Origin of the sequence: Xanthobacter aminoxidans (genome assembly GCF_023571765.1) — a bacterium.
Lineage (GTDB): Bacteria > Pseudomonadota > Alphaproteobacteria > Rhizobiales > Xanthobacteraceae > Xanthobacter > Xanthobacter aminoxidans.
Window position 1 is genome coordinate 280,217 of the sequence record NZ_JAMJXC010000004.1, and the last position, 115,343, is coordinate 395,559.

88 protein-coding genes (2 of these 88 running past the window's edge) are annotated in these 115,343 nt (G+C 67.1%); 48 read left to right on the forward strand and 40 right to left on the reverse strand.

Annotated elements, in window-relative coordinates:
• The 4 genes in view from EJ105_RS09135 to EJ105_RS09150 are tightly spaced (at most 15 nt apart) and all read left to right on the forward strand, a layout consistent with a single transcriptional unit that may run on beyond the window.
• Positions 1-489: the 3' portion of an ABC transporter ATP-binding protein gene (locus EJ105_RS09135; RefSeq protein WP_250166065.1), read on the forward strand. It extends 303 nt beyond the left edge of the window; only the last 489 of its 792 coding nucleotides appear in the window; the start codon falls outside the window, past its left edge; the stop codon is at positions 487-489.
• Positions 482-1,195, forward strand: a complete 714-nt coding sequence (locus tag EJ105_RS09140; RefSeq protein ID WP_250166066.1) for an ABC transporter ATP-binding protein — start codon at positions 482-484, stop codon at positions 1,193-1,195. The genes EJ105_RS09135 and EJ105_RS09140 overlap by 8 nt, the downstream gene beginning before the upstream one ends.
• Positions 1,196-1,210: 15 nt before the next feature.
• Positions 1,211-2,056, forward strand: a complete 846-nt coding sequence (locus EJ105_RS09145; RefSeq protein WP_250166067.1) for an alpha/beta hydrolase — start codon at positions 1,211-1,213, stop codon at positions 2,054-2,056.
• On the forward strand, positions 2,057-2,449 hold the full coding sequence (locus EJ105_RS09150; protein WP_250166068.1) for a RidA family protein: 393 nt from the start codon (positions 2,057-2,059) through the stop codon (positions 2,447-2,449).
• A 3-nt stretch (positions 2,450-2,452) separates the two neighbouring features.
• Here the strand turns inward: EJ105_RS09150 and EJ105_RS09155 are convergent, their stop codons facing one another.
• Complete coding sequence (locus EJ105_RS09155) at positions 2,453-3,085, reverse strand: response regulator (RefSeq protein WP_250166069.1); 633 nt, start codon at positions 3,083-3,085, stop codon at positions 2,453-2,455.
• Entirely contained in the window at positions 3,082-4,461 is a 1,380-nt protein-coding gene (locus EJ105_RS09160) for a sensor histidine kinase (protein WP_250166070.1), read from the reverse strand. Before EJ105_RS09160 ends, EJ105_RS09155 begins: the two co-directional genes overlap by 4 nt.
• A 183-nt stretch (positions 4,462-4,644) precedes the next feature.
• Between EJ105_RS09160 and EJ105_RS09165 the strand changes: the two genes are divergently transcribed.
• The gene (locus EJ105_RS09165; RefSeq protein WP_250166071.1) at positions 4,645-5,148 is read left to right on the forward strand and encodes a DUF2380 domain-containing protein; all 504 of its coding nucleotides are present in this window, start codon (positions 4,645-4,647) and stop codon (positions 5,146-5,148) included.
• Positions 5,149-5,272: 124 nt separating this feature from the next.
• Positions 5,273-6,928 (forward strand): DUF1254 domain-containing protein, encoded by a 1,656-nt coding sequence (locus EJ105_RS09170; protein ID WP_250166072.1) that lies wholly within the window; start codon positions 5,273-5,275, stop codon positions 6,926-6,928.
• Positions 6,929-6,988: 60 nt separating this feature from the next.
• Here the strand turns inward: EJ105_RS09170 and EJ105_RS09175 are convergent, their stop codons facing one another.
• Positions 6,989-7,315 carry a hypothetical protein gene (locus EJ105_RS09175; protein ID WP_250166073.1) on the reverse strand — a complete coding sequence of 109 codons (327 nt, stop codon included), beginning with the start codon at positions 7,313-7,315 and terminating at the stop codon, positions 6,989-6,991.
• Between the two features lie 226 nt (positions 7,316-7,541).
• Here EJ105_RS09175 and EJ105_RS09180 point away from each other — a divergent pair, with 226 nt between their 5' ends.
• Positions 7,542-8,636, forward strand: coding sequence for an HWE histidine kinase domain-containing protein (locus EJ105_RS09180; RefSeq protein ID WP_250166074.1), 1,095 nt, complete (start codon positions 7,542-7,544; stop codon positions 8,634-8,636).
• Between the two features lie 48 nt (positions 8,637-8,684).
• Here the strand turns inward: EJ105_RS09180 and EJ105_RS09185 are convergent, their stop codons facing one another.
• Complete coding sequence (locus EJ105_RS09185; RefSeq protein ID WP_029558239.1) at positions 8,685-9,356, reverse strand: VIT1/CCC1 transporter family protein; 672 nt, start codon at positions 9,354-9,356, stop codon at positions 8,685-8,687.
• Between the two features lie 227 nt (positions 9,357-9,583).
• On the opposite strand from EJ105_RS09185, the gene EJ105_RS09190 reads away from it, so the two are divergent.
• The 3 genes from EJ105_RS09190 (at position 9,584) to EJ105_RS09200 (ending at position 12,520) form a co-directional block, all read left to right on the forward strand.
• Positions 9,584-10,630 (forward strand): ABC transporter substrate-binding protein, encoded by a 1,047-nt coding sequence (locus EJ105_RS09190; RefSeq protein WP_250166075.1) that lies wholly within the window; start codon positions 9,584-9,586, stop codon positions 10,628-10,630.
• A gap of 170 nt (positions 10,631-10,800) precedes the next feature.
• On the forward strand, positions 10,801-11,619 hold the full coding sequence (locus tag EJ105_RS09195; RefSeq protein WP_250166157.1) for an ABC transporter ATP-binding protein: 819 nt from the start codon (positions 10,801-10,803) through the stop codon (positions 11,617-11,619).
• Between the two features lie 16 nt (positions 11,620-11,635).
• A complete protein-coding gene (locus EJ105_RS09200; protein WP_394041801.1) occupies positions 11,636-12,520 on the forward strand; it encodes an ABC transporter permease in 885 nt (294 codons plus the stop codon).
• 236 nt (positions 12,521-12,756) lie between these two features.
• On the opposite strand, the gene EJ105_RS09205 is transcribed toward EJ105_RS09200, so the two are convergent.
• Together EJ105_RS09205 and EJ105_RS09210 are read right to left on the reverse strand one after the other, a co-directional pair.
• Positions 12,757-14,127, reverse strand: a complete 1,371-nt coding sequence (locus EJ105_RS09205; protein WP_250166076.1) for a sensor histidine kinase — start codon at positions 14,125-14,127, stop codon at positions 12,757-12,759.
• Positions 14,114-14,785 carry a response regulator gene (locus EJ105_RS09210; protein ID WP_168456713.1) on the reverse strand — a complete coding sequence of 224 codons (672 nt, stop codon included), beginning with the start codon at positions 14,783-14,785 and terminating at the stop codon, positions 14,114-14,116. The genes EJ105_RS09205 and EJ105_RS09210 overlap by 14 nt, the downstream gene beginning before the upstream one ends.
• Positions 14,786-15,037: 252 nt before the next feature.
• Here EJ105_RS09210 and EJ105_RS09215 point away from each other — a divergent pair, with 252 nt between their 5' ends.
• Positions 15,038-20,167 (forward strand): autotransporter outer membrane beta-barrel domain-containing protein, encoded by a 5,130-nt coding sequence (locus tag EJ105_RS09215; RefSeq protein ID WP_250166077.1) that lies wholly within the window; start codon positions 15,038-15,040, stop codon positions 20,165-20,167.
• Between the two features lie 3 nt (positions 20,168-20,170).
• Entirely contained in the window at positions 20,171-22,264 is a 2,094-nt protein-coding gene (locus EJ105_RS09220) for a tetratricopeptide repeat-containing sulfotransferase family protein (protein WP_250166078.1), read from the forward strand.
• 4 nt (positions 22,265-22,268) lie between these two features.
• On the opposite strand, the gene EJ105_RS09225 is transcribed toward EJ105_RS09220, so the two are convergent.
• Positions 22,269-23,099, reverse strand: a complete 831-nt coding sequence (locus EJ105_RS09225; RefSeq protein ID WP_250166079.1) for an SDR family NAD(P)-dependent oxidoreductase — start codon at positions 23,097-23,099, stop codon at positions 22,269-22,271.
• A gap of 323 nt (positions 23,100-23,422) precedes the next feature.
• On the opposite strand from EJ105_RS09225, the gene EJ105_RS09230 reads away from it, so the two are divergent.
• Positions 23,423-24,475 (forward strand): polysaccharide biosynthesis/export family protein, encoded by a 1,053-nt coding sequence (locus EJ105_RS09230; RefSeq protein ID WP_250166080.1) that lies wholly within the window; start codon positions 23,423-23,425, stop codon positions 24,473-24,475.
• A gap of 7 nt (positions 24,476-24,482) precedes the next feature.
• Complete coding sequence (locus tag EJ105_RS09235; protein WP_250166081.1) at positions 24,483-25,832, forward strand: KpsE/RkpR family capsule polysaccharide export protein; 1,350 nt, start codon at positions 24,483-24,485, stop codon at positions 25,830-25,832.
• A 39-nt stretch (positions 25,833-25,871) separates the two neighbouring features.
• On the opposite strand, the gene EJ105_RS09240 is transcribed toward EJ105_RS09235, so the two are convergent.
• The 6 genes from EJ105_RS09240 to EJ105_RS09265 all read right to left on the reverse strand — a co-directional run bounded on the left by EJ105_RS09240 (position 25,872) and on the right by EJ105_RS09265 (position 33,182).
• Positions 25,872-26,942 (reverse strand): hypothetical protein, encoded by a 1,071-nt coding sequence (locus tag EJ105_RS09240; RefSeq protein WP_250166082.1) that lies wholly within the window; start codon positions 26,940-26,942, stop codon positions 25,872-25,874.
• A 45-nt stretch (positions 26,943-26,987) separates the two neighbouring features.
• Positions 26,988-28,274: a KpsE/RkpR family capsule polysaccharide export protein gene (locus EJ105_RS09245; RefSeq protein ID WP_250166083.1), complete on the reverse strand. Its 1,287-nt coding sequence runs from the start codon at positions 28,272-28,274 to the stop codon at positions 26,988-26,990.
• 2 nt (positions 28,275-28,276) lie between these two features.
• Positions 28,277-29,122 carry a class I SAM-dependent methyltransferase gene (locus EJ105_RS09250; protein ID WP_250166084.1) on the reverse strand — a complete coding sequence of 282 codons (846 nt, stop codon included), beginning with the start codon at positions 29,120-29,122 and terminating at the stop codon, positions 28,277-28,279.
• An 8-nt stretch (positions 29,123-29,130) separates the two neighbouring features.
• On the reverse strand, positions 29,131-30,447 hold the full coding sequence (locus EJ105_RS09255; protein WP_250166085.1) for a glycosyltransferase family 4 protein: 1,317 nt from the start codon (positions 30,445-30,447) through the stop codon (positions 29,131-29,133).
• Complete coding sequence (locus EJ105_RS09260; protein WP_250166086.1) at positions 30,372-31,367, reverse strand: NAD-dependent epimerase/dehydratase family protein; 996 nt, start codon at positions 31,365-31,367, stop codon at positions 30,372-30,374. The genes EJ105_RS09255 and EJ105_RS09260 overlap by 76 nt, the downstream gene beginning before the upstream one ends.
• A 273-nt stretch (positions 31,368-31,640) precedes the next feature.
• Entirely contained in the window at positions 31,641-33,182 is a 1,542-nt protein-coding gene (locus EJ105_RS09265; RefSeq protein WP_250166087.1) for a glycosyltransferase family 4 protein, read from the reverse strand.
• A gap of 147 nt (positions 33,183-33,329) precedes the next feature.
• Between EJ105_RS09265 and EJ105_RS09270 the strand changes: the two genes are divergently transcribed.
• The 5 genes from EJ105_RS09270 (at position 33,330) to EJ105_RS09290 (ending at position 37,933) form a co-directional block, all read left to right on the forward strand.
• Positions 33,330-34,610 (forward strand): KpsE/RkpR family capsule polysaccharide export protein, encoded by a 1,281-nt coding sequence (locus EJ105_RS09270; RefSeq protein ID WP_250166088.1) that lies wholly within the window; start codon positions 33,330-33,332, stop codon positions 34,608-34,610.
• A 9-nt stretch (positions 34,611-34,619) separates the two neighbouring features.
• Positions 34,620-35,276: an ABC transporter ATP-binding protein gene (locus EJ105_RS09275; protein ID WP_250166089.1), complete on the forward strand. Its 657-nt coding sequence runs from the start codon at positions 34,620-34,622 to the stop codon at positions 35,274-35,276.
• A gap of 2 nt (positions 35,277-35,278) precedes the next feature.
• Positions 35,279-36,088 (forward strand): ABC transporter permease, encoded by an 810-nt coding sequence (locus tag EJ105_RS09280; RefSeq protein ID WP_250166090.1) that lies wholly within the window; start codon positions 35,279-35,281, stop codon positions 36,086-36,088.
• A gap of 204 nt (positions 36,089-36,292) precedes the next feature.
• Positions 36,293-37,243: an O-fucosyltransferase family protein gene (locus EJ105_RS09285; protein WP_250166091.1), complete on the forward strand. Its 951-nt coding sequence runs from the start codon at positions 36,293-36,295 to the stop codon at positions 37,241-37,243.
• Between the two features lie 72 nt (positions 37,244-37,315).
• A complete protein-coding gene (locus EJ105_RS09290; RefSeq protein ID WP_250166092.1) occupies positions 37,316-37,933 on the forward strand; it encodes an FkbM family methyltransferase in 618 nt (205 codons plus the stop codon).
• A gap of 152 nt (positions 37,934-38,085) precedes the next feature.
• On the opposite strand, the gene EJ105_RS09295 is transcribed toward EJ105_RS09290, so the two are convergent.
• From EJ105_RS09295 to galE, 6 genes are all read right to left on the reverse strand, one after another.
• On the reverse strand, positions 38,086-38,751 hold the full coding sequence (locus EJ105_RS09295; RefSeq protein WP_250166093.1) for a hypothetical protein: 666 nt from the start codon (positions 38,749-38,751) through the stop codon (positions 38,086-38,088).
• Between the two features lie 32 nt (positions 38,752-38,783).
• Complete coding sequence (locus tag EJ105_RS09300; protein WP_250166094.1) at positions 38,784-41,306, reverse strand: glycosyltransferase; 2,523 nt, start codon at positions 41,304-41,306, stop codon at positions 38,784-38,786.
• Between the two features lie 8 nt (positions 41,307-41,314).
• Positions 41,315-42,328 carry a glycosyltransferase gene (locus tag EJ105_RS09305; protein WP_250166095.1) on the reverse strand — a complete coding sequence of 338 codons (1,014 nt, stop codon included), beginning with the start codon at positions 42,326-42,328 and terminating at the stop codon, positions 41,315-41,317.
• 132 nt (positions 42,329-42,460) lie between these two features.
• A complete protein-coding gene (locus EJ105_RS09310) occupies positions 42,461-43,483 on the reverse strand; it encodes a hypothetical protein (protein ID WP_250166096.1) in 1,023 nt (340 codons plus the stop codon).
• Between the two features lie 286 nt (positions 43,484-43,769).
• Positions 43,770-45,230: a methyltransferase domain-containing protein gene (locus EJ105_RS09315; RefSeq protein ID WP_250166097.1), complete on the reverse strand. Its 1,461-nt coding sequence runs from the start codon at positions 45,228-45,230 to the stop codon at positions 43,770-43,772.
• Between the two features lie 335 nt (positions 45,231-45,565).
• Positions 45,566-46,675: a UDP-glucose 4-epimerase GalE gene (gene galE / locus EJ105_RS09320; RefSeq protein ID WP_250166098.1), complete on the reverse strand. Its 1,110-nt coding sequence runs from the start codon at positions 46,673-46,675 to the stop codon at positions 45,566-45,568.
• A gap of 664 nt (positions 46,676-47,339) precedes the next feature.
• Here galE and EJ105_RS09325 point away from each other — a divergent pair.
• The 4 genes from EJ105_RS09325 (at position 47,340) to EJ105_RS09340 (ending at position 59,185) form a co-directional block, all read left to right on the forward strand.
• Positions 47,340-49,460 carry a glycosyltransferase gene (locus EJ105_RS09325; protein WP_250166099.1) on the forward strand — a complete coding sequence of 707 codons (2,121 nt, stop codon included), beginning with the start codon at positions 47,340-47,342 and terminating at the stop codon, positions 49,458-49,460.
• Complete coding sequence (locus tag EJ105_RS09330; RefSeq protein WP_250166100.1) at positions 49,457-50,050, forward strand: hypothetical protein; 594 nt, start codon at positions 49,457-49,459, stop codon at positions 50,048-50,050. Before EJ105_RS09325 ends, EJ105_RS09330 begins: the two co-directional genes overlap by 4 nt.
• A gap of 410 nt (positions 50,051-50,460) precedes the next feature.
• Positions 50,461-57,837, forward strand: a complete 7,377-nt coding sequence (locus EJ105_RS09335) for a type I polyketide synthase (protein ID WP_284145365.1) — start codon at positions 50,461-50,463, stop codon at positions 57,835-57,837.
• A gap of 10 nt (positions 57,838-57,847) precedes the next feature.
• Entirely contained in the window at positions 57,848-59,185 is a 1,338-nt protein-coding gene (locus EJ105_RS09340; protein WP_250166102.1) for an aminotransferase class I/II-fold pyridoxal phosphate-dependent enzyme, read from the forward strand.
• Here the strand turns inward: EJ105_RS09340 and EJ105_RS09345 are convergent.
• Together EJ105_RS09345 and EJ105_RS09350 are read right to left on the reverse strand one after the other, a co-directional pair.
• Entirely contained in the window at positions 59,166-60,353 is a 1,188-nt protein-coding gene (locus tag EJ105_RS09345) for a glycosyltransferase (RefSeq protein ID WP_250166103.1), read from the reverse strand. The two genes, EJ105_RS09340 and EJ105_RS09345, sit on opposite strands and share 20 nt — an antisense overlap.
• Positions 60,354-60,363: 10 nt before the next feature.
• On the reverse strand, positions 60,364-61,743 hold the full coding sequence (locus tag EJ105_RS09350; protein WP_250166104.1) for a glycosyltransferase: 1,380 nt from the start codon (positions 61,741-61,743) through the stop codon (positions 60,364-60,366).
• A 257-nt stretch (positions 61,744-62,000) separates the two neighbouring features.
• Between EJ105_RS09350 and EJ105_RS09355 the strand changes: the two genes are divergently transcribed.
• Positions 62,001-62,942, forward strand: coding sequence for an NAD(P)/FAD-dependent oxidoreductase (locus EJ105_RS09355; RefSeq protein ID WP_250166105.1), 942 nt, complete (start codon positions 62,001-62,003; stop codon positions 62,940-62,942).
• A gap of 6 nt (positions 62,943-62,948) precedes the next feature.
• Here the strand turns inward: EJ105_RS09355 and EJ105_RS09360 are convergent, their stop codons facing one another.
• From EJ105_RS09360 to EJ105_RS09370, 3 genes are read right to left on the reverse strand one after another with little or no spacing between them, the layout of a single operon-like run.
• Positions 62,949-63,743: an ABC transporter ATP-binding protein gene (locus tag EJ105_RS09360; protein WP_250166106.1), complete on the reverse strand. Its 795-nt coding sequence runs from the start codon at positions 63,741-63,743 to the stop codon at positions 62,949-62,951.
• A 2-nt stretch (positions 63,744-63,745) separates the two neighbouring features.
• Positions 63,746-64,543: an ABC transporter permease gene (locus EJ105_RS09365; protein WP_250166107.1), complete on the reverse strand. Its 798-nt coding sequence runs from the start codon at positions 64,541-64,543 to the stop codon at positions 63,746-63,748.
• Between the two features lie 8 nt (positions 64,544-64,551).
• Positions 64,552-65,559, reverse strand: a complete 1,008-nt coding sequence (locus tag EJ105_RS09370) for an ABC transporter substrate-binding protein (RefSeq protein ID WP_250166108.1) — start codon at positions 65,557-65,559, stop codon at positions 64,552-64,554.
• A 280-nt stretch (positions 65,560-65,839) separates the two neighbouring features.
• Between EJ105_RS09370 and EJ105_RS09375 the strand changes: the two genes are divergently transcribed.
• The 4 genes from EJ105_RS09375 (at position 65,840) to EJ105_RS09390 (ending at position 70,587) form a co-directional block, all read left to right on the forward strand.
• Entirely contained in the window at positions 65,840-66,739 is a 900-nt protein-coding gene (locus EJ105_RS09375) for an amino acid ABC transporter substrate-binding protein (RefSeq protein ID WP_250166109.1), read from the forward strand.
• A 91-nt stretch (positions 66,740-66,830) separates the two neighbouring features.
• Positions 66,831-68,219, forward strand: a complete 1,389-nt coding sequence (locus EJ105_RS09380; protein ID WP_250166110.1) for an ethanolamine ammonia-lyase subunit EutB — start codon at positions 66,831-66,833, stop codon at positions 68,217-68,219.
• The gene (eutC, locus tag EJ105_RS09385) at positions 68,216-68,992 is read left to right on the forward strand and encodes an ethanolamine ammonia-lyase subunit EutC (RefSeq protein WP_250166111.1); all 777 of its coding nucleotides are present in this window, start codon (positions 68,216-68,218) and stop codon (positions 68,990-68,992) included. The genes EJ105_RS09380 and eutC overlap by 4 nt, the downstream gene beginning before the upstream one ends.
• Positions 68,993-69,084: 92 nt before the next feature.
• Entirely contained in the window at positions 69,085-70,587 is a 1,503-nt protein-coding gene (locus tag EJ105_RS09390; protein ID WP_250166112.1) for an amino acid permease, read from the forward strand.
• A gap of 43 nt (positions 70,588-70,630) precedes the next feature.
• Here EJ105_RS09390 and EJ105_RS09395 read toward each other — a convergent pair whose 3' ends face one another.
• Positions 70,631-71,005: a hypothetical protein gene (locus EJ105_RS09395; RefSeq protein ID WP_024279394.1), complete on the reverse strand. Its 375-nt coding sequence runs from the start codon at positions 71,003-71,005 to the stop codon at positions 70,631-70,633.
• 299 nt (positions 71,006-71,304) lie between these two features.
• Between EJ105_RS09395 and EJ105_RS09400 the strand changes: the two genes are divergently transcribed.
• The 4 genes from EJ105_RS09400 to EJ105_RS09415 all read left to right on the forward strand — a co-directional run bounded on the left by EJ105_RS09400 (position 71,305) and on the right by EJ105_RS09415 (position 74,594).
• Positions 71,305-71,664, forward strand: coding sequence for a hypothetical protein (locus tag EJ105_RS09400; RefSeq protein ID WP_155982315.1), 360 nt, complete (start codon positions 71,305-71,307; stop codon positions 71,662-71,664).
• A gap of 173 nt (positions 71,665-71,837) precedes the next feature.
• The gene (gene pabB / locus EJ105_RS09405; RefSeq protein WP_250166113.1) at positions 71,838-73,241 is read left to right on the forward strand and encodes an aminodeoxychorismate synthase component I; all 1,404 of its coding nucleotides are present in this window, start codon (positions 71,838-71,840) and stop codon (positions 73,239-73,241) included.
• Positions 73,238-74,029, forward strand: a complete 792-nt coding sequence (locus EJ105_RS09410) for an aminotransferase class IV (RefSeq protein WP_250166114.1) — start codon at positions 73,238-73,240, stop codon at positions 74,027-74,029. Before pabB ends, EJ105_RS09410 begins: the two co-directional genes overlap by 4 nt.
• 10 nt (positions 74,030-74,039) lie before the next feature.
• Positions 74,040-74,594, forward strand: a complete 555-nt coding sequence (locus EJ105_RS09415) for a GNAT family N-acetyltransferase (RefSeq protein ID WP_250166115.1) — start codon at positions 74,040-74,042, stop codon at positions 74,592-74,594.
• Here EJ105_RS09415 and EJ105_RS09420 read toward each other — a convergent pair.
• Genes EJ105_RS09420 through crtY form a run of 4 tightly spaced genes read right to left on the reverse strand, consistent with a single transcriptional unit; the run spans position 74,569 to position 79,443 of the window.
• Positions 74,569-75,834, reverse strand: a complete 1,266-nt coding sequence (locus EJ105_RS09420; protein WP_250166116.1) for a glycosyltransferase — start codon at positions 75,832-75,834, stop codon at positions 74,569-74,571. The two genes, EJ105_RS09415 and EJ105_RS09420, sit on opposite strands and share 26 nt — an antisense overlap.
• A complete protein-coding gene (locus tag EJ105_RS09425) occupies positions 75,831-76,772 on the reverse strand; it encodes a phytoene/squalene synthase family protein (protein ID WP_250166117.1) in 942 nt (313 codons plus the stop codon). Before EJ105_RS09425 ends, EJ105_RS09420 begins: the two co-directional genes overlap by 4 nt.
• Positions 76,769-78,286, reverse strand: a complete 1,518-nt coding sequence (locus EJ105_RS09430; protein WP_250166118.1) for a phytoene desaturase — start codon at positions 78,284-78,286, stop codon at positions 76,769-76,771. The genes EJ105_RS09425 and EJ105_RS09430 overlap by 4 nt, the downstream gene beginning before the upstream one ends.
• The gene (gene crtY, locus EJ105_RS09435; protein ID WP_029558189.1) at positions 78,286-79,443 is read right to left on the reverse strand and encodes a lycopene beta-cyclase CrtY; all 1,158 of its coding nucleotides are present in this window, start codon (positions 79,441-79,443) and stop codon (positions 78,286-78,288) included. Before crtY ends, EJ105_RS09430 begins: the two co-directional genes overlap by 1 nt.
• Before the next feature lie 242 nt (positions 79,444-79,685).
• Between crtY and EJ105_RS09440 the strand changes: the two genes are divergently transcribed.
• Positions 79,686-80,093, forward strand: coding sequence for a DUF983 domain-containing protein (locus tag EJ105_RS09440; RefSeq protein WP_169121048.1), 408 nt, complete (start codon positions 79,686-79,688; stop codon positions 80,091-80,093).
• Between the two features lie 22 nt (positions 80,094-80,115).
• Here EJ105_RS09440 and EJ105_RS09445 read toward each other — a convergent pair whose 3' ends face one another.
• The 4 genes from EJ105_RS09445 to EJ105_RS09460 all read right to left on the reverse strand — a co-directional run bounded on the left by EJ105_RS09445 (position 80,116) and on the right by EJ105_RS09460 (position 84,865).
• A complete protein-coding gene (locus tag EJ105_RS09445) occupies positions 80,116-81,522 on the reverse strand; it encodes a TRAP transporter large permease (protein ID WP_029558187.1) in 1,407 nt (468 codons plus the stop codon).
• Positions 81,523-81,525: 3 nt separating this feature from the next.
• On the reverse strand, positions 81,526-82,107 hold the full coding sequence (locus EJ105_RS09450; protein WP_029558186.1) for a TRAP transporter small permease: 582 nt from the start codon (positions 82,105-82,107) through the stop codon (positions 81,526-81,528).
• Between the two features lie 263 nt (positions 82,108-82,370).
• Positions 82,371-83,360, reverse strand: a complete 990-nt coding sequence (locus tag EJ105_RS09455) for a sialic acid TRAP transporter substrate-binding protein SiaP (protein ID WP_029877228.1) — start codon at positions 83,358-83,360, stop codon at positions 82,371-82,373.
• Positions 83,361-83,560: 200 nt separating this feature from the next.
• Positions 83,561-84,865 (reverse strand): N-acetylmuramoyl-L-alanine amidase, encoded by a 1,305-nt coding sequence (locus EJ105_RS09460; protein WP_250166119.1) that lies wholly within the window; start codon positions 84,863-84,865, stop codon positions 83,561-83,563.
• Between the two features lie 728 nt (positions 84,866-85,593).
• Between EJ105_RS09460 and EJ105_RS09465 the strand changes: the two genes are divergently transcribed.
• The 7 genes from EJ105_RS09465 to EJ105_RS09495 all read left to right on the forward strand — a co-directional run bounded on the left by EJ105_RS09465 (position 85,594) and on the right by EJ105_RS09495 (position 97,879).
• Positions 85,594-88,881, forward strand: coding sequence for an Rne/Rng family ribonuclease (locus EJ105_RS09465; protein ID WP_250166120.1), 3,288 nt, complete (start codon positions 85,594-85,596; stop codon positions 88,879-88,881).
• Positions 88,882-89,309: 428 nt separating this feature from the next.
• Positions 89,310-91,733, forward strand: a complete 2,424-nt coding sequence (locus EJ105_RS09470) for a penicillin-binding protein 1A (protein ID WP_250166121.1) — start codon at positions 89,310-89,312, stop codon at positions 91,731-91,733.
• A 359-nt stretch (positions 91,734-92,092) separates the two neighbouring features.
• Entirely contained in the window at positions 92,093-94,585 is a 2,493-nt protein-coding gene (locus EJ105_RS09475) for an EAL domain-containing protein (protein ID WP_250166122.1), read from the forward strand.
• 99 nt (positions 94,586-94,684) lie between these two features.
• Positions 94,685-95,815 (forward strand): peptide chain release factor 2, encoded by a 1,131-nt coding sequence (gene prfB / locus EJ105_RS09480; RefSeq protein WP_024279410.1) that lies wholly within the window; start codon positions 94,685-94,687, stop codon positions 95,813-95,815.
• 143 nt (positions 95,816-95,958) lie between these two features.
• Positions 95,959-96,387, forward strand: coding sequence for a Rieske (2Fe-2S) protein (locus EJ105_RS09485; protein ID WP_250166123.1), 429 nt, complete (start codon positions 95,959-95,961; stop codon positions 96,385-96,387).
• Between the two features lie 155 nt (positions 96,388-96,542).
• Positions 96,543-97,082: a hypothetical protein gene (locus tag EJ105_RS09490; RefSeq protein ID WP_029558178.1), complete on the forward strand. Its 540-nt coding sequence runs from the start codon at positions 96,543-96,545 to the stop codon at positions 97,080-97,082.
• 305 nt (positions 97,083-97,387) lie between these two features.
• Complete coding sequence (locus EJ105_RS09495; RefSeq protein WP_156026388.1) at positions 97,388-97,879, forward strand: hypothetical protein; 492 nt, start codon at positions 97,388-97,390, stop codon at positions 97,877-97,879.
• A 123-nt stretch (positions 97,880-98,002) separates the two neighbouring features.
• On the opposite strand, the gene EJ105_RS09500 is transcribed toward EJ105_RS09495, so the two are convergent.
• The gene (locus EJ105_RS09500; protein ID WP_250166124.1) at positions 98,003-101,731 is read right to left on the reverse strand and encodes a vitamin B12-dependent ribonucleotide reductase; all 3,729 of its coding nucleotides are present in this window, start codon (positions 101,729-101,731) and stop codon (positions 98,003-98,005) included.
• Positions 101,732-102,418: 687 nt separating this feature from the next.
• On the opposite strand from EJ105_RS09500, the gene EJ105_RS09505 reads away from it, so the two are divergent.
• The 6 genes from EJ105_RS09505 (at position 102,419) to EJ105_RS09530 (ending at position 109,362) form a co-directional block, all read left to right on the forward strand.
• Positions 102,419-103,765 carry an MFS transporter gene (locus EJ105_RS09505; RefSeq protein WP_029558175.1) on the forward strand — a complete coding sequence of 449 codons (1,347 nt, stop codon included), beginning with the start codon at positions 102,419-102,421 and terminating at the stop codon, positions 103,763-103,765.
• A gap of 91 nt (positions 103,766-103,856) precedes the next feature.
• Positions 103,857-105,332, forward strand: coding sequence for a cryptochrome/photolyase family protein (locus EJ105_RS09510; protein WP_250166125.1), 1,476 nt, complete (start codon positions 103,857-103,859; stop codon positions 105,330-105,332).
• 124 nt (positions 105,333-105,456) lie between these two features.
• Positions 105,457-106,485 carry a cysteine synthase A gene (locus EJ105_RS09515; protein ID WP_029558173.1) on the forward strand — a complete coding sequence of 343 codons (1,029 nt, stop codon included), beginning with the start codon at positions 105,457-105,459 and terminating at the stop codon, positions 106,483-106,485.
• A 66-nt stretch (positions 106,486-106,551) separates the two neighbouring features.
• Complete coding sequence (sseA, locus tag EJ105_RS09520; RefSeq protein ID WP_250166126.1) at positions 106,552-107,424, forward strand: 3-mercaptopyruvate sulfurtransferase; 873 nt, start codon at positions 106,552-106,554, stop codon at positions 107,422-107,424.
• Between the two features lie 324 nt (positions 107,425-107,748).
• The gene (locus EJ105_RS09525) at positions 107,749-108,312 is read left to right on the forward strand and encodes an LbetaH domain-containing protein (protein WP_038194763.1); all 564 of its coding nucleotides are present in this window, start codon (positions 107,749-107,751) and stop codon (positions 108,310-108,312) included.
• 39 nt (positions 108,313-108,351) lie between these two features.
• Entirely contained in the window at positions 108,352-109,362 is a 1,011-nt protein-coding gene (locus EJ105_RS09530; RefSeq protein WP_250166127.1) for an NAD-dependent epimerase/dehydratase family protein, read from the forward strand.
• A 146-nt stretch (positions 109,363-109,508) separates the two neighbouring features.
• Here the strand turns inward: EJ105_RS09530 and EJ105_RS09535 are convergent, their stop codons facing one another.
• From EJ105_RS09535 to EJ105_RS09545, 3 genes are all read right to left on the reverse strand, one after another.
• Positions 109,509-110,066, reverse strand: coding sequence for an HNH endonuclease (locus EJ105_RS09535; RefSeq protein WP_081837692.1), 558 nt, complete (start codon positions 110,064-110,066; stop codon positions 109,509-109,511).
• 160 nt (positions 110,067-110,226) lie between these two features.
• A complete protein-coding gene (locus EJ105_RS09540; protein WP_250166128.1) occupies positions 110,227-110,931 on the reverse strand; it encodes an alpha/beta hydrolase in 705 nt (234 codons plus the stop codon).
• A 13-nt stretch (positions 110,932-110,944) separates the two neighbouring features.
• Positions 110,945-111,595 (reverse strand): DNA-3-methyladenine glycosylase family protein, encoded by a 651-nt coding sequence (locus EJ105_RS09545; protein ID WP_250166129.1) that lies wholly within the window; start codon positions 111,593-111,595, stop codon positions 110,945-110,947.
• A 57-nt stretch (positions 111,596-111,652) separates the two neighbouring features.
• On the opposite strand from EJ105_RS09545, the gene gluQRS reads away from it, so the two are divergent.
• Entirely contained in the window at positions 111,653-112,573 is a 921-nt protein-coding gene (gene gluQRS / locus EJ105_RS09550) for a tRNA glutamyl-Q(34) synthetase GluQRS (protein ID WP_250166130.1), read from the forward strand.
• Here gluQRS and EJ105_RS09555 read toward each other — a convergent pair.
• The 3 genes from EJ105_RS09555 to rpoZ form a co-directional block, all read right to left on the reverse strand.
• Positions 112,552-113,493: an AEC family transporter gene (locus EJ105_RS09555; RefSeq protein WP_250166131.1), complete on the reverse strand. Its 942-nt coding sequence runs from the start codon at positions 113,491-113,493 to the stop codon at positions 112,552-112,554. The two genes, gluQRS and EJ105_RS09555, sit on opposite strands and share 22 nt — an antisense overlap.
• 11 nt (positions 113,494-113,504) lie before the next feature.
• A complete protein-coding gene (locus EJ105_RS09560) occupies positions 113,505-113,822 on the reverse strand; it encodes a hypothetical protein (RefSeq protein ID WP_250166132.1) in 318 nt (105 codons plus the stop codon).
• Positions 113,823-114,168: 346 nt separating this feature from the next.
• A complete protein-coding gene (rpoZ, locus tag EJ105_RS09565) occupies positions 114,169-114,558 on the reverse strand; it encodes a DNA-directed RNA polymerase subunit omega (RefSeq protein WP_024279425.1) in 390 nt (129 codons plus the stop codon).
• 215 nt (positions 114,559-114,773) lie between these two features.
• Here rpoZ and EJ105_RS09570 point away from each other — a divergent pair, with 215 nt between their 5' ends.
• Positions 114,774-115,343, forward strand: partial view of a LabA-like NYN domain-containing protein gene (locus tag EJ105_RS09570; protein WP_029558161.1) — the 5' portion only. 39 nt of this gene lie beyond the right edge of the window; the window shows 570 of its 609 coding nt (coding positions 1-570); the start codon lies at positions 114,774-114,776; the stop codon falls past the right edge of the window.

Consider the following 115,343-nt stretch of genomic DNA (forward strand, 5'->3'; position numbering starts at 1 on the left):
GTGCTGGAAAACGTGATGGTGGGCCGCCATCTGCGCGGCCGCACCACCACCCTGTCCGGCCTCCTCCACCTCCCGTCCGTGGGCGCTGAGGAGCGGGCGATGGAGGCCGCCGCCATGGCCCTGCTGGAGCGCTTCGGCCTCGCCGCCAAGGCCCATGCGCCGGCGGGGTCACTGGCCTTCGGGCAGATGAAGGTGCTGGAGCTGGCGCGCGCCCTCGCCTCCGAGCCGCGCTTGCTGCTGCTGGACGAGCCCGCCGCCGGCCTGCCCCACGCCGAGGCGGACAAGATGGCCGAGACTATCCGCGACCTGAACCGCGACGGCATGACCGTGCTGCTGGTGGAGCACAACATGCGCATGGTCATGTCGCTCTCCCACGACATTCTGGTGCTCAACAACGGCCGGCGCATCGCCGAGGGCACGGCGGAAGACGTCCGTCGCCACCCGGAGGTGCTCTCCGCCTATCTCGGTGAGGAGGCGGCCGATGCTTGAGGTGGAAGGCCTCGTCGCCGGCTATGGCGGCACCGAAATTCTGCACGCGGTTTCCCTGAAGGTGGCGCACGGCCAGTCCGTCTGCCTCATCGGCGCCAACGGCGCGGGCAAGACCACCCTGCTGCGCACCCTCGCCGGCCTCATCCGCCCCACGGCGGGGCGCATTTTCTTCGACGGGGCGGACATCACCAACCTCTCCACCTCGGCCCGGCTGTCGCGCGGGCTGGCGCTGGTGCCGGAGGGGCGCCGGGTATTCGCGCCCATGACGGTGGAGGAGAATCTGGAGATGGGCGCCTTCCGCCGGCTGTGGCCGCGCCGGGCGCAGGGCGTCGCCAGTGACCGCGACATGGTGTTCGCGCTCTTCCCGCGCCTCGCCGAGCGGCGGCGGCAGGCGGCGGGACTGCTCTCCGGCGGCGAGCAGCAGATGCTCGCCATCGGCCGCGCCCTCATGGGCCGCCCGCGCCTCCTGCTGTTGGACGAGCCCTCCATGGGCCTCGCCCCAAAAGTGGTGCAGGAGATTTTCGCCACCATCCGCCGCCTGAATGCCGAGGGCATGTCCCTCCTCATCGCCGAGCAGAATGCGAGCATGGCTCTGCGCAGCGCCGCCCACGGCTATGTCCTCGCCGAGGGGGCCGTCGTGCGCGACGGCGCAGGCGCCGACCTGCTCCATGACGACGGCGTGCGCGCCGCCTATCTCGGCCTGTGAGTTTTCGGAAATCCCATGCCGCATACCCTCATCGATCCCGCGCTCGAAGCCGAATACGCCCTGCGCCGTCGGCATCCCGAGCGCGAGAGCGTCTATGACGGCCATCGCCGCCTCGGCGCCGCGCTGCGCGCCACCGGCGGCTGGCGGCTCGACCAGCGTTACGGGCCGGGGCCGCGCTGCCTGCTGGATGTCTTCCCGGCGGGCGAAGGGGCGCCGGTGCTGTTCTTCATCCATGGCGGCTACTGGCGGGCGCTGGACAAATCCGATGTCTCCTTCATCGCCGGCCCCTGCCTGGCCTCAGGGGTGACGCTGGTGGCGCCGGGCTATGACCTCGCGCCGGGCGTGCGCGTCGCCGACATCGTGGACGAGATGCGGCTCGCGTTGCGCTGGGTGGTGGAGAACCTTGCCCCCTCCCGCATCCTGATGGCCGGCCATTCGGCGGGCGGGCAGCTCGCTGCCATGCTGGCGCTCGATCAGGCGGAACGGGGCAACGGCCTCATCTGCGCCCTCGCCGGACTGTCCGGCGTGTATGACCTGCGCCCCCTGCGGCACACCTCCATCAATGCCGACCTCCGCCTCTCGGCCCCGGAAGCGGCGGCGATGAGCCCGCTGCTGCGTCTGGGCGACCTTCCACCCGGCGCGCGACTGATGCCGCTCTTGGCCGCCGTCGGGGGCGAGGAGACGGACGGCTTCAAGCGCTGGAGCCGCGATTTCGCCGAGCTGTGGGGCGCGCGCGGTGGCGCCGTGCAGCGCATGGAGCCGGCGCGCCGCAACCATTTCACCCTACTCGATCCCCTGGCCGATGGCGACGATCCGCTCACCCGCGCGATCCTCGCCCTCGCCCGCCCTCCGGAGGCCTGAATGCCCGCTCTCTCCCCCGTGCTCGCCACCCCCGCCGACGCAGCTCTGCCCTACAGCCCCGCCGTGCTGGCAAGCGGCCCGGTGCGCACGCTCTACATTTCGGGACAGGTGGGTATCGATGCCTCCGGGCAAGTGCCGGCGGATTTCGAGGGGCAGGTGCGCGCCGCCTTCGCCAATCTGGAGGCCGTGCTTGCGGCGGCCGGCATGGGGCTCGGCGACCTCGCCAAGGTCACGGCCTATCTCACCGATCCCGCCGACTATGCCGGCTACGGGGCGCTGCGCACGGAGCTGCTCAAGGGCCACAAGCCGGCCTCGACCCTGATCATCGCCGCAGCGCTTGCCCGCCCCGAATGGCGGTTCGAGATCGAGGCCGTGGCGGTCGCTGCCGCCTGACCGTCAGGCCGAAATCCCCTGCCGAAGGGCCAGGAGCGCCAGTGCGATATCCGACTGGACGCCGAGCTTGGCGCGGATCTGGGAGCGGATGTTGGCCACCGTCTTGGGGCTGAGGTTCAAGGTCTCGGCGATGTCGTCCGTGCCCTTGTCGGCGAGGAGCAGCCGCAGCACCTCGAACTCGCGCGGGCTCAGCACCTCGGCGACAGATGGGGTCTCCTTGAGGCGGGAAAGCGCGAGCTCGTGGTCAACGTCCGGGCTCAGCGCCATGCGGCCGGCGAGCACGTCGCGCACCGCGCCGATCAGCACCTCGGGCGGGCTGCTCTTCGTCACGTAGCCCAGCGCCCCGGCGCGGATGGCCTGCACCGCGAAGGCGGCATTCTGGTGCATGGTGAAGACGAGGATGCGCGCCGTCCCCTCCCATTGCCGGATGCGCCGGATGGCCTCCACGCCGCCGAAGCCGGGCAGAGACAAGTCCATCACCACCAGATCGGGCCGCGCCTGCTTGAACAGCCGGTAGGCCTCGGCCCCCTCCCCCGCCTCCGCCACCACGGCGAGGCCGGGCTGGCGATCCAGAAGGGCGCGGTAGCCTTCACGCACCACAGCGTGGTCGTCCACCAGCATGATGCGTTGGGTCATGATGCTGCCTCCCCGGCCGGGAGCGGGAGCCGCGCGCGCAGCAGCAGGCCACCGGCGGGCGCGGTCCCGATGGAAAGTTCGCCCCCCATGGCTGCCACGCGCTCGCGCATGCCGAGCAGGCCGAACCCGTCCGCCGCCGGTGCCGGCGCGCCCCGGCCGTCGTCCTCCACGGTGAGCGTGACGACATCGCCCGCCGGACCCGTCTCACGCGCAAGGAGCAGCCGCACGTTGGAGGCACCGGCGTGCTTCGCGGCATTGGTGATGGCCTCCTGCGCGATGCGGTAGAGGCCGGCGGCGAAGGCCGGCTCCAGCGGGTCGAGGCGGCCGGAGACATCGAGGCTGAAGCGGGTCATGGCGCCGAGCCGGCCGTTCCAGCCTGAAACTAGCCCCTCAAGGCTGGCGACGAGGCCGAGTTCCTCCACCTCCGGTGGCCGCAGGCGCAGCAGCGCGCCACGCAGGGCATGCATCATGGATTGGGCGGTGCGGCCGATGCTCTGACATTCCGGAACGAGGGCTGGGCAATCGCGCGCCGCCGTCTGGCCGGCGAGGGCCGCCACCGCGCCGATGGCGGCGAGGCTCTGGCCGAATTCGTCGTGCAGCTCGCGTGCGAGCGCCCGCCGCTCCTCGTCCTGCACCGCGATCAGCCGGCGGGTGAGGTTGCGGCTCTCGTCAAGCGCCGCCTGAAGCCTCGCCGCCAGCGCATTGAACACCTGCCCCACCGCCGACAGCTCGGCGAGATCGAAGGCCGGCATACGGGCGGAGAGGTCGCCGCGCGTCAGGCGATCCAGCCCCTCGCCGATGATGCGGGTGGGCCTGAGCGCCCGCGCCAAGGCGAGATAGACCAGCGCGCACAGCACCAGCAGCATGGCCGCGACCAATACGGCGAGGCGGCTTACCTCGCGCCACGCCCGCCCCGCCTGCGTTTCCGGGGCGAGGGTGACGGTGACAACGCCTTCCGCCGCCCCGCCCACCGCCACCATGCGCTCAGCCGTGCCCCGCGCTCCGAACAAGCCGTCATAAAGGCGCTGAAACAGCTCCGGCGTGCGCCCGTCGTCCGGCTCGGCACCGCTGCACAGGCGCTGCAAGCCCTCGGCGCCGGCAGGGCGGAAGGCGATGCACAGGCCGGGCGCCATCAAGGCCGGCGCAAGGCGCTGGAGATCGGGAAACACGCCGGGCGCGCCGCGCACCCACTGCATCTGCTGGCGCTGGAACGCGAGATCGCGGGCCATCAGATCGGCGATGCGGGCCACCTGCACCTCGCCCGCACGCACGCCATCAAGGAGCAGCCAGCCCACCGCCCCGACTAGGCACAGCGCCATCAGCGCGGCGATCTGGAGGGTCAGCCGGAGCTTGAGGTCGAGCCGGGAACGGGTCATCGGTTCACTCGCAGGCGGGCACCGGGCGGCCACGATGCCGGTCAGGACCTTAGGGACGTGGGCGCGCCGGCGGAAGATCGCCGCCGCACGTCGGGAAATCTTCCCGGCCCCCGGCGTGAACCCGTCTCTGGCCGGAGGGCGGCGTCGGCGGCACGCTCAGGCCATCAGACCGGAGAAACGACCATGGCGCTGCGCCCCTTCCCGCTCCTGCCCGCCCTCGCCGTTCTCGGCACACTCGCGAGCGGCGCCGCCGCTGGCGGGGAGGCACGCGGCGTGGCGATCATCGATTTCACCTACAGCGATTCATCCGGCGAGCCGCGCGACCAGACCGCCGAGCATCAGGCGCGACTGAAGGCCTTCATGGCAGCCCTCGCCACCGACCTGGCCGCCGGCGGGCGCCTGCGCGTGGTGACGCCGGACTGCGATCCCGCCCCCTGTACGCTCACGGCCGGCGCGGTGCCGGAGCTGGCCGAGGCGGCGAAGCAGGCCGGCGCCGACCTGCTCGTGGTCGGCGGCATCCACAAGATGAGCACGCTGGTGCAGATGGCCAAGGTGGAGGTGGTCTCGGTGAAGGCGGGGCGCGTGGTGTTCCAGAAGCTCTACACCTTCCGGGGCGACAATGACGAAGCATGGCGCCGCGCGGAAACCTTCATCGCCGGCCAGATTCTTACCGTGCCGCAGGATTGATCCAGGCTCCCGGATGGCCCCGGCAGCCGTCCTTTGCGGCACGCGCCATGCTGCTCGGGCAGGAGATGTTCAAGCACTGCCTTGACCACTAATGTCCGCGGCTCTGCATTGGGAGGAGCCGATCGTGGAACTCAGACCGTTCAATTACAGCCTTCCACCTTCGCTTCGCACCTCGGCCGTGGCGGGTGCTCTGGTAGCGGGTGCGCTGCTTGTCTCGGCGGTGGCGCAGGCCGAGGTGCCGGCCAAGGTCGTCGAGCAGCTCGGCGCGCCGGCCTCGATCAGCACGGGCTTCGGGCCGCTGACCTTCAAGGACGGCGTGCCGACGGCCGAGACGGCCGAGAAGACCTACGACATCCTCGATTTCAATCAGGCGCTCGCCGCCTACAACAACAGCTTTCGCGGCGCCTCGGCGCTCGCCATCGTCAAGGGCTTCGAGACCATCGGCGCCAAGCCCGGCGATGTGGTCATCTTCTCCAAGCTGATGGATTCCCATTCGCTGTTCCTGACGGCCAACGCCGACACGGTCTACTACCTGACCGGACTTGACCTGAGCAAAGGCCCGGTCGTGGTCGAGCAGCCCTCCGACGCGGTGGGCACCATCAACGACATGTGGTTCTCGTGGATCATCGACATCGGCGGGCCGGGGCCGGATCGCGGGCTCGGCGGCAAGTACCTGATCGTCGGGCCGGACTATGATGGGCCCCTGCCGGAAGGCGGCTATTTCATCGGGCGCTCCAAGACCAACTTCGCGCTCTATGCGGCGCGGGCCTATCTGAAGGACAACGATCCCAAGCCCGCGATCGAGAACATCAGGAAGACCATGAAGGTCTATCCCTACCAGCCGGGCGCCTACGGCTCGAGCCTCGCGCAGGCGCTGGACGGGAAGGTCCGCATCGCCCCCGAGCCCAAGATCCTCGAGACCAGGTTCATCGAGGGCAGCGGCCTGTCGTTCAACACGATCCCGCCCAGCGACATCGGCTTCTTCGAGCTGATCAACGAGAACGTCCAGATGCAGCCGGCGACCAGCTACGACGTGGAGCTGGCCGGCCAGCTCGCCGCCATCGGCATCGTCCACGGCAAGCCGTTCAATCCCGATGGGCGGATGAAGAAAATCCTGTCGGACGCGGCGGCCTTCGGGCAGGCGACCGGGCGGGCACTCAACTGGCGCTATGCGATGAAGCACCCGGACTGGGCCTATTACAAGGACTCCAGATGGGGCAGCATGCTGTGGCAGGGCGGCGCCTTCTTCGAGACGCCCCCGCCCGTCTTCGAGGCGGGCGTATTCAAGCCCCTGCCGCCGACCGGCGCGCGGACGCTCGATTCCCGCACGGCCTTCTATTACGGCTACACGCTTGATTCCCCCGGCATGATCATGCGCGTACCGGGCATCGGCTCGCAGTATCTGATGAGCTTCCTCGATCCCGAGGGGAATCCCTTCGACGGCGCGAAGACCTACAAGGTGGTGCTGCCGCCGCACATCCCGGCGGCGGCCTTCTGGTCGCTCACGCTCTACGACAACCAGACCCGCTCGATGCTGCAGACGCCCCAGAACTATCCCCGCGCCGGCAGCCAGGGCTATCCCTCCCCAGCGGCCGAGGCGGCGGCGGACGGCACGACCACCATCTGGTTCGGGCCGACCCAGCCCCAGGGCGTCGCGCGCGCCAACTGGATCCAGACCATGCCCGGCAAGGGCTGGTTCACCATCCTGCGTCTCTACAGCCCGCTGCCGTCCTTCTTCGACAAGAGCTGGCGGGTGGGCGAGATCGAGACCGTGAAGTAGCGGCTTCCGGCCCGGAAGCGCGCCCTGCGCTTCCGGGCCGGTCTCCGATCCTTGTCGGCTTCAGCGCCCGCGCTGGTCCCAGCGGCCGCCCATGGTGTTGACGAGGTGGACGTAGTCGAACAGGTCGCTCAGCATGAAATGGCGGTTCTCGATGGTGGTCATATGCGCCACCGTGTGCGGATCGCCCTCCAGATAGCGGAAGGCCGTGGCGCGGAACTGCTCCGGTAGGGCCAGATTGAACGGCGAGGGCTGGGTCAGCATGCGGCAGATCTGGTCGAACAGCAGGCGGAAGCGCTCGTCCTCCGGGTCCATGTAGACATCCCCGAAGTCCGCCTTGTAGCGCCCGAAGAGCGCGAGATAATCGTCGGCGTCCGGCTTTTGCTGCATCGGGCTTCCTCCCTTGGCTCCGCCAGGGCGCAAACAAGTTCGATGCCAGACGCCGCCGCTTCACACGCGAGGGACACCAGGTCGCGGCCTCTCGCGTACCTGTCGCGTGCCTGTCGCTGGCCCCTGCCCCGTCCCGCGCATTCGGGGACTTGGGTGAAAAGCGCTATGCTCCCCTGCGAGAAAATGCCATTGAGGATCAACCTGTCGGCAAGCTCGGGATACGCCTTTGAATACCGCGTTGAGGGAGAGTGAGCGGCTCAAGGCGCTAGCCAGCTTCAACATGCTGGACAGCCCGAGGGAGCGGGATTTCGACGAAATCGCCGAATTGACCTCGCGCATCTGCGAAACGCCGATCGCCGTCGTGAACTTCATCTCCGACCATCGTCAGTTCTTCAAGGCCGAGGTCGGCCTGGGGGTCCGCGAGACGCCCCTGGACAGCTCGTTCTGCGCCAAGGCGATCCTGGAACAAGAGTTTCTTCTCGTTCCTGACGCGACCCTGGACCCGCGCTTTGCCTGCAATCCCCTGGTCACGGGGGAGCCGAACCTGCGCTTCTATGCAGGCGCGTTGCTGAAGACCACCGAAGGCCATGCCATCGGCACCCTGTGCGTCTTGGATTACCGGCCCCGGCAGCTTTCCCAGCTTCAGCAGGACACCCTCAAGGTGCTCGCCCGTCAGGTCATGCGGCAGCTGGAGCTCCGGCAGGCCCTGCGCGAGCGTGACGAAGCGCAGAAGCAGCAGGCCGTCCTGAATGCCGAGATCACGCACCGGATGAAGAATACGCTGGCCATGGTTCAGGCCATTGCGACCCAGACGCTCCGGGGCGTGCAGGAGCGCGATGCCGTCGAGGCCCTCTGCCGGCGGATCGCGGCCATGGGCATCGCGCACGACCAGTTGCTCCAGCAGGACTGGATGGCCGCCTCCATGATGAGCGTCGTGCGACCGATGCTCGAACTTCATGGGGACGACGGCCGCATCGCGACATCCGGCCCCGACATCGAACTCGGTCCGAAGACCACGCTCTCGCTCTCCCTGCTCCTTCACGAGCTGGCGACGAACGCGGCCAAACATGGGGCGCTGTCCGTACCCGGCGGCAAGGTCGACCTGTCGTGGACGATCGACGAAGAGGCGGGCGAGCCGACACTTCGGATGACCTGGCAGGAGTCGGGTGGCCCGATGGTGAACGAGCCCGGCCGGCGAAGCTTCGGGTCTCTTCTGATCGAGATGGGACTGCTCGGGAAGGGCGGCGTCGTGAAGGAGTGGATGCCGTCCGGGCTGGTGGCGCGGTTCGAGGCGCGCATGGCGGACGTTCAAAGGCGCTGAAACCGCCCGCGGACGAGTCGAGGCCGCGACGCGGCCGCCGCCTGAGCCTTACGAGAGCAACCGCCCCACCAGCACACCAGCTGCCGCAGCGGAAGCGGCGATGGTCAGCGTCTCCGCCGTGGCGCGCACGATGGAGCGCTTGCCCACGATGCCGCGCCCGACACCCAGCGCCACCAGCAGCGCCGTCGTCAGCAGCAGCGAGACGATCCGCGCCTGATCCATAGGCAGGAAGGCGAAGGGCAGCACCGGGGTGAAACCGGCGAACAGGTCCGAGACGAACATCCAGAAGGCATGCGAGGTCGGGCTGGCGCCATCGTCCGCCTCGTCGAGTTCGGAGCGCAGGCCGAGGGTGGCGCGCGGCGCACGCTTCAGTGCTTCCGCCACCTGCGCCACGTCCGCCGCCGCCATGCCGCCGCGTGTGAGGGCCGCCGCGACGGTCTCCACCTGCGCCGCAGCCTCCGTCGCATCCACCGGCCCGTTGCGCCGGGCGCGGCGGGCGTCACGCACCGATTCCGCATCGAGATAGCTGCCCGCCATCATGGAGACGGCTGCTGCCGCCGCACCAGTGGCGCCAGCGATCAGCACCGCGCGGGGATCGTTGGTGCTCATGGCCACGCCGAAGACGAGGCCGAAGATGGAGACGGTGCCGTCCTCCATGCCGAACACCACATCGCCGATGGACGCCTTGAGCGAGGCAACGACGCGCGACGGCAGCGACATGATGCGTTTCTCCAGCCCGATCCTGACAGCCTCGCTGCTCATGACACGACCGGCAAGCTGACGAAAGGGCATTCCAATTCCTTGGGCATTCCTTTCCGGAATGAAAGCCGACTGAAAGCTGAAAGGGTTTATCCGTGTTGGCGTGGAGAAGCCGGCCATCTCATAAGCGCCGCAGGTCCACCACCAGGAAACGCGGGCGCAGGGCGCCCTCACGGGAAGGGCATCACATGCTGAAATCCTCTGCTCGCACCCTTGCGCGCGGCCGCCTGAAGGCGCTCGCCGGCGCGGCCGTCATCGCCGCCGGCCTGCTCGGCCCGGTTGCCGCCCATGCCGAGAAGCTGACCATCATCGTCGGTGGCATGGAAAAGCAGATCTACCTGCCCGCCGCCCTCACCAATGCGCTCGGCTACTTCAAGGATGAAGGGCTCGAGGTGGAGCTCATCAACTCCCGCGCCGGTGTCGAGGCGGAAAACGAACTGCTCGCCGGCGCCGTGCAGGGCGTGGTGGGCTTCTACGACCACACCATCGATCTTCAGGCCAAGGGCAAGTTCATCACCTCCGTGGTGCAGTTCAGCCAGGCGCCCGGCGAAGTGCAGATGGTCGCGACCAAATATGCCGACCAGATCAAGTCTCCGGCCGACTTCAAGGGCCACACGCTGGGCGTGACCGGCCTCGGCTCCTCCACGGACTTCCTCACCCGCTATCTCGCCTTCAAGGGCGGGCTGAAGCCGGGCGACTATTCCCTGCTGCCGGTGGGCGCGGGCAACACCTTCATCGCCGCCATGAAGCAGGACCAGATCCAGTCCGGCATGACCACCGAGCCGACCATCGGCCAGCTGGTGAAGATGGGCGTTGCCAAGATCCTCATCGACATGCGCACGCCGGAGAAGACGGTGGCGGCCCTCGGCGGCCTCTATCCGGCCGCCTCCTTCTACGTGCAGGCGAGCTGGCTGGAGAGCCATCCCGCCGAGGCGCAGAAGCTCGCCAACGCCTTCGTGCGCACCATGCGCTTCATCGCCAGCCACTCGGCGGCGGAGATCGCGGAGAAGATGCCGAAGGACTATTACGTCGGCGACAAGGACCTCTACATTCAGGGTCTGGCCGAGGGTAAGGCGCAGTTCACGCCGGACGGCCGCATGCCCGCCGGTGGTCCCGAGACGGTGCTGAAGGTGCTGCAGGCCTTCTCCAAGAACGTGCAGGGCAAGGCCATCGACCTGTCCAAGACTTACACCACCACCTACGTGGACAACGCCGCCAAGACGCTCGGCAACTGAGCCTCGGCACCTGACGCTCGTCTGCTGACCCCGGCGCTGCGGCCTCGTCGCGGCGCCCCTCATCACACCCCGAAAGAATTGAGGTCGCCGCGCCCCGCGCCGGCGGCGGGAGGAAACGCATGTCCCTTCAGACCCTCGATCCCGCCCGCCCGGCGGTGATCCCCGGCGCGATGGCCGCCGCCGGCCTCGGCCCGGCCATCGAGCTCGACAACGTCACCCGCCGGTTCCTGACGCCCGACGGCAAGTCCATGACGGCGCTGCGGGACTTCAACATGAGCGTGGACCGCGGCGAGTTCGCCTGCGTGGTCGGCCCCACCGGCTGCGGCAAGTCCACCACGCTCAACCTCGTCACCGGCCTCGCCAAGCCCAGCGCCGGCGAGGTGCGGGTGATGGGCCAGCCGGTCAACGGCATCCACAAGGACGTGGGCTTCGTGTTCCAGGCGGATGCGCTGTTCCCCTGGCGCTCGGTGCTCGACAACGTGGCCGCCGGCCCGCTCTATCGCGGCCTGCCCAAGTCCGTCGCTTACGATAAGGCGCGCGACTGGATCGCCCGCGTAGGCCTCGCCCGCTTCGAGAGCCATTATCCGCACCAGCTTTCCGGTGGCATGAGGAAGCGCGTGGCGCTGGCGCAGACCTTCATCAACGAGCCGAAGATCCTGCTCATGGACGAGCCCTTCTCGGCCCTCGACGTGCAGACCCGCACCAACATGCAGGATGAGTTGCTCAGCCTGTGGTCCGGCTCCGGCGCATCCGTGGTGTTTGTGACCCATGACCTCGAAGAGGCCGTCGCGCTCGCCGACAAGGTGTATGTGCTCACCGCCGGCCCGGCCACGGTGAAGAGCGTCTACACCATCGACCTGCCGCGCCCGCGGGTGATGGCGGAAATCCGCTACGACGCAGCCTTCGTCGAGCGCTGCCGCACCATCTGGGATGATCTGCGCGAGGAAGTGCAGATCGGCCAGCAGCGCACCCTCGATACCGGCCACTGAACGGGAGGAACGACCAATGACCATGCAGGCAGACGCCGCTTCCGCCCCCTTCGCCGCCCATCGCGCGGTGCCCACCGAAGCCGAGATCGAGGCCAAGGCCCGCGCCCGGCTGAAGGCCCGCCGTGCCCTCGTCATCTCGCTTCGCATCGCCATCCTCGTCGCCGTGCTCGGCATCTGGGAAATCGGCGCCCTCACCGGCTTCATCGACCCGTTCTTCTTCGCCAGCCCCTCCGGCATCGCCGAGCAGATCTGGGTGTGGATGACGGAAGGCACCTCGCAGGGCCCGCTCTGGGTGCAGATCCTGGTGACGCTGGAGGAAACCATCCTCGGCTTCTTCATCGGCGCCGTGGGCGGCATCGTGTGCGGCATCGTGCTGGGCCGCAACAAGCTGCTGGCGGACGTGTTCTCCATCTACATCAAGATCGCCAATTCCATCCCGCGCGTGGTGCTCGGCTCCATCTTCATCATCGCGCTGGGCCTCGGCATGGCGTCCAAGGTGGCGCTGGCGGTGGTGATGGTGTTCTTCGTGGTGTTCGCCAATGCCTTCCAGGGCGTGCGCGAGGCCGACCGTGCCATGATCGCCAACGCCCAGATCCTCGGCGCCTCGCCCTTCCAGATCACCACTTCGGTCATCATCCCCTCGGCCATGAGCTGGATCCTGGCCTCGCTCCACGTCTCCTTCGGCTTCGCGCTGGTGGGCGCGGTGGTGGGCGAATTCCTCGGCGCCAAGCAGGGCGTGGGTCTCCTGATCGCCACCGCGCAGGGCGCGTTCAACGCCAACGGCGTGTTCGCGGCCATGATCATCCTCGCGGTGGTAGCGCTGGTGATGGAATTCCTCATCACGCTGGTGGAGAACCACCTCGTGAAGTGGCGCCCGGTGCCCTACAGCGAGCAGAACTGAGGGCTTGACCCCTCACGCACGACGGCCCCGGACAAACCTCCGGGGCCGTTGCCGTTTGCGTTCCCCGGACAAGCGACGGCGCTGCCGGAGCGCTGATCCGGGGTCCCGCGCAAGACTCCCGCGCAGCGGGGCAATGCCCTAGGATGCCAAGGGCAAGAAGCGCCTTCGGCGGTCTTTCGCGCTGGGCCCCGGCTCGCATTCCGCTGATGCTGCATGCGTCCGGGGTGCGAGGGCGGTTAGGCCGCCGGCAGCCGCATCTCCACCCTAAGCCCGCCGGCCGCCGCCGTGCCGAGCAAGAGCCTGCCGCCCGCGCCGTCCACCACCTCGCGCACGATGGAGAGGCCGATGCCGGAGCCCTCGCCCGGCGTGCCCGGCACCCGGTAGAAGCGCTCGAACGCCTTGTCGCGCTCCTCGGGCGGAATGCCCGGCCCGGAATCCTCCACCACCAGTACAGCCTCGTCCGCCGTCCCCTCCACAGTAACGGTGACGGTGCCGCCCCTGGGCGTGTAGCGCAAAGCGTTCTCCACGAGGTTCACCACCGCCTCGCGCATCATGGCGCCATCGCCGCGCGTGACGGCGGGGGCGTTCACGTCGAGGCCGAGGTCGATGTCCCGTTCCACCGCGAGATGGGCGAGCCCCTCCAGCACCTGCCGGGCGGACTGGGCGAGGTCGATGTCCTCGTCGCGCGGGCGGCGGCTGCCCGGCTCGGCGCGGGACAAGGTGAGCAGCTGGGCGGCGAGGCGGGCGAGGCGGCGGGTGCTCTCCTCGGCGCCCGCCAAAGCCTCGGCGCGCTCGGCCGCCTCCCCGGTTCGGCGGGCGAAGGCCACCTGCGTGGAGAGCAGCGCCAGCGGCGTGCGCAGCTGGTGCGCAGCATTGGCGACGAAGCGGCGCTGCGCCGCCATCTGCCCGGCGACGCGGCCCATATAGGTGTTGAGCGCGGCCACCAGCGGGCGCAGCTCGCTCTGCACGGCATGGTCCGGAAGGGGGGAGAGATCGTCCCGCCCCTTCTCCATCACCGCCTCGCGCAGGCGCATCAGCGGCGCCAGCCCCCGCCCGAGGCCGATGATGACCAGCACGCCAGCCGCCACCAGCAGGATGAGCTGCTGGCCGAAATTGCCCACCCACAATTCCCGCACCATGGCCGCATGTCCGGCGAGGGTGACGCCCACCACGACAGTCACCCGCGCCCCGTCGGTGGCGCCCACCAAAGGATAGGACAGGGCCGCGAGCCTGAGGTCGCTGCCGCGATAGCTGCCGGTGAAATGCACCGGCGCGCTCGCCTTCGGCAGCGGCTCGGGCAGAGGCAGGTCGGGATAGCCGGTGAGCAGGCGCCCGGCCGATGTGTCCACCCGGTAGAACACCCGGTCGCGATGCCCCGTGTCGAACATCTCCAGCGCCACGGGCGGCACGATGGCGTCGATGACGCCCCGGTCGATGCGCACATCCTCGGCGATGGCCCGCACCGAGGCATCGAGGGTGCGGTCGGTGACCAGATCGGCGGTGGCGCTCGCCTGCCGCCAGCTGGTGAAGACGTTCACCGCCACGAGCCCCGCCAGCGGCAGCAGCAGCCAGCGCAGGAGCTGGAGGCGCAGGCTATCCATGCGCATGCTGCAACAGATAGCCGAGCCCGCGCAGGGTCACGATCCGCACGTCGGCCCCCTCCAGCTTCTTGCGCAGGCGGTGGACATAGATCTCGATGGCGCTGGGGTCGGCGAGATCGTCGAGGCCGAAGATGCTCTGCGAAAGCTGCGCCTTGCTCACCGTCTGCCCGGCCTTGATGAGCAGCGCCTCCAGCACCGCATGCTCGCGCGGGGTCAGCGCCAGAGGCTCGGGGCCGAGGCGGAACAGGCGGGTGTTGGTGTCGAAGGCGAGCGTGCCGCAGGTGATGAGCGGGTCCGGCCGGCGCGCCGAGCGGCGCAGCTGCACGCGGATGCGCGCTTCCAGCTCGGCAATGTCGAAGGGCTTCGCGAGATAATCGTCCGCCCCTTCATCCAGCCCGGCCACACGCCCGTCGAGGCTGGCATTGGCGGTGAGGATGATGACCGGCACCGCATTCGCCCGGCTGCGCAGGCGCTTCAGAAGCTGCATCCCGCCCATGCCGGGCAGGCCGAGGTCGAGGATGACGAGATCGTAGGTCTCCAGCGCCAGCGCCTGATCCGCCGCCTCCCCGTCATTGAGCACGTCCACGACGAAATTGTCCCGCCGCAGAATCTTGGCGAGCCAGTCGGCAAGCTCGTGATTGTCCTCGACCAGCAGGAGACGCATGAAACGGGAGCCCGGCCGCCCCGGCGGCGACGTCCCAGTCTCGCCGTGCGGCGGGGGGCGATCAAGTGCGCGGCAGCAGCATTTCCCGTGTGCACTGCAACACCTTAACCAAGGCGGCGAACGCTTCGGAATGGTGGCTGACAACCGCCAGCTAAGCGTTGCGCTGGGGCCGAATCGGGAGGTAACTTCCGCAAGGTTTTCACTCGTCCGTCCTGCAACCAAAGCTGCCCCGCCGTTCCGGGAGAGGTGCGCATGTCCCGCCTGCTTGCGACCAGCCTGCTCGCCTCGACCTCTCTGCTGGCGCTCGCGCTGGCCGGCCCGGTGGCCCGTGCCGGTGACTATGTGATCCCCTCGGGCACGGTGGTGGCCGCCCCGGTGGTGGTGAGCACCTCGACGCCCGGCGCGCCCTTCGGCAGCGTCATCAACCAGGGCGGCATCGTCTATTCCGAGACAGCGAAGAATTCGTCCTTCGCGCTGACCGTGGACGCCCCCTCGCTGACGAACGGCATCCTCAATGCCGGTACCATCAGCGTCACGCAATCCCTCACCAAGCTGAGCGTCGCCGCTGGCAGCACCCAGCCCAGCACCAGTGCCGAAACCAAGGGCATCCTGATTTACCCGGCTCCCTCGCCCACCCCGCTGTCCGGCAGCATCGAGAACAGCGGCAGCATCCAGGCGAACCGCATCATCAATGCCGCTCCGGTCATCGGTAACGGCGACGTCGCCGTCAACGAATATGCCCAAGGCATTCACGTCGCGACGTATTTCGCCGGCGGCATCGTTAACACCAACAGCGGCGTTCTCGACATCTCCAACGAGGTCACCGCCGTCTACAGCCCGGTCGCCGGCAATAGCTCGATGACGCTCACCACGAACGTCTCGGCGATCGGGGTGTTGTCGGTGAGCAGCGCCGCGGCAAACAGCATCGACAACGCCGGAACCATATCCGTCCGGGCGCGCGGGGCCATCACCGAGAAACTGGTGACATCCTCGGCTGCCTGGCTGCTGGCGGCCGCCACCGCCCGCGCCATCGGCGTCCAGATGAGCCAGCTCGGCGCCAACATGCCGCCCGGCGTCTCGGGTGCCACGCTGGCGAACTCCGGCATCATCGATGTGGTGGCCTCCATCACCCACACCACCAACTTCACGGTCGCCACCACCCTGAACATCCACCCGGCGCGGCTGGTGGAATCGAGCGCGGTCGTACTCGCCTCGGGGATCAGCACCACCGAGGCGCAGATCACGAGCTTTCAGAACACCGGCACCATTACCGTCGAAGGCTCGGCGCTGAGCGTCTCGAAGGCGAGCGTCGCCGCCTACAACACCGCGGCCCTTCTCAACTACAATGATCCCAAGACCCCGCAGACCAACCCGGAAATGGGCTCGGTGGGCGGCTCGGTGACGGCCTATGGCGTCTCCTTCGCCAACGGCAGCCTGGGCGACCTTACCAACAGCGGCAGCATCGACGTGACCGGCGTGGCCGACACCACCACGAGCGCGTCCGCCTCCGCACTCGACAAGACCCGCGTCGCGCAGCAGAATTTCGCGGCCGTCGCCCTCACCGGCATCAATGTGGCCGTCGACACCCTCACCGGCCCCATCGTGAACAGCGGCGTGGTGAACCTCTCGGCCACGGCCTCGCTCCAGAGCCAGTCGACAGCCAGTTCCGACGGAGCGCCGACGAAGAAGAAGGCCGAGGTGGCGGCGAGCGGCTATCTCTACACCCACCTCGCCGGCATCAGCGTGGTCGCCAGCGGATACGCCGCCAGCGACTACAGCGCCACGGTGCGCAATTCGGGCATCATCAAGCTGACCTCGAAAGCCACCGGCTCGCAGTCCGGCCTCGCTTTGTCGGAGCGGGAGGCGGAAGCCAACGTCACCTACAGCGCCGGCGCGAACTTCCTGTCCGGCGCCCTGCTCTTCGCCACCAATTCCGCCGCGGGCGTCTATATCAGCGCGCCGAACGTGGCCGAGGTGACAAACTCCGGCGTCATCGACGTCTCCTCCACCTATGCCTCCAACCTCTCCGCCACCGCGGGCGGCGGCAGCAAGACGGCGACGGCGACGGCAAGCTCCGGCGTCTCCTCCTTCAACAGCTTCGGCCTCAACATCACCGAGGTGGCGGGCGGCCCCTCCACCGGCACAGTCGCGACCACGGGCATCACCAATTCCGGCACCATCGCCCTCGCCTCCGCCGTGGCGCTGACCAACGTCGCCGCGGCGAACGCAAGTTCCTCCGACGGCGCAGCGGTGGCCTCGGCGCTCAGCCAGTCCACGGCGCTCAGCACCGTACCCGGGCTCGACGGCGCCATTGCCGCCAGCTACGGCATCTATGCGAGCCTCGACGGGCTTGCCGGCAACCTCACCAATTCCGGCGTGATCTCGGTCGATCAGGCGCTCACCATCACCACCGTCAGCTCGGCCGCCGGCGCGAGCGCGCAGGCCACTTCCGTCGCGGACGGGCTGTCGCTGGCCATGGGCATCCTCGCCTTGCCCGGCCAGGTCAGCGGATCGCTGGTGAATTCCGGCGCCATCACCGCCGTCGCTTCCGGCACATTCGGCGCAGTCGCGAGCACGACGGCGGGAAGTGGCGAGGCCGAGGCGAAGGCGGACGCCACGGGCATCGTGCTCGCCAGCGGCATCGTCGCGTCGACGGACGGACTGGCAGGATTTTCCAACAGCGCGACGGTGCTTTCCCAGGCGAGCGCCACCACCACCGTCTCCGCCGTCTCCAGCGGCACCGGAGAGGTGAAGACATCCGCCCACGGCGTCGGCTCGGCGCTGGCGATGGGCGTCATGCTGTCGGGCACGCAGAAGATCTCCGGCGACGTCACCAACACCTCCATCATCGGCGCGACCGCGCTGTCCAATGTCACGGCATCGGGCAAGGGCGGCACGGTTTCCAAGGACGCGACGGCCGTCTCCTCCGCCTTCGGCCTCTTCACCGCGGCCGGCGCGGGCATCGGCGGCGATCTCGTCAATACGGGCACCATCGGCGGCAGCGCCACCGCGAACGCCACCGCCAGCGGCGGCACGGCGGATGCCTCCGCCTTCGCCTATGGCCTTGCCCTCGATGCCACCGGCGGCGTCGGCGGCAGCATCATCAATTCCGGCATCGTGGTCGCCACCGCATCGGCCGGCGCCACGGGGGCCAGCACCAGCGCGAAGGCCGTCGCCGTGGGCCTCCAGATCGCCTCCGGCACGGTGGGGGGCGCGCTCGCCAACACCGGCGCCATCGCCGCACAGGCGACGGGCACCGACGCCACCGCCATCGGCATCGGCATCGGCTCCACGATCGACGGCATGGCCCTGGGCGCGGCGCAGGTGACCACCCTCGATACCCTCAAGGTGGACACCGCCCTCGCCACCGCCGGTGCGGTGACGCTCACCGGCGGCCTCGTGAATACGGGCGGCATCACCGCCACCACCGGCGCCACGGGCAGCGCCACCGCCATCAAGGTGGCGGGCGGCAGCAACATCGGCACGCTCACCAATCGCGGCGGCATCTACGCCATCGAGGGCAACAACGCCGGCATCGCCATCGACCTGACCGGCGAGGGCTCCGCCACCCGCGTCCTGCTGCAGGATGGAACTGTTTTCGGCGACCTTGCGCTCTCCTCCACCTATGCCGACGCCATCACCTGGAGCGGCGGCACGCTAAACGGCGACGTGCTCGGCGGCGGGCTCGGCAGCCTCACGGTGCTGGCCGGGGCGGACACGAGCTTCGCCTATTCGGGCACGCTGGAGAGCCTCGCGAGCGTCAACGTCGGCGGCGACGGCACGCCGGTGAGCCTCGCCTTCATCGGCACGGCGGTGGGCATCGGGACCTTCGCCGTGAAGGATCAGGGCACGCTGATCCTCACCGCCGACAGCGCCATCGAAGCCAAGTCCTACACCCAGGCCGCCGGCGGCACACTGGGCGTCTATCTCTCCCCGCAATGGACCGCCGCGCCCATCGTCGCGACGAACGCGGAGCTCGACGGCACGGTGGCCGTGCTTGGGGCGACCGGGATCCGCGCGAAGACCACGAGCTACGATCTCGTCTCTTCGTCCGACATCTCCGGCTCCTTCGCCGACGTGACCACCCCCAACAGCCTGCTCTCCGCCGCCGTCACCTATGATGCGGACGGGGCGACGCTGGTGCTCACCCGCAACGCCACCACCTCCCTCGCCGGCCTCTCCCTCGCGGGTCGCTCGCTGGCGGCGGGCATCGATCTCAACTACCAGCGGCTCTCGCTCTCCTCGCCGCTGAGCCCGGTGCTGGACAGCTTCTATGTCGGCACCGACGGGCAGGTGGCGAACCTCCTCAACCAGATGTCCGGCGCACCTCTGGCCGATGCGAAGACGGCCGGCATGGCGACCTTCGGCACCATCAACGGGCAGATCAGCCAGCAGCTCGCCGCCACCCGCGGCACAGGCGCCCTGCCCAGCGGCGGCAGCGCGCTCCTCTCCTATGGCGCGGGCGAGGTGAACCTCTCCGGCAACGCCTATGCCGCGACCGGTTCCGCGTCCGGAGCCTCCAGCCCCTGGACATCCCTTGCAGCGGCTGCACCGGCGCCGCAGAACGGCGTGTGGCTGCGACCGTTCGGCAACTGGGGCAGCACTGACACCGGCAACGGCACGGTCTCCAGCTCCGGCGGCGGCGTGCTCGGCGGCATCGAGCGGGCGTTCGGCGACGATGCACGCGGCGGCGCCGTCTTCAGCTACCAGACGGCCAATCTCGGCTTCACCACGCCCGCCTCGGGCTCGGTGGACCAGTGGACCGCCTCGCTCTATGCGGAAAAGCAGTGGGGCGCCTTCTACGCCAATCTGTTCGGCACCTACGGCTACCAGACCTACGACATGAGCCGCTCCATCGCGTTCGGCGGCACCCTCCTCACCGCACGCTCGAACTTTTCGGGCAATGCGGGCGCGGTGGTGGGCGAGGCGGGCTATGACTATGCCTATGCACCCGGTGCCAAGCTTGAGCCCTATCTGCGCCTCGCCTATGCGGCGCTGGGCACCGACACCTTCGCCGAGCGCGGGGCCGGCGTGTTCAACCTGAACGTCGCCGCCGACACCACCCAGTCGCTGCAATCCACCCTCGGCCTGCGCATCATCCAGCCGCTGTCGCTCTCGACCCTGCCGGTGACGCTGCGGCTGGAGGCGGGCTGGCAGCACGAATATCTCGACACGGGCGCGAGCCTCGGCGCCGCCTTCCTGTCCGACAGCACCATCGCCTTCAACATCCTGTCGGGCGGGCCGAGCGATCTGGCGCTGGCGGCGGCGGGCCTCTCCTTCGCGCTCACGGCCAATATCGACGGCTACCTCGAATATCGCGGCAGCTTCGGCGACGGCTATTCCAACAGCACGGCCTCCGCACAGCTTCGGCTGCGGTTCTGAAGCATGGTCGCGGATCGCGGCGGGCCGCTGCCGACGCTGGAGCGGGCGTGGGAACTCTACCGCGCCGGCGACCTGAGCGGTGCGGAGGCGGTGGCGCGGGCCATCGTCCAGCGCGCCGTGCTGGGCGAGGCGGCGGCATTGGGCGAGGCGGCGCACCTCGTCGGCGTCATCCTCGTGCAAACTGGGCGCACGGAAGAGGCCGTCAGCTTCATGGCGCGGGCGGCCGACGCCGATCCCGGCCGGGCCTCCTACCACAGCAACCTGTGCGAGATGCGCCGCCAGACCGGTGACCGGGCCGGCGCCGTCGCCGCCGGGCGCGCGGCGGTCGCGGCCGATCCCGCCTATGCGGCCGGGCACAACAATCTCGGCATCGCATTGTTCGAGACCGGCGCGCTGGAAGAAGCCCTCGCCTGCTACGGCCGGGCCATCGGCCTGCGCCCCACCTTCGCCGAGGCCCACAACAACCTCGGCAATGCATTGCGCGCCAAGGGCCTGCCGGGCGAGGCCATCGCCGCCTTCCGTGCCGCGCTGGCCCAGCGCGGGCATTATCCGGAAGCCTGGAACAACCTCGGCAACGTGCTGCGCGAGACGGGCGATTTCCGCGAGGCAGACGCCGCCTTCCACACCGCCATCGCCCAGCGGCGGGACTATGTGGAACCCTACAATTCCCTCGCCCTCTCCCTGTTCGCGCAGGAGCGCAGCGAGGAGGCCTTCGCGGTGCTGGCGCTGGCCATTTCGGCGGCGCCCGAGCGGCCGGAGCCGGCCTTCTATCTGGCGCAGGGCCTGCTCAACGAGCGCAAGGCGGAGGGCGCGCGCTCGGCCTGCCAGCGGGCGCTGCGCGCCAACCCGCACCATGTGCCGACGCTGGTCCTCCTCGCCCGCATCCTGCGCGATCTGGAGCGCGGCGACGAGGCGATGGACGCCGCCCGCCGGGCGCTGGCCCTCGCCCCGGATGATCTCGACGCGCTGAACGTACTCGGCCTGCTGCTGATGGAAACCGGCGACCTGCGCGGCGCCTGCGCCCTGTTCGAGCGGGCGCTGGCGAACGATCCCGCATCGGTCAACAACCGCATCAACCTCGTCGCGGCCCGCAAGGTGCGGCCGGACGAGGATATGGTGACAGCGCTGGAAAGTGCACTCTCAGCCGAGACCGGCGAAGCCGAGCGCATCCCGCTCCATTATGCCCTCGGCAAGGCCTATGACGACCTCGGCCGCCACGCCGAGGCCATGGACCAGTTCATCGCCGGCGCCCGGCTGAAGCGCGCGCAGCTGACCTATGACGAGCCCGCCGCGCTGGCCACCTTCGACCGCATCCGCGCCATTTTCACCCCCGCCTTCCTCGCCGAGCGGGCCGGCATGGGGGATGCGGACGCGCGGCCGATCTTCATCGTCGGCATGCCGCGCTCGGGCAGCACGCTGGTGGAGCAGATTCTTGCCAGCCATCCCGCCATTCAGGGTGGCGGCGAGATGGACCTGTTCCACCGCGCGGTGAACCGCATCGACCAGGCCTTCGGCGGCATGGTCCATTATCCCGAGCTGATGCATCTCATCGAGCGGCCGGAGATGGCCGAGATCACCTCCGCCTATCTCGACGCCCTCCCCGCCCGCGCGCCCGGCAAGCGGCTGGTGGCGGACAAGATGCTCAACAACTACTTCTACCTCGGCCTCATCCACCTCCTGTTCCCGCGCGCCGTCATCATCCATTGCCGGCGCGATCCGGTGGACACGGCCATCTCCTGCTTCTCCAAGCTGTTCCGCGACGACCTGCCCTACAGCTACGATTTCGCCGAGCTCGCCCGCCACCATGCCGCCTATGCCGGGCTGATGGCGCACTGGGACGAGGTGCTGCCGGAAGGCACCATCCTGCCCATGGACTACGAGGCAGTGGTGGCCGACATCGAGGGCTCCGCCCGGCGCCTCATCGCCACCTGCGGGGAGGCATGGGACCCGGCCTGCCTGAAATTCCACGAGACGGAGCGGCCGGTGCGCACGGCCAGCATCACCCAGGTGCGCGAGCCGCTCTATGCCACCTCGGTCGGCCGCTGGCGGCGCTACGGACCCGCCATCCAGCCGCTGCTGGATGCGCTGGGGCGCTGAGACTTCAACGTTTGTTCCGGCGCAGGAGCCGCATCTGCACCCGCGCGAAAACGCCGGAAACGAGGCCCTGCAGGCGCGCGATGGCGGCAAGCTGCGCGGTCGGTGCGGAAATGAAGCCCCCGCGCTCGGCGGTGCGGACAAGATGCGCCGCCACCACCTGCGGCGCGAGCGGCTGGCCGGAGCCGGCAAACGGCGCGATGGCGGCGGGACGCCGCGGACGCTCCTGGGCGAGCTGCGGCGTGTCCGTATCCGATGGCACAGAGACCGTCACGCTGACGCCGGCTGCGGCCAGCTCGATGCGCAGCGCCTCGGCGAACCCGCGCACCGCGAACTTGGACGCGCAATAGCCGGCATAGCCCGCGACCCCGAACAGCCCGGCGGCGGAGGAGACCATGGCGATGTGCCCCTGCCCCGCCGCCACCATGAACGGGGCTGCAGCACGCACGAGATTCGCGGTGCCGAGAAAATTGGTTTCCATCTGGGCCCCCGTGGCGGCGACGTCCTGCTCCAGGAAGAAGCCCGGCTCGACGATGCCTGCGCTCGCCACAACCCAGAGCGGCGGCCCGTGGTGCGCGACGAGGGCGTCCGCCAGCGCGGCGCATGCCGCAGAATCGCGCACGTCGAGCGTGTGGGCGACCACGACGATTCGCTGCGCCTCCAGATTCGACCGCGCCCGGGCAAGTCGCGCCGGATCGCGACCGAGAATCGCAACCGTGCAACCTCTGTTCCCAAGGATTTCCGCGACGCAAAGGCCGATGCCACTCGCCCCCCCGCTGATGATGGCGAGGGGCCGGTGCGGGCGGCCAGACCCTGCTGCGACCAAATGCTCCGACATGGCAGACTTACCTTGTTACCGCCTTACGTTCGGTAGCCGAGGGCACCGATGGCGCCGCGATACCTTGCAACTGCACCTGCCAACTGCGCATTTTTGCGGGACAACGTTGACGTGTTGCAGTACCGCAACGCTCCCTTAAACGTTGTGTGGCTAGGTCGCAGTGCATGGCGAGGGGATGTATGATAGCCCTGCTCCTCCAGCGGCGGGACCGTAGCGCGTCAATGTTGTCAGCAAAGAAATTTTTCGCATCGCTGCTGATCGCGGCCGCAACCTGCGGCTGCACGGCCTTACCCTCTTCCGGCCCATCCCGCGTCGAGATCGAGATGACGCAGCCCACCGACGACCAGCGCTATCTGCTGGTGGACGTGGACGACCGCACGCTGTCCCTTCTGGCGCAGGAGCGCCCCGCCACCTTCGGCGGCCGCTTCGGCGACTATCGCCCGCCCACCCGCTACGTGGTGGGCGTGGGCGACGTCATTTCCGTCACCATCTGGGAAGCGGCGGCCGGCGGCTTGTTCTCCGGCCCGATCATCGACCGGCTCGGCACCGGCTCGCGCAGCACCGCCATCCCCGAGCAGCAGGTGGCGCAGGACGGCTCCATCACCGTGCCCTATGCCGGGCGCATCCCGGTGGCTGGCCGCACCACGGCGCAGATCGAAGCCGCCGTGGTCGAGAAGCTGAGCGGCAAGGCCATCGAGCCGCAGGTGGTTGTGGTGGTCACGCGCAGCGTCAGCAACGCGGCCACCGTACTCGGCGAAGCCACCTCCGGCGCGGTCGTGCCGCTGTCCCCGCGGGGCGACCGGGTGCTGGACGTGGTCGCCGCCGCCGGCGGCATCAAGATTCCCGCCCACGAGGTGTTCGTGCGCCTGAGCCGCGGCGGCACCACCGTGACCGTGCCCATGCAGGCGCTGCTCAACGATCCGAAGGAGGACGTCTACGTCCGCCCGCTGGACAAGATCGTGCTGATCCGCGATCCGCAGACCTACACCGTGTTCGGCGCCGCCGGAAACCCGACCATCGTGCCGTTCGATGCGGTGGGCATCACGCTGGAAGAAGCGGTGGCCCGCGTTGGCGGCCTGATCGATTCCCGTGCCGATCCGTCCGGCGTCTATCTGATGCGCATCGAGCCGGCGCGCTTCGCCGCCCGCCTGCGGCCGGATTCCCAGCCCTTGGAGAGCAACGGCTATGTCCGCGTGATCTACCGCTGGAACATGCGCGACCCGAATTTCGTGTTCCTCGCCCGCAGCTTCCAGATCCGCAAAAAGGATGCGATCTACGTCGCCAATGCGCCTCTGGCGGACCTGCAGAAGATCACCTCACTGTTCAACTCCGTCGCCCAGCCCGTGGTCAGCACGGTCTCTGTGGCGGCGCAATAGGGCCGGCATGGTCTCCCCGGCGCGTGCGTCCAGCGAGATCGCGAAGACGAGCCTGAAGGAAGGTGCGGCGGCACCGCAGAGCGGCCTCTTCGGCCGCCTGCGCGGCGTGCTGCCGGCGGTGGCGGAGCACGTCCGGCGTGTCGTTCCAGCCTTCGCCCGCCAGTCCGCCACCGCGCCCGCACCAGCAGGAAGGGCTGGTCCCGTCCCGCAACCGCATGCGGACGGGCGCACGAATGCCGGCGACCGCAGGCGCGCGAAACCCATCACCCGGCGCCAACTCGCGGCGGTCGCCTTCGGGCTCTGCGTTCTTCTGCCGACGCTCGCGAGCTTTCTCTATCTGGCCTTCGTCGCGGTTCCCCAGTTCCGTTCGGAGGCCCGCTTCGTGGTGCGCGGCAATCTCAAGGACGTGGCCGGCAGCGGCAGCGCGGTGGGCAACCTGCCGGCGCTGTCCAACTACCAGGAAGCCCGCCTCGTGCTGGAGTACACCCGCAGCCACGCCATCATCGACGCCATGCAGAAGCAGCTCGACCTGCGCCGCCTGTTCGGCATCACGGCGCGCGATCCCGTCTTCGGCCTCGCCCAGGGGGCCAGCGAGGAAATGCTGCTCGATTACTGGAACCGGCAGGTGAAGGCGAGCCTTGAGGTCGTCTCGGGGGTGATCACGCTCGACGTGTACGCCTTCAGCCCGGAGAGCGCGGCGTTCCTCGGCGCCGCCATCCTGCGCCAGCTGGAGGCGGTGGCCAACGAGCTCACCGTTCGCAATCGCGGCGACCGTGTGCTCCAGGCGGAAACCGAGGAGCGCGCCGCCTTCACCGACCTCGCGCTGGTGCGCACCGAGGTCGAAGCGTTCCGCAACGCCCAGGGCACAGTCAATCCGGTGCTCAGCGCAGCCGTTTCCTACGCCATGATCGGCAAGCTGCGCGATCAACGGGCGGCACTGAACACCGACCTCAGCACGGCACGGGCCCGTCTTATGGAAGATTCGCCTGTGGTGCGCGCGCTCAAGGAGCGCCTGCGCTCGCTCGATGAGAAGATCGAAGCGCTCGACACCGAGCTGCTCGGCCGGTCGGACAAGCAGCCCGGGACGAGTTCGAACCTGCTCGCCTCGGCGGAGCTGGAGGTCCGTCGCGGCCTCGCCGAGCAGCGCTTGCGGCAAGCAGAGACCGAGCTGCTCGACGCGCGGCTCCAGCAGGCGGAGAAGCAGGTCTACATCCTGACCTTCATGTCTCCGACCATGCTCACAGAAAAGAACTTTCCCAACCCCCTCTCCCAGACCATGGCAGTGTTCGCCACCCTGTTCGCCTGCTGGGCCGTGGTGGCTCTTTGCATCGAAGGCATCTACGCCCGCAGCCATTGAGCCAAGGGTGGCCTGTGCGCGATTCACAAAAGGCTCCCCTCAGGCAGGCTCGACCGGGGCCTCCTCGGTGGCCTCGTCAGCGCGCCGGAACGCCTCGGAAATGTCCGTGAAGATCTGGCTGTCGGCGGCAAGCAGATCCTGGGCCGAGGGCCATTCGCGCACAAGTTCCGTCAGCTTCAGGACCTGCCGCGACCAGCTGTATTCGGGCAGGGGCGGCAGATTGACGTCCAGCACCGCGCCGAGGGTCTCCCAATAGGTCTCGACATCACTCGACAGGCCCACCACATCCATCTCGGAAAGGGTCTGGAGCGCGGCTTCAACCGCCGTCTCTTCGAGCTGCTCGTCCGAGCTGCGGCAGGTCAGGAGGCGGGCCACAGGGCTGACCAGCAGCCGGCGCTCGCTGGAATTCAGCGATCCGAGCCAGGTCTCCAGATCCTCCATCTCATCAAGGCTGGTCTTGCCAAGGCTGTTGACCAGCGGCTTGTGAGTCTCGTTGAGCACGGAAAACGCGAGGTTGGGCGTCTTCACCGCCCAGCGCAGCACCAGCAGCTCTTCCGCCAGTTCCTCGAACGGATCCCGAACAAGCACCGAGCACCTGAAGTTCTGATGCCGCAGATGCGGCTCGTAGGCGCGAAAGAAAATACGCCCTGAACAGAAGATAGACGACGAAAAAGCAATACCAATGATAGAGCGCACCGCCTCTTCTGGAACACGATCGAGGCGCGTGAAGGTCATATGAAAGAAATTCTGCAAAGGATCATTCAGGCCAGCCTGCGGAAAAAGGCGTGTCTCCAGCCGAAACAACTTGGTATCGGCCTTGGCAGTTTCGGGGCGGCGCCGGTAGATCCTGATATTCGTGGCTTCGTCATAGAGCTCCACGTCCGGATACTGGGAGAGGTCGGGAATCTGGTGCTCGTCGATATAAAAGCCGCAGATGCCGGTGTCGTGCAGGCCATGCTCGCGCAGCAGCGGGCGCAAGACCGTCGCGGGCAGCACCACGCGCTTCTCGCCACCCATGAACACCGCCACACGTGGCGTGGCGGAAGGATGGTCGGGCATGACCCAACCCACGATCCGCGTCCCCACATCCTCGTCGATGCTAAACAGCACGGCGCACCTCTTGGCCGACCATGATCACGGCGGAACCTCCTTCCATCAGCGGCGGTGGTCGCGGATCACGGCGACGAGGATCATGGCATTGATCCAGATGATGCCGGACAGCACGAACACGAACAGGCTGGTCTGGAACCAGCCGGGGGGCGCGGGGTTCGTCGACATGCTCGGGGGGACGAAAACGTTGACGAAGGCCGCCTGGCCGCGCGCCCGCCGATCCGCCTCCTGCAGGCCCGCCACGGCGATGGACTGCAGCATCTCGGCGAATCTCACGTCAAGCTCGGATTCCTCGAACGACGTAAGCGCCGAGGCCGCCGTCGTCTTGCTGCCGCTTTGGGCGATCGTGCCCTTGAGGGAGACGATTTCGCTGTTGAGGGCGCGCAATCGATCCCGCAGCACCACGAGCGTCGGTCCGTCGGGAGCCGAGAGGCGGGTCAGGGCGCGCACCTCCCGGTCGGCGGCGATGCGCTCATGCTCAAGCCGCAGTAGGCTCTCGCTCAGCATCTGAGCCGCCTGGACCGGGTCTACCGCGCGCTGGCGGACCCGCCATTCCTGCTGGTGGGCGAGGGCTTCGGCGAAACGATGCTGGGCGCTGACCAACTGCTCCCTGGCACGCCGGACGGCATCAGCGCGGGTCTGCACCACCACATCGTTGAGGAGCCGCTCGCCATCTTTCAGGATCCGGTCCGCGATGGTGCGGGCATCCTCTGGGGTGAAGGCCCAGACGCGCAGCAGCACGATGTCCGAGCGACGGTCGACCGAGGCCCGAACGTGGCGGTTCCAGTAGCGCCTGAGCTGCTCCAGGTTCGCGTCAGCGCGCAGCGCCTGGAACGGATCGATGTCCGGGCGGGTGAAGAAGGGGCGGATCCACCCTTCCTGGTCCAGGCGCGCCACGTAGTCGAGGCTGGCCACGTAATTGGTGAGCAGGAAGGGGGCTTGGGCATGGGAGAGGAACGCTGCTCCACCGCCGAGAATGGAGGAGAGGCCACTGAGCGCGCTCGACACCGCCCCCTTTATGCCCTCGTCGCTGAAGCTCGAATCGGCATTTCCGGAAAGGCCCTCGCGGATCGCGACGCGGGCTTCCGACAGGTAGAGCGGGCTCGCCACCAAGCCGGCATAGAGCGCCGCCACGGCGGTGGGCAGAACCACCATGAGCGCGAAAGTCAAGCGCAGCAGGGCGAACCAACGCGCTGAAGCGGTCGCCCCGGTCCCATAGGTGCGCGGGAGCCGGCGCCAGCGGAGCACGGGACGCACGAAAGGCAGCACCGCGAAAGCGCGGCTGCGCTGGATGAGGACCCGGATGGGCGGCGCGTCGGGCAGCCCGGCCATCGTCACCTCGCCTTCAACACCACGACGTCCTGGAAATCATGCAGCGCCCCGATGGCCACGTCCACGACATCGAATCTCCCAGCCCATTCCCGGCGGACATAGGCTTCGGACACGAACGTTATGCCATAGTCGTAGGCGTCGCTGTCCAGGTGGCAATCCTGACGGATGAAGCTGTAGCCGCGCCCCCGGCACAGCTCCACGGCGGTGGCATCGACCACTTGGCGCGGAATGGCGAGCATCTCGAAGATGGGCGCCTCGTCGATGGCCCGCTGCAGCGCCCGCGCGCCGTGGATGGAGAGCATCAGGGTCGCGCCGGGCCGCGCCACGCGGGCGAGCTCCCCGAGATAGAAGAGATGATCGCGCTCGCTCAGATGGCTGAACACCGATATGGAGACGACCGCGTCGAAACTGTCATCCGCTGCCGGCAACGGCATGCGGGGCGCGGTCAGCACCGCCTCCACATGGGAGAGATGGCTCCCCACCCATGCGATGTTGCTGGGGTCCACATCCATGCCCACGTAACGGCCGCGAAAGCCGTGAAACATCCGCGCGAGGCGGCCGACGCCCACGCCGAAATCGAGGATCGAGCGGAAATCGCGCAGCGGCACGGGGCTGAGTGCGCTCAGCGCCCGCATGAAGTCGACACCGTGGCTCGCGAAATGGGCAGGGTCGGTGAGTCCGGAGGTCACGCGCATCAGCTCGGCGGGCGGCAGCGGCGCGATCTCACCCTCCGGGGCCCAGACGCCACCACGGGGAAGGTTGCGCTCCAGCCAAGCGTTCAGATCGCCGTCGACGCCATCGGCGCACGCCTCGTCCCTGCCGCGCGGTTCTTTTTCTGCAACGACCATCTCTTTATTCATCGCTGTGCATGCTTCCGATCATAAAAGGCGACTACATCCCTAACCATATCCTGGGAAGTGCGTCCATAATGCGTCCGGGCGCTCATGTCCCGCGCGAGGCCAGGATGGGCGGCGAACCGCTCCAGCCGGCCGGCGAGCTCCTCCACCGATCCCTTGGCGAAGCTGAAGCCGTTCTGCCCCTCCTCTACGAATTCGCTCATTCCCTCGACGTCCGCGATCAGCACGGGCGTGTGAGTCGCGAGGGCCTGCAGCAGGATGAGGGGACTGTTTTCCACCCAGGTGGAGGGAATCACCAGAAGGTCGATCTCGGAGAGCACCTGGGCGATCCGCTCCACCGGGAAGGTGCCCCGGAACGACACGTCGAGCCCCTCCGCGAGGCCCCTCACCTTTGCCGCATAGGCGGGATCCATGGTCTCGTCGCCGAAGACGGCGAGGGAGAAAGCTTCCGGCGTCGCCCTCCGCATGGCCGCCAGCAGAAGATGCAGCCCCTTGTGGGCGGCGAGCTGACCGATGAAGCCGAGCCGGATCGGTCCAGGGGGGGCGAGCGGCTTCGGCGCGCGATCAATGTCGATGCCGAAGCGGTTGAGCTCGAGGGGCACTTCGATGCCGCTACGCCGATAGGATTCCATCAGGAATCGCGTCGGCGTCAGGGCTCCCGCATAAGTGTGATAGCGCGCGGCGAGATGATCCGGCCGCGCCACGAGACCCTTGATGTTGGTGCGCCAGGACATGGGTGCGAGCCGCGGGATCCGCGCGATCACGCCGGGCGCAGCCGCCCTGAGCGCTCGCCCGAACAGCGAGGCCCCCGTCCGGGGATCGGAAAAATAGGCGCATGCGATGCAGTTCGAGCGCACGGCATCCGGGCCGGAGCAGAGGCTGCCATCCACGGCGCTGAGCCTGTTGTTGAAGCAGAAGCCGAAGAAATCCGTGAAGGTCGCCACCGTGACGATGCCCAGCCGCCGTGTCACGTCCAGCAACGCCGTGGTATGGTTGAGCAGGTGACAGACATGGACCACATCGGGACGGATGCCACGCAGGATCCGCGCATGGAGCGCGCGCAGCGCCGGCAGGTCATAGGTTTCACGCAGCGTGCGGTTCGGCCGGACATTCCGATCGATTCGCAGGACAGGAACGTCGTCGAGCACGTAGCGCTCGATGCGGCTTGCCTGAGCCGGCTCCCCCGGAAAAGTCGCCGTCACGATCACCGGCTCGTGGCCGAGCGCAAGCAGCTCTCGCGCTAGGATCCTTGTGTAGCTTTCCGTCCCGTAAAAGTGCTCCGGGTAGTAGCAATGGACAAAAAGGGCGACCCGCATTCAATATCCATCTCGGCGCGCAACTTGGAAAGGATCATCTCAATGCCGAGATCGAGACCGATGGTCGGCCGCCAGCCGATCCGCTCCTGAGCCCGCCGAACATCTAGCACCGACGCGCGCACGTCGAAAGCCCGGGCCGCCACACGCTCGATCTGAAGGCGACGGCCGAGAGCGGCCTCCAGCTTCGCCACCACCTGATTGAGCGAATGCCCCTTGCCGGCACCGATGTTGATGGGTCCGCTCACATTGTGCCGCACCCCGGCAGCCACCAGGGCGCCGACGACATCGTCCACGTGCACGTAGTCGCGCACCACCTCCCCGTTGCCGAAGAGCTTGATAGGCTCGTTGCGCAGCCCGGCCCGCGCGAAGAGGGTGACCGCTCCGAGCCCTTTCCTCTCGTTCTGGCGGGCGCCGTAGCAATTGCTGATACGCAGCGCCACGCCATCGACGCCGTAGAGCGCCCGATACTTGTCGATATAGTGCTCCACCATCAGCTTGGAGACGCCGTAGGCGCTCATCGGCCGGGTGGGGTGCTCCTCGCAGATGGGCAAGCGCTCCGACGCCCCGTAGACGCTGCCGCCGGACGAGGCGAAGACGATGCGCAAGCCGGGAACGCGCCGCGAGGCTTCCAGCATCCGCACCGTGCCGACCACGTTCTCAAGAATGTCGCGGGCCGGGTCATGCGCGGCGATCGAGGGGATGGTGGACCACGCCAGATGATAGACCGTGTCCACATCCTTCAGCAGCCGCGCCCAATCGTCGAAGGTAGACAGATCGAGCACCTCCCACCGCACCCTGGGATGGGCGGGAAGATCACCCGGAGTTCGCGTCGTCGCGATGACGCCAATTTCACTCTTCGACAAACGCTCACAAAGGCCGCGACCGATGAGGCCGCTGCCACCGATAACAAGAGATACCATCGCCGCCCCCGCTCTCGCGATGAACGCGCACCCACCGCGTACCCGCCCTTGCTGCCGCCGCCTCGTCGACAACGGCACCGTTGAAGCGCCAGCTAGGAAACAGCCGCCCTCCAATCGCTCGATCGGAAAGAGTTCCTGTCCTATCTTGCTACCTTAACGCGTGCGGCGCATCATAGCCATCCCCTTCTAGGGGGACACGGTAAATTATGGACTAATGCAGCAATTCTGCCACTGGGAGATGGTAGTTAGGTATCTCAAGACCCAGTTCGCAGCCTAGACCCCGCCCGCCACGAGGTCGAGGTGGCTCAGCGCCTCCGCATAGGCTTCGCCGTAAGCCGCGACCATGCCATCAAGGCCGAACGCGCGGGCCCGTTCGATGTTGGCGGCGCCGAGGACGTCGAGACACGCCGGCGCATCGAGCAAGGAGATCAGAATGTCCGCAAGGTCCTTGCGTGTGGCGCCGAGGGTGTCGCCACTGCCGATAATCTCCGGAAGGGCCCCCACCCTGTAGCCGGCCACGGCCTGCCCCATCGCCATGGCGAAAGGCGTGACCTGGCCGAAGCTCTCCTTCACCACCGGCGCGACGAAAATCCGGAATTGACGGTAGAGATCGGGGAGCGCGGCGAAGGGCACTGTGCCCGTGAACTCGAAATTTCCCATCGCTCCGGCGTCCCTAGCCCGGTCGCGGAAGACGGGGAGCAGCTCGCCGTTGCCCACCACCAGGATGCGGGTGCGCGGCCGGCGCAGCGCCACATCGATGAGCGGGTCGATGGAATTGTCGTCGAGCTTGTCCCGGGTGAGCCGGTAGACCATGCCGATCGTGTCCTCCGCTCCGGGAGCGAACGGGCCGGGCGTAAAACGATCGAGGTCGATGCCCGGATGGATCACCCGCCCGTTGACGATGTCGGGCGCGAAGGTGTCGCGGATATATTGCGACACGAACAGATAGCTGTGGACGCGGGGATCGCGCAGCGGCTCCACCGGCGTGTTCACGTTCTGGAGCAGCATGCCGGACGCCGGCCGGATCGCGGCGAGCGCAGCCTCGTACCAGGGCCGGTCGCTCTCGCCCCAATAGTGCATGTGGATGAGGTCGGGGCGCGCCTTGGCGATCACCGGCACGAACGATTCGGACGGGCTGCCGAGCGGGACCTGGTGCACCACCATGCCCTCGTGCCTGCCGTTGCGCGGCAGGGCAGCGGTCACCACCTCCATCTCATAGAGATGGCCGAGCCGCTCCATGAGGTCCACCACCAGCTGGGTTGAGCCGCCCACGAACACGTTCGGAATCACGTGAAGCAGGCGCCGCCGCCGGGTCTGCGGGGGATGCTGCGGCCGCACGCGGTAGACCACCCCGCGGCGGCCGAAAACGAGACCAGAAAAGTCGCGCGCGACGTTGCGCGCCACCTTCCCCCAATGGATGCGGCGCTCCCACCGCCCCTTCGCCCCCGGCACGAGGGCGGTCCCGGTCAGGACATCGAGATCGACCATATCCCGCAGGAAGGCCGTCGACTGGACCGGCTGGAAGAGGAGGCCAAACAGCCGGGCGACGGGGAGCGGAAGGGTGACCGCCAGCTCCTGACGCGCCTGCAGGTGCTCCACCATGTGTGTCAGCAAATCGATCTGCACCTGAAGCGCGGTCATGCGCTCCCGCAGCACGGCATTCTCGCGATCGAGGCGGCCGCATCGGGCGGCGGCATCAGCGGCGTCGCATCCGGCAAGCTGGGCCAGCTGCGGCCCTGCCTTCCGCTCGTGGCCCCCCGCCGCCGGCTCGGCGGCAAAGGTTCTTGTCGGGCTGGCGAAAAGCGGGCGGGTCATTCGATGGACGTCGATCTCGGGATAGGCTGGAGCCGCCGGTCCGGCCGGAGTAAGATAGACACGAACGATGTCCGGGTGCTAGTAGTAGCCGCCAATGCACTCCGTGATTGAGCAAACAGTGTCGATGCCTCCTCAAAGGAGGGGCGGTTGAATCAGTCCCTAGCATCGATGCAGCAGCTGCCGGTCGAGACAGCCACGCCGGATACCCTCGTCAGGCGCAATGCGCGCGTGCGCGAGGAGCTGCACCGCCAGGCCCGCGAAGCCCGCCAGCGCAAGCCCGTCGCCCGCTCCCCCGGCTCCGCCTTCTGGATCGGCGAGGTCCGGGCCGTCGCCGAGTTCCGCCTGCCGCTGCTTGCGAGTTTCATCGTCCTCGTGGCGATTCCCTCCGTGCTGGCCATCATCTATTTCGTCTTCATCGCCTCGTCGCAATACGTCTCGGAGGCGCGCTTCGCCGTGCGCGTATCGGAGCATGCCGGCCTTGAAAGCCTCTCCAGCCTGCCTACCATGCAGGGCGTGGCGGCGGTCCAGGGTTCGCTCATCATCGCCAATTACGTGAAGAGCATCGCGGCAGTGGAGGCGCTCGAGGGGCGGGTGAAGCTGCGCGAACTCTATTCGAAGCCGAGCATCGACTGGTTCTCGCGCTTCAACCCCGAACGGCCCATCGAGGGGCTGGAGCGCAGCTGGCGCGGCCAGACGGAAACCTCCATCGAAGCTTCCTCAGGCATTATCACCGTGAAGGTCTGGGCTTTTTCTCCGGAAGACTCCCTGCGCATCGGCCAGGCCATCGTGAGCTTGTCCGAGGACATGGTGAACAAGCTTGGCGAACGCACCCGCAACGACGCCATCGCCCAGAGCCAAGCCGAGCTCGACCGCGCCGAGGAGCGGCTGCGGAAGGCCCGCGCCGCGGTGCGCGACCTGCGCAACGAGGTGGGCGTCATCGATCCCGTACTGACCAACGAAGGGGTCGCCAAGCTCATGGCAGAGCTCGAGAGCGACCTCGTGCTGATCGACCAGGAGCTCGGCACCGCCAAGCGGACCCTGAGCCCCGAGGCCCCCCAGTTCGTGCTGCTGGAAGCTCGCCGCCAGGCGATCAAGGACAACATCGCCACCCTCAAGGCCCGGCTGACGACCCCCGCTGGAACCGACAAGGACACGCTGTCGGCCGTGATGACCCGCTACGACACGCTGGACCTCGAACGCCAGATCGCCGAGCGGCAATACACCGCAGCGGCCGCGGCGCTGGAACAGGCCCGCGTGGCAGCCGAGCGGCGCGGACTGTATTTGGCCACCTTCGTGAAGCCGGTCCTGGCCCAGGAGGTCAGCTATCCGAACCGCTTCTGGATGTCGGTTGCGGCGGTGGCGCTCTTCGGCTTCATCTGGCTGATCATCGTCTCCGCGTTCGAATTCATGCGGCATCTGCGCCATTGAGGAGGCCCCATGATCATCACCGAGCGGCTGACCAAGACCTATTGGACCAACTTCCGGCGCAAGCCGATCTTCAGCAACATCTCGGTCACGCTCAACCCCAAGCTGAGCTATGGCCTGCTCGGGCAGAACGGGGCGGGAAAATCCACCTTCCTGCGGATCATCGCCGGCACCGAGGCGCCCACGTCCGGCCATGTCTATCGCTCCGTGCGCCTGTCGTGGCCGCTCGGCTTCTCCGGCGGCTTCCATCCCCTGATGACGGGCCGGGAGAACGTGCGCTTCCTGGCGCGGGTCTATGATGCGGACATCGGCCAAGTGACCGATTTCGTGGAGGACTTCTCGGAGCTCGGGCGGGACCTCGACATGCCGGTGAAGACCTATTCATCGGGCATGGGCTCGCGCCTCGCCTTCGCCGTCTCCATGGCGATCGAGTTCGACTTCTATCTCGTGGACGAGATCACCGCGGTGGGCGATTCGCGCTTCCAGCTCAAGTGCAACCGCGCCTTCGCCGAGCGCCGGGCGCGCGCCGGCATGATCATGGCCTCCCACGCGACCGGAACCATCAAGGACTATTGCACCGCGGGCCTCGTCCTGCAGCGCGGCCGCCTGATGATGTTCGAGGACGTGAACGACGCCATCGAAGCCCACCGCCAGCAGATGGAGGCGTGAGTATGGCCCAAAGCGATGCACCGCTGACCCGCTTTGCGGGGGAGAGCTGGAATACGGCTTTCTCCATGCACGCCCGCGTGGTGGGGGCGGTGATCATGCGCGACATGCAGACCCGCTTCGGCGCGAGCTATGCCGGCTTTCTGCTCGGTCTCATCATGCCCCTCGGCCATCTCGGCATCGCCATCGGCATATTGAGCCTGATCGGGCGCGTGCCGCCGGTGGGGCAAGGCTCGGTGCCCTTTTTGTTAACGGGCGTCCTACCATTTGTCGTGTGGTTCTACTGCCATCGTCAAATCATGATTTGCTTTGCACAAAATAAACCTCTTTTATACTTTCCTGGCGTCGATGTTTTCGACATCCTCGTCGCTCGAACCATCACCGAAATTGCGTCGGGAACTCTGGTCATCGTTACACTCCTTTTTGCTGTTGCTGCAATTGGTTACGACGTAACGCCACATGACATCATTAATTTCTCATATGGATTAATTTTGACCTGGAGTTTTGGCATCGCAACTGGGATTATATTTGGCGCGACAGGAGTGCTTTGGCCTCCCATGATTATGGCTGGGAGCCTCCTGACTCCACTGTTTTGGATTTCGTCTGGAATTCTATATCTCCCAGAAGCAATGCCTGACAGAATTCAAATGATACTCAATTTTCTACCACTCTGCCAGATCGTTGAAGGTATTCGAACATCTTTCTTTTCCGAGTACCAGAGCTCATTCTATAATCCTCATATTTTGTATATAAGTATAATTTTCTTGCTTGCCGTTGGGATTATGTTTATTGGATTTGTTCGGAAAATTGGCTGAAGTTAGTATAACCTATCGAATTCGCTCTGGCTCGGACTTCATGCTGATCTCCACCCACCTCATGAAACAAGACGCCCTCGAAAATTTGAAACGTAAGGCTTGGGAGGAACACGTCCAACAATGTCAACCTCAACCCTTGGCGTCACTCGCCCCCGCTACAAAGAGCGAGGATGAAGCACGACTTTTGCTCAGCCCAGAGAGCATATGATGCTTAAAATCATGGACAATCAAAACCAGTCTCTCCACCCGGCAGGCCACTTTACGCTCCTACCTGGCGGTGGACTAGGCAACCGCCTTCTCTCGCTGGCATCCGCTTCTCGACTCGCCAAAAAGCGGAATTGGTCTTTCGACGTTCATTGGGAGCCGAATTTCGAATGTTTTTGTAGTTTTAGTGACCTCTTCGAGGTGGATTTGCCCCCCGCCCCCGATCGCGCGCCCGAGAAGATAATCCACCGAACTTTTGACGCCAATCAGAAGCGCGGCGGTATTCACACGGATGACCCAATTCCAGACACCCGTGGTCCTTTCGCCATCTATTCGAATGCTGCCTTTCTAGATGACAATGAGTATTGCCACCTCGGTCGTCATGAGGGCCCCGAACTCCTTGAGTTCCGAGACGCGCTTATGCGCCTTCAGCCCAAGCAGGAAATTTTGGATACAGTCAAGAGCTTCGTAGCTGAAAACAGATTGAAGGGATGTGTCGGTATTCATATCCGCCGCGGATATCTTGACGAGCGTTTCCCAAAACACCTAGAGTGGCTAAGGATGTTCAGTGATGAATTTTATGCTAGTCTAGCCGAACGTGTCCTTGCTAGTGGCAGACGTCTATTCATATGCTCGGATCAGAAAAGTCTCGTATCTGATTTTTCTCATCGCTTCGGTGCCTTAAATTTTCCGACTGTAAGCTTTGAGAAAAATAGTGACCCGAATGCAATCAAATCAGCATTTTCGGAGATACTAGCGCTTTCACAATGCACTGAGATTATAAGTACATATGGAAGCACGTTCTCGTACCTCGCCTCCATCCTCGGCCGTAGAATAAATAATACATTGCTGTTCGATCAAGAGAGCAGCGGGATCAAAATCGAACCGGTCAACTTTGGCGTCTTCGATCTTAAAACAGGCAGAGCGACTCGACCTCCGATTTCGTTCTGAACTCGCCTTCACGCCTTACACAATACCATAGGTGTTACCATGGGCTTCCTTCCCTTCGATCTAATCGCACGAGTGACCGACAAGAAGGTCAAAGGAGTGATACAGGTAGGAGCTCACAACGCCGAAGTGGCAGATCTATATAAGGAATCCGGCATTCCTTATGCTATATTTATCGACCCGCTAGATAGTTCAATGCACTCCATTAGAAAGATGAGCGCCGGCATGCCCCATTACCATGCCGTACAAGCACTGGTAAGCGATGTTGATGATGAAATTGTCGATTTCAATGTCGCTTCCAACTGGGGAGCCTCTTCCAGCATGCTCGCCCCAGCCGGCCATTTCAATGAGTATCCAGATATTACTTTCGATGAGCGCATTCGAATGCCGACATCCAGCCTGGATACAATTGTAAGTGATATTCTTAACACACACCCCCTGGATAAAGAGTGCTTCAATTTCCTTTTCATGGATGTTCAGGGCGCTGAAATGAATGTATTAATTGGAGCCCCCAAGGTATTACGCAATATCGACTTCGTATGGACAGAGGTTTCTTTTGGTGGACTGTATAAGGGAGATACAAATATCTATGATATGATTTCGTTCTTGAGGATCCGAGGCTTTGATTTGTGGTATGCAAACATAAACGAAAAACGGTGGGGAGATGCTTTATTCATTAAGGAAAAAAAGTAATAGACTTCACACAGCCCAAGGAGCTGAAATTTTGGCCACTTCGGAACAGGAGAGGGCGCTTTATCCTAAACATAAGCACCCCTCCTGTTACATTGACGCACACATGCCAGCTATGCCCCGCACGTCTGATGCCATCGTCGTCGCATTTTTAACTACTCCGCTATCCCCGGATAGACTGCCGCCTCGAGCAAAAAGAATTCGAACGGCATGATGGGAAAGAAAAGGATGTAGCGCGGTGGAATGTCCAGGCTCATGCCGCCCCGGATGGCGGACGGGACGGGGATGGCGTCCACGAGCTCCCTCACATCCTCGCCAAATCCCCGGGCGAGACCAGGGAGGTCGTCCCATTCCCCGCTCTGGCGAAAGATGCGCAGGGCGGAGTGCATGCTAATGGACGGCCGGGCGCTCGCGGTCAGCGTGAGCGCGAACAGGCCCACCTCCTGGATCGCCCGCGGATCGAGGAGGAATTCCAGCGTGAGCCAGCTCGATCCGGCGGGATCGCGGACGCCGAAGCAATAAGCCTCCCCAAGCTCGGCCGGCGCGCCGTTGTAGAGCACCCACTGGCCGTCGATGGCGACGGGCCTGTTCGGCTCGCAGGAGCAGACGAGGCCCGCCCGCAGGGGATAGCCGCTAGCGATCTCGGTCTTTGGGCCGCGAACCTGGTCGCGGCCGCTCTCATAGGCAAAGCGCCACCCGGTGCCGAAGCCGCCGGAGCGCCTGCCGAACGGGAGCAGGCCCTGCTCCGCCGCTCCCGTCCCGGATCGGCCGAGACCGGAGCGCCGGAACAAGGCATCCCCCGCCTCGCGAATCTTGGACAAGCTCGATCCGACTCCCGATTTCGAAGGCGTTGTCATTGTGAGTTCCAATCCTTCGGCAGAAAATGGCAGCGCACCGACTTGTAGATCAAGTGGCAGTAAGCCTCGCTCCCGCCCCGGGGCACGCGCGAGAGCAGAACGACGATATTGCGGTCTCGCGCCGCGCCTATGTTGCGCAGGCTGACCCGGCAGACCTCCCCCGGTCCAACCCGCATCCAATCGCTGATCAGGTTCGGCTCGCTCACGCGGCCGAGGCTGAAGGCCCGCGCCAGATCCCCGTTCAGCGCCTCCTCCGCGCACAGGCCGATGGCCACTTCGATGCCGAGATTCTGGCTGTTGACGTTGAAGGTCTCCGCCTCGATCAGGCGGATAGCGCCGCGCGGCCCCCGCACCCACGCCGCAACGGCGGTTTCGTCGATGGGATGCACGAGGAGGCCGCCCAGGTCCGCCCGGAAGCCGACCAGGGGATAGTCCCGATGCGCCCGGTCCTGCGGCCACAATTGCACGGCGCCGCGCAACGCATCGCCGGACATGTCCTCTTCCTCGAACGTGCGCCGGCCGTCGGGCAAGTCACGAGGCTCGATGGCGATCAGCCGTGCCGACAAGCCATGGCGAAGGCCGACGGCATCGACGATGCTGCCGGTCAGGGCCACGGAATTTGGCGGACGCCGCGTGCCCTCCGCCACATCTATCCCGATGCTGGGAAGGATGACCACCTCCACGCCGTTGCCGACCGCCTCGCGCAGCCACGCCTCCTTCCAGGACGCGCCCGCCCTGTCGTCGAACGGCATCGCCTTGAGCAGCGACAACCTGAGCGCGAAGACGGGTGGAGCGACCATATCGTCGGTCAGGGCCACCGAAGGCATGTCGCCGGCAAAGAGCTCGACCCGCATGGGCGCTTTGCTCCTGCGATCGAGGTAGCGGACATGGGTGCTGACAATTCCGACGGAAGGCTGGTCGGCCAGGGTCTGCCGCACGGCCCGCAGAAAATGGGGATGGATCTGGTAGGGCGGCGGCAGGAGAATCGCCACGTCGCATTCGAGCTTCAGGAGCGCCTGCGCGAGCTCGTCCGACGACTGGCCAAAGCCGCTCAGATAGCGGATCGCGATGCCACTCTCCGACAGCATCTTCGCCGTCGCGGAGCGCGGACCCATGGTGGCCGCCGGCAGGAAGAAGACGAGGCCGATCTGGTCAAGGCCACCCAGCGACCGGAGCGAGAGCAATGTCTTGCTCACGTCCGCAGGATCGGTGAAGCCATGGCAGACGAGGACGGTGGCGGGCAAGTCTTCCTCGCGCGTGCGCCCGCCCGGCGGCGCGGCATTCACCCAATAGGGCACGTCGGGCGCAACGCTGACCTTGGCCGAGGGGCTCCAGCCCACGGCGGCCATCATGGTGCGCGCAAGATCCGTGGCGGTACCGTCGAACATCAGGCAGTTCTCACCTTCGACCCAGCGGTCAAAGGCGCCGAACGCCTCGCAGGCCCGGTTGAGGATCACCGGCCGGCCGATCTGGCTCGCCTCGAACGCGAACAGGCAGAGGCTTTCATAGTCGGACGGCACCACCACCACCGACCGGCGCAGGAAAACCTGCCGCGCTTTCGAGCTGAGCTGCTCCAGGAAGACGATGCGCTCCGCGTAGGATGGCGGCACGAGGTCCTTCAGCGACTGGATGTAGCTCTGGTCCCAGCCGTAGGAGGCGATCCGGAAGATGCCCCGGTATTGTGGCCGGTTATCGAGAAGCATGATGGCCGCCTTGACGAACAAGTCGGGCCGTTTGATAGGCTGCAATCGCGATGAGAAGATGAAGTCAGGATGCTCTGCATCGCCCGCGTCCGGCTCGTCCACGACCTCGCGCTCGGCATCTACCTCGATCAATGGAAACTCGATCACGACATTTTCGCGCCAAGCGGCCGAAAAGCCATAATGGCTGGCGTTTCGGGCCGCGATCGACGGAACATGCCCGACGACACGGTCCGCATGGGTGAGCAGCTCACGCTCGGCATCGAGAAAGGCGCCGAGCCAGCGGGACGGATAGTGGTAATATTTCTCGTAGCGCGAAATCAACCCCTGGCTCGAGTGCAGGCGGACGGAAAGGACCGTGTCGCGAAACGCGAGGCCGGAGCGCTTGGCGGCAACGCTCGCCATTGCCCATCCTCCGAAGTCCGGAAACTCGGCGATGCCGAGCGGCGCGCCGAGCCGGCGCTCGATGTCGAGCAGGCCATAGAAATATTCGAGGGACTGCATGTAGAGGTCGCGAAATTCCCACCCTTTGGCGGGACCCGCCGCGGCGAGGCGCGCGAGCTCTTCCGGCCGTTGCCCAAGGGGGGCACAACGATGGATCGTCGCCAAGCCCTTGAAGGCGGCGGTTACATCGCTCATGTTTTCCGGAAAGCGCGACGGCACCAGAATGTGGAATGCGACATCGGTGCGAAGCACGGCATTATGCCGGGCGAAATTGTACATGAGGCGACCAATTCCACCCTTGTGGAGAGGGTAAAGCTCGTTGGTCACAAAGCAGATCGTCTTCAGTTTCGACACCGGATTGTAACGGTTTTCCACGGATGCCTCTAGAGTTCAAGAAATTCCATATAACGATCATGCGCAATGGCGTGACGACTGGCCAGATAATCCCGCAGCATCTGACGGAGACCGGCAGGATCCTGACGACGCAGATCCACAAGCTGCCCGAGGGCACTCGCTATGACGCCCGGATTGTCGACGCGACCCACTTCGGACAACCGCGTTATTTCGTGACCGTCCAGTTCCTCGATGCCAAGGGGGCCGGTCAGGCAAGGCGTTCCGACGGCGAACGCTTCGAGTTGCGTCATCGGCTGGCATTCCGCGAGCGTCGCCGCGAGGACCACGCTGACGCCTCCCATGGTCGCGAGGAGGTCGACCCCGCGCTGATAACCGATGAGGCGCACCTTCGAGAGCTGGGTGATCCGCTCCAGCTCGGTGGGCCAATTCACCGTATAGACGGTCTGGACCTTAGGCGAACGCACTGCCGCCAGGATATTGGTGTAGAGGTTCTTGCGCCAGGTATTCTCGAGCGGCACGAACACCGCTTCGGGATCGAACTGCCCATCTGCCATCTCCGCCGCTACATTGGGCGCGTAGTTGACGAGGGTGCGAGGCCAGTATTGCGGAATCACGGAATCGAAATTCGGCTTCACGGACCCGAGCCGCCGCACCATACCCCGATGGAAACGGTTCAGGATCTTGTCTTGCATGTATATTTCAAATTTATATTCGAATTGGGCCGAATTGACGTGGGTAACTACATAGATGCCCACGTCCGACCCGAAGTGATGGCTGATGTCTCCAATGATATCGTCTGCGACATCGGAATAACCCTGAAATACAACCTTCTTGACATCATACTTCACGAGAATGCCTTGGATATGGCGAATGACCTCTCCATCCAGGCTACCTTCGTGAGGAATGGCGAGCTTCAGCCCTGGGCAGGCCGATGTCGCACTCCGGATTCCGTGCCATGCGCCATGAAAGACATGAAGAACCTTATCCAGATCGGGATGGGCATGGCTGTAAACGCGATCGCGTTGTGCGTTGAACTCGATCAAGAAAGGCTCCATCTTCGGAAGAGGATCAAGAAAGAGGACTTGGCGAGGGGTCTCTGCATAAGAGATTGGAACAAGAACCCTGAAACGCGGACACTAGAACGATGACCTCTGGAACAAGGGACATCGCATCAATCAATCGCTGGTCCGGGATGCGCGCGCTCCTGCAAGCTCCGCATCACACCGAAGGTAATCGAGGTAAAGCTCACCAAGGCTTTCGTAAACCCGGGCCGCCTCGTCGATGCCCAGCTCCTGATCGGCAAACGGGTTCGGGGGCAGGCCCATATGACGCCCGATCGTCAGGAAATGGCTGAGTGCGTCCCCCACCGAGATGCCACGGGCGTGATGGTAGTATCCAGCATGGAACATGGGATTGACATCGGCCGCCTTCCCCGCCGCGCATTCGGTGAGATAGCACAGCAGCGGATTGATCTCGCCGCCGCGGAGATAAGGCCGGGTCCGGGCAAAATAGGAGATCGAGAAGAATGGCGAGAAGGGCCGGCCGCGAAAATCCCGGGTACGGACGAACGATGCCGCAGGATTCTCGTTCGGAACCCCCTCGTTGAACTCGTGCCAGATGGTGGGATCGAAGAGGGGATGCGGGCTGAGGTAGGGTGGCTCGATATTCTCCAGAAGCGCGACGAACAGCTCCACGATGTCGCTGTAGGGTACGAGGCTCGCCTCGGCATCAGCGAGACTCGCGGTAGGAACGGCATCCTCATCCCGCACCACCGCTTGCCGGGGACTGGACAAGCCAAGTTGCCTCCGCACGAACGTTGCGTCGAACAGCAATGAAGGGGCCTGCCCATGAATCGGTCCGAACCGACAGAAATGGAGCACAGGGTTCATGTCCAGGCCGGTCTGGAACGGGATTTTCTTGATGTAATAGGTGACGTCGAACAGGGGGCTCAGCGGCTTCACGGCGCGACCGCGCACCGCGCAGAAGGCTTTGAACTCGTCCGACTTCAGGATATCCGCGACCGGAACGGCGAGCTGGCCGATGCTCGCCCGGAAGATGCGGGCCGCCATCTCGAGGCTGCGAGCCCGGAGGTCGACTTCACCCTCGCCAGACAAAAGGCACGGCTTCAACATGCGCAGACCTGTCTCCCCTACGACAGTACCGCCTGCCATATTGTCCAGACCGCCAAGAAGCCTCATAGTCTATCCCCTATCTCAGGCTCGAATAAGCTAACCCTTGATGTATACCCTCGGATGACGAGCGACTCGGCTCTGCCGCGATGCACAACCTGCCCGTGGTTTCGCGCACCCGGGACCCCGCTCGGGCTCCACATGCTGCCGAGCAGGGCATGCCTTCTCATGCCAGGCGACGGAAAGCTCCTTCCCTATTGGTGCGCATCGACTTGATACACGTCGCCCCTTGCCATGTCGCCGGTTGCATACCCTAAAACCGTGCCGGGGTCGAATGGCGATGACGCCGACCGGCTCATCCGGTGGCGTCGAGACTCGAGAGCGCCGCCGAAATACCATCGCGCACGAATGCCCGCTGCAGGTCGGCAAGGCGCCGGCGGAACGGGTCGCGGCCCAGTTGTTCCCGCTTGCGGATGGTCACCACCACTTCGCAGCCTTCCAGACACGCGCTCACGTCCGCGGCGAGCGGCAAGGCGCTGGCGACATCCACCTCGTACCTCTTGTTCCAGATGACGAACCTTCCATCCCTGCAATCGAAATTGAACTGGTGGAACCCCTCGTAGGCCTCGTGCTCGGCCTCGTTGACATGGTGTCGCAGGTGCACGACGCTGTCCGGTTTCGCCACCATCAGCATCTGAATGATGCCCCGCAGCGGATCGGCGGAGTGGTCGAGGGCGTTCCGGCAATTGACGATGTCGAAGGATTCAAGATCGAAATAGGCGCTCAGGTCCTCGGCGATCGCGAACACTGTGCCCACGGGCCGCTGCACCCCGTGTCGTTCGGCGAGATCGTCATAGACATCCGCGAGCGGATCGCTGGCCGTGATCTCCACGTCCACCCCCTCAACCGCATAGCCGATATTGGTCATCGGCCCGGCGCCCACGTCGAGGATCTTCACATTGGACGCGCCTTCGGGAATGAGCGCCCTGAGGTCGGAGACGAGGGGTGATGCGGGGTCCTGTCGCGCGACGAAATCCTCGGGCCATTTCAGCCCCTTGGTCTCGAACCAGCGCGACCAGAAATGGATCTCGTAGGCGATGCCGCTTCGCCATTGGGCCGCCTGCTCGCCGATCAGCGCATAGCGCTCCGCCGGGGGAATCGCCGCCCCGCCGAGCGCCGCCTGCTGCTGCATCATCTGGTTGACGATGAAATCCCACGCCTCTTGATTGATGAGATCGGCCTGCTCACAGGGTGCGAAGCGGTCCATGGTGGCAAGGATCAAGCCGTCGGCAACCTTGCGCAGCGTGGGCGTCGGATCGCCATTGGCCTCGACCACAAGCAGCACGTTCTCGAAATTGTAGCGCGCGACCGCCCGGGCCAGCGCCTCCATCTGGGACCGGGAGAGCCTTTCGTCCTGCTTGTAGACGAAGATCCTGGACGCGGCGCGCAGCTGCCCCAGCAGGCGTTCGACCCCCTGCCGGACCATGGCGCTTTCGGCCTCGTGGAGGGCCCGACGTCCCTCCTCCGCGGCATCGAAGCGCAACGCGCCGTCGACCCACGAGGAGGACATGCCGGAGCGGAAGGCGATGCCACTCACCGCGTCGAGCACCATGTCCGGCGCGAACGGCTGCAGGTGCTCGAACACGAACAGGCCCTCGAACGCGGTCTCGAGCCCTCTCAAGAGGGCATCAGGCAGAACCTGCGCCCAGCTCAGAAGCGCGTCGTCTTCCACGCCGTGGGCCCGCTGGGCAAAGCCCAGCTCGGCGTTGTCGCCCAGGCTTGCGAGACATTCGTAGCCCCTGGAGAGAGTCAGCATCCATGCTCCTCCGCATGTTCTCGGGTGGCTGGCGCGGTCCGGCTCGATCACGTCACGCCGAGGGGTCGCCGCAGGTGACCGCGGCGCAGGCCACGCGTATCCCCACTTCCGCGCAGACATGCAAGAGCCAGGCGCCATGGCGTTTCAGCGCTTCATAGAAAGGTCGAAACGCTATAAGTTTTTAATTTCACCCGTTTTCTTCACGCGAACTGGATTCCACATCGCGCGAAAACGCTCCAGAGCACGATCCGAGCAAACTAAATCCGCTCGCTCGCTGAATCGCCCTCTAAACTTCAATGATGGAGCACGCGCTCCCCGGCACCGCGTCCTGGGAATCACCTTACAGCACCGGGAGCTGCCGCCCGTTCCCGCTCGGGGCATCGAGGTTCCCTTTGGTCGGGTGCCGCGCGCCCATCTTCTCGATGGCGAGGCCCGCCCTCGATGGCGAGGCCCGCCCGCGCCGCCCTGCGCCGGATGAGGTTCTTCTCCCAATCAAGGGCATCGCGCACGATGGTCGGCAGATCGTTCAAGCGCGGCGTCCAGCCCAGTTCGGCACGGATGCGGTCGGCGGCAGCTACGAGACAGGCGGGATCGCCGGGCCGCCGCGGCGACTCCCGCACCGGGAAATCGACTCCGGAAACGCCCCTCACCACATCCACGACCTCCTTGACCGAATATCCCTGGCCGTAGCCGCAGTTGAGGGTGATGCTTTCGCCTCCCCCGCGCAGCCGCTCCAGCGCCGCCACATGCGCCGAGGCGAGGTCGGTGACATGGATGTAATCGCGGATGCAGGTGCCATCACGCGTCGGATAATCTGTGCCGAAGATATCGATGCCGGCCCGTTCACCGGTGGCCGCCTGGCTCGCAACCTTTATGAGATGGGTCGCATTTCGCGACGACTGGCCGGAGCGCCCTGCCGGATCAGCGCCCGCAACATTGAAATAACGCAGGACCGTATAGGTCAAACCGTGAGCGCGCGCCGCATCTTCGAGCATCCATTCGCTCATGAGCTTCGAGCGGCCGTAGGGATTGATCGGCGCCGCGACCTGATTTTCGCTGATCGTTTCGACGCCCGGCTCGCCATAGACCGCGGCCGTGGAAGAGAAAATAACCCGCTTCAGCCCGGCCTTCAGTCCATTTTCGAAAAGCGCACGAGTCTTCACCGTATTACCAAGGTAATATCCCAGCGGATCTGCGACCGACTCGGGGACCACGATCTTGGCCGCGAAATGAATGACGTCGGTGATGCCCCGCTCTTCGACCAACCGTGTCACCAAAGCCGCATCCGATACATCGCCCACCACTAGGTCGACGGTTTCAGGCACCACCCACTCAAAGCCGCTCGAAAGATCATCGAGCACCACAACTTCCGCTCCCCGATCGGAAAGGGCGAGGACCGTGTGGCTTCCGATATAGCCAGCGCCACCGGTAACGAGAACTGTCATACGATTTTCCCCTAAAAATCAAAGCTGTCGTCGGCCACCCCCTCCCCTCAACTCGACCGCCACCATCAGGTCCGGCCTTTGAGCGGGTCCCACCGCGATATCAATTCTCGTGCACCCCCGCTAAAGCTTCAGCTCGGACACTTTTAGCGACAATAATTGCTCCAGGGCACCAGGGTCAAGCCTCCATGGCACGCAAGCTCTTGAATTTAAAAGCTTTTTTGAGAGAGCGCAGCCGCGAAAAAAAACATTGCAGATCAAAGAGATAAGAGGCTGAAGGGCCTTCATGCCGGAACACGCACCCGAAAGGAGGAGGCGGGATCGCCGGACTGGGACAACGCGCCCCATCTGGCTCCTGCGAGGCGTACACCGGGCGTGCCCCCCGTGTGCGGCGGGCGAGCTACGGCCAGTCGCGGTCGCTTCGTGGGATGGTGCGGGCTGAAAGCCTGAGGCCGGCTCGCCCCGCGACGCGGGGAAGTCCAACAAGCCGGCTTCCAGGCAGCCTCCGAGGGCGCCGGGGGGCCGACCGAGGCGCGGGGCTCGGTTGCGATCCTCCGACCCAGCCGGTATACATAACGCCATCGGCTTGAAGCTTCGCGGCCTAGTGCACGCCGGGACAGCGGCGGCAGGATTTGAGTCCGCGGTCGTTCGGTACGGATCTGGTCATATGAGCAATGCCCCAAATTCAGCCGACCCGTTCGATTGCTCGATCATCCTGACTGTACATCGCGAACGACATTTGCTGACGCGAACGTTGGCGTCGCTCGAAGCATCTGCAGTCTATGCGCGCGAATTCGGCCACCGGTGCGAGCTGGTGGTGGTTCTCGACCGGGCCGATGCGCTGACCAGCACGATCGCGCGCAGCTTCACTTCGCTGGGATTTCAGGCCGTCATCCACATCGCGACCGACCATGGCTCGCTCGGCCCTTCGCGCAACTCGGGCATCTCGGTAGCGCGGGGGCGCTACGTGGCGACGGCGGATGCGGACGATCTCGTCTCGATCAACATCCTGTCCGAAATGATCGCCGCGGCGAGGAGTTCCGATGCGAACACGCTGCTTTTTCCGGAACTGTTGATCGGCTTTGGCACTCAGTATTTCGTCGGCCAATATTTTTCCATGGACGACGAAATCAGATTGTCCTTCCTCGCAGGGCACCCCTATGTGTCAAGGGTGTTTGGCCCAAGATCATATTTCGTCGAGAACCCATACATCGATGTGAGGCTGAGCACCGGCTACGCTTACGAGGACTGGCATTTCAATGCGGAAGCCGTTGCGCGGCGAATGCGGCTCAACGTCGTCCGCAACACCGCATTGTTCTATCGCAAGCGGCCCGGCAGCCTGCTCAGCCAAGCCGACCAGCGGTCGATACGGCAGACCCCGCCGACGCAGCTCTTTCGGCCCGATGTCTTTCTCGACGTCATGGCTGGCGCGTATGAGACCTACCGCAGCACCGGCGGCCGAAGGACGGAGCGCAAGCAGGTCTTGACGCCGTTGAGCCAGAATCCCGTATTCTTGGAATCCATATTGGCCGCCAACGAAATCGAGCCTGCCATCTACCCACCTTTGATCGATCAGGGTTCTTATTTCACGTCTCTTGAGTGGGCCAATATTGGTGTAGGCGCTGCTTATTATGAACTGTGCCGGCTGATCGGGCCAGCGCGCTTCACGGACATTTTTCTTTTTCCTTTTGTCCGTCATGGCGGAGCGGAAAAATATATCGCGGATATCATGAGCGCCCTCCTTGAACGCGATCCCAAGCGCCGCATTCTGGTGCTGCTCGGCGAGCGCGACACCAATCTCAACGTCGAAATTCTTCCGCCGGAGTGTGAAATTGTGGATTTTCACACCCTCTGGCCCGAGCTCGAAGATCAATGGATAGACCTTGTCACGCTACGATTGATCGAGGCCTATGAAGGGGCGACGATTCATCTTCGCCAATCCGTTTATGCCGAGCGTTTTTTCCGAAAATATTGCCCCGTCCTTGGCGGGAGGAAAACTTTCTTTTATCGTTTTTGCGACGATAGCGGCTATTTCCAGGGCGAACCCATATCCGCGCCCTGGGGATTTTCCTTCATCGACGAGCATATTGACGACCTGGTGGGCGTGATCACCGACAACGGCAGCATTGTCGATGCTGACGTTGCCCGGCTAGGCGCTCACCGCGACAAATATGCGGTGATCTATGCACGCCAGGGCTTGCAGCCCAGCCGCCGCAATGGCGCGGGCCGGCGCGTCCTATGGGCCTCCCGCCTCGTCGCACAGAAGCGGCCAGGCATGGTGTTGGCCATCGCGGACGCGCTCGAGGCCAGAAAATCCGACATCGTCATCGATGCGCGGGGGGAAGCTCCCGATTTCGACGTGTCTCAGTTGGCCGGCAAGCCCAACCTGATCTATGGTGGCCCGTTCGATCGGTTCGCTCATGTCGTGAACGCGGAGCATTTCGGTTTCCTCTATACGAGCCAGTTCGACGGTCTGCCGAATGTTCTGCTCGAGGCAGCGGCCCACGGCCTGCCGGTGATCGCCCCCGACGTGGGCGGCATCTCGGAGTTCATCATCCATGGCGAGACAGGCATCCTGCTCCAGTCCGACGCGGACGACGCGGCCCTGGCGGCGGCCTATGCCGACGCGCTGATCGGTCTTCGGGACGACGTCGAGCGCCAGGACGCCCTGAGCGGGGCGGCACAGGAGAGACTCCGACTCAACCATGCGCCCGAGACGCACCTTGGCCGCGTCGTGACCGTCTTCGGCCTCGGCGAGGCATGGAACGGGCAGGTGGCGGCGCAATGATGAAGGACGACCCAAGGCTCCGCGCGTTCCGGCGGCGGCTCATCGAATATGGCGCGCTCATTCGCGGGCTGAACGATCGCCTGCACGAACTCGGGTTCGAGAAGGGAAGGATGGCGGCGGAGGCGGACCGTGCGCGCCTCGACACCGCCGTCCTGACCAACCGTGTGAGCGTTCTCGAGAGCCTGCTTTCGTCACGGCTTGCCTTGTTGCAGATCCTGCTCGGCTTCCGGCATCCGACCCGGGACGAACAGGTCGACGGCACGCTGGAGCTTGTCCTGGGCGCCGAACGCGCGGCTGAATGCTACATTGCGCTTCCGGCTTCCGACACCATTGAGTTGCGCGGGTGGCTCAAGGGCCGCCCCGATGCGGCCGGGCCGGCAACGATCAAGATTGGAGCGAAATTGTTCCAGTGCGAGCGCTACCCGAGAATCGACGTTGCCAGAACGTTCGGCCTCGATCCTGCGGCTCCCTGGGGTTTTTCGGCGATTCTCCCCGCGAAGGATCTGCCGCTCGGCCACAATGAAAGCTGGCTCTTGATCGGGAACACCCCGGTAAAGCAGCTCGGCATCTTCTCCGGCGCTGCCCCCTAGGGCACCGCAGCACGGCCGTCTTGGACCGTTTAGCCCCACCGGCCCGTTTGTGCCGCGCCGGGCTCGAGGCAAGCGATACTCACGACTGAGCACGCACGAGGCACCGCTCTGGCCGCAGCGGATCTGCGGTTCGCGCGCTCCATGAGGTGGGATGGGAGGCGAGCTTATTGTCCTTGCGCAACACCCTTTCTGATTGCATCGGATTTCTTCTCGACCCTCCTGCTGCGTCGCGTTATAGCTACCCGACCGGGCGATGCGAGAAGGTTCATGCTCAGGTCAGAGCAGGGTACTGGTGCGTCACATCAGGCTTCGGCGGGGGTCCTCGGTTCGAGGTTTCCCGTGACGAGGGTTTGTTGTCGATCGATCGTCTGTGGTGAAGGCTTCTGGAAAGAGCTGGAATCAGCCAGAGCATGAACGTGAAATCGAGCCCCTTGTCTGTCTTTGACCTCTCAATCATTGGGCATGCCTGCCGCCTTCCCGGCGCCTACGACATGGCGACGCTGTGGTCCCTGCTCGCGGCGGGGCAATCGGCGGTGCGCGACCTGCCCACCGGCCGCTGGCCGGTCGAGCGCGGGCTGCATCCCCGCAAGAGCGAGCCGGGATTCGCCTATACCTTCGCCGGTGGATACGTCGACGATCCCTTCGCCTTCGACCCCGGCGTCTTCGGCATCTCCCCGCGCGAGGCGCAGCAGATCGATGCGCAGCAGCGCCTTCTCCTCGAGGTGGTGTGGGAGGCGCTGGAGGACGCAGGCCTCGCGCCCTCCGCCACCGCCCGCGAGCGGGTCGGCGTCTATGTGGGCGCCTCCAACGTGGACTACCAGACCGCCGCCTCGGGCGACCCGGCAGCCATGGAAAGCCACTTCATGACGGGGAACTCCCTGTCCATCGTCTCCAACCGCGTGTCCTACATCTTCGACTGGCGCGGCCCGAGCTTCACGGTCGATTCGGCCTGCTCGTCCTCGTTCGTGGCGCTGGCCCAGGCGGCGAAGGCGCTGGAGTCCGGCGAGATCGACACCGCGGTGGTGGCGGGCGTCAACCTGCTGCTCTCCCCGGCGCCCTTCATCGGCTTCTCGCGCGCGTCCATGCTCTCCCCCACGGGCCGCTGCCGGCCGTTCTCCGCGGGCGCCGACGGCTACGTGCGCTCGGAAGGGGCGGTCGCCATCGTGCTGCGCCGCGCGGCCGACGCGCGCGCCGCGGGCAACCGGGTGCACGCCGGGATCGTGGCTGCCGGTGTCAATTCGGACGGCCGCACCTCCGGCATCTCGCTGCCCTCCGCCAAGGGGCAGGGCGCCCTCATCTCCAGCATCTACGCGGACCTCGGCATAGGCGGCGACGATCTCGCCTTCGTCGAGGCGCATGGCACCGGCACGCCGGTGGGCGACCCCATCGAGGCCCACGCCATCGGCACGGCCCTGGGAGGCGGGCGCTCCACGCCGCTGGCGGTGGGCTCGGTGAAGTCCAACATCGGCCATCTGGAATGCGTGTCAGGCCTCGCCGGCCTCATCAAGGCGACGCTGGCGCTGAAGCATGCCGTCTATCCGCGCACCCTCTATCTGGAGGGGCTCAACCCGAACATCCCGTTCGAGGAGCTGAACCTCGCCCCGGCCCACCGGGACGTGGCGCTCGACCTTGCGCGGACGCCGTTCGCGGGCGTCTGCAACTACGGTTTCGGCGGCACCAACGCCCACGTGGTCCTGAAGGCGGCGGACCCGGTGCCGGCGCATAGTGTCGAGCCCAAGGATGCGCGCCTGCTGGTGCTCTCCGCCAAGTCGCAGGAAGCCCTGCACGCGCTCGCGAACGGATATGCCGCAGTCCTCGAGGAGGGCGCGGTCACGCCGGCAGCCATTGCCGGCGGCGCGCGATATCAAAGAGAGCTGTTCGACAACCGCCTGGCCCTTCCCATAGGCCCGGCGCCGGAGATGGCCGCTCAATTGCGCAGCTTCGCGCGGGGCGAAAAGACGGAGATCGCCGTCGGCAAGGCGCCCGCGCGTGCCGGCAAGGTGGCCTTCGTTTATAGCGGTAACGGCAGCCAGTGGGTCGGAATGGGCCGGACCGCGCTTGCCCTCAACAGCGCCTTCCGCGCGCGCTTCGAGACCGTGGACGCGGCCTATCGCAAGATCGCGGGGTGGTCGCTTGCGGACGTGCTGGCCTCGCCTGCCCTCGCCACACAGATCGAGAAGACCTCGGTCGCCCAGCCCCTGATCTTCGCTATCCAGATTGCCCTTACGGCAGCCCTTCGCGAAGAAGGCATCAAGCCGGACGTCGTGCTTGGTCACAGCGTGGGCGAGGTGGCGGCGGCCATGGTCTCGGGCGCTCTCGACCTCGAAGCGGCGATCCACCTCATTCACCACCGCAGCCTGCGGCAGGAGATGGTCGCAGGTCGCGGCCGGATGCTCGCGCTCGCGACGTGCGAGGAGCAGGCCGAGGCGTTCCTCGCATCCCTCGGCCGCCAGGATCTGAACATTGCCGCCGTCAATGGCCCCCGCTCCGTCACCCTGTCCGGCACCACCGAGGCCATTGCGCTGGCGGAAAAGTCCGCGCGCCTGCAGCGCATCGCGACCGTCTCCATCGGCGTGGATTATCCGTTCCATTCGGTGCTGCTCGATGTGGCGCAGCAGGGCATTCTCGATGACCTAAAGTCGTTGAGGCCCGGCGAGACTCGCACGGATTTCGTCTCTACCGTCACAGGTGGCCCGTTGGCCGGCACCGCCCTCGATGCCACCTATTGGTGGCATAATATCCGGGAGCCGGTGCGCTTCTCGGATGCGGTGGTCGCAGCCGGCCGGCTCGGCGCCACGCATTTCATCGAGATCGGCCCGCGCCCCATCCTCACCGGCGCGGCCACTGAGACGCTCCGGCAGGCGGAACTGCCGTCTGAGTGCATCTCCAGCCTGTCCGAGCGCGACGACACCGCTACGGGCGATCCGGTGCGCGCCATCGCGGCGCAGGCCTTCGTGCGCGGTTTGGAGATCGACTCCGCGCGGGCGTTCGGACCACCGACCGCCACGCCCCTTCCGTTGCCGCATTACCCCTGGCAGCGCCAGCGCTTCGTGATGGCCAACACCACGGAGGCGCTTGAGCTTTACGGCCGCATGTTCGGCGCTGCCCCGTCTCATCCGCTGCTCGGGCGCCGCGTGAGCCAGAACGTGCCGGAATGGCGCGGCTTTGCCGATCACGAGATCGCTCCGTATCTCGCCGACCATCGCGTGGAAGGCGAGGTGGTGGTCCCGGCGGCCGCCATCGCCGAGATGATGCTGTCCGTGGGACGCGAAATCCACGGCGACGTGCCGATGGAGCTGCGCGACTTCGACGTGCTGCGCGCCCTCTCCGTGCCCGAGGGCACGATGCGCGAGATTTCCACCCGCTTCGACGAGACCACGCAGACCTGCTCGGTCTGGGCGCGCCGCCGTCTCAGTGGCGCGGAGTTTCTGCTGCACGCCATCGGGCGGGTGGTGCCGGCCACCGGAACGCCGGTGCTCCAGCCAGACCCCGACCCGGCCCGCCTTCGTTACTCCGACGCCGCTGATGTCTACGCGGCTGCGACCAGCTGCGGCCTCAACTACGGGCCGAGCTTCCAGCGCGCCGTGGCGGTGGAACGCGACGGCGACAGCGGCATCACCACCCTCGCCGCCGGCACCCTGCCGCTGGGGCTGTTCACCGACCGGCACATGATCGATCCGGCCGCGCTCGACGCCTCGCTGCACGCGCTCTTCCTCGACGCGCATGTGGTGGACGGGGAGACCCGCACCAATCTCCCGGTCCGCATCCGCTCGCTCCGCCTCTGGCAGCCCGGCGTGGCGATCGCCAAATCCGTCACCCACCGGACCCACGAAAGCCGGTTCACCACCTCCGTCGACATCACCCTCCATGCCGCCGACGGCAGCGTGGTCGCGGACGTGCGGGGACTGGTGCTGCGCGAGGTCGTGCTCTCCCGGCGCAGTGACGAGGAGCGGCGTTTCCGCGTCACTTACGACGCGCTGAGGCAGGCATCGGCCACGCCTGCGGGCGCAGTCGATCTCGCGGGCGTGCCTGCCGAGCCGCTGGATGCCTTCCTGCTGCTGCGCGGCTTTGTGCGTTCCCTCGTGCGCGAGACCATCGTCGCGCTGGCGGGGGGCCTCGACGTCGTGCCCGCACGTCTCATCGCCGTCGGTCGACTGGCGGCCGAGGCGGAGGGGCGCCTCACCGCGCTCATGGACCAGTTCGCAGCGACCGGCCTGGCCGAGCGAACCGCGGAAGGCTGGCTCATCACTACGGCCGAGTTGCCGCCGTCAGATCTGCTCTTTCGTACGCTGGCCGAGCGCTATCCCGAGGCCAATGCAGAAGTCCGGCTCGCGGCCCAGCTGAAGGCGACGCTGACACCGCACCTCGCGCAGGGCGCTTCTCTGGAGCTTCCGCCTTCGCTCGCCGATCTCGTCGCCGAGGACGGCATCGCTTTCTCCGCCGGCCTCGGGGCAGTCCGGGCGGCGGTGGAGGAGCGCATCGCAGCCTGCGCCCCCGTGCGTCCGCACATACTGCTGCCGCGTCCCTGGACCGCCGGGCTGGTGCGCACGCTCCTCCCCTTCGTCCGCGAAGGCCTTGTCCAGGTGACGTTGGCCGGGGCGGACGCAGCCGGCTTCGAGAAGGTGACGTCGCGCACAGGAGCCGGTGATCTCTTCTTCCTCGACACCGCAGCCGCGGGCGGGGACGAGGCGCCCGACTTCGCTCCGGTCGATCTGGTGGCGGGGCTCGCAGCCCAGGCGCCTTTCGGCGGCGATCTGGCCGAGGCCGCGCGCATCGGCGCAATCGCCGCAGGTGCCCGGTGCCTCGTCGCCGAGCCCCCCTTCGACGGGCTCCTCGACGTCCTCGTTTCCCCGCAGCCGGCCGGCGCACAGCGAGGACAGATCGAGGTCCTTCTCGCGCACATGAACTGCGCGCCGGTTGAGGCGATCCCGCTCGCCGACGGCCTCTCCACGGCATTCAGCGGCCCTGTTGCGGCCCATTCGGACGGGCGGATGGCCGGTCCCGTTCTGGTCCTCGGCGGTAGCAGCACGGACGCATTCGCCCAAGCGCTGACGCGCGACGGCGACACCATCATCGACGACCTGATCCTTCCTTCCGTTGAGCGGTCCGAAGCACACGGGACGGTCATTTTCCCCGTCGCGTTCGAGCCCGCCTGGGCACCCAGGGCCGCGCTGGTGCAAAGGCTGCTCGACCTCAAGCGCGTGCTGGAATGGGCGAATGCGAGCACGGGCAAGCTGACCCTTTGGCTCGTGACGGCCGGCGGCCGCCAGCTCGCCGGTGAGACCGTCGATCCCGCCGCCGTGGCCATCTCGGCCTTCTACCGCGTAGCGCTCAACGAGCATCCAGGCCTCGATCTGCGCCTCGTCGACGTAGATGCATTCGACGCCGAAGCCGCCCGCCGCGTGCGCGAGATCGTTGATCTCGACAGCGCCGAGGCCGAGCGTGTTTCCCGCACGGACGGCGAGTTCGGCGTGCGCGTCCTGCGCGGCGAAGCCATCGCCCGGGAAAAGGTGTCAGACACCCGGCGGGTTCAGCTCGACGTGCCCCAGCAGGGCGCCGTCAGCTCCATGGAATGGGTGATGCGCGATCGCGTCGCGCCTCAGGGCGACGAGGTCGAAATCGAGGTGGCAGCGACCGGCCTCAATTTCCGCGACGTGATGCTGGCGCTCGGTGCGCTCGACGACGATATCCTCGGCCCTGGCCTCACCAGCGCCTCGCTCGGCTTTGAATGCGCCGGGACGGTGGTCCGCGTGGGTCCGCAGGTTAGCCATCTGGTCGTGGGAGACCGGGTGATGGGCTTTGCCCCGGACGCCTTTGCCTCCCACGTCACGGTGCCCGGCTGGTTCGCCTTCAAGGTGCCGGATGGTGTTTCGGAGGTGGCCGCGGCCAGCATTCCGGTGGCATTTGCCACGGCGTGGTATGGCCTCGTCGAATGTGCTCGCCTGCGCGCCAACGAGACGGTGCTCGTCCACGGCGCCGCCGGTGGCGTCGGTCTAGCCGCCGTCGAGATCGCACTTGCACGCGGCGCACGCGTGATCGCCACCGCAGGCACGACCGAGAAGGCGGCTCTGCTCAAGGGTCTGGGCGTCGCCGCGGTCTACAATTCCCGCGACGTTGATTTCGCCGCGGAGATCGAACGCGACTTCGGCAAGGTGGACGTGGTGCTGAATTCGCTGGCCGGTGAAGCCATGACGGCCAGCCTGCAGCTGGTGAAGCCGTTCGGCCGCTTCGTGGAACTCGGCAAGCGCGACTTCCTCGCCAACACCAGCATCGGACTGCGGCCATTCGCCCGCAATCTCAGCTATTTCGGCGTGGACCTCGACCAGCTTCTGGCACACGACCCGGAACGCGCCAAGGCCATGATGCAGGACATCAATGCCGCCTTTGCGTCCGGCGCGCTCCGGCCCATCCCCTATCGGCTGATGGACGGGGACGAAGTGGAAGAAGCCTTCCGCCAGATGCAGGCAGCGCGGCACGTGGGCAAGATTGTCGTGCGTCCCCCGGTGCACGGCAGGGTGCGTCCGCAGGTGCCCGCGCTCGCGCTGCGCGAAGGCGTCCATCTCGTGCTGGGCGGCAATGGCGGCTTCGGGCTTGAGACGGCCCTGTGGCTGGCGGCGCAGACCGCCGGAACGGTGGCCATCGCCTCGCGCTCTGGCGTGCGCGCGGCCGGCGATCTTTCCCGCATCGAGGCGGCCCGCGCGGCCGGCGCGCGGATCGTCGTCGAGCAGGCAGATGCCCGCGACGAGGCCGCGCTCGAGGCTCTGGTGGAGCGGCTCGTCGCCGCGCACGGCCCGCTTCGCAGCGTGGTCCACACCGCCATGGTGCTGCGCGACGGCGCCATTCCGAACCTTGATGCGGAGAGCCTCGACGCCGTTCTGGCGCCGAAGGTCGACGGCGTTCTGACCCTCGACCGGATCACCGAGAAGCATCCGGTCGACCATTTCGTCGTCTACTCCTCCGCCTCGGCCATGATCGGCAGTCCCGGCCAGGGCGCCTATGTGGCGGCCAACGCCTTCCTGGAGGGCGTGGTGCGCAACCGCCGCGCGCGCGGGCTTCCGGGCCTTGCGGTCGCCTGGGGCGCCATCTCCGACGCCGGCGTCATCGCCAAGGACCAGGAACTCGGCCAGAGGCTGACGCGGGCCACCGGCGTCGCCGGCATCGCCTCCGCCGAGGCGCTCGGCTTCCTCGGCCGGCTGATGGCGCAGGGCATGGCGGCGGATGTGGTGAACGTCTATGCGCAGGTGAACCGCACCGCCATCGCCAGCCAGCTGCCGGTGCTGCGCACGCCCACCTTCCCCCGCCTGTTCTCTTCCGCGGCCGATGGGGCAGCGGGGAGCGGCGAGGATCTGATGGAGCAGATCGCCGGTCTCGGCGATGCGGAGGCGCGCGTGCTTCTGCGCGAGGTGCTGGGCCGCGAGGTCGCAGGCATCCTGCGCCTGCCGCCGGACGCGGTGACGGGTTCGGCCGCGCTGTCCGAACTCGGCATGGATTCGCTGATGGCTCTGGAGTTGCGCCTGACGCTGGAGAAGAAGTTCGGCTTCGAGCTGCCCCTGCTCTCCATCGGCAGCGGACGCACGCTGGACGATCTGGCGGCCGTCGCATTGTCGAGCCTCAGGACGCCCGAGAACGCCGAACCTGCCGAGACAACCGCACCGGCCGTGGTCCTCGCTCCCGAGGAAGCCGCCCTTGCGGCCCGCCACGGCGTGCGGCTCGACGCGGAATCCATCGAGGCCCTGACCGAGATGGCCGCGGCATCGCCGCGCGACGCTGCGGGGACAGGTTCGTGAGGCCCGTGCCATGAGCGGGCGTCGCGGCCTGTCGGACGAGGATCTCGCCCACCTGCTGGGCGAGATGCGTGCGGGCACGGCGGCGCCGGCGCCCGTTCCCTCCCCCACCTTCGTGGACCGGGACGGGCTGCTCTCATTCGAGAGCCTGCCGCGCTACAAGGAACTGACGGCGCAGCAGGCGGCGGCCGACATGCTGGGGCTGAAGAACCCCTACCACCGGCTGCACGAGGGACGATCCGGTGCCACCGCGCGCATCGACGGGCGCGAGGTCGTCAATTTCGCGAGCTACGATTATCTCGGCCTCAATGGCGACCCGCGCATCACCCGCGCCGTCACCGCTGCGGTCGAGACATGGGGCACAAGCGTCTCCGGCAGCCGCCTGTCGTCGGGTGAGCGGCCGGCGCATCTGGCGCTAGAGCGGGCGCTGGCCGACGTCTGCGGGGCGCAGGATGCGGTCGCGTTCGTGAGCGGCCACGCCACCGCCATCGCCGCCCTTCCGACGCTGATGGGCCCGAAGGATCTCGTCGTCACCGACGCCTTCATGCACAACAGCGTGGTGCTCGGCGCCCAGTATTCGCCGGCCACCCGCCGCAGCTTCCCGCACAACGATCTCGATGCGCTTGAGACCATGCTGGGGCGCGAGCGCCACCGCTTCGAGCGAGTGCTGGTCGTCAGCGAGGGACTGTTCTCCATGGATGGCGACGGGCCGGACCTCTCCCGGCTGGTTGCCTTGAAGGAGCGGTTCGGCTTCTGGCTGATGATCGACGACGCGCACGGACTCGGCGTGCTCGGCGCGACCGGACGCGGCATCGCCGAGCATGCGGGCGTCGATCCCCGGGCCGTGGATATCTGGTTCGGCACGCTGTCAAAATCGCTGGTGAGCTGCGGCGGCTACATCGCCGGGCCGGCGGCGATGGTGAGCTATCTCAAGGCCTTTGCGCCCGGCATGGTCTACAGCGTCGGCCTGCCGGTGCCGGTGGCGGAAGCCGCACGCACGGCGCTGGGCCTGATGCTGGAAGAGCCGGAGCGCGTGCAGCGGCTTCAGGCCAACAGCCGGGCCTTCCGCGATGGTGCGGCCGCGCTCGGCCTCGACGTGGGGCCGTCTTGGGGTGCGGGCATCGTGCCGATCATGGTGGGCGAGACCATCCGGACCGTGATCCTCGCCCAGCGCCTGCTGGAGCGCGGCATCAACGCGTTCCCGGTGCTGCCGCCGGGAGTGCCGGAACGCTCGGCTCGGCTGCGCTTCTTCCTCTCCGCATCGCATCGGCCTGAGCAGATCGACGCGGCGCTGGCTGCGCTTTCTGAAGAGGCCACTGCGCTGGGCCTGATCAAGGATCGACCGCGCTGAGCGCATCGATCCACGCGGCGAAGGCGCGATCCCAGCCAAGAAGCGGACGCTCCGCCAGTGCCCCCGCGCGAAGGACACTGCGAGCCGCCGCGTCCTCCACCAATCGTGCGGTGCCTGCGACGAAGCCGGGCACATCTCCGGGCCTGAACAACAGGCCGTTGACGCCGTTGCGCACCTGCCCGGGCAGGCCGCCGGCCTCAAGCGCGAGCACGGGAACTCCGCTCGCGAGGGCCTCGTAGACGGCAAGGCTGGCGTTCTCGAAGCGCGACAAGGTGGCGTAAAGATCGCTGTTGGCGAGAAGGACGCCAATCTCCGCGCGCGGCACCGGCCCGGCGAGGAAACCGCAGGGCAGCGCCGCGACCAGTTGCTCGACCTCCCCCCGCAGGGCGCCATCGCCGGCGACCACCACCGCCAGCGCATCGCCCAGCCTCTCGGCGAGCGCCGGCAGCACCCGCCGCCAGTCCGCCCAGCCCTTGTCGGCGGTCAGCCGGCCGGCGACCAGCATCACCGCCCGGCCATCGAGATCGGGACAGCCCCAGCGCGCGCGCCAGTAGCCGGGACGGCGCAGATCGGGACGGAAGTCCTGTGTATCCGTCCCGTTGAACCGGCCGGCGAGGCCGTTCGCGAGGCCGACACGTTGGAGCCGTGCGAGGGTGGCCGCGCTTGGGACAAGGGTGGCGTCGTAGCGATTGTAGAGCTGCGCCACCGCCCTCCAGAAAGCCGCGCGCAGGGGGGCATAAAGACCGTAACGGCTGCCACCAACTCCCAGATAGTCGGCGAAATTGGTGTGGAAGAAGGCGACCAGCGGCACGCGGTGGCGCCGCGCGAAGGCGTGGGCGGGAAGGCGGCGCAGGCCCAGGGCGAGACGCTCGGGCTCATCCACGTGAATGAGGTCGGGTCGGAAAGCGGCAAGCGCCCGGTCGATCTCGCCCCCTGCCTCCGGCACCACGTTGCGGTCCGACGCCGCCGCGCCGAAGGGCGCGCTCGGCAATCCCGCAAAGGTGACGGCCGGCGACAAACCGGCGGGTCGTGCGCCGTCCGCAGCTGCGGGCGCCAGCAGCAGCACATCGTCGCCCCGCGCCACCAGCCGGCGAACGCGGGCATCGACGCTGACGGTGACACCATCGAGCACCGGCAGAACGCCGGAGGCGAGGATGGCGATCCTCATGCCGGCCCCCTCAAGCGGGGACCGGGATGGTGTCCGCCGGAACGGCGCCGAAGGCGCGGTACATGGCGAGAAGGTCCAGCGCCATATCGCGCTCGGTGCGCTCGTACGAAGTCGTCCGGCTGAGGGCCGCAGCGAGGCCGGGCTCGTCCACGAAGCGTTGGAGTACCAGAGCCAGCGCCTCGGCGTCGCCGCGCGGGAAGGAGAAGCCGTTGACGCCCTCCTCCACGAACTCGGTCATGCCCGGCACGTCGGAAACGATGACCGGCGTGTGCGTGGCGAGGGCCTTCAGCAGGGTCAGTGGCGCATTCTCGAACCAGGTGGAGGGCATGACCAGCACGTCCACCTCTGCCAGCAATCCTGCCATCTCCGCTTCCGGAAAGGTGCCGCGGAACCGCGCCGGCAAGGGCGGGACCGTCTGCTCGGCCACCGCGCGCAGATCGCGGGCATAGGCCGGTGACAGGCTCTCCGATCCCCAGATATCGACGGTGAAGGCATCGCGCGGCAGCGCCCGCAGCGCCTGGAGCAGCAGGTGCGGCCCCTTGTGATAGGCGAGCTGGCCGATAAAGCCGAAGCGTACCGGCCGGGCGGGTGCGGCGGGCTTGGGCATGCGGTCGATTTCGACGCCGAACGGCGAGCGGAACAGCGGCGGCCCCGCCCCGTAGGCATCAAACAGCTCGGCGAGGAACGCGCTGGGCGCAAAGGCCGCCCGGCAATGGGCGAAAGCAACGCGCAGCACGTGCGCCCGATCGCGAACGGCCCGCGCGTCGCGGCCGAGCGAGAACGGCAGCACGGGCGCGAGCGTGGCGGCCGTCACGGCGGCAGCGGAACGCACGGTGGGCTGCGCCAGAATGCGCCAGAATGCGCTGTCCGGCCGCTCGGCCGACCGCGCGAGCAGGCCGCAGGACAGGCAATTGCTGCGGATCGCATTCGGCCCATGACAAAGGCCGCCATCCGGCAGCTCCAGCCGGGTGGTGATGCAGAGATTGAAAAAGTCCGTCAGCGTCGCAAATGTCGGGATGCCCAGCCGCGCGGTCACATGCGGCAGGACAGCAGTGAAATTGGCGAGGTGACAGATGTGCACCACGTCCGGCGCGAGCGTGTGCAGGATGCGTTCGAGGAGCGGAGCAAGGCCGCGATGGTCGTAATCCTCACGGGCCGAGCGGGAAGGAGTCCGGTTGCGGTCGATCCGCACCACCGGAATGCCCTCGACTTCGTAGCGTACGATCTCCTCCGCCTGCTCGGGCTCGCCGGCCGACCGCGCGGTCACGACGGTGGGGACATGTCCCAGCGCCTTGAACTGGCGCGCCAGCGCGAGCGTGTAGGCCTCGGTGCCGTAGACGTGGTCCGGATAGAAGGCGTGCACGAACAGTGCGACGCGCAATGGCCGCATGGCAAATCTCTGAACGTCCTGCGACATCATACGCATCAGATCGCAATCCCCCCACTTGCGACGCGGGGGTCATGACTTACCTTGCGTTGCATAAATAGTGCAACCGCCTTGGATGGGGATGGCCCGGCGTCTGGAGCGGCGCGGCCTTCCTGCATACGACACGAGAGGCCGATGCGCCCTTTCTAGCCGCCGGCGAAAGCCTCGCATAAGCTGGTCGTCGGCGCCGTCGAAGGATGGCAGCAGGGATCGGGAGCGGCATGTTCGACGCGGTCATCATCGGCGGCGGTCCGGCCGGGGCGTCGTGCGCGCTCTGGCTGAAGATGCTCGGCTTCCGGCCCTGCATCGTCGAGCGCCGGCCGGTGCTGGGCGGGCTGGGAAACGACAATCCCTATCCCAACCAGTGGATCGCCCCCATCCGCGACAAGACCGGCATCGAGATTGCCGCCGAGGTCGACCGCCACATGCGCGACCACGACATCGTCTGCCGCACCGGCGAGGCGGTGACGGAGCTGGAGGTGGTGCCCGGCGGCTTCCGCATCACCACCGCCACCGGCGAGATGGTGATGGGGCGCACCTGCGTCCTCGCCACCGGCGTGCGGCCGGTGAAGGGCGGGTTCACGGCCTCGGAGAACATCATCATCGGCCCTGGCCAGACCCTGTTCAATGCGGACTTCGAGGGGCGCTCGGTCGCCATCCTCGGTGGCGGCGACAATGCGTTCGAGAACTATATCTTCGTGCGTAAGCGCGGCGCCGCCCGCGTCACCCTCTTCGCCCGCACCATCAGGGCGCGGCGCGAGTTCCTGGAGAAGGTGCCGCCGGCGGACGTGCGCATCGGCCCCTATCCGGTGGAGCCCGACGTGCCGGCGGTGGCGGGCGAGCGGTTCGAGCGGTTCCTCGTGCTCTATGGCTGGGAGCCCTATCTGCCCTATGCGCGCCACCTGAGCCTCGCGCGGGATGCCCGCGGCTTCGTCGAGACCAGCCTCGATTGCGAAACCTCGGTGCCCAACCTCTACGCCATCGGCGAGATCGCGCAGCGGATGCATCCGTGCTGCGTCACCTCCATGGCCGACGGGGTGGTGGCCGCCAAGGCCATCCAGCGCACGCTGGAGCAGGACGCCGTCGCCCGCTTCGCGGAACGCGTGCGCCGCGCCGCAGCCGATGCGGCAGCCACATCCGTGCACAAGCCGCGCATCAAGTAGACGCCCTCAGGAGGCGGCCACCGTCGCCCTGCCCGCGAGAGAGAGCCGCTCGCGGGAACCGGAAACCGCAAGACACGATGCCTCGGGCGCGGCGAGGGCGGCCGCGATCTCAGGCCGGTGCAGCAAAGCGGCCGATGCCTCATAGGCCGCACCGACCGACGCGAGCATGGGCGCCTGCGTCACCTCCGCCACCACGCAAGCGGGGCGCGGGGAGAAAACGACGATCCGGTCGGCGAGGCGCACCGCCTCGGTCACGTCGTGGGTGACGAACAGCACCGCCGCCCCTGCCCCTTCCACCTCTGCCCGCAGAAGCGCCTGGAGATCGTGGCGCAGGCCCACGTCGAGGGCGGAGAACGGCTCGTCCATCAGAACGAGATCCGGCGAAAGGGCGAAAGCACGGGCGATGGCGACCCGCTGCATCATGCCGCCCGAGAGCTGGGCAGGGCGCTTGTCCAGATCCCGCGCCGAAAAGCCGAGGCGTAGCAGGATCGCCTCGGCGATGGCGCGGCGTTCGGCCTTGCCCATTCCCGCCGCCTTGAGGCCGAAGGCGGCATTGTCGCGCGCATCGGCCCAGGGCAGCAGGCGCGGGTCCTGAAACACCATGGCCACGCGGCGAAAGCTGTTCTCGACCCGTCCCGCGGTCGCCCGCTCGACCCCGGCAGCGATGCGCAAAAGACTGGTCTTGCCGCATCCCGACGGCCCGAGCAGAACCACCAGCTCGCCCGCGCCGATATGAAGGTCTATCCCGGCGATGATCTCGGCCTCGCCGAACCTCAGCCTCAGGCTGCTCAGGGACAGCATCCTCATGCCTCCACCGAGACGGGTGTCGGATGCCCTCTCCCCGCCCGTCGACGCCGCAACGGCGCGAGGAGCAGGGCGTCGGCGAGGATCAGCGCGGCGATCGCGAGGACGATCCACGCCATGGTTTCCGGCAGGTCGAAGTGGGAGCGCGCGGTGGCGATGCCGCCGCCCACCCCGTCCGCACCGCTCAACACCTCCGCCATCACCGCTACCTTGAAGGAGAAGGCCAGCGCCGTGGCGACGGCCGGGATGAGGAAGTCCGCCAGCGCCGGCAGGACCAGATCGGTGAAGCGCATGAGGGCCGGCGCGCGATAGAGCTGCGCCATCTCGGCGAGCGCGCGGTCGCGGCTGCGGACGCCCTGGAGCGTGGCGATGAACAGGATGGGTGCAACGGTAATGGCCACGGTGAAGGTGGCGGCCGCGCCGCCAGGCCCGAACCAGAGCAGCGCCAGCACCACCCAGGCGATGGGCGGCGTGCCGAGGAGCGCGGTGAAGACGGGATAGGACATGGCGCCCACGGGCAGCACCAATCCCCCCGCCACGCCTAAAAAGAAGCCGGCCGCGCCCCCCGCGGCGCAGCCGGCCAGAGCGTGCACCAGTGTCGCCAGCAGCGCCGGCCCCGCCTTTCCGGTGGTCACGAGCCGGACGACGGCCTCCCCTGTCTCCGCAAGGCTCGGCAGCACGAACGGCCCGAAGGCCGCGGCCCCCCATTGCCACGCGCCGGCCAGAGCCAAGAGCCCCGCCGCCCCCCACAGCGTGGAGAGGAGCGCGGGAGAGAGCGTGCGTGCCGGAGCCGCCATCGCGGCGCTCAGAAGTCGAGATAGAAGCTGTCGGGCGGCAGCTTCCCGGCCAGGGCCTCCGGCTGGAAGGAAAGCAGCGTCTCGTAGAAGGCGACGAGGCCCGGCTTCAGCTTGGCCGCCGGTTCCGCGACCACATTGAAATGGGAGAGCGCGCTGGCGAGGATGGGCGCCTTCATGTCCATCTTTTCCTCGCCCAGCTGGCCGGCGGCGGCGGGATCGGACAGCACCCAGTCGCGGGCGCCCGGCAGACCGGCAGCCATGGCCTTGAGGAGTTCCGGGCTCTCCTCGATCAGCCGCTCATGCACAGCGATGCCGGCCATGGGCAGGCCGAGGCCGCCGTGCTGCTTCTTCCAGTCGTCCTGAAGGCTGATGGCACGGTTGAGCGTGCGGCCCTCCTTCTTCGCCATCATGATGGCGGCGGTGGCCGGCGGCTCGGAGAGGATGGCCGTGGTGGCGCGCCCGGCGGCGAGCATCTGCGCCGCCTCCATGGGGGTGCGCACATAGGTGATGGTCATGTCCTTGTCCGGGTCCATACCATAGCCGCGGGCGATGGAACGGAAGACGAGATCGGGCATGTCGTTCTTGAAGAAGCCGACCAGTTGCTTGCCGGCGAGATCCTTGAACGAGGTGATGCCCGGGTCGGACGAGATGACGAACAGATGGCCCATGGAGAGGATGGCGAACAGCTTCAGCGGCAGGCCGCGATTGGCAAGGTTCGCCGGCACGTGGGTCGGTGTCGTGAACAGGCTGGTGCGGCCGGAGACGATGGCGGCGCGCAGTTCGTCGGTGTCGCGCCACAGGCGGAAGGTGGCGTCGGGTGCTGTCGCGTTGAGGGCACCGGACTGGAGCAGGCGCAGCAGCACGATGGTGGAACCGTTCGGCGCGCCGAGAATCTCCAGCCCCTTCGCCGGCGCTGCGAGCGCCGCGCCCAGCGACGCGGCGGATGCCCCGGCCGCCCCGGCGGCCGCAGCGGCGATGGCGCCCAACATGCGGCGCCGGTTGAGCAATACGGTCATGTCCAAATCCCCGGCAGAAAAAGCCGGCGCGGCCGGCCAAGCTATATCCATATCAATATAACAATTTCGCATCCGCACAAAGGCAAGTCGGCTGCGGCGGAACGGCCGCAGGTGGGAGTGCCGAGGTGGGCGCGAAGATCATCGGCAGGGCGGGAGGGTTGCTTTCGCGCCACAATGCGCGCCAGCTTCCTTCAGCAACCGTCGAAGTCCTTGGCCGCGCACGGCGAGCCGGGCAAGATCAGGCGAAATGGACCGCGGGGGGCGGCACAAGGGGGCGCGGATGGGTCGGGAGATCGGGCTGGAATTCAGCTCAAGCATCAGGTTCGCGGGACTGCGGGCGGCGATGATCGTCGCCGGGCTTGCCGCCCTCCTGCTCGCGTTCTGCGCCCCGGCCGGCGCGCAGACACTGGACCGCCTGGCAAAGGGCGACCCCTTCCGCATCGGCTATCGCCAGTTCGCCCCGCCCTATTCGTACGCTGCGAGCAACGGCCAGCCGGCGGGCTACATCGTCGATCTCTGCCGCGAGGTGGCGGATGCGCTCAAGCGCTCCCTCAAGTTGCCGAATCTTCCGGTTGAATACGTCAAGGTCTCGGCCGAAGACCGCTTCGAGGCGGTCCGCGACGGGCGCATCGACATCCTGTGCGAGCCCTCGTCCATGACCATGTCACGGCGGGCGCTGGTGGATTTTTCCCTCCCCACCTTCCTCGACGGCGCCGGTGTCGTCACGCGCGGTTCCGCTGTCAAAGGGCTGGAAGAGCTGCGCGGCAAGAAGGTCGGCGTGCTCAAGGGCACCACGACCGAGGAGACGCTGCGGTCCACCCTCGCGCAAATGGGCATCAACGCCACCATCGTCACCGTCACCGACCATCCGGACGGGCTGAAGCAGCTGGCCGACGGCAAGCTCGACGCCTATTTCGGCGACCGGGGCATCCTCAACTATCTGATCGCCAATACCGCGTTCGGCAATCGCCTCAGCCTGTCGGACCAGTATTTCACCTTCGAGACCTACGCGCTCGGCCTGCCGCGCGGCGACCAGGCATTCCGCCTTCTGGTGGACACCACCCTCGCCGACCTCTACCGCACTGACCGCATTCGCGACATCTATGCCAAGAGTTTCGGCAAGTTCCCGCCCGACCAGTTCCTGAACGCGCTGTTCGTCATCAACGGCGTGCCGAAATAGACAGGGCTTTTCCCCGAAGGCATATTTGTTGCTTATCGCGAGGGCCTGAGGACGCGGCAGATGCGCCGCGCCCGCCCCACCGGAGCGCGCCATGGCTCATGTCCATCGCATCGGAGCGAAGTCCTTCGTCTTCTCCGACCTCAAGGACCTGATGGCCAAGGCGACGCCGCCGCGGTCGGGCGACATGCTCGCCGGCATCGCCGCCGCCACGGCCGAGGAGAATGTGGCGGCGCGCATGTGCCTCGCCGACCTGCCGCTCAAGACCTTCCTTGCCGAGCCGCTCGTTCCCTACGAAGGGGACGAGGTGACGCGGCTCATCCTCGACAGCCACGACAGCCCGGCCTTCGCGCCGGTCTCGGCCATGACGGTGGGCGACTTCCGCGACTTCCTGCTCTCCCCCGCCGCAACGCCGGAGGTGCTGGCGGCCCTCGCGCCCGGCCTTATCCCGGAGATGGCGGCGGCGGTCTCCAAGATCATGCGCAATCAGGATCTGATCCTCGCCGCGCGCAAGTGCCGGGTGGTGACGCGCTTCCGCAACACCATCGGCCTGCCCGGCACCATGGCGGTGCGCCTCCAGCCCAACCACCCCACCGACGACGCGGCCGGCGTCTCCGCCGCCATCCTCGATGGCCTGCTTTACGGCTGCGGCGATGCGGTGATCGGCATCAATCCCGCCTCCGACAGCGTGCCTGTCATCGACCGGCTGCTGAAGCTGATGGACGAGATCATCTCGCGCTTCGAGATTCCCACCCAGAGCTGCGTGCTGACCCACATCACGACCTCGATCGCGCTCATGGAGCGCGGCGCGCCGGTCGACCTCGTGTTCCAGTCCATCGCCGGAACGGAGGGGGCGAACCGCTCCTTCGGCATCGACCTGAAACTGCTCGCCGAGGGCACCGATGCGGCGCGCAGCCTCAAGCGCGGCACGGTGGGGCAGAACGCCATGTATTTCGAGACCGGCCAGGGCTCGGCCCTCTCCGCCGGCGCGCATCACGGGGTGGACCAGCAGACGCTGGAAGCGCGCGCCTACGGCGTCGCCCGCGCCTTCGATCCGCTTCTGGTGAACACTGTGGTGGGCTTCATCGGCCCGGAATATCTCTATGACGGCAAGCAGATCATCCGCGCCGGACTGGAGGACCATTTCTGCGGCAAGCTGCTCGGCGTGCCGCTTGGCGTGGACGTCTGCTACACCAACCACGCCGAGGCCGACCAGGACGACATGGACACGCTGCTGACCCTGCTCGGAGCGGCGGGCGTCACCTACATCATGGGCATTCCCGGCGCCGACGATGTGATGCTGAACTATCAGTCCACCTCCTTCCACGATGCGCTCTACATCCGCGAGGTGCTGGGGCTGAAGCGCGCGCCGGAATTCGAGGCGTGGCTGGAGAAGATGGAGATCACCGGCGCGGACGGCCGCCTGCTGCCTGCCGACGCCGGCAATCCGCTGCTCGGCTATGTGGCGGAGCGCGCGGCATGATCGCGCGCGATCCCTGGTCGAAACTCGCCCGCCACACCCCGGCCCGCATCGCGCTGGGCCGCACCGGCGCGAGCCTGCCCACGGAGGAGGTGCTGCGCTTCGCCCTCGCCCATGCGCAGGCACGCGATGCGGTACACACCCCGTTCGATGCGGCGCGGGTGGAAGAGGAGGTGCGCGGCCTCGGCTTTTCCACCCTGCGCGCAGAAAGCGCGGCGCAGGCGCGCGACGTCTATCTGCGCCGGCCGGACCTTGGGCGGCGGCTCTCTGACGAGAGCCGTGCCCGCCTTGCGGAGGCGGCGGGCGAGCCTGTGGACCTCGCGCTCGTGGTGGCCGACGGCCTGTCCTCGGCAGCCGTCCATGCCCACACGCTCCCCTTCCTGGCGGCGTTGAAGGCGCGCATTACGGACGCCGGCTGGACCACCGCGCCCGTGGTCATCGCCTCGCAGGCGCGTGTGGCGCTGGGGGACGAGGTGGGGCATCTGCTGAAGGCCCGCGCGGTCGTGTTGCTTGTGGGCGAGCGGCCGGGCCTCTCCTCGCCGGACAGCCTCGGCCTCTACCTCACCTACAATCCCAAGCCCGGCCGGTCGGACGCCGAGCGCAATTGCATCTCTAACGTGCGTCCGGAGGGTCTTGCCTACGATCTGGCCGCCTTCAAGCTCGCCTGGCACATTCGCGAGGCATTCGCCCGCCAGATCACCGGCGTCGAACTGAAGGACGAGAGCGATCTCCTGCTCGAAACCGGCCTGCCGCCGCTGCATCTGGGCGCGCGCTGACGGTTTTTGTCCGCGCCCTTGGGGAATGGCAACAAAGTTGCCTCTAGGGCAAGCGCGCCGGACCTTACCCCGGTGCAAGCGGAGGGCTGGGCATGGCCGAAGGCAGCAAATCCGGCGTCACCTACACCACGGTTGATGTTTCCTATTTCGAGCAGCGGGCCCTGAAGCGGCACGCGCGCGTCTGGTCGCTCTGGGCGCTCGGCGTCGGGGCGGTCATCTCCGGCCATTTCTCGGGCTGGAACCTCGGCATCGCCTCGGGCGGCTGGGGCGGCATGTTCATCGCGGCGGTCATCATCGCCATCATGTATCTCGGCCTCACCTTCTCCATCGCCGAGATGTCGCCGGCCCTGCCCCACACGGGCGCCGCCTATTCCTTCGCCCGCACCACCATGGGGCCGTGGGGCGGCTTCGTCACCGGCCTGTGCGAGAACGTGGAGTATGTCATCACCCCGGCGGTGGTGGTGTCCTTCATCGGCTCCTACATGGGCTCCATCTTCGGCACGCCGCCGGCGTTCCAGCCGGTCTACTGGATCTTTGGCTACATCATCTTCGTGGGCCTCAACATTGCCGGCGTGGAACTCTCCTTCCGCGTGACACTGGTGGTGACGCTCGCCGCGCTGGCCTGCCTCGTGGCCTTCTGGGTCAGCGCGCTTCCGGTGGCCAATTTCTCCCGCTGGGCGCTGAATATCGGTGTCGGGCCGGATGGCACGGCGGTGGAGCTGCCCAACGGTGGCGGGCCGTTCCTGCCCTTCGGCATCGGCGGCGCGCTCGCCGCCCTGCCCTTCGCCGTCTGGCTCTTCCTCGCCATCGAGCAATTGCCGCTGGCGGCGGAGGAATCGGTGGACCCGAAAACCGACATGCCCAAGGGCATCATGGCCGGCATGGCGACGCTCATCGTCTCCGCCTTCATGATCCTGTGGCTCAATTCCTCGGTGGCCAATGGCTCCTTCGGCCTCTCCACCTCGCTGGAGCCGCTGCTGGACGGCTTCAAGGCCATCTATGGCGACGGGCTCGCGCGGCTCCTCGCGCTGGTGGCGGTGATCGGGCTGATCGCCTCGTTCCACACCATCATCTATGCGCAGGGCCGGCAGATCTATTCGCTCTCACGGGCCGGCTACTTCCCGCGCGGCCTGTCCGTGACCCACGGCGGGCGCAAGACGCCGCATGTGGCCATGGTGGCGGGCGCTCTGGTCGGCCTCGTCATCATGCTCGGCATCTGGTTCGCGCTGGGGGCGGAGGCAGGGGCGGCGGCCATCGGCGGCACGCTGCTGAACATGGCGGTGTTCGGCGCCATGCTCTCCTACGTGATGCAGGCCATTTCCTTCATTCTGATGCGGAAAAACATGCCGCACATCGAACGGCCCTATAAGAGCCCCTTCGGCATCCCCGGCGCGGTGGCGACCATCGTGATCGCCATCGTCACCATCTGGTTCCAGCTCTCCGACCCGATCTACCGCAACGGCGTGATCGGCGTGGCCATCTGGTTCGCGGCCGGGATCGCCTATTTCGGCATCTGGGGCCGACACAAGCTGGTGCTCTCACCGGAGGAGGAATTTGCCATCTCCAAGGGCACGGCCGAATACAAGAGCTACTGACGGGGCCGCGGTCCGCCTTTCCCGGCGGACCGCACTGCCCGGATTAGACCACCGAAACCACGCGGAAGGTGTGCATCTCGTCGTCCTCATGGACGGAGACATACTCGCCCACCTCGAACCGCTCGTCGCCGAAGCGGTAGCCGGCCTCGTCATCGTCGGCGCCGGAAATGTCGTAGCGAAAAGCCCAGCTGCCGCCGGGCCGCCGCACCAGGTGGCCCACTTCGTCGGCCTCATCGGGGCGGAACTTCACCACCCGGCAGCTGTCGCGGTGCTTGGCCCACTCCGCCGCATCAATGCGGCCGGCGCTGTCGAGGGGCGCCACGAAGCTGTAGCCGGAATTGCGGGCGCCGTCCGGATGCCCCTTCTCACGGGCAAGCTCCATGCGGATCTGACGGAAGCCGTGCGGCAACTGGGTCATGTTGTCTTCTCCCCGACCTTGCGGCCTGTGGCTCCGTCCCGAGCGCGGACATCACGATGCGTTGACGGAAGCCTGATTCTCGCCCCGCCTCCCGGTGCGGCCATAGGCAGCAAGGCGGCGGAGTGCGATGATGATGTCGCCCCGAAGGGCAACGGGTGGAAATGTGATTTTCCCCGATCCGGCACGCAAGGCATTTGACCTTCCGCAACGCCGAAGTCTCACATCCGTGAAACGGTAAATCCAATGGGCGCTGGGGGCTGCTCAGGTCCGGGGGTCATCGTCAGACGGGAGAAATGGACATGAACGACTCGGTGATGTTCCAGGGTCTCGCCCGCGCGCTGTCGCCCGCCACGCCGCCCATGGCTTGGCCGGTCGCCGCGTGGAAGAACCTGTTCCTAGATTGCCCGATCGCGGTCAGCACGCATCTGCAGCAGTTCGTCGGCCGGCAGATGCAGGAGCAGATGGAGTTGCTCAGCCAGCTCTCGCGCGAGCAGAACCCGTCCGCCTTCGTCACCCGCGAAGCGGCCTTCCTGCAACAGTCGGCTCTTGCGTGGAGCACCGAGCTGGTTGCGGTGGGCGAGATCGTCCAGTCCAAGCTGCTGAACGCCACCCAGGCCGAGCAGCCGGAAGACCAGCCCCCGTTCGCAAAGGCGGCCTGAGGTTTCCGGGTAAGCCGCATTTATCGTTTTCCCCCGGCCTGCCGGGGGAATTCGCGTGATGACCACCGGGCCGTCGGTCGCGGCGCAGCCTGCGGCCTCTCGCCCGTCCGGATTGCCCCAGCGGCGCCGTGGCGCCATGGTGGGACCGAAGCGTTCTGAATCGGTCGCCCCCTGTGCTTATCGTTGAAATCCCGTACCGCGACCCGTTCGCCGCGTTCCAGGCCTTCGCCGACGCCCCCCAATGCGCCTTTCTTGACAGCGCGGCGGAGGGCGACGTGCGGGCGCGCTGGTCCTATATCGGCGCGGATCCCTATGCCTTCATCACCTCCGGCCCGGACGGCGTCCGGCTGAATGGCACCCTTGTGCCCGGAACGCCGTTCGACGTTCTGGCGCGCGCGCTCAATCCCGGCGATCTGCCGCCCTGCCTCGGCCCCTCCTCCGCGCCGGTGCCGTTCCTCGGCGGCGCCATGGGCTATCTCGGCTATGAGCTGGGCCGGCATCTGGAGCGCCTGCCGCCGCCCCGGCCGGCGACTCCATCCGTGCCCGAGATGGCCATGGGCCTCTACGACGCCATTCTCGCCATCGACGGGCTGGAGAAGCGCGCCTTCATCGTCTCCAACGGCCGGCCCGAGACAGGCGATGCGGCCGAGGCCCGCGCCCAGCGCCGCGCGCAGGAGCTGTTCGACCGGCTCGCCACGGCACCCGCAGCGGCGCCCGCCCCCGATTTCGGCCGGACCGGGACATTCGCGCCCGACCAGCCCCGCGCGGACGTGGAAGCGGAAGTGGCGCGGGTGATCGAATACATCCGCGCGGGCGATATCTTCCAGGCCAACCTCACCCACCAGATGCGGGCGAAGGTGCCGGAGGGCCTGACCGACCTCGCCCTCTACACCCGCCTGCGCGCGTTGAGCCCCTCCCCCTTCGCCGCCTTCCTGCGCGCTGGCGACGATCTCGCCGTGCTGTCCGCCTCGCCGGAGCGCTTCCTCTCCCTCTCCTCGGACGGGCGGGTGGAGACGCGCCCCATCAAGGGCACCCGCCGCCGCAGCGCCGATCCCGCCGAGGACAAGGCGCTGGCTGACGCGCTCCTCGCCTCGGTGAAGGACCGGGCGGAAAACCTGATGATCGTGGACCTCATGCGCAACGACCTCTCGCGGGTCTCGCAAGTGGGCAGCGTGAAGGTGCCAGTGCTCTGCGGGCTGGAGACGTTCGCCAGCGTCCATCACCTCGTCTCGGTCATCGACAGCCAGCTGAAGCCCGGCCTTGGCCCGGTGGACCTTTTGAAGGCCTGCTTCCCCGGCGGCTCCATCACCGGCGCGCCGAAGATCCGCGCCATGGAGATCATCCACGAGCTGGAGCCCACCCCGCGCGGGGTCTATTGCGGCTCGGTGGCGTGGATCGGCTTCGACGGGGCGATGGATTCCTCCATCGTCATCCGCACCATCACCCGCTCCGGCGATACGCTGCTGACCCAGGCGGGTGGCGGCATCGTCGCGGATTCCGATCCGGCGGACGAATATGAGGAGAGCCTCGTGAAGCTCTCGCCCATGCTGCGCGCGCTTTCGGGAGAGGGCGCATGAAGCTGTTCCTCGGCACAGGGCTGGTGGAGGAGGCGGAAGCGACCGTCTCCCCGTTCGATCGCGGCTTCACGTTGGGCGACGGGCTGTTCGAGACGCTGCGGGTGAAGGCCGGCAAGGTGCTGCGCACAGAGGCGCACCTTGCCCGCCTCGCGACCGGCGCGGGCGTGCTGGGGATGCCCCTGCCCGACGTCGATCTCGCCGTGGCGCTGGCACAGACCGCCGACGCCAATGGCCTGTCAGACGGCGTGCTGCGCCTCACCCTCACGCGCGGCACCGGCCCGCGCGGCGTGCTGCCTCCAGCAGAGCCGAAGCCCACCCTCGTCATCACCGCCGCGCTTCTCTCCCCGCCTTTGCCCGCCGCGCGCCTCGTGATCGCGCAGGGCACACGCCGCAACGACCGCTCGCCGCTCGCGCAGGTGAAGTCGCTAAACTATCTCGACGGCATCCTTGCCCGGCAGGAGGCCGCGCGGCGCGGCGCGGACGATGCCATCCTGCTCAACACGCGCGATGGCGTGGCGGAAACGTCCATCGCCAACCTGTTCGCGGTCATCAATGGGGGGCTTGTCACGCCGCCTTTGTCCGAGGGCGTCCTGCCCGGCGTGATGCGGGCGGAGGTGATCGCCGCCGGCGCGCAGGAACGGCCGCTGACAGTGGACGACCTCGCATCGGCCGAAGAAATCCTGCTCACCTCGGCGCTGGGCATCCGCTCTGTCGCGTCGCTGGAGGGGCGCCCCCTCCCCTCCACCGCGGCTGCCGAGCGCCTGCGCGGCCTGATCGATGGCGCATGAGACGCCGTCGATGACCGCCCCGACACTGGCCACCGCCCGCCTCACGCTGCGCCCGTGGCGGCCATCGGATCGCGATGGATTGTGGCGGATGCAGTCCGACCCGCGCACCATGGAATTCCTCATGCCGGTGGCCGACCGCACCGCGAGCGATGCAGTGGCCGATCGCGCCGAGGCGCATTTCGCCCGCCACGGGTTCGGCCTGTGGGTGGTGGAGGCACCGGGCGTCACCGACTTCGCCGGCTATTGCGGGCTGGTGCATGTGCCCTATGCGGAGCACTTCACGCCGGCGGTGGAGATCGGCTGGCGCTTCGATCCCGCCTTCTGGGGCCGGGGCTATGCCACCGAGGCGGCGCAGGCGGCGCTGGGTTTCGGCTTCGAGACGCTGGGGCTGGAGGAGATCGTTGCCATCACCGTGCCGGCCAACCTTCGCTCGCGGGCGGTGATGGAGCGGCTCGGCATGGTCCGAGACGAAGGCGGGGATTTCGATTTGCCGTCCACGCCGCCGGGCCACCCATTGCGGCGGCAGGTGCTCTATCGGCTCAAACGGCCACGGGCACCGGCCTGACCACCGCCGCCTCGATGAGATCGGCGGCATCGGTCACGCCGCGCCCGTGCGCCATCTCGGCCGCGATACGCCGTGCCTTCTCGCCATAGCCCGGCTGTTCCAGCACCGCGCGGAGCGCTGCTGTGAGCCTCTTCTGGCTGGCGCGGCCGGCCGGAACCACCTCGGCAACACCCGCATAGGCAAGCCGCGCGGCCGTGGCCGGCTGCTCGAAGGCGATGGGCATGGCGACGAGCGGCACGCCCTCGGCCATGGCGTCGAGCACCGTGTTCATACCGCAGTGGAGCACCGCCGCCGCGCAACGCTTCAGCACCTCCTGCTGGGGCACGAAGGCGCGCACCTCGGCGAGGTCGCTTAGCCGGCCCACCTCGGCCTGTGAAAGAAGCCCGCCATGGGCGATCAGCAGGCGCACACCCACCTCCCGCGCCGCCAGCGCCACCTTGCGGAAAAGATCGGCGCGCGCCCCTTGCAGCGTGCCCAGCGAGCAGAAGACGAGGGGCTTGCCCTCAGCATTCGGCAACGGAGCGGTCGCGGCCGGGATGGCGGCGGCATCGCGCCAGGGGGAGCCATAGTGGAAGGTGGCGGGCAGTTCGGTGCGGGGAAAATCCAGCCCCTTGGGCATCTGGGCGACCGTCAGCAGCGGCGAGAAGCCGCCATCGGCGAACGGATCGAGGCCAAAGGCTTCGCCATGCCGCGCCAGCACCTTGCGCATGGACGACATCAGGAAATCAGTGACGCGGTAGCCGCCCTTGTTGCGGACGAGCGCCTTCTCCCCCGCCTCATAGGGCCACGGCACGAACGGCGGCGGCACGCCGACCTCGCGGTTCAGCAGCAGCGCCGTCGCGGTGGAGACCACCGGCAGGCCGAGATGGCGCGCCACCAGCGTGCCGGCGGCCTCCGTCTGGTCGGCGATCACCGCGTCCGCACCGATATCGCGCAGCACGCCGGGCAGGTCTCGGCAGAGCATGTCGGTCTGCGCGGCGGTCGCGCGCAGTGTACCGAGGAGGCCGAAGAGGCCGGTGGGCTTGGCGAGGCGGTTCACATAGGTGTCGAGGGCGCCAGCGGGATAATCGCGCGCGCCGACCGCCGCGAAGCCCGCGCCCTTGCCCTTCACCAGCCGCTCGGCATCCGCCATGTGGACGAAGGTGACGCGATGACCTCGCGCGCCAAGCTCACGCGCCAGCACCAGCAAGGGGTTGTAGTGCCCCGGCAGCGGCGGGGCGACGACGGCGAAATGGGTCATCGCGGCCGGGTCCACAAATGCTTCGGGCGCGGCGGCTGGGGGCCGCTGCGGCGGGTGGCGAAGGCGAGGCCGATGCCTTGCATGAGATAGCCGATCTTCTGCGCCTTGGTGGTGGAGACGCGCGCATCCCACGCCTGCGCTCCGCGCCGGCGCACCTCGGTGCCGATGGCGCGGTAGACGCAGCGGGCGGCGCCGACGGCGGCGGCGGCGCGGAATGGCAGGGCCCCCATGCCGATCACCGCCTGTTCGTAATAGGGCTCGGCCACGTCGAGCAGGCGCGCGACGGCGGCAGCCACGTTGGCGCGGTGCTCGGGGTCGGCGATCCCGGCCTCGGGCACGCCTTCCATGTCGAGGAAGGTGCCCGGCACATAGATGCGGCCGATGCCGGCATCCTCGATCACGTCGCGGGAGATGTTGGTGAGCTGGAAGCCGAGGCCGAGGTCGCTCGCCCGGTCCAGCACCACCTCGTCCCGCGCCCCCATGATCAGAGCCATCATCACCCCCACCACGCCGGCCACGTGGTAGCAGTAGGTGAGCGTGTCATCGAGGGTGTCGTAGCGGCGGCCTTCCACATCCATGCGGAAGCCCTCGAGCAGATCGAGGGGATGGCGCTCGGGAATGTCGTTGCGGCGGACCACCTCGGCGAAGGCCGCGAAGGCGGGATGGGAAGACGGAACGCCGCGATAGGCCCGGCGCGTTTCCTCGAACAGGGCTTCGAGCCGCTCGGCCGGCGTCTGGGCGCTGGCGATGCGGCCGTGGCCCAGCTCCTGCCCGTCCACCACGTCGTCGCAGTGGCGGCACCACGCATAGAGCATCACCGCGTCTTCCCGCATGCGCGGCGCGAACAGGCGGGCGGCGGCGGCGAAGCTCTTGGAGCCCTTGGCGATGGCCTCCTCGCTTGCGCCCACCACGTCCGGAGCGGCGTCCGTCCCGCTCATGCGGGCGACCGGGCGGCGATGCCAAGATCTTGGAGGATCAGGCCTGCCGTCGCCTTGGCCGAGCCAACCACCCCCGGCACGCCCGCACCCGGATGGGTGCCGGCGCCGGCGAAATAGAGGTTGGCGATCTTGTCGTCGCGATTGTGCGGTCGGAACCACGCCGACTGGGTCAGGATCGGCTCCACCGAGAAGGCCGAACCGAGATGGGCGGAGAGTTCATCGCGGAAGCCGAAGGGGGTTAGAATGCGCGTGGTGACGAGGCTTTCCTTGAGCCCCGGCAGCAGGCGCTGCTCAAGATGGCCGAGGATGCGGTCGCGATACTTCGGCCCCTCCACCTCCCAGTCGATGTCCGCCTTGCCGAGGTGCGGCACGGGGGAGAGCACGTAGAAGGCGGTGGAGCCCTCCGGCGCCAGCGACTTGTCGGTCACGGTCGGCGCGTGGAGATAGAGGGAGAAATCGTCCGGCAGGCGCGGGCCCTTGAAGATCTCGTCCACAAGGCCGCGATAGCGCGGGCCGAACAGCACCGTGTGGTGCTGGAGATGGTCCCAGGTGCGGTTGGCGCCGAAATAGATGACGAACAGCGACATGGAATGCCGCTTCTTCGCGAGCTTGGCGCCCTCCGCCTTCCCGCGCGCGCTGTTGCGCATGAGGTGGGCATAGGTGTGCACCACGTCCGCATTGGAGGCGACGAGGTCGAACGGGAGCATCTCGCCGCCGACGCGCACGCCGGTGGCCCGGTCGCCCTCCACGACGATCTCATCGACCTTGGCGGAGAGGTGGATGGTGCCGCCGAGGTCGGTGAACAGCTTCACCATGCCGCGCACCAGCGCGCCGGTGCCGCCGCGCGGGAAGAAGACGCCCCATTTGCGCTCCAGCGCATGGATGAGGGCGTAGATGGACGAGGTGGAGAAGGGGTTTCCCCCCACCAGCAGCGAGTGGAAGGAGAAGGCCTCCCGCAGGTGCTCGTCCTTTATGAAGCTCGACACCATGGAATAGACCGAGCGCCACGCCTGGAGCTTCGCCAGCTGCGGCCCGGCCTTCATCATGTCCGAGAAATTCAGGAACGGTACGGCGCCGAGCTTGAGGTACCCCTCCTCGAACACCGCCTTGGAATAGGCGAAGAAGCGCCGGTAGCCTTCCACATCCGCCGGGTTGAAGGCGGCGATCTGGGCGTCCAGGGCGGTCTGCTCGTTCACATAGTCGAACTGCCGCCCGTCCGACCACAGCAGCCGGTAGAAGGGCGAGACCGAGATCAGGTCCACATAGTCGCTGAGGCGCCGGCCGGCCGCCTCAGCGACCTCTTCCAGGCAGGAGGGGTCGGTGATGACGGTTGGCCCGCCATCGAAGGTGAAGCCCTTGTCTTCGTAGACATAGGCCCGGCCACCGGGCTTGTCCCGCTGCTCGAAGATGGTGGTGGCGATGCCGGCCGCCTGCAGGCGGATGGCGAGAGCGAGCCCGCCGAAGCCGGAGCCGATGACGGCGGCGCGGCGGGGAGACTTGGTGACGTCGAGCATTATCTGGGACCGGTCGCGGATTTCGTCTCGGGGAGGCAGGAAAGCGCCTTCAGCACCGATACGGGCGGACGGCCCGTAAGGATGCGTGCCTTGTCCTTGAAGGTGAGGCGATCCCCGTAGAAGCGTTGGATCAGGTCCTCGGGCAAGCGGTAAAAGCGCTCGAGGATGGCATAGCGGCGATCCGGCGCGGCCGCGCGGAACAGCATCCGGTTGAGCAGCCGGAAGAATCCACGGCTCTCCCAGCGTCGGGCCGCGTGCTGGCGCACGAAGGCTGCGATCGCGGGGCCCGAGATATCCGGCAGCTCGCTCACGAGGTCCGCGAGCTCCAGTGCATCCGGCAGCGAATAGCCGGTGGTGGGGTGGAACAGCGCGGCGCGCAGCCCGACCCGCGCGACACCCTGAGGCGCCTCGGCCAGGAAAGCGCCGATATCGCCGCCAAGGGCGATGGGCAGAACGCCTTCCTCTTCGCGCACCACGTGGTCGATCTCCCAGCCCTGCCCGGCGGCGTAGGCGGCGATGCGCCCGCGCAGGGTCTCGATGGGAAGCTCGGCGCCGCTGGAATAATAGGTGTCCTCGATCAGCACCGTCTGCGGATCGAGCGGCAGCACATAGACGAAGCGATAGCCGTCGATCTGCTCCACCCGCGCATCCATGATGAAGGGCCGGTGCAGGCCGTGCGGACGGGTGAGCTGAACCTCCTGGCCGAGAAACTTCTGAAAGCCGAGGTCAAGATGGCGCGACGAAACCGGCCCGCGCCCGTCGATCACCGCTCCCGCATCGATGCGCTCGCCGCCGGCGAGGACGACATGATCGGCCGCCACATGGGCCACCTTGGCGTTGAGGCGGATGGACGGATTGAGGCGCTCGTGCATCACCTGCGACATGCGCTCGGAGGTGATGGTGCCGTAGTGGCCCTTGAGGATGCGGGAGTAGGCCGGGAAGTGCACGTCGTGCCCCATCCACACATGCGCGCGGAACGGGCTGAGGAAGGCGTGCTGCATGCGGCCGAAATCGCTGGAATGATAGGACCAGCTGTGGTTGCCGCCGACGCTTTCGCCGGCCTCCAGCAGCAGCACCCGGACGCGGCTGCGCCGTTCGGCGATGCGGGCGGCGATCAGGCAGTTGGCGAGCCCGGCACCGACAAAAACGATATCCATGCCCGCCCCGTTCCGTTGCCCAATTCCCTTGGGTTGCGCCTCCTGAAACCCGAATAAAGGGCGGCCGGCCGTGTGTCACCCCCTGCGTCAGCATGGATGCGGCCTGGTGCCGCTGCGACTCGGTCTCACTTGCGGGTGGCACGGCCGAGACTTACCTCACGGGAGCACACTGCGCCGGCGAACAATCGCCCGACCCGCGTGACGCCGGACGGGCAGACGCCCCCACCGGCCCGGGAGAAGACATGAACGAACAACATTGGCCGAGGCTCTCGCCCCTTTCGACGGGCGTGAGGGGCCGTTGCCCCCGCTGCGGCGAGGGCCACCTCTTCAATGGCTTCCTCACCATCGCTCCGGCCTGCGAGGTCTGCGGCCTCGACTATTCCTTCGCCGATCCGGCGGACGGCCCGGCCTTCTTCGTCATGTGCTTTGCCTGCGTGCCGGCGGTTCTCTTCGCCATCTGGCTGGAGGTGGCCTTCCAGGCGCCCTACTGGGTCCACCTCGTGACCACGCTGCCCCTCTTGCTGCTCACCTGCATCCCGCCCCTGCGACCGTTGAAGGGCTGGCTGGTGGCGAGCCAGTACTATTACAAGGCCGAGGAAGGCCGCCGCGTTATCGCCCCGTCCGCCCCGGAGGGACGGACGGGCGCCTGATTCTTCTTCGCGTTCCCCTGCCTCAGCGGCCGAGCCCCATGGCGTGGGGCAGCCAGAGGGTGAGGCCGGGAATGTAGGTGATCGCGAGCAACGCGATCATCAACGGCACCAGCCAGGGCAGGATGGCCATGGTGGTGCGTTCCACCGAGAGCCGCGCCACCCGCGCCAGCACGAACAGCACCATGCCCAGCGGCGGGTGCAGCAGCCCGATCATCAGGTTCAGCGTCATGATGAGCCCGAAGTGGATCGGGTCGATGCCGAGCTTGAGCACGATGGGCAAAAGGATCGGCACCAGGATCGTGATAGCCGCGATGGTGTCGATGAAGCAGCCCACGAACAGGATGAGCAGGTTGGCCAGCGCCAGGAACACCCATTTGTTCTGGGTGAAGCCGAGGATGGCGTCCGACAGCATCTGCGCCGCCTGACTCGCCGTGAGCAGCCACGCGAAGATGGACGCCGCGGTGACGATGAACAGCACCGACGCCGTCGTCTCGATGGTGTCGAAGGTCGCCTTCGCCAGCGTCTTCAGCGTCATGGAGCGGTAGCGCACCAGCCCCAGGAACAGCGACCAGATCACCGCCGCCACCGCCGCCTCGGTGGGCGTGAACCAGCCGAGGGTCATGCCGCCGATGAGGATGACCGGCGTCATCAGCGCCATGACGGCGGAGAAGTCGAAATACCAGTCGAGGGCGACGAGCACCGCCAGCGCGATGAGCACCGCCTGGTTGGTGGAGAGGCCGAGGGCCATCATCACATAGACCGCCGCCGGGAACGCCAGCACGATCACCACCTCGACGCCGGCCGAGAGCAGCTTCCCCCACTCGAACGCCGCATCCGAGCCCCAGCCGTTGCGCCGGGCGAAATAGGCGACCGTCGCCATCATCAGCAGCGTCATGACCGCGCCGGGCACCACACCGCCGAGGAAGAGCGCGCCGATGGAGACGTTGGCGAGCATGCCATAGATGACGAACGGCAGGCTGGGCGGAATGATCGGCCCGAGCGTCGCCGAGGCAGCGGTGACACCCACCGAGAACTCGGTGGAATAGCCATGATCCTTCATGGCCTTGATCTCGATGGTGCCGAGCCCAGCGGCATCGGCGATGGCGGTGCCGGACATGCCGGAGAAGATCACCGAGCCGATGATGTTCACCTGCCCCAGGCCACCGCGCATCCAGCCCACCAGCGCCACAGCGAAGGCATAGATACGCCCGGTGACGCCGGCGATGTTCATGAGGTTGCCGGCGAGGATGAAGAACGGCACCGCCAGAAGCGGAAAGCTCTCCACGCCGGCGATCATCCGCTGGGCGATGACCACGTCCGGCACGGTGCCGCTGACGAGGATGTAGACAAGCGACGCCCCGGCCATGGCGATAGCCACCGGCACGCCGCAGAGCATCAGGAAGAGGAACCCGCCGATGAGCAGCCACATGGCTCAGTCCCCCTTGTGATCGTAGGTGCCTTCGAACGCCTCGGGGCGTTCAAGCACGCTGTAGCCGCGGCGGATGTTGCCGACGGCGACCTGGACCGAGCGGATCAGCATCATCACGAAGCCGAACAGAACCGCGTAGTAGACGACGCTCTTCGGCGCATCGACCATCACCATGGGCTCGTCGCCGACGAGGGCGATGTAGCGCACCATCAGCCACACGCCGTAGGCGATGAAGCTGGTGCGCACGAGGTCCACGAACAGCGAGAGCACCCGTCCCGCCGGCTCCGGAATGAAGCGGTAGATGAGATCCACCTGGATGTGCCGGGAGAGCCGCACGCACATGGCCGCGCCGATGAACACCACTGCCACGAGGCAATAGGTGGCGAGTTCCTCGGTCCACGAGAAGCTGTCGTTCAGCACGTAGCGGGTAAAGAACTGGGTGAAGACCAGTCCCGCCATGATCCAGAAGATGGCGAGGGTGATCCAGTCCTCGAAGGCGTAGCCGGAGAGGTCCACCTCCTCCTGCTGCTCGAACGTATGGGCGAGTTCCTCGCCGGTGACGCGGGTGTGGACTTCTTGGGCCATGAAGGGGTCCGGGCTGAGGGAACGGGAAGAAGAGGGAGCGCTACCGCAAGCGCGGGCGACAGTCAGACCCTACCGGCCAGCCCGTTCGCCTCCCCTCTCCCCTTGCGGGAGAGGGCTGGGGGTGAGGGGTAGCGATGCCGGAGTGGTCAGGGACCTCGGCGGTTGGGACGAGCGGACACATCCCCCTCACCCCAGCCCTCTCCCGCAAGGGGAGAGGGAGCACTGCGGGACCACGGCGGGAGCAGGTGCCCCCGCCTGAGCCCTCACATGTTGCCCTTGATGGCCTGGATGCGGTCCCAGTCAGCCTTGCGATAGCCGAAGCTCTCGAAGGTGATGTTCTTCATCACGGTGTTGCGGAAGTCGTCCGTGTCCACCTCGATGACGGTGAGGCCCTTCTGCTTGAAGATGTCGAGCAGTTCCTTCTCCCGCTGCGCCACCTCGGCCGTGGCCTTGGCGGCCGCCTCCTGGGTGACCTCGGTGAAGATCTTCTGGTCCTCGGGCGAGAGCTTCTTCCACAGGCTGCCGGAGATGATCGTGTTGAGGTGGTCCACGATGTGGCCAGTCAGCACGATGTTCTTCTGCACCTCGTAGAATTTCTTCGCCTCGATGGTGGTGAGCGGATTTTCCTGCGCATCCACCGTGCCGTTCTGGAGGGCGAGATAGACCTCGGCGAAGGCGATGGGGGTGATGTTGGCGCCGCAGGCCTTGGGCATGGCGAGATAAGCCGGGGCATCCGGCACGCGGATCTTCAGCCCCTTCATCTCGGCGCAGGTCTTGAACGGCTTGTTCGAGGTGGACTGGCGCACGCCGTAATAGGTGACGGCGACGATATGGTTGCCGGTCTTGTCCTCGTAGCCCTTGGCGAGATCCTTGAACACGTCGCTCTTGGCGTAGGCGAGCAGGTGGTTCGCATCGCGGAAGGTGTAGGGGTAATAGGTCACGCCGATGGGCGGATAGGCCTTTCCGGCGAAGCTTGAGCCGGAGATGATCATGTCCACGGTGCCGAGCGTCAGGCCCTGGTTGATGTCGCTCTCCTTGCCGAGCTGCGAGGAGGGATAGACATCGATCTGGTAGCGCCCGTTGGTGCGCTTGGCGATCTCGCCCGCAGCCCAGACGGAGGCGGTGTGGAAGGGTTCGGACGGCTCGTAGACATGCGCCCACTTGAGCTTGGTCTGGGCGCTGGCCGGCCCGCCAAGCGTGAAGGCAGCCGCAAGGGCGAGCGCAGCCGCAAGGCCACGGCGACGGTCGATCATCAATTTCCTCCCACACGGAATGCGGCGTCTTTGTCCGCTTTGTGCTTGATGCAGCGTGGTTGCCGGCCGAGGACTAAATCGTTTTGAATCTCGGCCGGACGCCGCTCTTTCCCATGGTACTCGGTCCCAGGCGCGGGGCAAGGCTCATGTCGACACGAGTCACACTTGCGCGCCTGACGCGCACACGGAGCGTCGCTCGCCTAGCGGCCGGGAGCCGGCGTGCCATCGTCCACCGCCTGATGCCCCGCCGCCCCCTTGTGCGCGAAGAACTGCGTGACACCTGCCGCGATGGCGTCAGCCATGCGGTCGCGGCCGGCTTCGGAGGTGAGTTGCTTGAGGTCGTCGGGGCTCGACATGTAGCCGAGTTCCACCAGCACGGAGGGCACATCGTGGGCCCGCAGCACGCGGAAGCCGGCGGATTTCAAGGGCGTGCCATGCATCCGCGTCGCCGCCTTCATGCTGCCGACCAGCGTGCGGGCGAACAAGGCGGAGAAATTGCGCGTCTCCCGCTGGGCGAGGTCCACCAGAATGCCCGCCACATCGTCGGTCTCGTCTGAGAGATCGACGCCGGCGATGAGGTCCGCCTTGTTCTCCTTGTCCGCCAGATGGGCGGATTCCGTGTCGCTGGCGGTCTCCGACAGGGTGTAGACGCTGGCGCCCCGTGCCCTGCCGTCGCCCCGGGCCAGCGCATCGGCATGGATGGAGATGAACAGGTCGGCCCGGTTGGCGCGGGCGATGCGTACCCGGTCGGCGAGCGGGATGAAGGTGTCGGTGGAGCGGGTCAGCACCACCCGGTAGCCGCCCGCTTTCTCCAGGCGGTCGCGCACGGCGAGGGCTGTTTCCAGCACGATGGTCTTTTCGACAAAGGCCGAATAGCCGGACGTGCCGGAATCGATGCCGCCGTGGCCGGGATCGATGACGATGACCGGACGCGTGTCGCCGGCCGGCGGCGCGGCAACGGGCGCAGCCGGTAACGCGGTGCGCTGCTCGGCCTCGGTGGCGATGGAGCGGGCAAAGGCGGCGGGATCGGCCTTCACCAGATCCACCACGAGGCGGGCCGGCTGGTCATCCACCGCATCCAGCACGAACGCCTTGTCGATGGCGACCGGTCCGGACACCTCCAGCACCATGCGCGCCTTGCCCGGGGCGAAGACGCCGAATCGGTAGGCCGTCACCAGCCCCCGTCGCAATTGGCTGGCATCGGGCCTCAGGGCGAAGGTGACGTCGGAGAGGTCGAGAATCACCCGGGGCGGGTTGGCGAGGGTGAAGGCCCGGAAGGCCGGGGCACGATCGAGGTCGACGATCAGGCGCGTGCGCTTGGCGTCGCCGGCGAGCCGCGCCTCCCGCGCCAAAGCCGGTGCCGCTGCGCCCCCCTCCCCCTGCGCCCGGGCGGGGCCGATGTCGAGTGCCACAAAAGTGAACAGGAACAAGAAAGCGGCAGCGCCGCGCAGCCCCCGTGGCGGGACAACGGACAAGGCGGCGGGGCCGGGCCGGCGTCGCATCATCGCAATCTCACCCTCGTTGGGGCTGCCCTTCGGCAGCGTCCGGAGCGGGCCACAAGAGAGGGGCAGGCATAAGGCGGGGCGTGTAAACGAGCCGTTGACGGAGCGTTATAGCCGTCCGGCGCGAGGTTCAGGACGCATGATCCTTGCCAAGCGGGAAGTCGGGCGGGTAAGAAGGGAACCGTACACAGTTCGCGTTCCGGAACAGGCTCTTCGGCCCCGGTTGCCGCGGCTGCCGCAGGGTGTGTCGAGAATCCGGGCGGGTCGCTGCGCATGCGATAGCCCGGGATCAAGGCAACGCCCATTGCCGATGGCGGCACCCTCAGGGACGATCCCCCGTCACCGAGGACCCTTTAGGCAAGCGCCGGACCGGCGCGGGCGGCATGCCTCGAAGCCAGCTTTGCCGATGGTCCGCGAGGGGACGATCTGGGGAATCGGGCGAGTGTGTACCGTGGTCGGAACGAGGCGCCCGCCTCCGCCCCGGCCTGAACCCTTCATCGAGGAGCGGGTAGCCGAGGGCATGGAATTTTTTCCGCACGACATGCGCGCTGAGCGCGCTTCCGTGTGCCCCGCCCCCGAGCGTGCGAGCGACGCGCTTGGGCGTACCTGTGCCTCCCCTTCTTCCTCACGTCATCACATCCGGCGCCAGAACGGCGTCGCGGCAGCGCCCGCAGGGGTCGAGCCGCGGCCGTCGCGGAGCATTGCTCCCGGCGCCGTGAAGAGAGATTTCCATGGCCAACAAGATGCTCATCGATGCGACCCACCCGGAGGAGACCCGGGTCGTGGTCGTGCGCGGGAACCGGGTCGAAGAATTCGACTATGAGTCCGCATCCCGCAAGCAGTTGCGGGGCAACATCTATCTCGCCAAGGTGACGCGCGTTGAGCCGTCGCTCCAGGCGGCCTTCATCGAATACGGCGGCAACCGCCACGGCTTCCTCGCCTTCAGCGAGATCCATCCCGACTATTACCAGATCCCGGTCGCCGACCGCCTCGCCCTGATCGAGGAGGAGGAGCGCGCCGCGCGCCTTGCCGAGGACGAGGCCGACCTCAAGGACCGCCGCCGCGAGCGCAGCCGCGCCAGGCGCTCCCAGCCGGACCAGAGCATCAGCACCGCCGTCGAGCCGGCGGAACACCCGGCCCCCGAGGCCGGGGAGACGCTTGCCGCCAATGGGTTTGAAGTCGCTGAAGACGTGGCGCCCGCGCAGGACGCCGTGACCGAAGCCGCCGCCGAGGCCGTGTCGGCTCCGTCCGAGCACCATGCCGAGCCGATGAGCGCGCTGGTCGCCCCCGCCGAGGCCGCAGAAGCCGCTGCCGCCGTGGTCGAGGCTGCCATGGACGCGCCGCTGGGCACCCCCCTCCCCGCCCCGCAGGAGCAGGCGGCGGATGACGAGGAGGCCCTGCGTCGCCGCGAGGCCGCCGAGGGCGAGAGCGATCCCGCGCCGATCCTCGAAGGCGAAGCGGTGATCCGCGAGGAGGTCGCCTTTACCTCCGCGCCGGGTGAGGACGAGGCGCCCCAGTCGGAGACCGACGAGGACGACGACGCCGAAGAGGACGAAGACGAGGACGAGGACGAAGAGGACTCGGACGAGGCTTCGGAAGAGAAGGCCCCTGAGGAGTCCGCGCGCGAGGAGCGCTCCGACGACGAGGAGCAGCCCCGTTCCCGCCGCCATCGCGGCCGCCGGCATGATCGCAAGCGCGACAAGGACGAAGACGAGGACGAGGACGACAGCGACGTCGACCAGATCGACGAGGAAGAGGAAATCGAGCACCTCGGCGCCGACGAGGACGCCCTCGAAGAGGTACCGGAGCGCGCGCCGCAGCGCCGCGCCCGCAGCTACAAGATCCAGGAAGTCATCCGTCGCCGTCAGGTGATGCTGGTGCAGGTGGTCAAGGAAGAGCGCGGCAACAAGGGCGCGGCCCTCACCACCTACCTCTCCCTCGCCGGCCGCTATTCCGTGCTGATGCCGAACACCGCCCGTGGCGGCGGCATCTCCCGCAAGATCACCAATGCCGTTGACCGGAAGCGCCTGAAGGAAGTCGTGCAGGATCTGGAGGTGCCGGAAGGGATGGGCATCATCCTGCGCACCGCAGGCGCCAACCGCACCAAGACCGAGATCAAGCGAGACTTCGAATATCTCCTGCGGCTGTGGGAGACGGTGCGGGAGATGACGCTCTCCTCCACCGCACCGAGCCTCGTCTACGAGGAAGGCTCGCTCATCAAGCGCGCCATCCGCGACCTCTACAACAAGGACATCGACGACATTCACGTCGCCGGCGAGGAGGGTTTCCGCGAGGCCCGCGACTTCATGCGCATGCTCATGCCGAGCCATGCGAAGTCGGTGATGCCCTATCGCGAGCCGCAGCCCATCTTCGCCCGCTATGGGGTGGAGCAGCAGCTCGATGCCATGTTCTCCCCCGTGGTGCAGCTGAAGAGCGGCGGCTACATCGTCATCAATCCCACCGAGGCGCTCGTCTCCATCGACGTGAACTCGGGCCGGGCGACCCGCGAGCACCATATCGAGGACACCGCCCTCAAGACGAACCTCGAAGCTTCCGAGGAAATCGCCCGCCAGCTGCGCCTGCGCGACCTTGCCGGCCTCATCGTGATCGATTTCATCGACATGGAGGAGAAGCGCAACAACCGGTCGGTGGAGCGCAAGCTCAAGGATTGCCTCAAGAACGACCGCGCCCGCATCCAGATCGGCCGCATCTCGCACTTCGGCCTGCTGGAGATGTCGCGCCAGCGCATCCGTACCGGCGTGCTGGAAAGCTCCATCGAGGTGTGCCCGCACTGCGGCGGCACCGGGCACGTGCGCTCGGCGGCCTCCGTCTCGCTCCAGCTGCTGCGCGCGCTGGAAGAGCAGCTGCTGCGCTCGCAGACCCACAATCTCGTCGCCCGCACCCGCACCGAGGTGGCGCTCTACGTTCTGAACCAGAAGCGCGCTCATCTGCGCGAGCTGGAGGAGCGCTTCAGCGTCACCCTCTCCGTCGCGGCGGACGAGAGCGTCACCGGTCACCAGCCCTTCATCATCGAGAAGGGTGATCTGGCCGCCCCCGCGCCCGCCGCCCCGCGGCCGAGCACCGTGGTGCAGCCCGACTCCATCCTGCCCGACGAGGATTTCGTCGAGGAGGACGAGGAGGAGATCGTCGAGGAAGCCGAGATTGAAGCCGAGGCTGAGGCCGAGGCGTCCGAAGGCAATGGCGAGCGCTCCGACGAAGCCGGCCGCAAGCGCCGTCGCCGTCGCCGCCGGCGGCGGGGCGATCGCGAGGAAGGCCGCGAGAGCGCCGAGGGAGCCGAGGGCGAGGAGGAGGATGACACCTCCGCCGAAGGTGCCGAGGCTCAGGATCATGCCGCCGATGGCGCGCGCGACGACAGCGCCCGCGAAGATGACGAGCGTGACGACGAGGAGCGGGGCGAGGACGACCGCGCCGATGGCGAGCGTTCCGACGACGAGAACGGCGACCGCCGTCGCCGTCGCCGCGGTCGCCGGGGCGGACGCCGCAACCGCCGCGAGCGCGATGATGACGCTCCGGGAAGCGCTGACGGCGAGAGCGATGGCTCCGACGAGACCGACGACGAGCAGCCGGTGGCTGCAGAGTCTGAGGTCGCGGCAGCCCCCGTCACCGCGTCCACCTTTGCCGAAGCCCCCGCAGAAGCCCGGGCCGAGCCTGTCGCCGAAGTCCCCGCCACGCCGGCCCCTGCGCCCGAGCCGGTGGCGGAGAGCGCCGAGGCGGCGCCCCGCCGTCGTCGCTCCACCATTCGCGAGAAGGCGCCGGTGATCCTGTCCGAGGGCGGCATCGCCACCCCGGCCGCGCCCGTTGCAGCGGAAGCCCCTTCTGAGCCGGCCGTCGAGCCTGCTCCTGAGGCGGCAGCTTCTGAGGCTGCGGCGCCCGAGGCGGAAGCGCCCGCTGCCGAGCCGGCCCCGGCGCCCGAGACGCCCGCCGCGCCGGCCGAAGAGACCGCGCCCCCCGCCAAGCCCCGCTCGGGCTGGTGGCAGCGCAAGCTGTTCGGCGGCTGACGGCCATCCGGCCTGACTTGTCCTGAATGTGAAAGGGCCTCCTCCGGGAGGCCCTTTTCATGTCGGGTGTCCGGTTCGGAGGGAGCCTTGCGTCCCTCAGCACCCTTCCGTCGCGAAGAGGCCACGTTTCGCCCCCATAGCGGTGGCCGTGCGAGTCCATGAGGGCGGACGCGGTGGGGGTCCGATGCAGACCCCTTTACCGTGACGGAGCGTCAAGGTCTGAGCGGGTGTGGTGAGCGGTTGCCTTGGGACTTCGCGTTTCCCAATGTAGTCGCTTCGCATCGACGCCAAGTCGGGTTATGGCAAGTCGCGCTCAGGCAGATCGCGGCCATGACGGGGTTGGCTGTCGTTGGTGGTCGGCGCGGACAGCGTGCGGTCAGTGCCCGGCTTAGGGCGTCCCTCGGGTTGCGGCGGGAGGAAGCTGCGAGATGCGGGTGATTTTGAGGTTCCTGGGTTTCCTGTTCGCGCTCGCGACGCTGGTGCTGCTGGCAGGCGCGGCGGGAGCAACCTATCTGGTCTGGAAATACTCCCAGGACCTGCCCGACTACTCCCAGTTGCAGAATTACGAGCCGCCCGTCATGACGCGCGTCCATGCGGCGGACGGCGCGCTGGTGGCGGAGTATGCCAAGCAGCGGCGCCTCTATATTCCCATCCAGTCCGTGCCGCGCCTCGTGATCGAGGCGTTCCTCTCGGCCGAGGACAAGAATTTTTATGAGCACGGCGGCATCGATCCCACCGGCATCTTCCGTGCGGCCCTGACCGCCGCGCAGAATTACGGCAAGAACGTCCGCGCCCAGGGCGCCTCCACCATCACCCAGCAGGTGGCCAAGAACTTCCTGCTCACCAACGAGCGCAGCCTCGACCGCAAGATCAAGGAGGCCCTCCTCGCCCTGCGCATCGAGCGGGCCTATTCCAAGGACCGCATCCTCGAGCTGTACCTGAACGAGATCTATCTCGGCATGGGCGCCTACGGCATCGCCGCGGCGGCGCTGGTCTATTTCGACAAGTCCGTGGACGAGCTGAACGTGCAGGAGGCGGCCTATCTCGCCGCTTTGCCGAAGGCGCCGTCCAACTACAACCCCTTCCGCGAGCGCAGCCGCGCCACCGACCGCCGCAACTGGGTGATCGATCGCATGGTGGAGAACGGCTTCGTCTCCCCGCAGGAGGGCGAGGCGGCCAAGAAGGCGCCGCTGGAGGTCACGCCCCGTGCCACGGGCGCGCAGATCTTCGCCGCGGAATATTACGCGGAAGAGGTGCGTCGGCAGATCTATGAGCGCTACGGCGAGCGCAAGCTCTACGAAGGCGGCCTCTCCGTGCGCACGCCGCTCGACCCCAAGCTGCAGGTGCTGGCGAAGAAGACCCTCACCGACGGCATGGTGCGCTATGACGAGGAGCGTGGCTGGCGCAAGCCCGTTACCCACATCGAGCTCGTGCCCGGCGACGACTGGGGCGTGAAGTTGGGCGAAATCAGGGAATGGACAGACATTCCCTGGCGCCTCGCTATCGTGCTCGACGTGAGCAAGGACAATGCCCGCATTGGTCTCCAGCCGTCGCGCACCAAGTCCGGCCAGCGCTCCATCGAGCGCGAGGTGGGCCTGATCCCGGCCGAGGGCGCCAAGTGGACGCGCAAGCCCATCAGCCAGGTGCTGAAGCCCGGAGACGTGGTCTATGTGGAGCCGCTCGGCGGCGCCGGTGGACAGTGGCGCCTGCGCCAGCCGCCCGGCGTCGAGGGCGCCATGGTGGTGATGGAGCCCACCACCGGCCGCGTGCTGGCCCTTTCCGGTGGCTTCTCCTACGACGAGAGCCAGTTCAACCGCGCCACCCAGGCCATGCGGCAGCCGGGCTCCTCGTTCAAGCCCATCGTCTACTCGGCTGCCCTGGACAACGGCTACACGCCGTCGACCATCGTCATCGACGCCCCGTTCGAGCTTGAGCAGCAGGGCCAGGAAACCTGGCGGCCGGAGAACTACTCCAAGAAATATTACGGCCCGCAGACGCTGCGCTTCGGCCTTGAGCAGTCGCGCAACGTGATGACGGTGCGCCTCGCCAACGACGTGGGCATGCCCATCATCTCCGAATACGCCAAGCGCTTCGGCATCTATGACGACATGCCGCCCTACCTCGCCATGGCGCTCGGCTCCGGCGAGACCACGCTGATGCGCATGACCGGTGCCTACGCCATGATCGCCAACGGCGGCCGCAAGGTGACGCCGTCGCTGATCGACCGCATCCAGGACCGCTATGGCCACACCATCTATCGCCACGACGAGCGCGAGTGCCGCGGCTGCGAGGCGACCAAGTGGGAGAACCAGCCCGAGCCGTCGCTGATCGACCGGCGCCCGGTGGTGCTCGATCCCATGACCGCCTACCAGATCACCTCCATGATGGAGGGCGTGGTGCAGCGCGGCACGGGCACGGCGCTCAAGGAACTGGGCAAGCCCATCGCCGGCAAGACCGGCACGACCAACGACGAGAAGGACGCCTGGTTCATCGGCTTCACGCCGGAAATCGTGGTCGGCATCTATCTCGGCTACGACAAGCCCAGGCCCATGGGCAAGGGCTCCACCGGCGGCCTCCTCTCCGCGCCCATCGCGCGCGACTTCATGAAGGTGGCCATCGCCGATCGTCCGGCCATTCCGTTCCGGGTACCTGCCGGCATCAAGCTGGTCCGCATCGACCGCAAGAGCGGACAGCGCACCAGCACGGGCGACGGCAATGCCATCCTCGAAGCCTTCAAGCCGGGCACCGCCCCGCCGGACGGCTATTCGGTGGCTGGCTATGCCGGCACCGACGGGTCCAATCCCGAGCCCGTCACCCCGGTGGCCCGAAGCGGCACGGGCGGCCTCTACTGAGGCTCGTGTCCTGCTCCCGATGCTCTGCTGCCCCCTCCTTCGCGGCGGCAGCGGAGCCATAGGCCGACGCTTGAGCGTGGCCGTGCGTCAGTATGCTGCAACGCCGGCGATGACGGTCCTGCGGGCACGCGCCTGCAAGGATTCTCGGCGGATACGGTGCCATCGCGACCGCGTCCCGGGACGCCGCTGCGAGCCCGGATTTTGACGCAGATTAACCTCATTCTTGTACCGTTCCTGTACAAGCGCCCAGAGATAGGTAAGCTAGTCACGCATGCCACTGGGTAAGCTGAAGATGTTGCGGGCGGACGGCCCGATGGCGTCCTCTTGACGCTTGGGGCCCACGGCCGGGAGCTTCAGCCATGGACGGGAAAATGGCGGATCGCCCAGCAGCTGCCCGCGCCCAAGGCCGCGAGGCCGTTGTCTTCTTCGACACGAACAACCTCGTCACCTTCATCAACACGGCGGCCGAACGCCTGTGGGGATTGAGTCCGGCCGAGGCGATCGGGCGCGACGTTGGCGAACTCATCCCCGGCGCAAGCGAGGAACGCGGGGGGGAACTTCCCCTCTCCATCGTGCGTAACGATGGCTCGCTCCTGGAGGGCGTCGTCTCCGTCACCCGCGCCCAGCACAAGCGCGAAACCTATTACATCGCCTTCGTGCGCCCCGCGCTGAGCCCCGTGGCGCCGCAGATGAGCCTCGGAATCCTGGCCGCGGTCGCCGAAAAGACCGACCGGGGCGTCCTCGTCGCCGACGCGCACGGCAAGGTGATCTACGCCAACTCCGCGTTCCATGACATGCTGGACGCCGGTATTGAAGGGCCGACCGGCCTCACCCTGGCCGAGCTGTTCTGCGGACGGCTCGGAAACGGCGGCTTCGCCGAACACATCAAAGACGCCATGGAACGGCGCATCTCCCTTGCGGAGGATGTCTCGCTCAAGGGCAAATCCGGAATGGAGGTCTGGGTGTCGGCAAACGTCACTCCGGTCATGGACCGCCAGACGGGCGAGCTGGAGCAGGTGGTCGCCGTCATCGCCGACATCACCCACACCCGGCTCGTGGAAGACCTGCAGCGCCAGGTGCTCGGCGCGCTGGCCGCCGATGCGCCCATGGCCGACATCATGGACATCCTGTGCCGCAAGGTGCAGGGCCTCGCGCCCGACGCGCTCTGCTCCATCCTCGGCGTCACCGCGGACGAGCGCCTCACCGTGCTCGCCGCCCCGAGCCTTCCAGCGGAGTTTTCCGCTGCGGTGGAGGGGGTCGCCATCGGCCCCAAGAGCGGCAGCTGCGGCACGGCCGCCTTCCGCGGGGTGCCGGTGCTGGTGGAGGATATCGCCACCAGTCCCCTCTGGGAGGACTTCCAGGACCTGCCCATCCCGCCCGGCATCACCGGCTGCTGGTCTATCCCGGTAAAGCTGCGTGGCGGCAAGGTGGCGGCCACCTTCGCCTTCTATTTCAAGACCGCGCGCGGCCCCACGCCGTGGCTTGAGAACGTCGTCGCCGCCTGCTCCGATCTCTGCGCGCTGGCACTGGAGCGCTTCGAGGCCAAGAAGCGCATCGAGATGCTGGCCAACGTGGACACGCTGACCGGCCTCGCCAACCGGCGCCAGCTCCATGCGATCCTTGAGGAATTGCTGGTGGAGGCCCGCACGCTGGAGCAGCCGCTCGCCGTGCTCTACCTCGACATCGACCACTTCAAGGATGTGAACGAGACGCTCGGCCATTCCACCGGCGACGAACTCCTGGTGGAGGTGTCGCGCCGGCTCAAGGCGCAGCTTCGCACCGGCGACGTGGTCGGACGGACCGGCGGCGACGAGTTCCTCATCATCGTGCACGACTGCACCGCGGAGGAGGCGGCCCGCATCGCCCGGCGGCTGCTGGAATATGTGGCGGCGCCCATCACCGCGCAGGCGCTCCACCTCACCATGTCCGCGTCGGTCGGCATCGCGCTCTTTCCCGAGCACGGAGCCGATGCGGAAACACTGCTCAAGCACGCTGATACCGCCGTGCATGAGGCCAAGCGCAAGGGGCGCGGCAAGTTCCATTTCTTCACCGAGGAACTGAACCGGCGGGTGCTGGACCGGCTCGTGCTTTCGGTGGCGCTGCGCGAGGCGATCCAGAACCGCGCCCTGCGCCTTGTCTACCAGCCGCAGGTGCTGCTTGCGTCCGGCGCGCTCCATGGCGTCGAGGCCCTCTCGCGCTGGACGGATCCGATCTACGGCGATGTCCCCGCCACCCGCTTCATTCCGCTCGCCGAAGAATACGGCCTCATCGAGAGCATCGACGAATGGGCGGTGGAAACCGCCTGCCAGCGCATCGCCGCCTGGCGCGCGGAGGGCGTGGACGTCCCGCACGTCTCGGTGAACCTCTCGCCGCTCAGCTTTCGCGGCGGCGATATCGTCGGCTTCATCTCCGGGGCGCTGCGCGAGTACGACCTGAAGCCGTCGGACCTCAGGGTCGAGATCACCGAGCGGGTGATGATGGACCAGCACCCGAACTCCTTCGCCACCGCGCGGGCCATCGAGGCGCTCGGCGTGCGCATCGCCATGGACGATTTCGGCACCGGCTATTCCAGCCTCAGCGCCCTCTCGCGCCTCCCCATCGCCGAGCTGAAGATCGACCGCTCCTTCATGCTCTCCATCGAGCAGGACCAGAATGCCCAGGCGCTGGCCACGGCGGTGATCCGCATCGGCCACAGCCTCGGCATGACGGTGGTGGCGGAGGGCGTGGAGACTCAGGCGCAGGCCGATCTCCTGCGATTCCTCGGTTGCCACGCGGCGCAGGGCTTCCTTTTCGCCCGTCCCATCGAAGCCGCGGACGTCGGCACTTGGCTCGCCGCGCAGCGAGCCCGGTGAGCCATTTCTCCGCCTGATCCCCTTCCCCGCCGGCCCGGCGTTTACACTCGCGCGCCCCGCCGCTATTTTCCGCGGCCCTCAGCCGGAGAAAGATGAGCCATGCGCGCGGAACTCGCCGCAAAAGTCGACGAGATCAAAGCCTCCCTCGACCTGTTGCGGTCCCACCTCGACGTGGACCGCTCGCGCCGGCGCCTGGCCGAACTCAACGCCATCGTTGAAGATCCCAAGCTCTGGGACGATCCCGAGCGGGCGCAGAAGCTGATGCAGGAGCGCACCAGCCTGGAGGACGGTCTCGGCGCCATCGACCGGGTGGAGCGCGACCTTGCCGACAATATCGAGCTGATCGATCTCGGCGAGTCGGAAGGCGACGAGGGCGTGATCTCCGAGGCCGCAGCATCCCTCGACGGGCTGAAGGCGGAACTCGCGCGGCGCGAGCTGGAGGCCCTTCTGTCGGGCGAAGCCGATTCCAACGACAGCTATCTCGAAGTCCATGCCGGTGCTGGCGGCACCGACAGCCAGGACTGGGCGGAGATGCTCCTGCGCATGTACCGCCGCTGGTGCGAACGCCACGGCTTCAAGGTGGAGCTGATGGACGAGAGCCAGGGCGAGCAGGCCGGGCTGAAGTCCGCCACCATCCAGGTGAAGGGCCACAATGCCTATGGCTGGCTGAAGACCGAGGCCGGCGTCCACCGCCTGGTGCGCATCTCGCCCTTCGATTCCAACGCGCGGCGGCAGACCTCTTTCGCCTCGGTGGACGTCTATCCCGTGGTGGACGACCGCATCGTGGTGGACATCAAGGAAGCCGACGTGCGGGTGGACACCATGCGCTCCGGCGGCGCCGGCGGCCAGCATGTGAACAAGACGGAATCGGCGGTGCGCCTCACCCATATCCCCACCGGCATCGCCGTGGTGAGCGAGGGCGACCGCTCCCAGCACAAGAATCGCGCCACGGCCTGGAACATGCTCCGCGCCAAGCTCTACGACCTCGAGCTGAAGAAGCGCGAGGCGGAGGCCATGGCCGAGCAGGCGGCCAAGACAGACATCGGCTGGGGCCACCAGATCCGCTCCTACGTGCTCCAGCCCTATCAGCTGGTGAAGGATCTGCGCACCGGCGTCACCTCCGGCACGCCGCAGGAGGTGCTGGACGGCGATCTCGATCCCTTCATGCAGGCCGCCCTCGCCCAGCGCGCCTATGGCGGCGGGCCGGAGAGCGTCGACGACGTGGACTGATCCCCGGGGAAATCAGTCCGGCCACCGGCCATTCCGCCCTCCGACGGGTAATGTCGGAGACGCGACAATTGGGGCGGCCTGAGCAGCGGCCCCGTTTTTGCTTCAGCTTTCCCGCCCCGTCCGGGCCTGGGAAAGCTGTTGTGATGACCGAACTCTTCGCCATCTGCGCCACCTACGAGATTCAGGATGGCGACGCCCGCGGCTTCGTGCTCGCGCGGCTCGACGCGGACGGCAACAAGAAGGCGTGGCCAATCTTCATCGCCCGCCGCGGCAACAGCTTCCACGGCTACGAGAATGTCTGCCCGCACGAGGGCAAGCGGCTCGACGCCTATCCCGGCGAGTTCCTGGACCGCGAAGCCAATTTCCTCGCCTGCGGGCGACACCAGGCGAAGTTCGACCCCGACACCGGCGTCTGCTTCATCGGCCCCTGCAAGGGCAAGTCTCTCACCCCCATCGAGATCGTCGTGGATGACGGCGACGTCTGCCTCGTCAACGTCCCCCTCGCCGAGGAGGACGGTCTGGACGTGGAGGACCCCAACGAGATGCCCGAGGTATTGATTACCGGCGATTGAGGCTCACGCCTCCGCTGGACAAGAGGTCGTGTCCGAAGGGCACGGCAGACCGGGGCCTCGTGCCCGGTCCGGCCATCCACGGCCGGCGCACACGAGGGTCTCCACGGCACGCCTTTTGGGGCACGCCCATAACGACCTCACCCAAGGACTTTCCCATGACCGCTGTTGCTGACACGCCTTTTGCCAAGCTGAGCACCGAGGGCCGCCTGCTGAAGCCGACCCTGAATGCCGACACCCACGTCGCCGGCCGTTTCGGCTTCCGCGGCGAGATTGCCTATGACGGGCCGGAGACGGTGCTGAAGGAGGTGTTCTCGGTCGCGGAAGACGGCAAGCCCGCCATCGGCTTCCTCGCCGGCTCCATCACCAGCTACGAGAACCTGCCCAAGCTGGTGGAAACGCTCGGCGCCGCGCTGGACGGTGACGGCAAGTATTTCGTCTATATCTCGGACCTGCCCCAGGGCAACCGCCTGCTGATCCGCTTCGGCGACGTGAAGATCTTCGCCATCTTCCTCGATGAGACCTCGGTCTACAACGAGCTGATCGACACCTTCTACGTGGACAAGGTGAAGCTCAAGAAGTTCGACACCGCCGCCAAGCTCGACGCCCTCGCCGACGTGGGGCTGAAATATGCGGAAGTCGCGCACTACAAGGAAGTGTCCTACGAGGACGGCCTCGCCATCAAGAACGCCGCCTGATCAGGCATTGTCCGGGGACGGAGGGCTGCCCCGCCTCCGTCTGCCCGTCACCGACATTGCCCCGAGCCGTTCGCGCAAAGTTGTCTTCCTGCAATTTCAGCCGGACAGATAAATTTTGCATCCGGCTGACGGTAAAATAATCCGACACACAGCCTGTCTTTCTGGCCTCGTCCGAATATCGCGACGAAGTTTTTGTCTTGTGCCTGCAAAATCAACCCCATAGCTTTTCCGCGTTTTGGATATCCGCGCGAAACGTCGGCGGACCATCGGGGGGCACTCGAATGGCGAGGTTTTTTTCAGGGAGAATGCTGACGACAGCAATTCTCGGTTTCGCTCTTGCGGGGTTCACGTCAGGCGCGGCGCGCGCCTTCGGTGGGGGCGACTGCAACATGTTCGCTCAGTCGAATATCGCGCGGGTGCAGGAGATATCCATCGATACCGGAGGCGCGGATTTCGGCGACTTCCCCCACCTGTTCGGGTCCCCCCTCGGCAAGGCGATCATCTGCTGGGCGAGCGATGGCCGTGTAGCGGTCCGAGGCACCCTGTTCGCCGATAACTTCCGCGAGCCCATCCAGGCCATTCTGAAGGTGCGCTTCCGCAGCAACAGCGGTACCTGGACGCCCTTCGCGCAGGGTGACGTGTCCGGCAACGGCGGCCTGGTCGCCTTCCAGAGATTCTTTCGCACCTCGCCGCGCGGGCAGTTCAACCGCGTCCAGATTCGGTTGGAGACCTTCCGGGATTCCGCCCTCCCCAACGACCGGGCGATTACGGTCGCGGACGAGATCTTCCGGCGCTGAGCCGGTCCCGCAGATCTGACCTGAAGCAGTGGGTTGGTCCGGAAGGATTTGGGTCCGGCCCAAAACGCAAAATGCCCGGGACCGTGGTCCCGGGCATTGTTTTTACCGAAGAAGTGAAATCCCTCAGCTACAGCCGGTCGTCCCGCCGCAGGTATCGCACTTCAGGCAGGTGCCGTTGCGCACCATGGTGAAGTTCATGCACTCGGGGCAGGCTTCGCCCTCATAACCCTTGGCCTTGGCCTCGGCGCGGGCTTCGGCCTTGCGGGCAGTGGCGGACCAGGGGAGCGACTTCTCCATCAGGCTCTCGACTGCCGCTTCCAGATGCTCCACCTCGGGCGAGGCCTCGGCGAGTTCGGCGGTGTCGGCCTTCAGCGCGGTCGCGCCAACGGTGGTCGCACGGAGCATGGTCACGTTGTCGGTGCCCGAGCGCGGCTCGGGGGCCACCGGCTGGGACACCAGCAGGTTCACCGTCTTGCCGCGCACGAGACCCTTGGAGACGATGCGGGCCGACGGATTGGTCGGCGCCTTGCCTTCGTCCACACCCTTGCCGAGGGCGTCGAAGCCGGTCTCGGAGAGGTCCACGTGGCCGAGATCGTTGCGGCCGAGATAGCTCACCGCCAGCTCGCGGAACACATAGTCGAGCATGGACGTGGCGTACTTGATGGTGTCGTTGCCCTGCACCGGGCCGGCTGGCTCGAAGCGGGTGAAGGTGAAGGCGTCCACATATTCATCGAGCGGCACGCCGTACTGGAGGCCGAGCGAGATGGCGATGGCGAAGTTGTTGAGGAGCGAGCGGAGCGCCGCGCCCTCCTTGTGCATGTCGATGAAGATCTCGCCGAGGCGGCCGTCATCATATTCGCCGGTACGCAGATAGACCTTGTGGCCGCCCACCACCGCCTTCTGGGTATAGCCCTTGCGGCGGTCGGGCATCTTCTCCCGCTCGCGCACGCGGTGCTCGACGATGCGCTCCACCACCCGTTCGACGATCTTCTCCGTGACCGACGCGGTGCGGGCCGCGTTGGGCTGGGCGAGCACGGCGTCCAGCGCGTCGTCCTCGTCCTCCTCGTCCGCCACAAGCTGGGCGTTGAGGGGCTGGGAAAGCTTGGAGCCGTCGCGATAAAGCGCGTTCGCCTTCAGCGCGAGGCGCCAGGACAGCAGGTAGGCCGCCTTGCAATCCTCGACGCTGGCGTCGTTGGGCATGTTGATCGTCTTGGAGATGGCGCCCGTGATGAAGGGCTGCGCCGCCGCCATCATGCGGATGTGGCTCTCCACCGAGAGATAGCGCTTGCCGATGCGGCCGCACGGGGAGGCGCAGTCGAACACCGGCAGGTGCTGGGCCTTAAGGAAGGGCGCGCCCTCCAGCGTCATCGCCCCGCAGACATGCACATTGGCGGCGTCGATGTCTGCCTTGGAGAAGCCGAGGAAGGCGAGCAGGTCGAACTTCGGGTCGGCGAGCTGGGCCGCCGGCACCTTCAGGCTGTTGGCGAGGAATTCCTCGCCGAACGTCCAGCGGTTGAAGGCGAACTTGATGTCGAACGCGGTCTTCACCGCGGCCTCGGCCTTGGCGATGGCCGCGTCGTCGAAGCCCTTGGCGCGCAGCGAGCCGTGGTTGATGGCCGGCGCGTTGGCGAGCGAGCCGTGGCCCACCGCATAGGCCTCGATCTCGGCGATCTCGGCTTCCTTGTAGCCGAGGGTGCGCAGCGCCTCGGGCACGGCGCGGTTGATGATCTTGAAGTAGCCGCCGCCGGCCAGCTTCTTGAACTTCACCAGCGCGAAGTCGGGCTCGATGCCGGTGGTGTCGCAGTCCATCACCAGGCCGATGGTGCCGGTGGGGGCGATCACCGAGACCTGCGCGTTGCGGTAGCCGTGCTTCTCGCCCAGCTCCAGCGCCTTGTCCCAGGCCGCGGTGGCGTGGGCGACGAGGCGGGTGTCCGGGCAGGACAGGTGATCGAGCGGCACCGGGGCGATGGAGAGGCCTTCATAGCCCTCGGCGATGCCGTGGGCGGCGCGGCGATGGTTGCGGATCACCCGCAGCATGGACTGGGCATTGGCCGAATAGGCCGCGAACGTGCCCAGCTCCTTCGCCATCTCGGCGGAGGTGGCGTAGCAGACGCCGGTCATGATGGCCGAGAGCGCGCCGCAGATGGCACGGCCCTGGGGCGAGTCATAGGGAATGCCGCTCGACATGAGCAGGCCGCCGATATTGGCATAGCCGAGGCCCAGCGTGCGGTACTCGTAGGAGAGCTCGGCAATGCGGCGCGAGGGGAACTGCGCCATCAGCACGGAGATTTCCAGCACCACGGTCCACAGCCGCACGGCGTGCTCGTAGCTCTCCACGTCGAACCTTTTCTCGGCGTCGCGGAACTGCAGCAGGTTCAGCGAGGCGAGGTTGCAGGCCGTGTCGTCGAGGAACATGTATTCCGAGCACGGATTGGAGGCGCGGATCTCGCCGGCCGCCGGGCAGGTGTGCCAGTCGTTCACCGCGGTGTGGAACTGGATGCCGGGGTCGGCGCAGTGCCACGCGGCCGAGCCGATCTTCTCCCACAGCTCGCGGGCCTTGATGGTCTTCGCCACCTTGCCGTCGGTGCGGCGGATGAGCTTCCAGTCCTCGTCGGCCTCGACCGCGCGCAGGAAGTCGTCGGTGACACGGACGGAATTGTTGGAGTTCTGGCCGGCGACGGTGATGTAGGCCTCGCCGTCCCAATCGGTGTCGTAGATGGCGACATCGATGTCCTTGTAGCCCTGGCGGGCATACTGGATCACCCGACGGATGGCAGCGTCAGCCACCGCCGCCTTGCGGGCGGCCTTGATCTCGCGCTTGAGAGCCGGGTTCTTCTCCGGGTCGAAGCAGTCGTCACCATTGCCTTCGCAATTTACGCAGGCCTTGAGCACGGCCTTGAGGTGCTTGGCATTGAGCTTGGAGCCGGTGACGAGGGAGGCGACCTTCTGCTCCTCGATCACCTTCCAGTCCACATAGGCCTCGATATCCGGATGGTCGGCATCGACCACCACCATCTTGGCGGCGCGGCGAGTGGTGCCGCCGGACTTGATGGCGCCCGCCGCGCGGTCGCCGATCTTGAGGAAGCTCATGAGGCCGGACGAGCGGCCGCCGCCGGACAGCTTCTCGCCCTCGCCGCGCAGCGCGGAGAAGTTGGAGCCGGTGCCGGAGCCGTACTTGAACAGGCGCGCCTCGCGCACCCACAGGTCCATGATGCCGCCGTCGCTCACCAGATCGTCGCTGACGGACTGGATGAAGCAGGCGTGCGGCTGGGGATGCTCATAGGCCGAGGTGGAGGCCGTCAGCTCGCCGGTCTGGTAGTCCACATAATAGTGGCCCTGCCCCGGCCCATCGATGCCGTAGGCCCAGAACAGGCCGGTGTTGAACCACTGCGGCGAGTTGGGCGCGGCCATCTGCATGGCGAGCATGTAGCAATGCTCATCGAAGAAGGCCTGCGCGTCGGCCTCGCTGTCGAAATAGCCGCCCTTCCAGCCCCAATAGGTCCAGGTGCCGGCCAGACGATCGAACACCTGCTTGGCCGAGGTCTCGCCGACAAGGCGCTCCTTCTCGGGCAGGCCCGCAAGCGCTTCGTGGTCGGCCACGGAACGCCACAGGAAGGAGGGGATGGAATTCTCCTCCACCTTCTTCAGGCGCGCGGGCACACCGGCCTTGCGGAAATATTTCTGCGCGAGGATGTCGGACGCGACCTGCGAGAACTGCGCAGGCACCTCGATGCCCTCCTGGCGGAAGACCACGGAGCCGTCGGGGTTGCGGATCTCGCTCACGGTCTCGCGGAACGGAATGTCCGCGTAAGGGGAACGACCCTCTTGCGTGTAGCGGCGTTCGACGCGCATGACCGGTGCTCCTTCGGCTCGGCCCCGCTCGGGCCGATCATTCTACAGGACGAATATGGCGGACGGCTTCCCGTCAGGTACGGCGCAGCGCGCCGTCCCTTTGCAAGGACTGCCGACTTCGGGTTCTGGTGAGGTGCCCATGCCGCATAAGCTACGCGAGGCGCGGGTCGTTGATGGGCGTGACGCTAGTGTGAGTCCGCGCCGTCCGTCAACGCACCTCAGAGTGGCCCGAAGTGCCTTCGAACTACGACCAATGGTGCTCCATCGGCCGGCAGGGCACAAGATGTTGGGTCTCATATGGTGAGGAAACGCTTAATTTCAATGTAGTGCCGGGGCGTCGCGGCCTGCGCCGGGGCGATCGGGCCGCGCCAGTCCGCATTTTTTCCGGCATGCCCGTCATCCACAGCTTGTCCAAAAATTTGCCATCCCATTGTCACGTTCGAGATGCGCGTGGGCAGCAACCGAGGGGATAGGGCGACACCGGACGTATGCGCCCGCCACATAGCGGGCTTGTCTCAGGGCGATAGAGACCGTCTGGTCATATAGCGCGCAACAATCTATCAACTGGCGGCAACCGTTCGCGCCGTTGGCTCACTGCCCCATCCAGCCGCGACAGAAAATTGCCGGACCCTTCAGCCGCCGCCAACGGCTCCCGGCCTTTACGGGGCGCAGTTGGAAAGTACCGGCATGTCCACGACCTTCGCCGCAGACGCGGCGCCAGCAGCCAATCCCCGCTCCCGCGTCATCCTCGCGAGCCTGATCGGCACCACCATCGAGTTCTACGACTTCTACGTCTACGCCACGGCGGCGGTGCTGGTGTTTCCGCACCTGTTCTTCCCGGCCGGCAATGACACGACGGCGCTCCTCGCCTCGTTCGCCATCTTCGGCGCGGCCATGGTGGCGCGTCCGCTGGGCGCCATCTTCTTCGGCCACCTCGGCGACAAGAAGGGCCGCAAGATTACTCTGGTGGGCGCGCTGCTCACCATGGGCATCGCTACCTTCCTCATCGGCCTGCTGCCCACCTTCCAGACGGCCGGCTGGTTCGCGCCCCTGCTGCTGGTGATCCTGCGCCTCGCCCAGGGCTTCGCGCTGGGTGGCGAGTGGAGCGGCGCGGCTCTGGTCGCCACCGAGAATGCGCCGGCCGGCAAGCGCGCCGTCTACGGCACCTTCCCCCAGCTCGGTGCGCCCATCGGCTTCATCATCGCCAACGGCCTGTTCCTCGCCATCGCGGCGCTCATGCCGTCGAGCGATCCCTCCCGCCCGTCCGACGCCTTCCTGTCCTGGGGCTGGCGCCTGCCGTTCCTGTTCTCGGCGGTGATGGTGATCGTGGGCCTGTGGGTGCGCATGTCGCTGGTGGAGAGCCCGGCCTTCGCCAAGGCGCTGGAGCACGGCCGCATCCAGAAGCTGCCGCTGGCCGCCGCGTTCAAGACCCACTGGCGCGAGCTGATCCTCGGCACCTTCTACATGCTCGCGACCTACGTGCTGTTCTACCTGATGACCACCTTCTCGCTGAGCTACGGCCGCGCGCCCACGACGGCGGCGGTGCCGGGGCTCGGCTACGACTACCGCACCTTCGTGCTGATGATGATCGGCGGCGTGGTGTTCTTCGGCATCTTCACCCTGGTGTCCGGCCCCTGGGCCGACCGCTGGGGCCGCCGCCGCACGCTGATCGGCATCACCGCCGCCATCGTGCTGTTCGGCCTTTTGTGGGTGCCGATCCTCTCCGCCGGTCCGGTGGGCGTGATGGCATGGCTCATCATCGGCTTCACCCTGATGGGCCTCACCTTCGGCCCCATGGGCGCGCTGCTGCCGGAGCTGTTCCCGGCCAACGTGCGCTACACCGGCTCGGGCATCTCCTACAATGTCTCGTCCATCCTCGGCGCGGCGGTGGCTCCGTTCATCGCGGTGGCGCTGTGGAGCTATGGCGGCGGCAGCCCGTTCTGGGTCGGCGTCTATCTCTCGGTCATGGCGCTGCTCACGCTCACGGCCCTGCTCATCGGCAAGGAAACCCGCGACGTGAACATGGACCACTGAGGGCCGGACGCGCCGCACGTCGCACGCCTCTTGCGCCGGACGGGAAAAGGGAGTGAACCTCCTGGGTCCCGTCCGCGTAGGAAGGTGCGTCATGACAGCCGCTCCATCCCTCCTGTGGTTCCGAGACGATCTGCGCCTCGCCGATAACCCGGCGCTGAACGCCCTCGCCGAGGCCGGCGCGCCCATCGCCGCGCTCTATGTCCTGGATGAGGACAGCCCGCATATCCGCCCGCTCGGCGGCGCCGCCCGCTGGTGGCTCGCCCAATCCCTGCGGGCGCTCAGGGCCGACCTCTCCCATCACGGCATTCCCCTGATCCTGCGGCAGGGGCCGGCCACCCGCATCGTGCCGGAGATGGCTGCCGCGCTCGGCGCCGCCACCGTCGCCTTCAACGACCGGGCGGGCGAGGCCGAGGGCAAGCTGGACCGGGCCATCACCGCCCGGCTCGCGGCCGAGGATCGCCGCGTGCTGCGCTTCTGCGCCCACCTGCTGCATCCGCCCGGAACGGTGCTGGGCGGATCGGGGCGCATGCCGCGCACCTTCTCCTCTTTCCATCGTGCGGCCCTGCGCGAGCGCGATCTCTCCCCGCCCCTACCCGCTCCGAAGCACCTCAAGGGCGTGGCCCGCGCGCCGGAGGGCGACACGCTGGAGAGCTTCGCGCTGGAGCCCGAAAAGCCGGACTGGGCCAGCGGGCTCCGTGCCGCATGGAACGTGGGCGAGGCGGCGGCGCGGCAGCGGCTTTCCGCCTTCATCGACGACGGACTTAAAGGCTACGCCACGGGCCGCGACCGACCGGACCTCGACCACGTCTCCCGCCTGTCCCCGCATCTCAGGTTCGGCGAAATTTCCCCCCGCCAGATCCTCTTCGCCGTCCGCCACGTGGTGGACGCGGGCGCGGTGCCGGGCAGCGACGCAGCCAAGTTCGAGGCTGAACTCTACTGGCGGGAATTTTCCTACCATCTCCTCGCCGAGGAGCCGGACATCGCCCGGCGCAACATCCAGCCGAGCTTCGACGCCTTCCCCTGGCGCGAGTGCTCCGGCGAATTGAAGGCGTGGCGGCGCGGCCTGACCGGCTATCCGCTGGTGGACGCGGGCATGCGCCAGCTCTGGCAGACGGGCTGGATGCACAATCGGGTGCGGATGGTGGTGGCCTCCTTCCTCGCCAAGCACCTGCTCATCGACTGGCGCGCCGGCGAAGACTGGTTCTGGGACACGCTGGTGGACGCAGACGCCGCCAACAATGCTGCCTCGTGGCAATGGGTGGCCGGCTCCGGCCTCGATGCCGCGCCCTATTTCCGCATCTTCAATCCGGTGATGCAGGGCGAGAAATTCGATCCCGACGGCACCTATGTGCGCACTTATGTGCCCGAGCTGAAGCGCCTGCCGGCGAAGCTCATCCACCACCCGTGGACCGCCCCGCAGGATACCCTCGCCGCCGCAGGCATCAGGCTCGGCCACACCTATCCCAAGCCCCTCGTGGACCACGCCGCCGCCCGTGACCGCGCCCTGCGCGCCTTCGAGCATCTGCGGCACGCGGCCCCCACAGAGGCGCGCGCGGCCGCCCGCTGACGCCTCTTCCCGGCGCAATCCCATGCGTTTGCGCCGGCCTGCCAACGCCGCTATTGAGGGGAGACGCGCGCCGAGGCAGCATAAGGCCCATTAAATTTCACATTGCGATGAAGGTATTTCTTCCATGATCCGTAACGGCCTTGTGGACTCCATCGGAAACACACCCCTTATCCGTCTGAAGCGGGCCTCCGAGGAGACCGGCTGCGACATCCTCGGCAAGGCGGAGTTCCTCAATCCCGGCCAGTCGGTGAAGGACCGCGCGGCGCTCGGCATCATCCAGGATGCGGTGGCCCGCGGCGAGCTGAAGCCCGGCGGGGTGATCGTGGAAGGCACGGCCGGCAATACGGGAATCGGCCTCGCGCTGGTGGCCGCGCCGCTCGGCTTCCGCACCGTGATCGTCATTCCCGAGACCCAGTCCCAGGAAAAGAAGGACATGCTGCGGCTCGCCGGCGCGACGCTGGTGGAAGTGCCGGCCGTCGCCTACGCCAACCCCAACAATTACGTGAAGGTCTCCGGCCGCCTCGCCGAGGCGCTGGCCAAGACCGAGCCGAACGGTGCCATCTGGGCCAACCAGTTTGACAACGTGGCCAACCGGCAGGCCCATATCGACACCACGGGCCCGGAAATCTGGGAGCAGACGCAGGGCAAGGTGGACGGCTTCATCTGCGCCGTGGGCACCGGCGGCACGCTGGCCGGCATCGGCATGGCGCTGAAGGCGCGCAACAAGGACATCAAGATCGGCCTCGCCGATCCCATGGGCGCCGCGCTCTATTCCTATTACACGACCGGTGAGCTGAAGGCCGAGGGCTCCTCCATCACCGAGGGCATCGGGCAGGGGCGCATCACCGCCAACCTCGTCGACGCGCCGGTGGATGCCGCCTTCCAGATCCCGGACGAGGAAGCACTGCCTGTCGTATTCGACCTGCTGGAGCACGAGGGCCTGTGCCTCGGCGGCTCGTCGGGTGTGAACGTCGCCGGCGCCATCCGCCTCGCGAAGGAGCTGGGGCCGGGCCACACCATCGTGACCATCCTCTGCGACTACGGCACGCGCTACCAGTCGAAGTTGTTCAACCCCGAGTTCCTGCGCTCCAAGAACCTGCCGGTGCCGGAATGGCTGGAGCGCAAGGCCGAGGTGCCGAACGTCCTCGTCTGACGGCTTGACGCGGGGCGCGTTCCAGCCGAGGAAACCGCGCCCCGCCCGAACGCGAGCGAGATCGTCATGAGCACTGCGTCCGAGACTACCCTGCCGGTGGACACCCCTGAGAGCCCGTTCGTCTCCACCGAGTGGCTCGCGGCCAATCTCGGCGCGCCGGACCTCGTGGTGGTGGACGCCTCCTGGCACATGCCCGCTTCGGGCCGCAGCGGCGCCAAGGAATATCTCGCCGAGCACATTCCCGGCGCGGTGCATTTCGACATCGACACCATCGCCGACCACTCCACGCCCCTGCCCCACATGCTGCCGGACGCGCACAGCTTCGCGGTAGCCGTGGGGGCGCTGGGCATCGGCGACGGCCTGCGCATCGTGGTCTATGATTCCGTCGGCCTGTTCTCCGCGCCGCGTGTGTGGTGGACCTTCCGCGCCTTCGGCGCGGGCGACGTGAAGCTGCTGGATGGCGGCCTGCCCAAGTGGAAGGCCGAAGGCCGCCCGCTGGAGGATGGCCCGGTGCGCCGCCTGCCGGCGAGCTTCACCCCGCGCTTCGACCATTCCCTCGTCGCCGACATCGAGCGGGTGGATCAGGCACTCAAGACCGGTTCGGCGCAGGTGCTCGACGCCCGCCAGGACACCCGCTTCCGCGGCGAGGCGCCGGAGCCGCGCGAGGGCCTGCCCTCCGGCCACATGCCTGGAAGTTTCAACCTGCCGCACGGCCTCATCGTGAAGGACGGCCGCCTCGTGCCGCCGGCCGAGCTGCGCAAGGCCATCGACGGCTCCGGCCTCGATCTCGCGCGCCCGGTCATCACCTCGTGCGGCTCCGGCGTCTCCGCCGCCATCCTCTGGGTGGCGCTGGAAATGGTCGGGAAAGCCCCCCTCGCCCTCTATGACGGCTCGTGGACGGAATGGGGCGCGAGCGGCAAGGAGATCGCCGTCGGCTGACGGCGCGCGACCTGGAACGGGGCCGCGCCTGCGGCAGCGTGGGCACTGCAAAAGGATTTGCGGTGCAGCGCAAAAATGGTATCTCATCTCATACGTTTGAATGAGGTGAGCTGCCTTGGCGTCCGCAGGAACCGAGGATCGTGAGCGCCGGTTTCGGCGCCGGCCCTCCTTGCAACGTGTCGTCGACGGATCGTCTCAGGATGATCGACGTCGCTTCGAAACGATCAGCAGCGCCTCAGGCTCCGCCTCGATATCCGTGACGCCGTAATGCGCGGCAAAGCCGCGGCACCCGAGATTGGCTCCCTGTCGGAAGATTTGCCCGCCATGTCGATTCTTGATGCGAAGCAGTCGTCGTCGGTCTTCGGCAAACCGAGCTTCTCGCTCTCGCACCGCATCCACCGGGCGGTGTGGAATGTGACGTGGCTCCTTCTGGCCTCGTGGACGCCGCCGCCGCTCCATGCCTGGCGTCGTTTCCTGCTGCGGCTGTTCGGCGCCAAGATCGCGCCAGGCGCGCGCATCTACGGCTCGACCAAGGTCTGGTATCCGCCCAACCTCACCATGGGACGGCACTCCGTCATCGGCTGGGGCACCCTCGTCTACACCCAGGACAAGGTGGAGCTTGAGGAGTTCGCCAACGTGGCCCAGCGCTGCCACCTGTGCACCGGCTCCCACGACATCGACGATCCCGACTTCCAGCTCATCACGCGCCCGATCCTGATCCGCCGCCACGCCTGGGTCGCCTCCGACGCCTTTGTCGGACCGGGGGTCACCATGGAGGAAGGCGCGGTTCTCGGCGGGCGGGGTGTCGCCTTCAAGTCGCTCGCCGCCTGGACCGTCTACGGCGGCAACCCGGCCCGCGAAATCCGCAAGCGCAGGCCGGTCGCCTGAGGCCCCGTCTCCCGAAATATCCGGTTGGAGTTCATTGCGATGTCGAATGATCGCCGTCTGCTAATTACGGGTGGATCCGGGTTCATCGGGTCTGAACTGGCACGCCTCGCCGGCGAGGCTGGCTTCGAGATCGTGAACCTCGACATCAAGCCGCCTGTTGCGGCTGCACAGAAGCCGATGTGGCGCCAGCTCGACGTGCGCGACGCCGACGCGGTCCGCCGCGCGGTCCTGGAGGCTCAGCCGAGCCACATCGCTCACCTCGCCAGCGATATCGACGTCAACATCAAGCACCTGAACGAATTCAAGACCACCATCGACGGCACCCGCAACGTGCTGGCCGCGGCCGAGGCCCTGCCCGGCCTCAAGCGCTTCCTGCACACGTCCACCCAGTATGTGGTGCGCCCCGGCGTGGTGCCGAAGTCGGAAACCGACTATGTGCCCTACACCGTCTACGGCGAGGCGAAGACCGAGACCGAGCGGCTGGTGCGTGCGAGCAAGGTCGGCGATTGGATCATCGCCCGTCCGACCGTGATCTGGGGTCCCGGCCATCCGTCCTTCGCCCAGCAGATCTGGCGCCGCATGGCCGAGGGGCGCTATCGCCACCCGGCGACCGCCAAGCCGCTTATGCGCGGCTACGGCTATGTCACCAACACCGCCTGGCAGATGCTCAAGCTGCTGGAGGCACCGCGCCCGAGCCTGTCCCACACTGTCTATTATCTCGGCGACGGCATGATCGAGTACGGCGCCTGGGCCGATGCCTTCTGCGTGCCGCTCACCGGACGCCCGGCCAAGCGCCTGCGCACGGAGGGTCTCTGGGCACTGGGCGCCATCGGCTCGGCCATGCGCGCTGCGGGACTGCCGGCCCCTTACGACATGGGTCGCTATTTCCGCATGACCACCCCCGGCCCGACCGACTTCGGGCCCATCAACGGGGTGGCAAACCCGCTCCAGGTCTCCTTCGACGAGGGCGTCGCTCGCACGCTGGTCTGGCTGCGCGAGGTGGATCCGGTGCTGTTCGCCGGCGACAAGGCGGCACGGCAGGCGGCCTGACCGCGCGGAAGACCCGGCGGAGTGGCATCGTCTCCGCCGGCCGTGGACGGAGCGCCCAGCTGCCCGACGCGGGTTTCGGCATGGCCGTGTCCGCGTTTGCGGTATCTCAGTCAGGCGCGCTGATGTGAGGGGCGAGGCGATATCGCCTAGGGATCGAGCTCGGTATCCCAGTAGAGATAATCCAGCCAGCTCTCATGCAGGTAGTTCGGCGGGAAGTGCCGGCCGTTCTGGTGGAGATCGTGGACGGACGGCTGGAAGGGCGTCTGGGCGGGCCACATCCCCGCGTCCGCCGGCATATGGCCGCCCTTGCGCAGATTGCACGGGGAGCAGGCGGCGACCACATTCTCCCAGGTCGTCTGGCCTCCCTTCGAGCGTGGAATCACGTGGTCGAAGGTGAGATCCTCGCGGGAGCCGCAATATTGGCAGGAGAAGCGGTCGCGCAGGAAGACGTTGAAGCGGGTGAAGGCGGGCTGCCGGGTCGGCTTCACGAAGGTGCGCAGTGAAACGACGCTGGGCAGCCGGATTTCAAAGCCCGGACTTCGCACCGCCTTGTCGTAATATTCGACGATGTTCACCCGGTCGAGAAAGACCGCCTTGATGGCATCCTGCCAACTCCAGACCGACAGCGGGTAATAGCTCAACGGGCGGTAGTCCGCGTTGAGCACGAGCGCTGGCCAGGCACCTGGTGACAAAGCAGTGGTCAAGGACCGAACTCCTCGTCTTCGCACCCGAATCGCGCCTGACGATCCCGGTACGCGGCGGATACTCTATATGCTCCGTGTCACTGTTGTGAAGCCGAGGCCAAACCACGGCCATTTCCGGGCATTTACTCGCGCCACCACCGCGCCTGCTTCTGTTACCGTCTCAGCGCGGCTTTGCTGCGAGGAACTCGGCGAGGAAGGCGCCGCCATGGGCGAGGCCGCCATCGTCGATGCCGTGCCCGAGCCCCTGACTGAGGTGCCATTCCACCGGCACGCCGGCATCTGCGAGGCCGCGGGCGGAGGCAAACAGGGCCTGGGCCGGTATCACCTCGTCCTCCGTGCCGTGCACCAGAAGGATGGGCGGGCGCGTGCGGAGTTGCAGGTCGCGCGGCACCCCGCCCGCCGCCTCCACCCACAGACCCGAATAGGCGACCACGGCGGCCGGTGCTACGGCGGCGGTGGTCGCGATCTTCAGCGCCATCATCGCGCCCTGGCTGAAACCGACCAGCGCCAGCCGCGACGGCGGCAGATCGTATTTCGCCAGTTCCACCTCCAGGAATGCAGCCAGCACGGGCGCCGCGGCCTCGGCGCCACGGGCCAGTTCGTGGGGATCACGGAAGCTCAGCGGGAACCACTGCCGGCCAACCGGCGCGCCCTCGCAGGGGTCGGGGGCGTGGGGCGAGATGAAAGCGGTGCCGGGCAGCAGGTCGGCCCAGGCGTTGCCGAGGTCGATGAGGTCGCGCCCGTCCGCGCCATAGCCGTGCAGCAGCACGACGAGGCTGTCAGGCGCGCCACCATGGCGCGGGCGCAGGCGCGGGCCGTCGAGAATGGGCTCGTCGAGGGAAACGCCGTCGAGGGGAAAGGACATGGGCACGCTCTTCTCAGGCCGGGGCGCCGAGGCGGGCGCGCCGCGCACCATAATACGCCCACAGCAGATGAGCCGCCACGCCACGCAGCGGCCGCCAATCCTCGGCGATGGCGCGCAGGCCGAGGGGCGTGCAGCGGCCGCCCAGCTCGAACGCATCGCCCATCGCCACCTGGAGCGCGAGGTCGCCATGGGGAAAGGCATCGGCGCGGCCGAGACAGAACAGGAGGTAGATATCGGCGGTCCAAAGCCCGATGCCGGGCAGCCGCGTCATCACCTCGGCCGCGGCATCCGCCTCCATGCGCGCCACGGCCTCAAGGTCCACTTCGCCTTCCGCGAGCGCGCGGGCGATGCCGGTGAGGGTGCGGATCTTCGGTGCGGACAGGCCGGCCCCGCGCAATGTCTCCACCGGCGCGGCCAGCATGGCCTCCACCGTGGGCGTCCCGCCCATCGCGGCCTCGAACCGCGCGGAGATGGCCCGCGCCGAGGCGACCGACAATTGCTGGGCGATCACCACCGCGCACAGGCCGGCAAATCCGGGCGGCCGGCGGCGCAGGGCCGGGCGCCCGGCCACCTCCGCCACAGGAACGAGGCGATCATCAAGCTCCAGCAGTTGCGCGAAGGCGCGGTCGAACACGCCTTGGTCGGTGAGCCGCGGCTCCTTCATCACGCAAACCCACAGGCTTGTCTGTCACAACGGGATATCGCTCTAATAGCGGACGCCATGCCCCAGCCTCCCCTTCCCTTCGTCTGCCGCTTCGCGCCGAGCCCCAACGGCCGGCTGCATCTCGGCCACGCCTTCTCGGCGCTGGTGAATGCCGAGGCGGCGGCCCGCACGGGCGGCACCTTCCTGCTGCGCATGGAGGACATCGACACCACCCGCTGTCGACCCGAATTCGAACAGGGCATCCTCGATGACCTCGCCTGGCTCGGCATCGTGCCCGCCGCACCGCCGCGGCGCCAGTCCGAGCACTTCGCGGACTATGCCAAAGCAATGGCGCGGCTGGAGGCCATGGGCCTCGTCTATCCCGCCTTCGAGAGCCGCTCCGACATCGCGCGCGCCGTGATCGAGGCCGAGGCGAAGGAGGGGCGCCCGGCCCCACGGGACCCGGATGGAGCGCCGCTCTATCCCTTCCAGCGCTCAGGGCTGTCCGATGGGGAGCGCGCACAGCGGCGGGCGGCGGGCGAGCCTTATGTGCTGCGGCTGGACATGGCTGCGGCGATGGAGGCTATCGGCAGTGGGCCGCTCTTCTGGCCGGAAGCCCGGGATCTGCCGGAAGGCCCGGCCGCCCCGGCGCCGGCCGATCCGGCGCAGTGGGGCGACGTGGTGCTGGCGCGGCGGGACGTGCCGACGTCCTATCACCTGTCAGTGGTGGTGGACGACGCGCTGCAGGGCATCACCCGGGTCATCCGCGGCATGGACCTGTTTCACGCCACCTCGGTCCACGTTCTGCTGCAGCGGCTGCTTGGCCTTGCGACGCCGGTCTATCACCACCACCGGCTGATCCTCGACGGCAGCGGCCACAAGCTCTCCAAGAGCAATTCGGCCACCAGCCTCCTCGCGCTCAGAAACTGCGGCGCGACACCAGAGGACATCCGCGCGCGACTGGGGCTCGATCCGCTTCAGCCGACCCCAAGGATGTAGAGCCAGAACGCCACGGTGACCACCGCGAGCCCGGTGGAGAGCGAGACTGCGCTGGTGGAGGTGGCCACCCCCACACCATAGCGCTGCGCCAAAAGATAGCCGTTGACGCCGCTCGGCATGGCCGCGAACAGCACCGCCACGCCGGCCCACACCGGCGGCATGCTGAAGACCATGGTGAGCGCGAACACCGCCGCCGGATGGACGATGAGCTTCAGGAAGCTGATGAGCGCCGAGGGCAGGAGATCGCCCCCCGCCATGCCGTAGCGCTTCAGCGACAGACCGAGGGAGATGAGCGCGCAGGGTGTCGCGGCGGCGGAGAGAAGGTCGATCATCTGCTTCGGCACGCCCACGGCCTGGATGCCCACCACCTTGGCCAGCGCCCCGGCATAGATGCCGAGCAGAATGGGGTTGAAGGCGAGCGCCTTGCCGAGCCGCATCATGGTCGCGCGGGAAAAGCCGTGGCTGCCCTCCAGCATCACGGTAGCGGCCACCAGCATCACCGGCAGGTGGATGGCGATGAGCAGGAACAGCGGCACCGCTCCCGCTTCGCCATAGGCCTTCAGGATCAACGGCACGCCGACGAACACAGTGTTGGCCTGGCCCGCGGCGAAGCCGTGGATGACCGCTTCCTGCCGCCCCCGCCCGAACAGCCGCTCCGCCGCCACCATGGCGATGGCGAACACGAAGAAGGCGCCGGCGAAATAGGCGATCCAGTAGCCCCACGGCTGGGCCTCGGGCAGCTTCGATTCGGTCAGCGTCTTGAAGATGAGGACCGGCACAGACAGGCTGAACACGAACTCCGCCAGCCCATCCGTCGCCCGTTCGCTGACGAGGCCGACCCGGGCGGAGATGTAGCCGACCAGCACCATGCCGAACACCGGCAGGACGATGACAGAAATGTCCGCAAGCGTGCTGAGCATGGCCGTTTCCGTCAGGCCGCCCGCATCTGCGCCGTCTGCTCGGCGGTCGTGAGGTCCGCCGTGCGGACGCCCACCATGACGCCGAGCCTCTGGCCGAGGCGTACGGCGACGGCCTCCTCCGCGGCGAATGCGATGGTGACGCTGAGCGTGTCTTCGTCCGTCCGGCAGTCGACGCGGCTGGGCAGGACGTCGTGGATCACGAACGGCTCCAGCAAGCGCAGCAGCAGGTTGGTTTCCGGCTCGGCCGCGACGGCGAGGCGAAACGAGGACTGTTGCGGACGGACAGGGGAGGAGCCGTCGCGATGAGCGGCGGGTTCACGGCTGGACATGGGGGACGATCCGGACTGATGCGGGCCTTGCCGCGCAATTCTCTGGGCAGTCACCTGATGGGCCTGCCCCGGCGGAGGATCGCGCCGCGGCCGTCGACGGCCTCAGGCGCGCAAGTCTACCCGGCCGACAGGGTCGACCGGGCGAGGAATTCGCCGAAGGGCCGGAAGGTGGGCCGGCATATGGCATCCGGAACGAAGCATGGCGCGAACGTTAGGCTCCTCGGAAGGGACCGTCAACCGATGGGCAAATCGTTTTAGCCGCGAAATGCCAGCGAACGGAGATCCAAAACGCAAACGGCCGGGCAGTGCCCGGCCGCGAACGCTGGGTCCGTCGCCGAAACGGCGATCAGCCCTCGTCGTCGTCGTTGTGCTCGGGCGGCACGAGGCCCTGGAGGCCGGCGAGCAGTTCTTCCTCGGTCATGCGGTCGAGCATGACGTCGCTGTCCTCGCCACCGGAGCTGTCGCTGGACGCGATGAGCGGCACGGCCTCGGGCTCGGGCTCATCCACCTCGGTGTATTTCTGCAGCGAGTGGATGAGGTCTTCCTTGAGATCCTCGGGGCTCACGGTCTCGTCGGCGATCTCGCGCAGGGCGACGACAGGGTTCTTGTCGTTGTCCCGGTCGATGGTGATCTGCTGGCCGGACGAGATCATGCGCGCGCGGTGGGCGGCGAGCAGAACCAGCTCGAACCGGTTGTCCACCTTGTCGATGCAGTCTTCTACGGTGACACGGGCCATCGGCTCGTCACTCCCTTATGCGCGATGCGCACAGAATACAGGCCTTGAGAAGAGGGCGTCGATACAGCAATTCGGCCAAAGGGGCAACCCCGCCGGCCAAGCGCCGCGCCTTTTTCGCTTGCCTTGAACGGTTCTTCGTCGGAGAAAGGCGACAGGACGACGTGGTTTGCAGCCGTTCCCGTTCTGCCCTTCCCATTCCATCGGCGGACCTTTGTATGCAGGGCCAGGAAAAGATCGCTCTTCTCATTGATGGCGCCAACCTTTATTCCGCGACCAAGGCGTTGGGCTTCGATATCGACTACAAGCGGCTCCTCAAGGAATTCCAGAGCCGCGGATACCTCCTTCGCGCGTTCTACTACACGACGCTGATCGAGGATCAGGAATATTCCTCCATCCGGCCGCTGCTCGATTGGCTGGACTACAACGGCTATTCGGTGGTCACCAAGCTTGCCCGCGAGTTCACGGACGCGCAGGGCCGGCGCCGCGTGCGCGGCAACATGGACATCGAGATCGCCGTGGACGCCATGGAGCTCGCCGAGCACGTGGACCACATCGTGCTGTTCTCCGGCGACGGCGACTTCCGCTCGCTGGTGGAGGCGCTGCAGCGCAAGGGCGTGCGGGTTTCGGTGGTGTCCACCATCTCCACCCAGCCGCCGCTGATCGCGGATGACCTGCGCCGTCAGGCGGACGTCTTCATCGATCTGGTGGACCTCCAGCCCAAGATCGGCCGCGACCCGTCCGAGCGGCAGGGCCGGATGCAGGAGACGCCCCGCTTCCTCGAGCGG

Excerpts from the sequence above, each read along its gene's own strand:
- EJ105_RS09140 (WP_250166066.1), top strand. The coding sequence starts at position 482 with ATGCTTGAGGTGGAAGGCCTCGTCGCCGGCTATGGCGGCACCGAAATT.
- EJ105_RS09145 (WP_250166067.1), top strand. The coding sequence starts at position 1,211 with ATGCCGCATACCCTCATCGATCCCGCGCTCGAAGCCGAATACGCCCTG.
- EJ105_RS09150 (WP_250166068.1), top strand. The coding sequence starts at position 2,057 with ATGCCCGCTCTCTCCCCCGTGCTCGCCACCCCCGCCGACGCAGCTCTG.
- EJ105_RS09155 (WP_250166069.1), bottom strand. The coding sequence starts at position 3,085 with ATGACCCAACGCATCATGCTGGTGGACGACCACGCTGTGGTGCGTGAA.
- EJ105_RS09160 (WP_250166070.1), bottom strand. The coding sequence starts at position 4,461 with ATGACCCGTTCCCGGCTCGACCTCAAGCTCCGGCTGACCCTCCAGATC.
- EJ105_RS09165 (WP_250166071.1), top strand. The coding sequence starts at position 4,645 with ATGGCGCTGCGCCCCTTCCCGCTCCTGCCCGCCCTCGCCGTTCTCGGC.
- EJ105_RS09175 (WP_250166073.1), bottom strand. The coding sequence starts at position 7,315 with ATGCAGCAAAAGCCGGACGCCGACGATTATCTCGCGCTCTTCGGGCGC.
- EJ105_RS09185 (WP_029558239.1), bottom strand. The coding sequence starts at position 9,356 with ATGTCGCTGCCGTCGCGCGTCGTTGCCTCGCTCAAGGCGTCCATCGGC.
- EJ105_RS09190 (WP_250166075.1), top strand. The coding sequence starts at position 9,584 with ATGCTGAAATCCTCTGCTCGCACCCTTGCGCGCGGCCGCCTGAAGGCG.
- EJ105_RS09195 (WP_250166157.1), top strand. The coding sequence starts at position 10,801 with ATGGCCGCCGCCGGCCTCGGCCCGGCCATCGAGCTCGACAACGTCACC.
- EJ105_RS09200 (WP_394041801.1), top strand. The coding sequence starts at position 11,636 with ATGACCATGCAGGCAGACGCCGCTTCCGCCCCCTTCGCCGCCCATCGC.
- EJ105_RS09205 (WP_250166076.1), bottom strand. The coding sequence starts at position 14,127 with ATGCGCATGGATAGCCTGCGCCTCCAGCTCCTGCGCTGGCTGCTGCTG.
- EJ105_RS09210 (WP_168456713.1), bottom strand. The coding sequence starts at position 14,785 with ATGCGTCTCCTGCTGGTCGAGGACAATCACGAGCTTGCCGACTGGCTC.
- EJ105_RS09215 (WP_250166077.1), top strand. The coding sequence starts at position 15,038 with ATGTCCCGCCTGCTTGCGACCAGCCTGCTCGCCTCGACCTCTCTGCTG.
- EJ105_RS09220 (WP_250166078.1), top strand. The coding sequence starts at position 20,171 with ATGGTCGCGGATCGCGGCGGGCCGCTGCCGACGCTGGAGCGGGCGTGG.
- EJ105_RS09225 (WP_250166079.1), bottom strand. The coding sequence starts at position 23,099 with ATGTCGGAGCATTTGGTCGCAGCAGGGTCTGGCCGCCCGCACCGGCCC.
- EJ105_RS09230 (WP_250166080.1), top strand. The coding sequence starts at position 23,423 with ATGACGCAGCCCACCGACGACCAGCGCTATCTGCTGGTGGACGTGGAC.
- EJ105_RS09235 (WP_250166081.1), top strand. The coding sequence starts at position 24,483 with ATGGTCTCCCCGGCGCGTGCGTCCAGCGAGATCGCGAAGACGAGCCTG.
- EJ105_RS09245 (WP_250166083.1), bottom strand. The coding sequence starts at position 28,274 with ATGGCCGGGCTGCCCGACGCGCCGCCCATCCGGGTCCTCATCCAGCGC.
- EJ105_RS09250 (WP_250166084.1), bottom strand. The coding sequence starts at position 29,122 with ATGGTCGTTGCAGAAAAAGAACCGCGCGGCAGGGACGAGGCGTGCGCC.
- EJ105_RS09255 (WP_250166085.1), bottom strand. The coding sequence starts at position 30,447 with ATGCGGGTCGCCCTTTTTGTCCATTGCTACTACCCGGAGCACTTTTAC.
- EJ105_RS09260 (WP_250166086.1), bottom strand. The coding sequence starts at position 31,367 with ATGGTATCTCTTGTTATCGGTGGCAGCGGCCTCATCGGTCGCGGCCTT.
- EJ105_RS09265 (WP_250166087.1), bottom strand. The coding sequence starts at position 33,182 with ATGACCCGCCCGCTTTTCGCCAGCCCGACAAGAACCTTTGCCGCCGAG.
- EJ105_RS09275 (WP_250166089.1), top strand. The coding sequence starts at position 34,620 with ATGATCATCACCGAGCGGCTGACCAAGACCTATTGGACCAACTTCCGG.
- EJ105_RS09280 (WP_250166090.1), top strand. The coding sequence starts at position 35,279 with ATGGCCCAAAGCGATGCACCGCTGACCCGCTTTGCGGGGGAGAGCTGG.
- EJ105_RS09285 (WP_250166091.1), top strand. The coding sequence starts at position 36,293 with ATGATGCTTAAAATCATGGACAATCAAAACCAGTCTCTCCACCCGGCA.
- EJ105_RS09310 (WP_250166096.1), bottom strand. The coding sequence starts at position 43,483 with ATGAGGCTTCTTGGCGGTCTGGACAATATGGCAGGCGGTACTGTCGTA.
- EJ105_RS09315 (WP_250166097.1), bottom strand. The coding sequence starts at position 45,230 with ATGCTGACTCTCTCCAGGGGCTACGAATGTCTCGCAAGCCTGGGCGAC.
- galE (WP_250166098.1), bottom strand. The coding sequence starts at position 46,675 with ATGACAGTTCTCGTTACCGGTGGCGCTGGCTATATCGGAAGCCACACG.
- EJ105_RS09325 (WP_250166099.1), top strand. The coding sequence starts at position 47,340 with ATGAGCAATGCCCCAAATTCAGCCGACCCGTTCGATTGCTCGATCATC.
- EJ105_RS09330 (WP_250166100.1), top strand. The coding sequence starts at position 49,457 with ATGATGAAGGACGACCCAAGGCTCCGCGCGTTCCGGCGGCGGCTCATC.
- EJ105_RS09335 (WP_284145365.1), top strand. The coding sequence starts at position 50,461 with ATGAACGTGAAATCGAGCCCCTTGTCTGTCTTTGACCTCTCAATCATT.
- EJ105_RS09340 (WP_250166102.1), top strand. The coding sequence starts at position 57,848 with ATGAGCGGGCGTCGCGGCCTGTCGGACGAGGATCTCGCCCACCTGCTG.
- EJ105_RS09345 (WP_250166103.1), bottom strand. The coding sequence starts at position 60,353 with ATGAGGATCGCCATCCTCGCCTCCGGCGTTCTGCCGGTGCTCGATGGT.
- EJ105_RS09350 (WP_250166104.1), bottom strand. The coding sequence starts at position 61,743 with ATGCGGCCATTGCGCGTCGCACTGTTCGTGCACGCCTTCTATCCGGAC.
- EJ105_RS09355 (WP_250166105.1), top strand. The coding sequence starts at position 62,001 with ATGTTCGACGCGGTCATCATCGGCGGCGGTCCGGCCGGGGCGTCGTGC.
- EJ105_RS09360 (WP_250166106.1), bottom strand. The coding sequence starts at position 63,743 with ATGCTGTCCCTGAGCAGCCTGAGGCTGAGGTTCGGCGAGGCCGAGATC.
- EJ105_RS09365 (WP_250166107.1), bottom strand. The coding sequence starts at position 64,543 with ATGGCGGCTCCGGCACGCACGCTCTCTCCCGCGCTCCTCTCCACGCTG.
- EJ105_RS09370 (WP_250166108.1), bottom strand. The coding sequence starts at position 65,559 with ATGACCGTATTGCTCAACCGGCGCCGCATGTTGGGCGCCATCGCCGCT.
- EJ105_RS09375 (WP_250166109.1), top strand. The coding sequence starts at position 65,840 with ATGGGTCGGGAGATCGGGCTGGAATTCAGCTCAAGCATCAGGTTCGCG.
- EJ105_RS09380 (WP_250166110.1), top strand. The coding sequence starts at position 66,831 with ATGGCTCATGTCCATCGCATCGGAGCGAAGTCCTTCGTCTTCTCCGAC.
- eutC (WP_250166111.1), top strand. The coding sequence starts at position 68,216 with ATGATCGCGCGCGATCCCTGGTCGAAACTCGCCCGCCACACCCCGGCC.
- EJ105_RS09390 (WP_250166112.1), top strand. The coding sequence starts at position 69,085 with ATGGCCGAAGGCAGCAAATCCGGCGTCACCTACACCACGGTTGATGTT.
- EJ105_RS09395 (WP_024279394.1), bottom strand. The coding sequence starts at position 71,005 with ATGACCCAGTTGCCGCACGGCTTCCGTCAGATCCGCATGGAGCTTGCC.
- EJ105_RS09400 (WP_155982315.1), top strand. The coding sequence starts at position 71,305 with ATGAACGACTCGGTGATGTTCCAGGGTCTCGCCCGCGCGCTGTCGCCC.
- EJ105_RS09410 (WP_250166114.1), top strand. The coding sequence starts at position 73,238 with ATGAAGCTGTTCCTCGGCACAGGGCTGGTGGAGGAGGCGGAAGCGACC.
- EJ105_RS09415 (WP_250166115.1), top strand. The coding sequence starts at position 74,040 with ATGACCGCCCCGACACTGGCCACCGCCCGCCTCACGCTGCGCCCGTGG.
- EJ105_RS09420 (WP_250166116.1), bottom strand. The coding sequence starts at position 75,834 with ATGACCCATTTCGCCGTCGTCGCCCCGCCGCTGCCGGGGCACTACAAC.
- EJ105_RS09425 (WP_250166117.1), bottom strand. The coding sequence starts at position 76,772 with ATGAGCGGGACGGACGCCGCTCCGGACGTGGTGGGCGCAAGCGAGGAG.
- EJ105_RS09430 (WP_250166118.1), bottom strand. The coding sequence starts at position 78,286 with ATGCTCGACGTCACCAAGTCTCCCCGCCGCGCCGCCGTCATCGGCTCC.
- crtY (WP_029558189.1), bottom strand. The coding sequence starts at position 79,443 with ATGGATATCGTTTTTGTCGGTGCCGGGCTCGCCAACTGCCTGATCGCC.
- EJ105_RS09440 (WP_169121048.1), top strand. The coding sequence starts at position 79,686 with ATGAACGAACAACATTGGCCGAGGCTCTCGCCCCTTTCGACGGGCGTG.
- EJ105_RS09445 (WP_029558187.1), bottom strand. The coding sequence starts at position 81,522 with ATGTGGCTGCTCATCGGCGGGTTCCTCTTCCTGATGCTCTGCGGCGTG.
- EJ105_RS09450 (WP_029558186.1), bottom strand. The coding sequence starts at position 82,107 with ATGGCCCAAGAAGTCCACACCCGCGTCACCGGCGAGGAACTCGCCCAT.
- EJ105_RS09455 (WP_029877228.1), bottom strand. The coding sequence starts at position 83,360 with ATGATCGACCGTCGCCGTGGCCTTGCGGCTGCGCTCGCCCTTGCGGCT.
- EJ105_RS09460 (WP_250166119.1), bottom strand. The coding sequence starts at position 84,865 with ATGATGCGACGCCGGCCCGGCCCCGCCGCCTTGTCCGTTGTCCCGCCA.
- EJ105_RS09465 (WP_250166120.1), top strand. The coding sequence starts at position 85,594 with ATGGCCAACAAGATGCTCATCGATGCGACCCACCCGGAGGAGACCCGG.
- EJ105_RS09470 (WP_250166121.1), top strand. The coding sequence starts at position 89,310 with ATGCGGGTGATTTTGAGGTTCCTGGGTTTCCTGTTCGCGCTCGCGACG.
- EJ105_RS09475 (WP_250166122.1), top strand. The coding sequence starts at position 92,093 with ATGGACGGGAAAATGGCGGATCGCCCAGCAGCTGCCCGCGCCCAAGGC.
- prfB (WP_024279410.1), top strand. The coding sequence starts at position 94,685 with ATGCGCGCGGAACTCGCCGCAAAAGTCGACGAGATCAAAGCCTCCCTC.
- EJ105_RS09485 (WP_250166123.1), top strand. The coding sequence starts at position 95,959 with ATGACCGAACTCTTCGCCATCTGCGCCACCTACGAGATTCAGGATGGC.
- EJ105_RS09490 (WP_029558178.1), top strand. The coding sequence starts at position 96,543 with ATGACCGCTGTTGCTGACACGCCTTTTGCCAAGCTGAGCACCGAGGGC.
- EJ105_RS09495 (WP_156026388.1), top strand. The coding sequence starts at position 97,388 with ATGCTGACGACAGCAATTCTCGGTTTCGCTCTTGCGGGGTTCACGTCA.
- EJ105_RS09500 (WP_250166124.1), bottom strand. The coding sequence starts at position 101,731 with ATGCGCGTCGAACGCCGCTACACGCAAGAGGGTCGTTCCCCTTACGCG.
- EJ105_RS09505 (WP_029558175.1), top strand. The coding sequence starts at position 102,419 with ATGTCCACGACCTTCGCCGCAGACGCGGCGCCAGCAGCCAATCCCCGC.
- EJ105_RS09510 (WP_250166125.1), top strand. The coding sequence starts at position 103,857 with ATGACAGCCGCTCCATCCCTCCTGTGGTTCCGAGACGATCTGCGCCTC.
- EJ105_RS09515 (WP_029558173.1), top strand. The coding sequence starts at position 105,457 with ATGATCCGTAACGGCCTTGTGGACTCCATCGGAAACACACCCCTTATC.
- sseA (WP_250166126.1), top strand. The coding sequence starts at position 106,552 with ATGAGCACTGCGTCCGAGACTACCCTGCCGGTGGACACCCCTGAGAGC.
- EJ105_RS09525 (WP_038194763.1), top strand. The coding sequence starts at position 107,749 with ATGTCGATTCTTGATGCGAAGCAGTCGTCGTCGGTCTTCGGCAAACCG.
- EJ105_RS09530 (WP_250166127.1), top strand. The coding sequence starts at position 108,352 with ATGTCGAATGATCGCCGTCTGCTAATTACGGGTGGATCCGGGTTCATC.
- EJ105_RS09540 (WP_250166128.1), bottom strand. The coding sequence starts at position 110,931 with ATGTCCTTTCCCCTCGACGGCGTTTCCCTCGACGAGCCCATTCTCGAC.
- EJ105_RS09545 (WP_250166129.1), bottom strand. The coding sequence starts at position 111,595 with ATGAAGGAGCCGCGGCTCACCGACCAAGGCGTGTTCGACCGCGCCTTC.
- gluQRS (WP_250166130.1), top strand. The coding sequence starts at position 111,653 with ATGCCCCAGCCTCCCCTTCCCTTCGTCTGCCGCTTCGCGCCGAGCCCC.
- EJ105_RS09555 (WP_250166131.1), bottom strand. The coding sequence starts at position 113,493 with ATGCTCAGCACGCTTGCGGACATTTCTGTCATCGTCCTGCCGGTGTTC.
- EJ105_RS09560 (WP_250166132.1), bottom strand. The coding sequence starts at position 113,822 with ATGTCCAGCCGTGAACCCGCCGCTCATCGCGACGGCTCCTCCCCTGTC.
- rpoZ (WP_024279425.1), bottom strand. The coding sequence starts at position 114,558 with ATGGCCCGTGTCACCGTAGAAGACTGCATCGACAAGGTGGACAACCGG.